The following is a 114,295-nucleotide window of genomic DNA, read 5'->3' as shown; positions in this document are numbered from 1 at the left end:
GTCGATGCCGGCGGTGATCACGACCAGTGTCTGCGCCATGGCGACGAAGGCGAGCAGCACGCCCTTGTTGGACGCCGTCTGCACGACATTGGCGGTGAAGCCCGCCGGATGGTTCGAGGTGTAGATGACGAACATGACAATGAATATGCCGAGTGCCATCAGTGTTCCGCGCTGCTCGGCCAGCCAGTAGCGCCACTCTTTCACGCGTCCGCTCCCTGTCTTGCGCCGGCATCGTCTCTCGCGCCGTCATCGCCGTGGATGTTGAGCGCGCTTGCAATGAGCGCCCGCTCGGTGATCTCGGCCCCGACCAGCTCGCGCTTGACCGCGCCGTCATAGAGCACCAGCACGCGGTCGCAGCAGCCGATCAGTTCGTCATAGTCGGTCGAATAGAACAGGATCGCCGCCCCCGCATCCGCCAGCTTGCGCATCAGTTGATAGAGTTCCTGCTTGGTGCCGACGTCGATGCCGCGCGTCGGATCGTTGAGCAGGATGATACGCGGCTGGCGCATCAGCCATTTGGCGATGACCACCTTCTGCTGGTTGCCCCCCGACAGCGCACCGACCGGAATGTCGAGGCCGCCCGTCTTGATCGCCAGCAGCCCGACCATGTCGTCGATCAGCCGCTGTTCGGCGGCGCGGTCGATGATGCCGGCCTTGGACAGCCGGTCTAGGGCGGCAAAGGAGAGGTTCTCGCGCACCGTCATCGGCAGCATCAGGCCTTCGGTCTTGCGGTCCTCCGGGATCAGCGCCATGCCGATGCGGTCGTCGCGCGCCGCTTGGGGGCTGGCGATCGAAACAGGCTTGCCGTCGATAAGGATCTGGCCGCCGAGGCCGCGCAGCACACCGAAAAAGGCAAGCAGCAATTCGCGCTGGCCCTGGCCGTCCAGGCCGCCAAGGCCGACGACCTCGCCTGCCCCGACCGTCAGCGAGACATTGTCCAGCCGGTCCGTCCAGGACAGCTTGCGCGCCTCCAGCACAGGAACGGCGGCGGCTGCGGCGCGCGCGGGTTTCGGCGGGAAAATATGGCTGTATTCGCGCCCGATCATCAGTTCGACGACTTCGTTGTCGCTCTTTGTGCCTGCCTTGTAGCTGGCGACATTGCGGCCGTTGCGAAACACCGTGCAGTGGTCGGCAAGCTCAGCGATCTCGTTCATGCGGTGCGAAATGTAAAGCAGCGCCAGCCCTTCCGAGCGCAATCGCTTGAGCACGCTGAATATCCTGGCGACGTCCGTCGCGGTCAGGGCCGAGGTCGCCTCGTCGAGGATCAGGATGCGCGGCTTCCTGGCCAATGCCTTGGCGATCTCGACCATCTGTCTTCTTGAAAGCGGAAGATCCTTGACCAGCGCCAATGGATGGATGTCGGCCGCACCTGCGCGTGCCAGCGCATCCTCGGCAATGCGGCGCTGCGCCGTGCGGTCGATCATGCCGAAGCGCTTCGGCGGATCGGAGATGACGATGTTGTCGGCAACGCTGAGTTCGGGAACCAGCGACAGCTCCTGGAAGATGCAGACGATGCCGGACTTGTTTGCAGCAGCAGGCGAAGCGAACGTCACCTCGCTGCCGTTCAGCATCATGCGGCCTTCGTCGGGCGCGACGACGCCCGCCATGACCTTGATCAGCGTCGATTTGCCGGCGCCGTTTTCGCCGAGAATGGCGTGGATGCTACCGGACGAGACCGAAAGCTCGGCCTTTTCCAGCGCCCGCACGCCACCATAGCGCTTGGATATGCCTTCCATCCGGAAGAGCGGAACCGCACCGTCCATCGGCCCTCCCGAGGCAGTTTGACTTCAAGGGATATCGAGTGGCCGGCGCCGCGGAGATCCCGCGGCGCCGGATATGCCGCCTATTGGTCAGCCCTATTGGTCAGCTTTGGTCTGACCCATAATTTCCTGCGCGGTGAAATTGATGCCGCAGGTCGGGAAGGAATTGCCGACGAAGAAATTGTCGGACTGGTCGGGGAAGAAATCCTGACCGGCCTTGAAGTTCGGATCCTCGACGATCGCCAGTGGCAGTTTCACTGCTTGCGGAACGACGTTGCCTTCGAGCGCGGCAATCGCCGTCTTGATGGCGACCGCGACCTGCGCCGGACCGGTGCCGGCCGATGAGCATTTCAGCCCGTCGCCGGCATGTGCCGCGCAGAACTTGCGGAAACCGTTCTCGGTCTCGCCGCCGAACGGCACGAAAGCATGCTTGGCATCGATCATCGCCTGCACGATGCCGGTGTCGCCGCCTTGCCCGGTGATGCCGTCGAACGGACCGTTGGTGGCAATGGCGTCGGCCGTGGCTTTCTGCGCCACGCCGTCGTCCCATTTGCCGACCACCTCGGTGACGTCCCATTTCTTGCCGGAGGCATCGAGCGCTTCATGGATGCCGTTGTGACGGTCGGTGTCGACGGAAGTCCCGGCAACGCCGCGCACTTCGAGCACCTTGCCGCCATTCGGCACATGGCCGACCAGCCATTTGCCCCACAATTCGCCAAGGCCCTTCTGGTCGACATTGACGTTGATGGCGTCCTTGGTATCGAGAATATTGTCGAAGGCGACGAGGATGACGCCAGCTTCCTTGGCGCGCTTGATGACCGGCCCGAAAGCGGTCGGGTTCTGGGCGTTGACGACGATCGCGTCATAGCCGGAATCGATGAAGTTGTTGATCGCCGAAATCTGAGCCGGCACGTCCTCGCCGGTCGAGACGACCTTGAATTCCTTCAGTTTCGCGGCGACCTCCGGCTGGGCCGCATAGGCCTTGGCGGTCTGCACCATCTGGATGCGCCAAGTGTTGGCGATATAGCCATTGGCGAGCGCGATGCGGTATGGGCCGTCTTTCTTGGGGAACTTGAAGAACTGCGTATCGGCCGCCCAGGGCGCAAAGCAATCCGGCTCAGCCGACGGTCCCTTGACGACTTCTGGGTCGGCCATGGCCGACGAACTCAGCATGACGAATGCAGTGGCGGCAACGATGCCACCAACAAGTGACTTGATCATCGATATTCCTCCCAGTTGTAGTTTTGTTTGCTGCTGCTTGTTTATTTGATGCTGTTTGTCGTGGTGTGGTTTCCACGCCTGCCGAAGGCCCTCCAGCCTGGCCGGCGCCACGTCTCAAGGGCCCGAAGCCGGCCCGATCCCCTCCCCCTCGCCGCTTCACAGGCGAGAAACGAAACTAGCATATTATACATAATAAACAAGCATGAGCTGTTGCTTATGTATAATAAACAGGCACGGCCTCTCATCAAAACGTCTGCCCGACGAAAATGGTAGCGCTACCATGACGTTGTGTAAAGCACCATTTGCTGAGGCCGCCAAAGCGTGTTCAGCGTGCGGTGCTCTCGCGGGGCTTGAGTTCGAAACCGAGATCGACGACCCGCTGCTCAGGCCTTCGTCCTGCGATCGCCGCCAGTGCCATGGCAACAGACCGACGGCCGATTTCATAGCGAGGGGTGCGGATACTGGTGAGCGGCGGGAACGCCGCCTGCATCATTTCGAGGTCGTTGAAGCCGACAATGCCGATTGTTTTCGGCACGTTGAGCGCGGCGCTATGGCATTCAAACAGAACGCCGAGCGCGATGTCGTCATTGTTGCAGAAGACGCCGTCGAGCGCCGGCATCTTGGCCAGCGCATCGCGAAGCAGCTCGCGGCCGAGCGTCACGCTGGACAGTAGCGGCGTGGTGGTGACCAGCCGCGGGTCGAACAGGCCGGCCTTCTCCATTGCCGCGCGATAGCCGGCAAGCCGCCGCTGCGAGCGCGGGTCCATGCGTGCGCCGATGAAGCCGATCCGCCGGTAGCCCGCCTCGATCAGATGCTCGGTCGCGGTGCGGCCGCCGTCGAAATGCGAGAAGCCGACCAGCATGTCGACCGGATCGGGCCCGGTCTCCATCACCTGCACCACCGGGCAGCCTGCGCTCTCCAGCAGCTTTCGCGAGGTCGGCGTCTGGTCGATGCCGGCCACGATCAGCGCCGCCGGGCGCTGCGGTGCGAACACCTGCAGCAGGCGCTCCTCCTCGAGGCCGGAATAATGGGTGTTGCCGAGCTGGACGCGGAACGGGCCGTCCGACAGGCTGTCATAGATGCCGCGCACCACTTCTGCGAAGACGTTGTTGGTCAGCGACGGCACCAGCACGCCGAACACGTCGGCGCGCGCCGAGGCCAGCGCCCGTGCATTGGGATCCGGGACATAACCGAGTTCGTCGACGGCGGCCTGGATCTGGCGCCGCAGATCCTGGCTGACGCGTTCCGGTTCGCGCAGCGCCCGCGACACGGTGATGGCGCCGACGCCGGCCTTGCGCGCCACATCTGATAGGGTCGGGCGGCCGCCCCCACGACGCGAGCGCGGCTTGGTCATGGACATCCTCCACGTGCCGGGCCCCGGCCGCTGCGCCCTTGCGAAACCATGTTCAGCTTTTCCACTGCCACCATGCCGGCTGCTGCCGCACCCACTCGCCTGCTGGCGTCGCGCAGCCAATCGCCCTTGTCAAGCAACAGGGCAATCCTGCCTTCCTAAGCCATCAGGGCAGCACTGCGTTTTGCTTTCCACAGCAGCAGCCCGATCGCCGCTATGTTCAGCAAGTTCCACGCGATCCCGTTGAGGAACGCGGCGGCGTAGGAGCCGGTCAGGTCGTAGATCCAGCCCGACATCCAGCCACCGATCGCCATGCCGAAGATGGTCGCCATCATGACGATGCCGATACGCTGGCCGGCCTCCCTGGCGGGCAGGTATTCGCGCACGATGATGGCATAGCAAGGCACGATGCCGCCTTGCGACAGGCCGAACACGAGCGACACGACATAGAGCGAGGCAAGCCCGTCGAACGGGATGTAAAACAAAAGCGACAGGCATTGCAGCACGGAACCGATAAGCAGGGTTTTCACGCCGCCGATGCGGTCGGCGACAAAGCCGGAGGCGAGCCGGCTGACGACGCCCGCCGCCATCATGATCGACAGCATGTCGGCGCCATGCGCAATGCCGTAGCCAAGATCCATGCAATAGGCGACGATGTGCACCTGCGGCATCGACATCGCCACGCAGCAGCCGAGACCGGCAACGATCAGCAGCACCTGTAACGCCGCCGGAGACAGCGAAATCGACTGCACTGTCCGGCTTCCGGGTGAACCGGCGGCAGCCGCCGCCGGAGCAGCGCGCCGCAACAACAGCACCAGTGGCACCATGGTGACCAGGCAGAAGACACCGATGCCGGCATAGGTGAAGCGCCAGCCCTCCGCCTTGATCAGCGTCGGCATGATGGTTGGCCAGAGCGCTCCGGCGAGATAGTTGCCAGCAGCCGCCGCCGTGACGGCGACGCCGCGCCGACGGTTGAACCAGTGCGAGATGTCGGCGATCAGCGGCCCGAAGATCACCGATGTGCCGACACCAATCAGCACGCCCTGGGCAAGGGTGAATTGCAGGATAGAGGTCGACAGCGCGGCGAGCAGCAGGCCGGCGGCGAGAGCCACCGAGGATAGCAGTGCCGGGATCCAATACCCCATGCGATCGACCGCGCGGCCAACCAGCACATTGCCGGCGGCGAAGCCGACCATGGTTGCGGTGTAGGGCATCGATGCCGCGGCGCGGTCAACGCCGAACTCGGCCTGCACGGCCGGCAGCACGACGACGACGGCCCACATGCCGACCGCACCGATCGTCGCCAGCAGCATGGAGATGGCAAGCCGCATCCAGGCGTAGCTGCTGTCGATGCCGGGGCTATCCGCCTGATTGGCGACGATCGGGGTCAAGGCGTTTCCTGTCTACGGTCCTGGGAAGTCGACCGTTGTGTCGCCACTATCGGCGCATTCACCGCGACGGGCAGCGCCACAGACCCATGATCCGTGGCTCCAGCGGCCCGGCGACTTTCTCGGGAACCTGCGGCGGCCTGCCCGAGTTTTGCGACAGGAAGGAGTTTGTCATGACTGCGAAGAAAAAATGGTCGGCCGAGGTGACCGAGCATAGCGATGCGATGGACCTTGAGGACCACATCTTCGAAGCCGACGACGCCAGGAAGATCGCGGCCTCGCTCAAGCGCTCGGCCGAGCACAGCGACCGCCGCAAGGCCGAGCCGTTTCAGTCGGCCATGTCGATGCTGAATTTCTACATCAACCGCGCCGGCAAGAACTTGCCGCAGGCGCGTCGGAAAGTGCTCGAGGACGCCAAGGACGAACTGCGCGCGGCCTTCGGAAGGCCGCAGCAGGATTAATGCATGTCGCTCAAAAGTGGCGCCGGTTTTGAGACAACGACATGCATAAAACGAAGACATAAAGCGCGTCGACTTAGTCCGTTCAAACGGGAAGCGCTTTTAGCGCTCCCGATTGGTTCTGCCAAATTTGCCTCAACTGGACCTAGTGACAGGTCCTCTTTCCCCTCAGTTTGCCGGCCTCGGCTTTGTGGTTCCCCGAGCCTTTGAAGTAGCGGCATGACGGTCAAGATCGGCATCAATCCCATCACCTGGAGCAATGACGATGTTCCCGCACTCGGCGGCGATACGCCGCTCGCGACATGTCTGTCGGAAACCAGGCAGGCCGGCTATCGCGGCACCGAACTCGGCGGCAAATTCCCCAGGCGAAGCGACGAGCTTGGACCGATCCTGTCTTCTTACGGACTGGAGCTCGTCTCCGGCTGGTATGACGGCCGCATTCTGGACCGCACGGTCGACGAGGAATTCGCCGCCATCACCTCGCATCTGACCCTGCTGCGCGACCTCGGCGCCAAGGTCGTCGTCTATGCCGACACCTCGCGCGGCCGTCATGACGGCATTTTCGCGCCGATCTCACAGCGTCCGCGCCTCGCTGACGGCGAATGGACTGCCTATGGCGACAAGCTGACCGAACTCGCCGACCGCATGGCTGCCTTCGGCGTCGGCATGGCTTTCCATCACCATATGGGCACCATCGTCGAGAGCGATGACGAGGTCGACAGGCTGATGGCCGCAACCGGCAACAGCGTCGGCCTGCTGTTCGATACCGGCCATTGTCTGTTCTCAGGCGGCGACCCGGCCTCCCTCCTGAACCGGCATCTCGACCGCATCGTGCATTTCCATTGCAAGGACGTCCGCGCGGCCGTGCTGGAGAAGGCACGGCGCGAGGACATGAGTTTCATGGCGGCAGTGATGGAAGGAATCTTCACCGTGCCCGGCGATGGCTTCGTCGATTTCCTGTCGCTGCTGAAGCCGCTGGCCGAGCGCGGCTTCGAAGGCTGGATCGTCGTTGAGGCCGAGCAGGATCCGGCCAAGGCACACCCCTTGACCTATGCCACGAAAGGTTACGCTTCGCTGCTCAAAACGGCCTGCGCGGCCGGGTTCGACGTAGCAATACGAGACATGGCCTAACCACCGCCGGGGGGCTGGTGGTTGGGCCGGTTGGGCGCGCGCCTCGGTAGGGGTAGCGACGCGAAAGCGCCCGGCGATCCGCGCCGCCGCCCTCCCTTGGCGGCGCGGATCGCACAGTTCTTGGCATCGAAATTTTTGCCCCCCGAGTTGCCGGCCCGGCGTTTCCAGCTTGAGGCTGGCGACGAGGCATGCCTTGATGCAGATGGAGGAGCGACATGGCATTCGAGGCGGCACTCGGCATGGAACGGCTTTGCACCATCCGTGAGATCGCCGAGAAGGCGGAACTCGGCGCGGCAACCGTTCACCGCGCGCTGAAGAACAGCCGCGAGGTTCATCCCGAAACCAGACGGCTGGTGCTGGAGACTGTCTGCCTGCTTAACGAAGAGAAGATCGCCCGCGCCGCCAGGTTGGTCGGAGACTAGCTTGGCCGACCATATGCGCCTTTCCCTCGACATCATGTCGGTCGACCGCGGCTCGGACGAACCGATGCACCGGCAGATCTACGGCGCCCTGCGGCGCTTCATCCTCGACGGCCAGATCCAGCAGAACACGCTGCTTCCTTCGACACGCTCGCTGGCCGAGGATCTCAAGGTCGGCCGCAACACGGTGATCGCCGCCTACGACCAGCTGCTCGCCGAAGGGTTTATAGAGGCGCGCGCCGGGTCCGGCACCTGGGTGGCGCCGATCCAGCAGAAACGCCCGCCGGCCGCGCTGCGTGCCGGCCTCGCCGCTCCGCAAAAACTCTCGCGGCGCGGTCAGACCATCGTCAACGGCCCGCAGCCGCCACGCAATGCCGGCGTCATCAACTTCCATCCGGGCGTGCCGGAATCGGCATCTTTTCCCTTCACCATCTGGTCGAGCCTTTTGGTGCGCAATGCGCGCAGCCGCGATGAGAATTTGCTCGGCTATATCTCCTTCGCCGGCCATCCCGGCCTGCGCCGGGCCATCGCCTCGACCATCAGCCTGTCGCGCGGCATCAATTGCACCGCCGACCAGGTCATCATCGTCACCGGCGCGCAGGCGGCACTCGACCTCGCTTCGCGCGTGCTGATGGACGAAGGCGATCATGTCTGGATGGAGGAGCCCGGCTATCTCGGCGCCAAGAGCGCCTTTCTCGCCAGCGGCGCGCAGCTTGCGCCCTTGAAGGTCGATCGCCTTGGATGGCATCTCGCAGACCCAGAGCTGCCGCCGCCGCGCCTGATCTATGTGACGCCATCCTGCCAGTGGCCGTTCGGCACCATCATGCGCATCGAGGAACGACTGCAGCTGCTTGACATCGCGGAACGCCACGGCGCCTGGATCGTCGAGGACGATTATGACGGCGAATATCGTTATCGCGGCCGGCCGGTGCCGGCGCTGCGCGGCCTCGATCATGCCGACCGCGTCGTCTATATTGGTTCCTTCGGCAAGACGCTGATCCCGGCGCTTCGCATCGGCTATCTCATCGTACCCCGCGAACTGTCCGTGCCCTTCGACCGTGCCGTCTCGATCACCGGCCAGTTCGCGCCGCTGATCCTGCAGGCGACGGTCAACGACTTCATCACGCAAGGCTATTTCGCCACACATCTGAAACGCATGCGCCGCCTTTATGCGCGCCGGCAAGCCAATTTCGTCAAGCTGTGCCAGGAGCATCTGGCCGAATGGCTGACAGTGACCGAGAACGATTCCGGCATGCAACTGCTGGCCAGTTTTGTCCGACCCTACAAGGACAGTGACGTCGTCGCCGCCGCCGTCAAGGAGGGCCTCGACGTGCAGGGCATCTCGATCAACTACCATTCGAGCGAGCCGGAACACGGCCTGCTGCTCGGCTATGCCGCGATGGACGAACGCCAGATCCTGCGCGCGGTGCTGGCGTTGCGCGCTGCCTTCATGCGGCTGGACCGGCAATAGGCCGATCCAGCGCTGAGCGCTTCAATTCACACTATCGAATTTCTGCAGATCGACGGGCGCTGCCTTGCGCACCTCGACATCGTCCAGCGAGGCATTCTCCAGCGCCAGGCGGGCCGCCGCATCGATGTTATGGATCATGTCGTCGATGTCGGCGTCGCCATGCGCCGGATTCATCGCGATCATCACCGTGCGGTTGAGGATGTCGAGAGAACCCTTGCCGAGGTCGTCGGCATAGGTCAGCCGCAGGCCCTTGTTTTCCGGCAGCGTGTACGGATTGAGCGCCGGATGATGCGCGCCCTCATGCATCAGCACCTGGTCCCACTGGGTGAAATTGTGGCGGCCGGTCTGGCCGGCAATGACGCTCGGAATGGTCTTCGAAAAAGTCTGCGCCGCCTGTTCGCTGGGCAGGAGATACATCACCTGCGCCGCGCAATCGTCGTCGGGGCTGTTCATCGGCGACGGCGTCAGGCCGAGATTGCCGAGATGGCGCGTGCCGGCCAGCACCTTCTTCTTCTCCGCCCGCATCGCCTCGATGATGCCGTCCAGACGGTCGAGCTGGACATTGAGCATCGCGCCCATCAATTCCGAGGCGCGCGCGCCGATGCCGGCGAACGGCTTGATGCTGTCGCTGCGGCCCTGCCAGTAGAAGTGGCAGGGGTCGATGGCGCAGCGCGCGCGCTCGGCCACTTTCGGGTCGCTGGTGGCGATGCCGCCGCCCTCGCCCGACGTGATGTTCTTGAAGTAGTTGAAGGAGTAGGCGCCGGCATGGCCGATGGAGCCGAGCTTCCTGCCCTCATAGCCGCCGCCAATGCCCTGGCAGACATCTTCCAGCACGAGCAGACCGCGTTTTTTAGCGATGTCCATGATGGCGTTCATGTTGCAGGCCGCACCCCACATATGTACCGGGATGACCGCCTTGGTGCGCGGGCCGATGGCGTCGCGCAGAGCGGCCGGGTCGATGGTCAGGCTCTCGTCGATATCGACAATGACCGGAATGGCGCCGACCGACAGCACTGCTGTGGCGGTCGCCATATAGGTGTGCGCCGGCACCAGCACCTCATCGCCCGGGCCGATGCCGAGGCCGATCAGGCCGGCGGCGAGCCCATAGGTGCCGCTGGCGGCAAGCGCGAAATGCTCGACGCCGAGATGCCTTGCATAGCGCGCCTCGAAGCGGTTGCACTCGCTGTTCTCGCCATAGCGAAACAGCGCACCCGAGCGGATCACCCTGGCAATGGCTTCGATCTCTTCTTCGCCGGCAGTGTACATGGCAAGTCTCCACATCGCTGATGGTATGAAAGCAGTACGCCTGCGGCCGCTGTTTGAAAGAACCACTCCGCTGCGATCGGACCAAGCCATCCTGCTCACGTCGGAGCGGCGTTTAGCGCAGAGTGTGGGCATATCGAATGAAATCGACATTCCAGAATGCAGGCCCGCGGAAAATCGTACCCATCCGAATTCGTTGAAGTGGCCCTGTCGGAAAGCCGGCATAGGGCGTTCCATCGCGTCCAGTTGGGCAAACGGTCGGTTCCATGCAGCACGGGACACACTTTGGAAGACCCTCGAAACCGGCGTGCCGGCAAGATGGTGGCCGGCAAGATGGTGGCCGGCAAAACGGTGGCCGTCCATGACGCGACAGCTCGTCCTGCATGAAGACGATGTCGGCATGTGCCATGGCGCCAACAGCGCCTTCCTCGAACTGACCGCACTGGGCGCCTGCAGCTCCGGCGCCGTGATGGTGCCGTGCCCATGGTTCCCTGAGATGGCCGAAGCGGCAGCCGCCGATCCCCGGCTCGATCTCGGCGTCCACCTGACGCTGAACAGCGAAAAGCAGCACTACAAATGGCGGCCGCTGACGTCGCCGTCGCGCGCGGCCGGCCTGACGGACGAGTTCGGCTATTTCTGGCCCGATGTCGCGACCACCCGCCGCAAGGCAGCACCGCAAGCGGTGGAAACCGAGCTTCGCGCGCAGATCGACACCGCCTACCGCGCCGGCATCGACGTCACTCATCTTGACGCCCATATGGGGGCAGCGCTGTCGCCCGAGTTTTGCGACGTCTACATCAAGCTCGGCCTGGAATATCGCTTGCCGGTGCTGTTGACCAAAACGCTGTCGGCCTATTCGCCCAACGACAATCTGGTTGGCGTCACCGAAGCGGCGTTCCAGCGCGGCGTCACTGAAGCCCGCGCCAAAGGCTTTGTCATCTTCGACGCCGCCATTCAGACGACCTGGGGCCGTCCACGCTCCAAGCCGATAGAGCCCGCCTACAAGGCATTGGTCGAAGGGGTGCGCGAAGGCTTGACCTTCTTTTGCCTGCATTTCAATGCGCCGGGCGAGTTGGAACTCATCGAGCCGCGCTCCGCCTATATCCGCACCGAGGAATATGAACTCTTCCGCGACCAGGGTTTTCGCGACTGGCTCGGCGCGCAGGACATCGACATCATCGGCATGAAGCCGCTGCGCGAGGAGCTTCGTGCACGGCTCGGGGCATCGACACCGGCAAAGGCCCGCAAAGCGGCCACCCGGGCAGCACCGTAAGCCGATCCGGTCGGCCGAGGCGCAAAGAGGGAATTGGAACTGCAACGACAATGGGAGAATGACATGAAGACTGTTCTGAAACTGGCGCTCGGCGCGCTTGTCTCGATGAGTATGCTGGCGGGCGTCGTGCAGGCCGCGGGCCTGAAGGACCCGAAGGATGTCCGCATCACCTTCGTGGTGCATGGCTCGGCCTCCGATCCCTACTGGTCGGTGGTCAAGCGCGGCGTCGACGATGCGGCGGCGCTCACCGGCGCCAAGGTCGAATATTATGCGCCGCAAGTGTTCGACGTGGTCGAGCAGGCCCGCCTGCTCGACGCGGCCATCGCCACCAATCCAGACGGCATCGCCGTCTCCATTGCCGACGCCAATGCGCTTGGTAAATCGGTCAAGGCCGGCCTTGCCGCCAACATTCCGATGGTCGTCCTGGATTCCGGCGAGAAGGAAGGCGCCGAACTCGGCACCTCTCTCTACGTCGGCACAGTCTCCGAATATGATTCCGGCAAGAAGGCCGGCGAGCGGCTGGCCAAGGAAGGCACGCTCAAAGTCGTCTGCATCAACCACGAGGTCGGCAATGTCAGCCTCGACCAGCGCTGCCAGGGGTTGAATGATGGGCTGAAGCCGTCAGGCGGCGGCACCGAAGTGCTTACCGTGTCGCCCGATCCGGCCGACATCCAGCGCCGCACCGAGGCCTATCTGTCGGCGCATCCCGACACCCAGGCCGTCTTCGCGCTCGGCGCCACCGCCGCCAATCCGCTGATCCCGTTCTTCCGGCAGAAGGAATTGTTCGGCAAGATCAAGCTCTACACCTTCGACATCAGCCCCGAAGTCTTGGATTCCGTCGTCGCCGGCGAAATGGGCTTCGGCATGGACGCCCAGCAATATCTGATGGGATACCTGCCGGTGATCTATCTGGTCGAGCATGCCACACATGGCTTCTGGCCGCAGAACAACGCCTACACCGGGCCGCTGTTCATCGACTCGCCCGACAAGGCCAAGGCGATCCTGGCGCTCGCCAAGGACGGCATCCGCTAAGGCAAGACCAAAGCGGATCGGGGAGCCGCCATGCGCTCCCCGTCTCTGGTCGAGATTGCGAAGTGAGCGATTGGGGAGCCTAATGGCTGTTGTGGAAGACAAGGCGATACCTCCAGAAGCGCCGGCCCCCGGGGTACTGGGCAAGGACCGTTTCGGCATGACGTCGAAACGGGCGGCCGGCGCTGACGAGCGGCTGGCCAGCACCGGCCGGCTGACGCAATGGCTGCGCCGGCCCGAAGCCGGTGCCGCCGGCGGCCTCATCGCCACCATCATCATCTTCGCCCTGCTGCCGGGTGCGTCGAACCTCTATTCGCTGCAGGGGTCGATGACCTTCCTGACGCTCGCGGCCGAACTCGGCATCATCGCCACGGCCGCAGCCCTTCTCATCATCGCCGGCGAGTTCGATCTCTCGGTCGGCTCGATGGTCGGCTTCGCCGGCGTCGTCATCGGACTGACGGTGAAATATTGGGGCCTGCCGCTGTGGGGCGGCATCGCCTGTGCCTTCGCTGTCGCCATCCTCACCGGCTACGTCAACGGCCTGATCGTGGTGAAGACCCGCCTGCCCTCATTCATCGTGACGCTGGCGTCGCTCTACATCCTGCGCGGCCTGTCGATCGGCATCACCCGCGCCGTCACCGGCCGCACGCAGATCCCCTACATCCTCGACGGCGCGCCGGACCCGGCAACCGCGGGCCTGTTCAACGGCCATCTCCTGACCGGCTTCTTCCAATGGATGGGCACGCAAGGCTGGATCGCCACCCGTACCGACGGCATTCCCTTCGTCGTCGGCATTCCGATGTCGATCGTCTGGTGGCTCGGACTGACAGCGCTTGCCGGCTATGTCTTGACCCAAACCAAATACGGCAACTGGATCTTCGCCACCGGCGGCGACCTCAATGCCGCCCGCAATGTCGGCGTGCCGGTCGACCGGGTTAAGATCGCACTCTTCATCTACACCGCCTGTGCCGCGACCTTGCTTGCCACCATCCAGGTGATGGAGGCCGGCTCCGCCGACACCACGCGCGGCCTGCTCAAGGAATTCGAGGCAATTATCGCCGCGGTCATCGGCGGCGTGCTGCTCACCGGCGGCTATGGCACCGTCTATGGCGTGCTGTTCGGCGCGCTGATCTTCGGCCTGGTGCAGATGGGCATCTTCTACACCGGCATCGACACCGACTGGTTCAAGGTCTTCCTCGGCATCGTCATTTTGATGGCCGTGCTGGTCAACAACTACATCCGCCTCAAGGCGCTCGGACGCGGAGGCGGCAAATGACCTACCCAAACCCGTCCCCGGCCATCCAGCCAGCCATGGAATTGCGTGGTGTGTCGGTCAATTTCGGCTCGGTACGCGCGCTCCAAGATATCGACATCAAGGTCTATCCCGGCGAGGTGCACTGCTTGCTGGGCGACAACGGCGCCGGCAAGTCGACGCTGATCAAGGTTCTGTCGGGCGTGCACCGGCCGACCAAGGGCGAGATTTTCGTCGACGGCAAGCCCGTCACGTTCCGCAGCCCGCGCGACGCGCAGGACCTCGGCGTCGCGACGGTCTTCCAGGACCTCGGCATGATCTCGCTGATGTCGATCACGCGCAACTTCTTCCTCGGCCGCGAGCCGACCAGAAGCCGCCTGCCCTTCTCGCGCTTCGACAAGGAGCGCGCCAACACAATTGCCCGCCAGGCGATGGCCGATATCGGCATCGACGTGCGCGACCCGACGCAGGCCGTCGGCACGCTGTCGGGCGGCGAGCGCCAATCGGTGGCAATCGCGCGCGCAGTCCACTTCGGCGCAAAGGTGCTGATCCTTGACGAGCCGACCTCGGCGCTCGGCGTGCATCAGGCGGCGATGGTGCTGAAATTCATCATCGAGGCGCGCATGCGCGGCCTGGCCGTGATCTTCATCAGCCACAACATCCACCACGCCTACCCTGTCGGTGACACTTTCACGCTGCTCAACCGCGGCCGCAATCGCGGCACATACGCCAAGTCCGAGATCTCGCGCGACGAGGTGATTTCGATCATGTCGGGCGGCGAGGATTTGAAGGCGGTGGAAGCTGAGATTGCCGGGCTGTTGGCGCAGATCGGCAATCGGCCGGCCGCCGCACCCTGAGCCTGGAACACTTTGCAGAGAGTTTTAGCAGCATGAGCAGGATACGGGTTGGCGTTATCGGCGCCGGCATGATCTCGCAGGTCGAGCATATTCCGAATCTGTTGCGGCTCGGCGACCTGTTCGAACTGGTCGGCGTCGCCGACCCGTCAAGGATTTCGCGGGAATATGTCAGCGAAATTCACGGCATCGCCAATTTCGAAACGCTGGAGCAACTGTTCGACCAGAAGCTCGACGCCGTCGTCATCGGCTCGCCCGACCCGCTGCATCACGAGCAGGTGCTGGCCGCACTCGGGCGCGGCCTGCATGTCTTCTGCGAAAAGCCGCTCTGCTATTCCCCGGCGGAAATCGCCGAGATCGTCGCCGCGCGCGACAAGGCCGGCAAGGTCATGCAGGTCGGCTATATGAAGCGCTTCGATCCGAGCTACCGGCTGGCGCTGGCCTCGCTGCCCGGCACGGCAAAGACGCTGCGGTCCGTCTCCGTCGAGGTCAACGATCCCGACGCCTGGCCGTTCATCGCCCACCAGCGCTATGTCCGCGGCAACGATATTCCCAAGGACCTGATTGCCGCAGCTCAAAGCAAGCAGAAACAACAGGTCGAGCGCGCCATCGGCCAGCCCATGACCGATCTGGCTTTCCGTGGATTTACCGGCGCTTACAGCTCCGCCTTGATTCACGATGTGAATGCCGTGCACGGCCTGCTCGACGCGCTCGGCGTGCCGGAGGGCGAGGTCGTAGGCGCGCAGATCTTCGCCAATGGCGATGGCGGCCAGGGTGCGGTGAAGCTGCTGGGCGGCCAGGCGCTGTGGACGATGACGCATCTGGCCGTGCCGAAGCTCGCCGACTACAAGGAGCGCATCACGCTGTTCTTCGACGATGCCAGCCTCGAGCTCGAATTCCCCTCGCCCTGGCTCAACCATCACCCGACCCCGCTGACTGTGAAGACCTCGGACGGCCACACACTGTCGACCAGGGATCTGCGCGCCGGATACGGCGAAGCCTTCGTCGAGGAACTGCGCGGCTTCTGGGGTGCGATCGTCAATCGCGACGAGGTGGTCAACCGCCCCGAGCACGCCGCCCGCGACCAGGCGCTGCTGATCGCGCTGACCAGGCAGCATTTGGCCACTTCGCAGGCCGGCTGAGCGCTCGCAGGATGTGTTGAGATTCAGGTCAGGCCGCGCCGAACACATTGGGTTTCGAGAACCGGAGCGGAGCGTACTTAAGTACGTGAAGCGCGAAAGCCGGCGTTTGCAGGCCGGCCTCACCTGAATATCAGCACATCCTACCGGGTGTTGATGACGCCGTCTGTATTGGCGAGCAGCTTGCGCACCGCGTTGCGGGCCGCATCCGGCCGCTGCAGGCGGATGGCCTTCTCGATCGCCTCGTGCAGTTGCTGTGCATGCTGCAGATCGTCGAGTTCGCGCGTCGTATAGGTGAACAGATGATCGAAGGCGGATTCGATCAGCACGCCGAGCGGCACCAGCAGATCGTTGCCGGAGGCGCGCAGGATGGCGAGATGAAAGCGTGTGTCGGCGCGCGTGCGCTCCTGCAGGCTCGACGCCTCGCCCATCTCGCGGCAGGCCTGGCTGATCTCGGCCATCTGCTCCTCGGTGCGTCGCATGGCGGCGAAGGCAGTCGCTTCCGGCTCGATGATGTGGCGGAATTCCTGCACCGTCTTCAGGAACACCTCACGGTCGGGCGCGGTCGCGTACCAGGCGAGCACATCGCGATCGAGCAGGTTCCAGCGCTCCCTGGGCTCCACCCAGCTGCCGATTTTAGGGCGTGATGCCAGAAGGCTTTTGGCCATCAGCATCTTGATCGCCTCACGCACCGCCGAGCGGCTGACGTTGAAGGTTTCGGACCATTTGGCTTCATTGGGCAGGATGGTGCCCGGCGGATAGTCGCCGCGCACAATCCGAAGCCCGATTTCGCTGGCCAGTGACGCATGCACGCTGGTGCCGGGCATCCGGGCCGCGTCAGCCCGGCGAAGGGTCGCCGGGCGCTCTGCGGATGCCGCCTTTTCAGGCATCTTTCCCTTATTCGGCTTTCCGTCCCTCATGCCTCCACAAAGTCCGGATTTCGGAAGCTGTCAAGCAAAGGGCAGGACGTTGACGGCAAAGGCTGCGGCTGTGCACAGATCAGGTCGCAACCTTGCCCCCGGCCGGCCTATTTGACGTATTTGCGCCAGCTGTGCTCGGGACGGAAGCCAAGCATGTCCCTGGCTTTGCGGTTGGAAAGCAGCGTCTCGTATTCGTCGAGCTCCGCCTTGACCGGCACGTCGGGGTAAAACCGCTTCAAAAGTTCCGCTGTCGGCAGGTCGGACGAGGTATCGTCATTGGCCGCGTTGAACACCTGGAAGCCGAGCCCGTCCGTTTCAACGGCGCGCAGCGTGATCTGGCCGAGATCGCGCGCGTCGACATAGCTCCAGGCGATGCGCTTGCGAAAGCCCGGATCGGCAAACCACTTCGGAAACAGCGAATATTCGTGCGGCTCGATGACGTTGCCGATGCGCAAGGCATAGATATCGGTGCCGTTGCGCTGCGCAAAGGCGCGCGCCGTGTGCTCGTTGACGACCTTGGACAGAGCATAGCTGTCCATCGGATCGACGTCGTATTCTTCATCGAGGGGAAAATATTTGGGGTCGCGCGGTTCGTTGGCGAACACCACGCCATAGGTGGTCTCGCTGGACGCGATCACCACCTTGGGGATGCCGAGTTTCACCGCCGCCTCGATGACGTTGTAGGTGCCCATCGCATTGATGCGGAACACCTCATTGTCGGTCGTGATCATGATGCGCGGTATGGCGGCGAAATGCACCACGGCATCGACCGGCTGCGGGCGCAGCGACGGGTCGAATTCGTGCAGACCCATATAGCTCGACAGCGCGTTGAACACCTGGCCGCTGTCGGTGATGTCGGTGATCAGCGTGCGTACCTTGGGATTGTCGAGCGGCTTGGTGTCGATGTTGAGCACCTGGCAGCCCTGTTCGATCAGATATTGCACGACATGGCGACCGGCCTTGCCGCTGCCGCCGGTGAACATGATCCGCTTCGTCATTTTCGTCTCCAATGCCTAGGATTTCTGTGTATTGTCAGACAATATGGCATTCCGCAACCACCCTCGCCCGCAAGACGGCGGCGCCCAATATCAATCATCGCAACAGGACTTCAAGACATGACCACGACCGCCGCGAGCGAAAAGATCGGCTTTATCGGCCTTGGCCTGATGGGGCACGGCATTGCCAAGAACATCGTCGACAAGGGCTATGGCCTGACCTTCCTCGGCCGCAAGAACCGCAAGCCGGCGGAAGACTTGGCTGGCCGCGGTGCGAAGGAAGTGGCCACCTCGCGTGAGGTGGCAGCGGCATCCGATATCGTCTTCATCTGCGTCACCGGCTCGCGCGAGGTCGAAGCCATCATCCGTGGCCCCGGCGGCCTCAAGGAGGGCCTGAAAAGAGGCTCGGTTGTCGTCGATTGCTCGACCGCCGATCCGGTCTCGACCGTGGCGCTGGCGGCGGAACTGAAGGAGATCGGCGTCGACTTCGTCGATGCACCGCTCAGCCGCACGCCGAAGGAAGCCTGGGAAGGCACGCTCGACGCCATGGTCGGCGCGCCCGACGCGCTGTTTGCCCGTGTGAAGCCGGTCATCGAAACCTGGGCCGGCCGCATCGTCCATATTGGCGATACAGGTGACGGCCACCGCATGAAGCTGCTCAACAACTTCATCTCGCTGGGCTATGCCGCGATCTATTCCGAGGCGCTGGCGCTGGCCGAAAAGGTCGGCATCTCGCCACCGCGTTTCGACAGCGTCATCCGCAACGGCCGCATGGATTGCGGCTTCTACCAGACCTTCATGCGCTGGACGCTGGAGGGCGACCGCGACGCGCATAAATTCACCATCGCCAACGCCTTCAAGGACCTGACCTATCTGGAATCGATGGCGGGTGCGGCCGGCATCGCCAACCCGCTCGGCAACGCCACCAAGAACTCCTTCGCCGGTGCCCATGCCACTGGCCCGGCCGAGCAATTCGTGCCGATGCTGGCGACATATATCGGCAAGGTCAACGGCGTCGACCTGATGCCCAGCAAGGATGGCAAGAAGCAGACGATTTGAGGTGGCGAAAAGCCTGTGTCAGCGCCTCGACCGGCCGATAACATCGTCGGTGTTGGCGAGCAGTTTGTGCACCGCATTGCGCGCGGCCGCAGGACGCTGGAGGCGGATGTTCTTCTCGATCGCCTCATGCAGCGCCTGCGCCCGCCGCTGATCGCTGGTCTCGCGTGTGACGAAGACAAAGAGATGATCGAGCGCCGACTCGATCAGAACGCCAAGCGGCACCAGCAGATCGTTGCCCGAGGCGCGCAGTATGGCGAGGTGAAAACGCGTATCGGCGCGGATACGCTCCTGCAGGTTCAGAGCCTCGCCCATCTCACGACAGGCCTGGCTGATCTCGTCCATCTGCTCGTCGCTGCGCCGCGTGGCGGCAAAGGCCGACGCTTCCGGCTCGATGATGTGACGGAACTCCTGCACCGTGCGCAGGAAGGCCTCCCGGTCCGGCCCGGTCGCGTACCAGGCCAGCACATCGCGGTCGAGCAGGTTCCAGCGTTCCCTGGGCTCGACCCAGCTGCCGATCTTGGGCCGTGAAGCCAGCAGGCTTTTGGCCATCAGCATCTTGATGGCTTCGCGCACCGCCGAACGACTGACATCGAAGGTCTCGGCCCATTTGGCCTCGTTGGGCAGAATGGTGCCGGGCGGATAGTCGCCGCGCACGATCCTGAGGCCAATCTCGCCGGCCAGCGAGACATGGACGCTCGCTCCCGGAAAATGCGCGGCACCGGCCCTGCGCATGACAGCCGGACCGAGGCTGGTTTGTGCCTTGGCCCGCTCGGCTCGCTTCTTTGATTTCTCGTCCGGCATTCACGTTCCAATGCGTCGGCCGTCTGCGTCCGGAATGGTCCGAACCTGCACGGCGCGCCGATCTCGTTGCCGAAAATCCAAACTACAGGCGTGTCAAAGCCGGAGCCTGCTGCCCCAACCGTTGCGTCCGTCCGGGAAGAGACGGGGCGCCCGTCAAAGGGCGCCCCGAAATCGAGAACCTACTTCTGGATGCAGGTGTCGACCGTGTCCTTGGTGCATTCGTCGAGGCCGGTGAACACCGGATCGGCGACCGCCTTGCCTTCGACCAGGTCGATCATCACCGATGGTGCCTTGTAGCCCATTTCGAACGGCCGCTGACCGACCAGAGCGGTCACAAGGCCGTCACGGGCGATCGCCACTTCATCGCCGATCGTATCGGCGGCGCCAATGACGAAGTCGTTGCTGGCGATGCGGTCCTTGAGCGGCCCGAACAGGTCGCGATAGGGCTGCGGTGCGCCAAACAGCGGCCAGCCGCCCATGATGCCGAAGGCGTCGAGCTTGGGATTGGCGGCGAGGATGTCGGTCATCGCCTGCACGCCCTTGGCGCCGTCGTCATTGGTGAACACCGGGCAACCGGCAACTTCGGTCCAGCCGCCTTCGCCGGCAAGTGCCGCCAGGCCTTCCTTGCCCGACAGCGCGTCACGCATGCCCTGCGCCCGGCGCAGGATGTTGTCGGCCGCGGGATTGCCTTCGATGGTACAGATCGTGCCGCCGTTCGGCTTGCCCTTCTTGATGTACTCGCCGATCTTGTGACCCATCAAATAGTTGTCGGTCCCGAGATAGGTCTTGCGCAGCGCGGCATCTTCCTTGCTGAGATCGGCGTCGAGCGTCATGATCGGGATCGTCGGATTGGCGGTCTTGATCGTCTGAGCGATCAGCGGCGCGTTGGATGGCGAAATCGCCATTGCCACCGTGTCGGCCTTGCTCAGCATGTCCTGAACGATCTGCGCCTCGCCGGCCTCGTCCGAGGTCGACGCCGGGCCGGTGTAGAAGCATTCATATTCCGAGCTGGCATTTTCCTTGTTCCATTTCTCGCAACCCTGGTGGATGGCTTCGAAGAATGGATTGTCGAGACCCTTCACCACGATGACGAGCTGTTTCTTGGCCAAAGCCGGCCCGGCGCCCAGCGCCATGGCGGCGACGGCGGCGAGCAAAAGTGTTTTCCTCATGTCAGTCCTCCCTTGAAACAGACGGACACGGCGTGCCCGCCACACAGATCGACCGGATGCTTAATGACCGAGGTTCGTTTCACGAGCACTCGTGTCGCCAAGACAGATCGATAAGCATTTCCAGATGCGGCATTGGCCCGGCTCAACACATGGGTGGCGCCGCAACCTCGACCGATAACCTCCGCCGATTCCGCCCGGCTAACCGCCAGCGGCATCGGCATAATCTCCTCCGACGCTTAGCTAATATCGGCTTGCGGCCAACGTCAATGCTATTTGTCCTACAAAACGGATTTTTGGATGACCAACGCTTCAATTCGTCCGACAATTGATTGACGAGCGCCGGCTTTTGCGTAAAAGAACGCTGACGCTGTTTCCGGGAGGAGATGGGGAGAGCGGGGCCAAAGCAGCGCCGGCATTCACGCCGGGAACAGCAGCGGGTCGCAAAACACGGGGAGGCAAAGACTGGTGGCGGTTCTCGAACTCACCAATATCTCGAGGCATTTCGGCGCCATCCAGGCGGTCAACGACGTATCGCTGTCGATCGAGCCCGGACAGGTGGTCGGCCTGATGGGCGACAACGGCGCCGGCAAGTCGACACTGGTCAAGATGATCGCCGGCAATTTCCGCCCCAGCCATGGCGTCATGCGCATGGACGGCAAGGAGTTGATCCTGCACAAGCCGGCGGAAGCTCGCCAGCACGGCATCGAGATCGTCCACCAGGACCTGGCGCTGTGCAACAATCTGACCGCCGCCGCCAATGTCTATCTCGGCCGTGAATTGCGCCGCGGCCTCGGCCCTTTACGCATCCTCGACTATGCCGCCATGTACAAGCGCGCCGGCCAGCTCTTCGCCGAGTTGAAGTCCGAGACCCGTCCGCGCGACCTCGTCAAGCAGATGTCGGGCGGCCAGCGCCAGGCAGTAGCGATTGCCCGCACCATGCTGTCGCAGGCCAAGATCGTGTTGATGGACGAACCGACGGCCGCGATCTCGGTGCGCCAGGTCGCCGAAGTGCTGAACCTGATCCGCCATTTGCGCGACCAAGGCATCGCAGTGGTGCTGATCAGCCACCGCATGCCTGACGTGTTCACCGTCGCCGACCGCGTCATCGTCATGCGGCGCGGCCGCAAGGTCGCCGACAAGACGATTGCGTCAAGTTCGCCCGAGGAAGTCACCGGGCTGATCACCGGCGCCATCGAACAGGTTTGATCTCAGCGAATTTCACCACGCACAGCACATGAAGGTCGACGATGGCACTGACAATTGACCAGCCGATCGAACAAAAACAACAATCCTTGCCGGCAAGACTGTTTGCCAGCCAGACCTTCTGGGTGGTGATCGCGGTCATCCTGGCCTGCCTGTTCCTGTCTTTTGCCACCGACGCCTTCGCCACGTCGAAGAACCTTTACAACATCACCCGCAACATCACCTTCGTCGCCATCATCGCGCTCGGCATGACCTTCGTCATCATCACCGGCGGCATCGACCTGTCGGTCGGTTCGGTGCTCTGCCTGTCGTCGATGGTGCTGGCCGTCACCATGCATGCCGGCTACTCCATAGAAGTCGGCATCCTCGCCTCGATCGCCACCGCGCTCGCCATAGGCGCCTTCAACGGCATCATGATCGCCTATCTCGGCTTTCCACCCTTCGTGGTGACGCTCGGTATGCTGTCGATTGCCCGCAGCCTCGCCATGGTCGCCTCCAACAACACCGTCGTCTTCCAGTTCGGCCCCGATCACGACAAGCTTCTGGCGCTGGGCGGCGGTGCCTGGGTGTTCGGCATCGCCAATCCGGTGCTCTACATGATCCTTTTGGCGCTGATCACCGGCTTCACGCTGCGCTGGACCAAGTTTGGCCGCCACATCTTCGCCATTGGCGGCAATGAGCACGCGGCGACGCTGACCGGCGTTCCGGTAAAGCAGATCAAGGTCGCCGTCTATATGATCTCGGCGCTGGCGGCGGGCATTGCCGGCATCATCCAGACCGGATGGCTTGGCGCCGTCACCACCAATCTCGGAACCGGCATGGAACTGCAGGTCATCGCCGCCACCGTGATCGGCGGCGCCAATCTCGCCGGCGGCGTCGGCACCGCTTTCGGCGCCATTGTCGGTGCCGCGCTCATCGAAGTGATCCGCAACAGCCTTGGTCTGCTCGGCATCAATGCTTTCTGGCAAGGCGTGTTCATCGGCGGCGCCATCCTGCTCGCGGTGCTGTTCGACCGGATCCGCAACTTCAGGCGCAATGACTGAATGTTTTTGGACTGAATCTTTCGGCTGGAAACCGTTGCTTTGACATCGAAATCCCTGTTCGACCTCAACGGCCGGCTGGCGCTGATTACGGGCTCCGGCCAAGGCATCGGCCTGGCGCTGGCGCGCGGCCTTGCCGAGCATGGCGCAAGTGTCGTACTCAACGGCCGCGATGCCGGCAAGGTTGCCGGTGCCGTCGCCGGCTTGCGCGATGCCGGCTTCAAAGCGCACCCCTCGACCTTCGACGTGACGGATTCTCGCGCGGTCGATGCCGATGTCGCCCGCATCGAAGCCGAGATCGGCGCCATCGATATCCTAATCAACAATGCCGGCGTGCAGTTTCGCGCCCCGCTCGAGGACTTTCCCGAGGAGCAGTGGGAGCGGCTGTTCAAGACCAATGTCTCCGGCGCCTTCCATGCCGGCAAGGCGGTCGCCTGCAATATGATCGCGCGCGGCAAGGGCAAGATCATCAACATCGGCTCGGTGCAGAGCGAACTCGCCCGGCCCAACATCGCGCCCTATACGGCCACCAAGGGCGCAATCCGCAATTTGACACGTGGCATGTGCACCGACTGGGCGAAATACGGCTTGCAGGTCAATGCCATCGCCCCCGGCTATTTCCGCACCGAGATGAACCAGGCGCTGGTCGACAACCAGGAATTCTCCGCCTGGCTGGAAAAGCGCACGCCGGCTGGCCGCTGGGGGTATGTCGACGAACTGATCGGCGCCGCCGTGTTCCTCGCCTCCGACGCCTCATCCTTCGTCAACGGCCATACGCTTTATGTCGACGGCGGCATGACGGCTTCGGTTTGACGGGAAACCCTATCGCTCAGTCTGAAAATCCACCACTACGGCCGGCAGCACACAGCGGCTTTCGCCCCGCGCCTTGACGCGAGCCCGAACTCAGCCGCACAATCCCGTCGCAGGCGAAGGGAGGCCAGTCGTCTGCGGGAGGTATAACCCATGACGGACGCGATCAGGCTCTATTGGGGCCGGTTCGGACATGTTTCTGTCCTGAATGTCGCCAGCGACTTCGTCACCCATGCGCATGTCGAGGCCCACATCATCATCTGGCTGGAGGGCACGGCCGGCGAGATGACCGTCGGCCGCGAGACGGTGCCGCTGGGTCCCGGCACCGCCGCCGGCATCAATTCCTACCAGCCGCACAGCCACATTCTGTCGCAGAACGGCAGGCCCGGCCTGTTCCTCGCTTTCTACATCGATCCGGATTGGGCGCGCCGGCGCCGCGACCTGCCTTCGTCGGCGCCGTTGTTTGCACAGGCTGCGATCACGCTCGAACCCTGGCTGCACCAGGCCGCCGCCAACCTGCTCGACCATTTGAGCGATAATGAAAGCATCGACGACGTCGCCAATTACGAGATCGAGCGCTTCATCGATAGCCTGCTCGACGCCGCCGACGCCTCGGCGCCGCAGGAGGCGCGGATCCGGGTCAACACAATGCAGGATTTCCGCGTCCGCAAGGCAATCCAGCTGATGAAGGCCAATGTCTGCGAACGCATCTCGTTCGACGACGTCGCCCGCAGCGTCGGCCTGTCGCGGCCGCACTTCTTTGCTTTATTCAAGGAACAGACCAATCTGACGCCCAATGTCTACTGGAACACGCTGCGCATGGAGGAAGCCGTGCGGCAGCTGCAGTGGTCGCAGGAACCGCTGATCTCGGTCGCCTGCAATCTCGGCTTCACCACCCAGGGCAATTTCTCGCGCTTCTTCCGCGACCATGTCGGCGTGCCGCCGACGCTTTACCGCGAAGCGGCGCGTGCCATGGCCTGAACGGGCCGTTCGTTTTTCAGACTCCTTGATAGGGCCGCAAGACCCATTGATAAGCGCAGCACCGGCCGCCGCCCTACCCTGCTGCGTATCGAATTCGTAGGGGAATGATCATATGGCCGAAGTCACCGTCTCCAGTGTCATCGACGCGCCGGTCGAAAAGGTCTGGGCGCGCATCCGCGACTTCAACGGCCTGCCGGGCTGGCATCCGCGCATGGTCAAGAGCCATATCGAAGACGGCAAGAGCGCCGAAACCATCGGCTGCGTGCGTAATTTCGAGCTCGCCAGCGGCGCGCGTATCCGCGAAAAACTGCTCGACTTCTCCGATGCGAATTTCCGCGTCAGCTACTCCATCCTGGAGACGCCGCAGCCGCTGACCAATCACAAGGCGACGCTGCAATTGCGCCGCGTGACCGATGGCGATCGCACCTATGCCGAATGGACCGCGAGCTTCGACGCGGCGCCCGAAGAGGCCGACAAGATCGCCGCCGGCATGGCCGCCAATGTCTTCCAGGGTGGCTTCAATGCGTTGAAGAGCCATTTTTCTGGCCAGAGCTGAACCAGGGAGACTGCCATGGCGCTTGCCCTCCAGACCTTTTCGGCCGTCAGGGATGCCAACGCGGCGCTGAAGGCGCCCGGCACCCGCTATCTCGGCGGCGGCACGCTGGTCGTGCGCGCCGCCAATGAAGGCGATGTCTCCGTCACCGGCCTCGTCCGCTCGACTGATCCGGCCCTCTCCGGGATCACCGTTGCCGGCGGCAAGGTCCGCATCGGAGCTTCGGTGAAAATGGCGGCCATCGCCCGCCATCCCGAGCTTGCGGCGCTGTCCAGGGCTGCGCGCGCCGTCGGCGGCCCGGCGATCCGCAATATGGCGACTGTCGGCGGCAATCTGTTCGCACCGGCGCCCTACGGTGATTTCGCTGTCGCCCTGCTGGCGTTGGATGCGACGGTCGCCACCGATGATGGGGAATTGCCTATCGAGGATTTTCTGGCCTGGCGGGACGGCAGCCGCGCCATCGTCACATCAGTCGCCTTCGCGTTGCCGAAGGCCGAGAATTTCCGCTTCCTGAAAGTGTCGCGGGTCAAGCCGAAGGGCGTCTCGGTGCTCAGCATCGCCGCTGTTCTCGAACAGGCCGGCGACGGCACTGTCTCCTCGGCGCGGATCGCGCTCGGCTGCATGGCAGACCGGCCGATGCGCGCCCGCGCTGCGGAAAAGGCACTGATCGGCAGCAGGCTTGACCAGGACGGCGTCGCAGCGGCGCTGGCTGCAGCCGGTGAAGGCACTTCGCCAATCACCGATCCGATCGCCAGCGCCTGGTATCGCGCCGAGGTTCTCCCGGTCCATCTCGGCCGGCTGCTGCTTACTTAACCACCGCTTGGGGGGCGCGCGTCTGTCCGATCAATCGGGCAGGCGCGCTGGGAGGAAAACATGGCAAAGGTTCCGGTTCAGTTCACGCTCAACGGCTCGGAGAAGGCCGAATTTGTCGACAGCGGCACGACGCTGCTGCACGCGCTGCGCGACAAGATCGGCGACACCTCGCCCAAGGGCGGCTGCCACCAGGGCACCTGCGGCGCCTGCTCGGTGATCATCGACGGCGAACTCCGGCTCTCTTGCCTGACCGTGGCCGAGACCTGCAGCGGCGCCGACATCCGCACCACATCGGGCCTCGCTGAGGCCGGCGTCCTGCATCCGCTGCAGCGTGCCTTCCTCGACGCCTTCGCCACGCAATGCGGCTTCTGCACGCCGGGCATGATCATGGCCGCCAAGGTGCTGCTCGACCACACGCCCAATCCGAGCCGCGAGGATGTGATCGAGGCGCTGTCCGGCAACATCTGCCGCTGCACCGGCTACGAGCCGATCATCCAGGCGGTGCTGACCGCGGCCCGAGCCAATTCGCAGAACGCGGCCTAAGGACCAAAAGAATGGAACTGCGCAAAAACTATTTCGCCGATCAGCGCAAGGACGGCCTGCACGAGATCGGCCATGGGCGGCCGCGGCTGGATTCGCCGGGCCATGTGACGGGCAAGACCGCCTATTTCGCCGACCGCAACTTCCCGAATATGCTTCACCTGAAAATGGTGCGCAGTCCGCACCACCATGCCCGCATCCGTTCGATCGACACTTCCGAAGCGGAGAAGCATCCCGGCGTGGTGAAAATCCTCACCGCCAAGGATGTGCCGCACAATGTCTACACCATCCTGATCCTGATCCAGGTCGGACCGGAAGACGAGACGGTGCTGGCCGACGGCAAGGTACGCTGGAAGGGCGAGGCGGTGGTGGCGGTGCTGGCCGAGACCGAGCGCGCGGCTCAGGAAGCGGCAGCCAAGGTCAAGGTCGACTACGAGGTGCTGCCGGCCGTCTTCGACATGGAGGAAGCGCTGAAGCCCGGCGCGCCTTTGGTCAACGAATATCACGGCCAGAATTATTACCTCTACGACAGCGGCGAATGCCGCAAGGTGCGCTTCGGCGATGCCGAGGCGGGCTTCGCCGGCGCCGACCACATCCTGGAACAGAGTTATCAATCCTCGCCGATCGAGCATGCGCCGACCGAGACCACGGGTTGCGTCGTGGTGCCGGAAGGCAATGACCGCTTCACCTGCTACACCAACACCCAGGCGATGTTCTTCACCCTCGACAACGCCTCGATCATCCTGCAGATGCCAGGCTCGAAACTGCATTTCGTCGGCGGCACTGTCGGCGGCGGCTTTGGGGGCAAGGTCGACGTCATCGTCGAGCCGATCGCCATTCTTGGCGCCAAGCTCACAGGACGTCCCGTCTCCTTCATCTACAGCCGCGAAGAGGAGATGCAGATCTCCTCGCCGCGCGCCGCCGAAAAGATAATCATCAAGGACGGCGTGATGAACGATGGCCGTATCGTTGCGCGCAAGGTGACCGGCTATACCGATGCCGGCGCCTATTCGCGCCATTCGCCTTATGGCGCGCAGAAGGGAGCGGCGCACTATCCCGGCCCCTACACCATTCCCAATGTCTGGATCGACACCTACTGCGTCTACACCAACCGCACACCCTCCTCCGCCATGCGCGGCTTCGGCGTCACCATCGGCGACTTCGCGCTTGAGGTGCAGATGGACAAGCTGGCGCGGCTGATCGGCATGGACCCGCTCGAATTCCGCTTCATCAACGCCTATCGCGATGGCGACATGAAGGCGCATCGCCAGCCGACCGAAGGAGCGGCGCTGATCGAGTGCATGCAGGAGGCGTCGCGCGCCTCCAACTGGCCTGTGGCGGAGAAGTATATGGCGATGTCCTCCTACAAGAAGGGAGCTTGAGATGGCGCTAAGGCGCGGACGCGGCGTCGCCGCGATCAACTATCCGACGGGCATGAACCTTGGCGGCGACCCGACGCAGGCGCTGGTGCATTCGACGCCGACCGGCAATTTCATGGTGACGCTTTCCAGCGTCGATCTCGGTCAGGGCTTGAAGCAGATCATGGCGCAGATCTGCGCCGAGACCATCGGCGTGCCGACGGACCGGGTTACCATCGACACCGCCGACACCGACACCGGTCCGCACTGCATGGGCACCTTCGCCTCGCGCGGCACTCACCGCGCCGGCAACGCCGTCATCCAGGCGGCCAAGGAAGCGCGCCAGGTGATGCTGGAAGTGGCGGCGGAAGAGCTGGAGGTGAACGCCTCCGATCTCGAAACTGATGGCGAGGGCAACATTCTGGTCAAGGGCGCGCCGCAAAAGTCGATCTCGATCTTCGATGTCGCGCTGTCGGCTCATTTCAAGCGTGGCCGCTCGATATCCGGGCGCGGCATGTTCCTGATCCCGCGCTCCTATCCGGAGAAAGAGACCGGCGCGATGAAGCCGTCGACCTGTTACGCCCATGCCTGCACGGTGGCCGAAGTCGAGGTCGATGACGAGACGGGCGAGGTTACGGTGCTGACCGTCAAGAACGTCTTCGAGATCGGCCGCGCGCTGAACCCGAAAATGGTCGAGCAGCAACTGGTCGGCGGTTCCTGGATGGGCATCAGCCACGCGCTCTACGAAACGACCGAGCCCTATTATCCCAACCGCGACCATGGCGGCACCGACTTCAACCAGTATCTGATGCCGGGACCGGGCGATCTCGCCCAAACCGAGATCATCGTGCTGGAGCGGCCTTCGGCCGACGGGCCTTATGGCGCCAAAGGGCCAGGCGAAATGTGCGCGAACCCGCAGATCCCCGCGGTTGCCAATGCCGTCTTCGACGCCGTCGGCGTGCGCATCGACACGCTGCCGATCACGCCGGAACGCATCTTGCGCGCGCTGAAAGCGCAAGCGGCGAACTGAGGATGCCAGAGGTGAACGCCGAGACTGTCGCGACCTCACCGGAGGCGGTGGCACGCCACCTCGCTGGATCGCGCTATCTCGCCGACGACAGCCTGGCGACGGCGATCTTCCTGGCCATACGGCTGGGCAAGCCGTTGCTGCTCGAAGGCGCGCCCGGCGTCGGCAAGACCGAAGCGGCCAAGGCGATCGCGCAGCTGCTGGGCCGCGATCTGGTGCGGCTGCAATGCTATGAGGGAATCGACGCAGCACACGCGCTCTATGAATGGAACTACCAGCGCCAGTTGCTCGCCATCCGCCATGCCGGCGAGCACGAGATCGACATCTATGACGACCGCTTTCTGATCGCGCGGCCATTGCTGCAGGTGCTGCGGGCGCCGGAGCAGCGCGTGCTGCTGGTCGACGAGATCGACCGCTCCGACCACGAATTCGAAGCGCTACTTCTGGAATTCCTCTCCGACTTCCAGATCAGCATTCCCGAACGCGGCACCATCCGCGCCGAAGCGCAGCCGATCGTCATCCTGACGTCGAACCGCACCCGCGAACTCGCCGAAGCGCTCCGGCGCCGCTGCGTCTATCACTGGATCGGCTATCCCGACGCCGAGCGCGAAGCCGCCATCGTCATGCTGCGCGCCGGCGATGTCGCCGAGACCACCGCCCGCGCCGTGGCGGCCGCTGTGCAGGAGATCCGCGTCCGCCCGCTGGCCAAGCCGCCCGGCATCTCCGAGGCCGTAGAATGGGCCAACGCCGCCACCATACTGGAGAAAGGCGGCAGCCCATGGCCGCAAGCCTTCCGCCGCGCCATCGGTGTGCTTATCAAGGACGAGGAGGATTTGTCTTATATCGCACCCGAGCTTGGCCGGATTGTCGAGGAGGCGCTGGGGTGACGTGTGAGGTCAACAGCTCGTTCACAGCGAGGTGGCCTCACCTGGGCACTCTGCAACGCTGGCGGGACAGCGCCCCCCTTTGTCCTGCCGGACATCTCCCCCACAAGGGGGGAGATCAGCCGTCATCCTGGCTTTCGCCAATCTCCAGCGGCGCAGAAAGAACCGAAGCGCCAAAGCTGCTGATCTCCCCCCTTGTGGGGGAGATGTCCGGCAGGACAGAGGGGGGCGCGAAGGAATGATGCGTCAGGGAACCCTTCCTCTCGCCTCCGCGCCCTTCCTCCACTTCGCCCGGCTGCTGCGCCACCACGCCTTTGCCGTTGCCCCCGAGCAGGTCTCCAGCTTCATGCAGGCGGTCACCCTGCTCGGCCCCCGCTCAATGGCCGACATCCGCGAGGCGGCGATCGCAACGCTTGCCCCCCCGCCCGATCGCCGCGGCGAATTCGAGGCGCATTTTCGCAATCACTTCCATGGCGATGGCCAACCCTCGATCGAAGGCGAGGAAGACGAGGAAACCCGCATCAAGGACGATCACGGCACGCGCCAGGAGGAGAAACAGACCACGCGCCAGGAGAAAGGCGGCGAGCTGTCGTCGGCAATCGAACAGCTCAGCAGCCGCGACTTCCTCCGCGACGACGATGGCCTTGGGCCCTTCCGCCGCAAGCTCGCTTCAACCCTGCCCGCGCGCCGCTCCTTCCGCACCGTGCGCTCCCATTCGCGCGGCAAGCTCGATCTACGCCGCTCGCTGCGCGAAATCGTCAGCGCCGATGGCGACATCCCCTCGCCGCAGCTGCGCCGCCGCCAGACGGTGCCGCGCAAGCTGCTGATCCTGATCGATGTTTCCGGCTCGATGAAGCTGCATACATCGGATTATCTCAAACTGGCGCACGCCGCCGTACAAGGTGCTGACCGTGCCGAAATCTTCACCTTCGGCACGCGGCTCACCCGCATCACATCCGCACTGCGTATCCGCGATCGCGACCAGGCTCTCGCCCGCGCGGCGGCACTCGTCGACGACTGGGACGGCGGCACGCGCATGGGACCGACCTTGCTCGCCTTCCTCTCGGTGCCGCGTTTCTCAGCTTTCGCCCGCGGTGCCGCTGTGATCATCCTGTCGGACGCGCTGGAGCGCGGCGACCATGCCGATCTCGAGACCGCAATGCGCCGGCTGAGCGCCCGCGCCTTTCGCCTGTCGCTGGCCACACCGCTGGCCGGTGACCCGCGTTTCCTTCCCGCCACGGCAGCACTCCGCGCCATCCTGCCTGATCTCGACGATCTCATCGACGGCTCGTCGCTCGGGAGCCTCACCGATTTCATCCTGTCGCTCGCCCGCCCCGCCCCGGCGGCGTCGGCAATCTGGAAAAGGGTATTGTGATGCAGAAAGCCATCGACGCGCATTTCCACATCTGGCGCCAGCAGGACCAGCCATGGCTGGTCGGGCCGATGGTGCCGCGCATTTTCGGACCCTACGAACCGATCCGCCGCGACTATCCGATCGAGGAATTTCTCGCCGATCAGCAAGGCGCAGGTGTCGAGAAGGCCGTCTATGTCCAGACCAACTGGGCCAAGGAGGATTTCGAAAAAGAAGTCGCCTTCCTGCAGAAGACTGCCGACGAGACCGGCTGGCCGCACGCTATCGTCGGCTATACCGATATGACTGTCGACGATGTCCGGCCCCAGATCGATCGATTGAAAAAGTACCCGCTGCTGCGCGGCGTGCGCATGCAGCTGCATTGGCACGAGACGCCGGCCTTCCGCTTCGCTGCCTCGGCCGATCAGGTCATCGACCCCAAGGTGCGGGCCAATGTCGCGCGGCTTAAAGACTATGGCCTGTCCTTCGACCTGCAGCTTTTCCCTGCCCAGATGAAGGACGGGCTGACGCTGGTCGGCGAGAACCCGCAGATCAACTTCATCCTCACCCATGCCGGCATGCTGACCGGCATGGAGCCGGAAACCAACGAGGCCTGGAAAGCCGGCCTGAGTACGCTATCAACAGCGCCGAACTTCTACGCCAAGCTATCGGGCCTCGGCACCTTCGCCCACCGCAACGATCCGGCGTTGATCGCCTACATCGTCGACAATGCCATCGACATTCTGGGCGCTGACCACCTGATGTTCGGCTCCAACTTCCCGATCGAAAAACTCTGGACGACCCATGCCGAACTGATCAAGGCGCACCGCGCCGCGGTAGGCAAGCATGGCGCAGCCGCCGAGGCGGATATCTTCTGGAACACGGCCGAGAAGGTTTACAGACCGGCATAGCGCACTGCTTCCCCTCTCCCACAGGGGAGAAGGGAAATCCGCCCCTCACCTCACTTCAAACTCAGGATCGACCGGAATCTGCATCGCAGTCACCAGATGGTTGGTCTGCCCGGCCAGCCCGATGATCGACGCCAGCTCGCCATGCTGCGCATCGGTCAAGCCTTTGGCGCGGGCAGCTGCCGTATGCGAATGGACGCAATAGGAACAGCCATTGGCGGTGGAGACAGCGATGTAGATCATCTCCTTGGTCAGCGGGTCGATGGCGCTTTCCGTAGCCATCACCACTTTCACCTGGTCCCATGTCCGTTTCAGCAAGGCCGGATCGTTGGCCAGCCCGCGCCAGAAATTGTTGACGAAGTCCGACTTGCGCGTCGCGCGGATGTCGTCGAACACAGCCTTCGCAACCGGGATTTTTTCGACCTCGGCATCGCTGAGGAGTTTTGTGGCGGCCATGGCGTTTCCTTTCGTTGAATCGGTGGATCAGGTGGTTGAATCAGGTCTCGAGCAAGGGCGGCTAACCGGCTATTCCGATTCAGTTTTTGATGCTGACAGAACCATGGCGATTGGCCGAAGCATCTCAGCTTCGTCATTCAGGGGCGAAGCAGGCGCGAAGCGCCGTCGCGGAGACCCGAGCATGACGAAGGCGCTGAGGCCTTGGCCAATTGGTGACGTATGCGCACCGTCAAACACCGACCGGCAACCTAGTGCACTGCCGCATACATGATCTTCTCCTCCGTCGCCTCCGCCGGCGAGAACTCCTCGACGATGCGCCCCTGTCGGCACACCAGAATCCGATCCGACAGGTTCATGATTTCCGGCAGGTAGGACGAGATCACCACCACGGCCAGCCCCTCATCGGCCAGCCGCTTGATGATCTGGTGGATCTCGGCGATGGCGCCGACATCGACGCCGCGCGTCGGCTCGTCGAAGATCACGATACGCGGCTGCTGCACCAGCCCCTTGCCGATCACCACCTTTTGCTGGTTGCCGCCGGAAAGCTCGACCACGCGGGCATTGTCGTTGATCGCCTTGATGTTCAGCGTCTTCGTCCATTCAGCGGAAAGCGTGCGCATCTCCTGCTGGTTGATCACCCAGGCCTTTTCGCGGCCCGCTGCCAGCAGCCCGCCGAACAGGTTCTCGGCGATGCCCATCGTCTCGAAAATGCCCTCGCTCTTGCGGTCCTCGGTAACATAGACGATGCCGTCGGCGACCGCCTCACTGGGCACGAGATAGCGCACCGGCCTGTCGTTGAGTTCAATCGCGCCACCGCGCAAAAAATCGCGCTTGTAGATGCCGGAGACGATCTTGAAGGTCTCGGTGCGGCCGGAGCCGATCAGCCCGAACACGCCGGTGATCTGTCCCTCGAAGATCGAGAAGGAGGTGTTGCGCACGACATTGCTCATCGAAATGTCCTGCACCGACAGGACCTTCTTGCCGGCCTTGCGCAGCCTGGCCTCGTCGCGCTGGCGGTAGATCTGTCCCGACAACGTACGCCCGACCATGGCGGCGACGATCTTGTCGCGGTCGAAGGCCGATGTGTCGTCGGTGATCACCAGTTCGCCATCGCGCAGGATTGTGATGCGGTCGGCGATCATCAGCGCCTCTTCCAATGCATGGCTGATGAAGACGATCGAGACGCCGTTCGCCTTCAGCCGCCGGATCAGCGCGAAGAAGTGCCGCTTCTCCTCCGGCGTCAGCGTCGCCGTCGGCTCGTCGAAGATGATGATCTCGGCATTGTGGTGAACGGCGCGCGCGATCTCGACCATCTGACGCTTGGCCGCGCCCAGCGTCGCCACCATGGCGTTGGGGTCGACCGGAAAGTTCAGCGACTGCAAAAACTGCTGCGCCGAAATGTAGGTGCCGCGCAGCCGGTTGAGAAACTTTTCGGTGCCGAGATAGAGGTTCTGCGCCACCGTCATCGACGGCACCAGGCTGGTCTCCTGGAACACCATGGCGATGCCGGCCTCGAGCGCCGCATGCGGCGACGCATAAGCGATCTCGCGGCCTTTGTGGAACATCTTGCCTGAGGTGGCGTCGACGACGCCGGCGATGATCTTGGTCAGCGTGGATTTGCCGGCGCCGTTCTCGCCGAGCAGCGCGTGGATTTCGCCCTTGCGCAGTTCGAAGCTGACTTGTCTGACCGCGGGCACGCCGCGATAGTTCTTGGTGACATTTTCCAGGCGCACGATCGGTTCCATCAGAGACCTCCTGCGTCGATGGCCAGCACGCAATCGCCGCCCCTGGAGGCGATGAACAGGCGGCCGTCCGTTTCCGCCACGCTGCAGATGCCATGGCGCGTGCCGTCGGCGCGGCTGTGCAGGCTGAATTGCGGCTGCATGGTCCGGTCGAGCTTCACCACCAGCCCATAGGAGCGGCTCGGCGACCAGGGCTTGTGGATGCCCATGGTGCGGATGCCGCCGCATTGCAGCGGTTCGAGGAAGCTGCGGTTGGAGGCCAGCGCCGGCGCGATCCAGCAGGCCGGCGGCACCTGGTCGATCATGTCGCGCCGGTAATGCGTTTCCTGCAGCACGAATTCGATCAGCCGGTTGCGCGGCGCGAACAGGGCCAGCCACGCGCCGCCATCGCCGGCCGGCGCAAGGCGCGCGGGATAGCCGGGCAGATGCGTCAGCACGGTCGAGCGGCTACCGGTCGCACCATCGAAGCGAACGAGCTGGTGACGCCAGCTTTCGCTGACCAGCACATCCCGCCCAATGGGATGCAGCCCATAGGGAAAGGCGATATCGCCGGCCACTTTGCGGAACTCGGCGGCGGCCGCGTCCCGCCTCCAAAGCGAACCGGACGCGCCCTTCTTCATCAGGTCGGCGGCCCATTGCGACGGCGTGTGCTCAGCCGAGCCATTGGCCAGCCACAACGTGCCGTCGTCTGCATAGGCAAGCGCGGTGATGCAGCTGACGCCGGCCCGCAGCGAAACCTCCTTGCCGGCAACCAGCAGCTTGCCGCTTTCCAACCCCACCGTCAGTTCGCCCGACAGTGATAGAGCCAGCGCAGTGATGGGGGAAGGAAAGGTCTCGACAACCTTCGGCTCCGCTCCTGCGGCAAACGAATAGATGGCGTTGCCGCTGGAAGCGAGCAGCCGGCCATCGGCAACCAGAAGATTGTCGGGCTCCGTCAAATCGGCGAACACTGGCGCCTCGTCCAGCCGCGTGTTGGGACGGAAGGCACCGTCGAGCGGTGGGATGGTCACCGCCTTGCCACGAAACAGGTCGAGCACAGGATCGAGGATCATGGCTTCGCTCCCCAATAAGAAGCGGAACTGGTCCAGTTCGGGTCGGCGCCCCCAATCTTGTAGCGGCCGATGCGGTTGTTAAGGATGCCGCCGACGAACAGGAAACCCTTGTGCTCGCGCATCGAGGTGACCATCGGATGCGCGCCGCCGGTGAGGTCGCCCATCGCCTCGATAATGCCGCCCTTGTCGTTGAATTTCACCACGCCGCCGGTGTTGATGTTGGGGAACAGCCACTCGTCCTGCGGCAGCCGGCGCGTCATGCGCTTGCGCATATCGGGATGGCGCAGCGACAGGTCGAAGCTCGGCGTGCGCATGCCGAGCCATGCCATCCAATAATTGCCGTCGGAGGCGCGGTTGATGTTGTCGGGATAGCCCGGCATGTCGCGGATGACGCATTCGGCGGCGCCCGCCTTCGGCCCTTCCAGCCAGTAGCGATGCACGCGGCAGGCCCAGCTCTCAGCGAAGAACAGCGACTTGCCGTCATGCGCCATGCACACACCGTTGGTGTAGCGGTAGCCGTCGAGCAGTGTCTTCGTCGAACCGTCCTTCGGGTCATAGACCAGCAGCCGGCCGGTGGCGCGGTTCTCGATCGAGTCCAGTGCCCAATCGTGGGCGTCATAGCGCTTGGTGGAGTCAGTGAAATAGATGCGCCCGTCCGGCGCGATGTCGCAATCATTGGGGTCGCGCAGCCGCGCATCGTCGACGATCGAGGTCCAGGAACGCGACGTCTCGGCCGACAGGCGCTTCACTTCCCGATCCGGCGAGACGGAATAGAGCCCCATGGCGCCGACGCAGCTGATCAGATTGCCCGATTTGTCGAAGGCCAGGCCCAGCGGAAAGCCGCCGATGTGGGCAAACACCTCCGATTTCACATAGTCCGGCGCGAAGAAGCGGACGATCTCGCCATGGCGCGTGCCGCAATAGAGATGGTCGTCGCGGTCGAGGATGACGTCTTCCGGCCCTTCCAACTCGCCGAGCCCGATATGGTCGGCCGCCGACAGCCGGTTGTCGAGCGCGTAGGGCGTGCCTGAGCCCGGCACCGCAGACTGTGTCTCGCCCATCTTGAGATAGACCGGCGCGACATAGACCTCGTTCAGCACCTTGTGGCGGTTCTTCAGCCAGCGGATGTCGATCGTCACCGCCACCGCCAGCATGATGCCCAGCACCATCTGGTTGGTGCCGGTGCCATAGCCCAGCCGGATCAGCCCGTTGGTCATGGTCAAGACGATGATGGCGCCCATCAGCCCCTTGATGACCGAGCCGCGGCCACCACCCAGGCTGACGCCGCCGACCACCGCCGCCGTCAGCGCCATGATCTCCAGGTTGAGGCCGGTGCCCGGCCCTGCCCCACTCAGGCGGCAAGCGATCAGGAAGCCGCCGATCGAGGCGCAGAAGCCGGAAAAGACATAGGTCATGAACACGGTGCGGCGCACGCGAATGCCGGCATTATGCGCCGAGCGCCTGGAGCCGCCGACCGCCAGCACATGCCAGCCCGGCCGTGAGCGCGTCAGCGCGATATGGGTGACGATGGCAAGAATGATCGCCAGCCACACCGAGACCGAAAGCCCCCAGAAGGTGCTGTCGCCGATGAAGTCGAGCACATCCGATGTCGCCTGGGAAAGCTGCACGTCGGCGGCATAGGTGGTGACGAGAATATCGAACAGCGCCCGGCCGAAGATGAACGTCACCAGGGTGGTGAGGAAGGCGCGCAGCCTGAGGTAGCCGACGAGGTAGCCGTTGACGGCGCCGAAGATCAGGCCGGTGGCGAGCGATGCCGCCAGCGCCAGCCAGATAGACTGTTCGAGAATGAAGAAGACATAGACGGCGGAGAAGCAGGACAGCGCGAAGATCGAACCGACGGACAGATCGATGCCGCCGCCCAGCATCACCACCGTCATGCCGGTGACCACCATCGAGAACTCGCCGAGCTGGCGGGTCGATTCCTGTAGCGAGGTCAGCTTGAAGAAGCCGGGAATGATCGAGCCGAACACGCTGAGCGTCGCCACCAGCGCCAGGAACGGAATGGCGTTGTCGGTCCAGCGTTTTGTCAGGATTTCGCCGACCAGATGGTCGGGCACGAGATTGTAGCGCCAGGACTGGAGGCGTTCGCGAAAGGACATCGGCGGCTGCTATTCCATGAGGGAACGAGGTGACCGGATTGTCCAGCCACCTCGTTTATTTCAGTCGAAAAAGCGCGGCTTACTTCGCCGCCGCTTCGGCCTGCAGCGCCTTCAGGTCCCAGCAGCTGTCGGGCTTGAGGTCGGCCTTGGTCGTAGCCTTCTCCAGTGTGTAGATGTAGGTGTGCGACGTGCCGGCCGGCTGGCCGCTCTGCAGCAGGAACTTGATGATAGCGTTCATGTCGCCGGACTGGCGGGCAAGGTCTGTCATGACAACGGCGCCATAGGTGCCGTCCTGCAGCTTGTCGCAATCGGCCGCCTTCTCGCCCCCGCCGGTGGTGACCAAAAACACCTTGCCGTCGAGCTTGGCGTCGCGGATGGCGGCGGATGCGCCGGTGGCGTCACCATCCCAGAAGTCGATGATCGAGCAGATGTCGGGGTTCTGCTGCAGCATTGTCGTCGTCACGTTGCGCGACGTCGTCGGATCCCAGTTGGAGTCGGGCTTGGCCACGACCTTGAAGTCGGCGTGCTTCTCCAGCACCTTCATGATGCCGGCATACTGGTAGAGACTGGACGAGTTGGCCTGATCACCCTGCACAAGGCCGATCTTCTTCGACGAATTCTCGCCGCAGCCCTTGATCGCCGCTTCGGCCTCGAGTTGGCCGAGCCGGTCCCAGTCACTGCCGACAAAGGCGTCGGCCGGGAAGTTGGCGGGATTGTCGACCAGTATGACGTAGGTTCCGGCAGCCTGCGCCTTCTTCATCAGCTTGGAATAGGAGTTGAGATCCGGCGCATGGATGATCAGCACGTCCGGCCTTGTGTCGGACGAGATCGCGTCGGTGATCGCCTGTGCACCGGCATCGACGACCCAGTTCGGATCGCGTGTTTCGAAGGTGCCGCCCCAGGCCTCGACTTCCGTCTTCAGATAGTGCGACCAGCCCTGCGCAAGGTCGAAGCCCATCGCCAGCGGCACCAGCATGACGCGCTTGCCCTTGAGCGCCTGCGCGTATGCGGCCGGGCCCGGATCGTCGGCGGCGAAGGTCGGCGCGACGAAGGCGGTAGCGGCAAGCGCCGTGGCGGCCGCCATCAGTGTTCTGATCAGTTTCATGTCACATCCTCTGTTTTTCACTTATTGCCGGCCGGTCGGCATGACCCGGTCGGGTACCCCTTAGATGTCGCCCTGCTGCGCGGTCTGTTCGTCACGCGGATTGATGATGCCGTCGACGATGATGGCTCCGAGCAGGATCGCCGCCTTGATCAGGTTTTGATAGAGCAGCGGAATGTCGATGATGGTCATCGCGTTCGACAGGATGCCGATCAGTGCAGCGCCCACCAGCACATTGCGCACCCCGCCCCGCCCGCCGGAAAGGCCGATGCCGCCGATCACCGCCACCAGCACGATGTCATAGAGCAGCGTCGAGTTGACGACGCGGGTGTTGATCGAATGCAGGCTTGCCGCCGTGAGCAGGCCGGCGATCAGCGCGACAAAGGCCGAAACCACATAACGCAGCACCAGCATTGGCCGCACCGGAATGCCAATGTTGCGCGCGGCGACCGGATTGTCGCCGGCGAAATAGATGTAGCGGCCCCATTTGGTGTAGCGCAGGAACAGGAAGAACAGGAAGGCGAGCCCGGCGAAGACGAACACTTCGATCGGAATGTCGAGGAAACGCAGGCCGCCGAGCAGCTCCACCCAATGGCCCTGAGGCACCGGCACCGCATCCTGCGTGATCAGTTGCGAGCGGACATAGCCGAAGACGAAGGAGCCGGTCGCCAGCGTCACGAAGATCGCCGGCACGTCGGCATAAGCGACGAGAAAACCATTGAGCAGGCCGATGGCGAGCACGCCTGCCAGCACGTAGGCGAAGGCGAGCCCATCAGGCGTTCCGGCGTTGAGCAGTTGCAGATACCAGGCGACCGACATCGCCATGATCGCCACCGCCGACAGGTCGATGCCCCTGCCGATTATGACGACCGCCATGCCGAGCGCCAAAATGCCCAGCACCGACACCGAGCGGACGATGGCAACGAGATTGTTGGGAGCGATGAAACCAGGCAGCCCAATGGCAGCGGCGACGAACAGCACCACGGCGATGGCAAAGACAATGCCTTCCTGATCCAGGCTCCTGACATTTGGCCAGCCAATCGTGTTCATGTCTGCATTCGCCCCGATGGCAGCTCTGCCACCCCTTCCGAAGAAAGCTAATCGGCTCGGCGCCGCTTCGTCAAATGAATCCGCGCGCAGAACGCCCGTTGGCAGTGATAATCTTCCAGTGGACGCACCGATTGCTAGAACTGGCGCAATCCTAGGAAAAGGCCGCGCTTTTGGCATTTGGTTGCGCCATTGCGCGTATGCGCGAAGGTGCCGTTCTGAGGCGAAAGCACAAGGCGGAATTAATTGCCGCCTGAGCGGCGAAAATTGCGAATTCAGGTCCTGGACGTGTGGCCTGAAACTTCGGCGCCTGCACCGGGCGGCAGCACGAGGAACCGCAACGCCGCCACCAGCCCGATGGCGCCGATGATCAGGAAGGCGATGCGAAAATCGACGAGGTCGAGCGCCGGCCGGTCCCTGACGATCTGCGACAGGTTGAGAATGGCAGCCGCCAGCGCCACGCCGAACAGCATCGATATCTGCTGCAGCATGGACGACAAAGTCGCCGCCGAGCTGCGCTGCGCGGCATCGATGTCGGCGAAGGCCAGAGTATTCAGCGCCGTGAACTGCATCGAGCGCGTCAAGCCGGCGATCAGCATCAGCATCACTACCAGCGCCTGCGGCGTTTCGGGCGAGATCGCCGCGCAGGCCATGATCGAGGCCGAGGCGATCAGGCCGTTGACGACCATGACCGTGCGAAAACCAAAGCGCCGCAGCGTCGGCGTCGTCACCGTCTTCATGCCGAGATTGCCGAGGAAATAGGCCAGGATCATCAAGCCGGCATCGACCGGCGAAAGTCCGAAACCGACCTGGAACAAAAGCGGCAGCAGGAACGGCGTGGCATTGATCGCGACGCGGAAGATGGTGCCGGCGGCAAGCGTCGAGATGGCGAAGGTCTGCACCTTGAACGCGCTGAGATCGAGCAGCGGATGCGGCGCGCGCCGGAGATGCCGCACCGCCAGCCAGCCGATGACGATGCCGGCGGCAACCAGCAGCACGGCGGGCAAGGCGCCGTCTTCCGGATGTGCGATGCGCTCAAGGCCGTAGAGCAGCAGCGCGAGCCCCAGCGACGTGAGGAAAAACCCCGGCCAATCCAGCGGCTTGGGATCGGCCGCGCGGTCGCCCGGAATGAAGCGCGCGACCAGCGCCAGCCCGACCAGCCCAAGCGGGATGTTGATGAAGAAATTCCAGTGCCAGGAGAGATAGGTTGTGATGAAGCCGCCAAGCACCGGCCCGACCACGGGCGCAAACAACGCCGGCCAGGTGATCAGCGCCGTGGCGTTGAGCAGCTCCGATTTCGACGCATTGCGCAGCACCAGAATTCGCCCGACCGGCGTCATCAGCGCGCTGCCAAGGCCTTGCACGACACGGGCGGCGACAAACTGGGTCAGACTTTGCGAGAAGCCGCAGGCCAGCGAGGCCAGCGTGAACAGTACGATCGCCAGCAGGAAGATGTTGCGCGCGCCGAAGCGGTCGGCAAGCCAGCCCGACAGCGGCACGAACCCTGCCATGGTCAGCATATAGGCGGTGATGCCGATACTCATCGCCACCGCCGGCACGCCGAAGGATTGTCCGATCTGCGGCAGCGAGGTCGAGATGATCGTCGAATCCAGCAGCCGCATGAAAAACGCGATGGCGACGATCAGCACCACGCGCCGCGCATTGCTGGCGGTTACGGCGGAGGCCTCGGTGTCGGGAACGGCAGTCATGGCGAACCGCGTTGAACAGCATATGGCTGGCCCCGTCCAGAGCTTATCCAACAAACTTCCGTGTCGGCTCGCAGCCTGTTATGGATGGGCGGGGCGGCCAAGGACATTGCATGAAGCCTATCTATATCGACTACCTCAATGGCCTCGATATCGAAGCCCTGGAGATGACCGACGGCGAAATCATTGCCGCTGTCGAAGCCGGGCTTATCGCGCAAGGCAATGGCCAGACGGTGATCGAGCCGCGTGTCCATCTTGAACCTGACCCTTCCTTCCATGGCCATTTCAACGTTCTGCGCGGCTACGTTGCGCCGCTCGATACGGCGGGCGTGAAAATCGTCGGCGACTATGTCGACAATTATCTGCACGGCCTGCCCTCGGAATTCGGCATTTTGAACCTGTTCGATCCGCGCACCGGCACGCCGCGCGCCATTCTCGACGCCACCGTCATCACCGACCTGCGCACCGGCGCGGTCACCGCCATTGGCGCCAAGCATCTGGCGCGCAAGAACTCCAAGGTGCTGGCCCATATCGGCGCGCGCGGCACCGCCTACTGGAATGTGCGCCTGCTCGACCATCTCTTCGACTTCGACGAGATCCGCGTCCATTCGCGCCGCCCGGAAAGCCGCGACGGCTTCGCCGCCAAACTCTCGGCCGATCTCGGCAAGAAAGTCACGGCGGTTGCCGACTGGGAAAGCTGCATCAAGGGCGCCGACATCGTCGTCGAAGCCTCACGGCTGCCGGAGCCGCAGCCGCTGCTCAAGACCGAATGGATCAAGCCTGGTGCACTGGTCGTGCCGTACGGCACGATGAGCGCGGTGGAGCTGTCGCTGACCGACATCATGCAGAAAATGGTCGTCGACGATTGGGGCCAGTGCAAGGGCGGCAAGTTCGGCTCGCTGCGCGCTCATGTCGAAACCGGAAGGCTGAGCGAGACCACGCTGCACGCCGAGCTCGGCCAGATCGCCGCCGGCCTCAAGCCGGGCCGGCAAAGCGACGACGAGACGATCCTGTTCTGGCATCGCGGCCTGTCGCTGTCCGACATTGCGCTGGGCAAGGCGATGCTGGCCAAGGCTGCTGATAAAGGCATCGGCCAGAGGCTGCGCTTCGCATGAGCGCGCTCGTCCTCACCGGCGCCGGCGTCAGCGTCGAGGACGTTGCGCAGGTCGCCCGCGGCGGCCGCAAGGTCGAGGTTGAACCGACAGTCATCGAGAGGCTCGACAAAGCGCGAAAAGTGCTCGATCAGGTCGCCGCGTCCGGTCAGCAAATCTATGGGCTCAACACCGGGCTCGGCGCCAATCTCGGCACATCGGTCGAGGGCGATGCCAGCGCCTTCCAGCGCCAGTTGCTGGAAGGGCGAAGCGGCGCTGTCGGCGAACCGTTGCCCCAAGAGGCGGTGCGGGCGACCATGCTTGCGCGCGCAGCGATGCTGGCAGTCGGCGGCTCCGGCATTTCGCCGGCGGCTTTCACCGCCCTTGTCGATGCGCTCAATGCAGGCGTGCATCCGGTAATGCCGCAGTTGGGCTCGATCGGCGCCGGCGATCTCGTGCTGATGGCGGCGCTCGCCCGTCTGCTGACCGGCGACGGCGAAGCTGACTATCAGGGTCGGCGCATGCCGGCGGCCAAGGCGTTGATGATGGCGCGGTTGGCTCCGATCAGCCTGGCGCCGAAAGACGGCCTGTCGCTGATCAACGCCTCGGCGGTATCAGCCGGCACTGGCGCGTTGGTACTGGCCGACGCGCTGTCGGCCTTTGCGCAACAGCAGCAGGCCGGCGCGCTGACCATGGAAGGGTTTGGCGCCAACCGCACCATCCTCGATCCGCGCCTGCATCTGGCGCGGCCGGCAGCCTGCCAGCAACTCGCGGCGAAGGGCTTGCGCGACCTGCTTGCCCGCGACGAAGAGCCGGCGCCGACCACCCTGCAGGACCCGCTGTCGATCCGCTGCATGCCGTCGATCCATGGTGCATTGATCCAGGCGATCGACCAGGCGCGGCTGGCGCTGGAGATCGAACTCAATGCCGCCGCCGACAATCCACTGGTGCTGGGCGATGACGGGCTGGTTCTGTCGACCGGCAATTTCCACACCGCATCGCTGGCGCTTGCCTTCGAGACGCTCGGCCTGGCGATCGCACAATGCGCCGCCGCAAGTGCTGCCCGCCTGATCCAGCTGACCGGCTCCGGCCGCAACGGCCTGCCAAAATATTTGTCACCGGTCGGCGGCGCCTCGGCCGGTTTCGTGCCGCTGCAAAAGACCGCAACGGCAATCCTGGCCGGCATCCGCCACAAGGCCAATCCGGTGATGCTGGATTTCCTGGCCGTGTCCGAAGGCGTAGAGGACCACGCCACGCAGACGCCGCTTGCCGTGTCGAAATGCGCCGGGATGATCGCGCTGTGGCGACGGCTGATCGCCTTCGAACTGATGGCCGCCGCACAGGCCGTGGACCTGCGCGACGGTCTCAAGCTGGCGCCCGGCACAGCAGCGGTCCATACCGCGGTGCGCGCGCATGTAGCGATGCTCAGGGAGGACCGGCCGCTGGGAACGGATGCCGAGGTGCTCCATGCCATGCTCGCCGACGGAACATGGCAAGGTGCAGCGATGATCGGCAAGGAGGCCGAGTAGTCAGCCCTTTGCGTCCACCCGTTTCATGAACAGGCTGAGCTCGGCCGGATCCATGCGCAGGACATGCCTGTCTTCCGGATAGGCGCCGCTATCGACGTCGGCAACGTACTCGGAAAACGCCGCGACGCGTTCGGCCTGCAGGCGATCGTACTCGGCGGCGAAGTTGCGATAGACCTTGGAATGGCGCGGCATGTGGCCCCGGTTCTGGCCAAGAATATCGTCGGCGAACAGATACTGCGCGTCGCAGCCGGTGCCGGCACCCATCGACAGCATGATCAGCGAGGTCCGTTCTGAGATCGCCTTCGCCACCTCGACCGGCACCACTTCGATCTCGGCGCCAAGCGCTCCAACGGCCTCATACTGCTTGACCGCCTCAAAAATCTGCATGGCGGTGTCGGCGGTCTTGCCGACGGCCTTGAAGCCGCCGGTCCAGGTGGCGCGGGACGGAATGAGGCCGACATGGCCGATCACGGGGATCGCGTCGTCGGCGAGCCGCTTCACGGTGGCGAAACCGGCGCTGCAATAAACGGCGTCGGCTCCGGCCTTGTAGAGCCGGAACGCCCAGCGCAGGAAATCGTCCGCCGTGCCTATTTCATAGAAGTTCTCGCCCGGCATGGTGAACAGGCTGGGCGCCGCATCGCGATACTCAGGGTTGAGCACCAGCTCGGGCGGCACCGAGACGATATCGACCCCTGCCCGCTCGGCAGCCTCGGCCTCGTCCATGGTCAGAACGCGCAGCATGGTCAGCTGGCGCTTGCCCTTCATGGCGCGCAGATCGGCGACGGTCGGTCTCTTTCGGCTCATCGGGATGTCCCTGTTGGCTGGTTGCTTTTCCCGGTCACCTTACCGGCCCCGTAACAGGCCGGATAGAAGGCGGGTGGTTTATTCGCTACTCGGCCGCCGCCGACATATCGAGCTCGTGAAATTCACCGCGATAGGGCCGCGCCGTCGGCGGCAATTCGCGCTTGAGGAAATAATCCTCGTACCGCAGCTGCTTCAGCAGCACCGGCCAGACCTCGCGATAGGCATGCCATATGGACGGGTTCGCCGCCGGCAGGTCGTGCTTGATCAGCTCGTGCAGCCTCGGCAGCGCATGGTAGGGCACCATCGGAAACATGTGATGCTCGACGTGGTAATTCATGTTCCAGTAGATGAAGCGGCTGACCGGGTTCATGTAGACGGTGCGCGTGTTCAGCCGGTGGTCGACGACATTGTCAGCCAACCCGATATGCTGGAGCAGGCCGGTCAGAACCATGTGCCAGCTGCCATAAAGACGCGGCAGGCCGATCAGCACCAGCGGCAGCCATGAACCCAGCGCGATCGCGAGGGCGATCGTCGCAACGTACACGGCGGCATGCCAGCGCGCCGCCGTGATGGCCTTGCCCTGTTCGGTCTCAGGAATGTAGCTCTTTTCATCGTCCGACAGCTTGCCCAACGCCTGGCGCGCCAGGATCGGCAGCGAATAACGGAAATCGAGAATGCCGGTGAAGGCAAGCGCCGCCTTGACCAGATTTGGCGGCCGCATTACCGCGATCTCGGCGTCACGGCCGACGATGATCGTGTCGGTGTGATGCCGCGCATGACTCCAGCGCCATTGCACCGGATTGCGCACCACCATGAAGCTGGCGATTTCGTAGATCGCATCGTTCATCCAGCGTGTGCGGAAGGCGGTGCCATGGCCGCATTCGTGCCAGCGCGAGTCGCTCGACGATCCATACAGCACGCCATAGACGAGCAGGAACGGCACCACCCACCACGTGCCCCAGAACCACACGATGCCGGCGGCCGAGCCCAGGATGGCTGCGATCCAGATCACTGTATCGCGGATCGCCGGCCCGTCGGAGCGCTGCATCATTTCCTTCATTGCCTTGCGCGGCACGTCGGTGTGATACCACTCGGCCGAGGCCAGCCCGGTCTCGATCGCCCGGCGGGTGCTTTCGCCGACCAGGCCGTAATCGCGCTTTGTCTTGGCCGCCGTCGCCATCACCGTCTCGCCTACCTCAAAGCCCGTTGGCGCGGAACTTCCCGTCGAGAAATGTTTTCGCCCGCGGCACGTCGTCCTCGGTCAGATGCTCGATGATAACAGGGATGTTCGGGTGCTTCTCACTGAGCCGCTGCAGATAGAGATCGTAATTCAGCGATCCCAGCCCGGGCGCCGGCAGCTCGATCTCGCCGACGCCGCGGAAGGTCAGCCCCTCATGCGCGTCCGCGTCGCCGATATCGGCATGCTTCTCGGTCTTGTCGCTGCCTGAGCGCTTGACGTCCTTGGCGTGCGCGATGCGGATCTTGTCGGCCAGCGTGTCGAACACCTGGTTCAGCACCTGGTCCATGCGGTCGATATTGTGCGCCTCGAAATAATTGGTCGGATCCATCAGCAGGCCGAGGCCGGGATGGTCGACCTGCGCGAACATTTTGACCGTCTCCTCGACAGAGCCGACGACATTGTTGACATAGGTTTCGAGCAGGAACACCGCGCCGTGGTCGTAAGCCGTCTGGGCAAGGTCCGAGATCACCTTGCGGCATTCCTCGAAGCCTTCCTCGGTCTTGTTCCTGGGGTGATGCACCCAGTCGGATTCGGTGTTGTAGGTTCCGGTCTCCGAGATCACGTAGGGCGAGCCGAAGGCGCGCGCATTGCGGATGATTTCCTTGAGATAGCCGACGCGCTTGTCGCGCTCGGATTTGTCGGGATGAATGATGTTGGTGTAGCCCGAGATGCAGCAGACCGGCAGATTGTGGTCGCGAAACGTGTCGCGCACTGTCCTCGCCTTGTCCCCGGTGATCTGCCCGGCCGTGAGATCGACATCCCTGAAATGCATGTCGAGCTGCACCGTGTTGAAGCCGAGTGCACGGATGCGGCGGGCGGCCTCGGCGAGCTCATAGGGGAAATAGCCGGTGAATATACCTGCCTGCATCATGATGTGAACTCCTCCCTGTGAGCGATTCAGCCGCCACGCTATTCGGCGGCATGTTCAGTCGATCGATATCTCGGACAGCTTGACGGTGCGGCCTTGCGCCATCGAGCGGTAGCCGGCCTCGACCAGCGCCATCGTCTTGACGTTGTCGGCAACCGATAATGCCGGCGGCGCGCCTGTCTTTACCGCATGCTGCAATTGCTCCATCACGCCGATGAAGGCATGCGGGAACCACATCGTGTCCCAGCTCGGGCTGACCCACTTGCCATCCGTCGTCTCGGTCGAGGCATAGGTCAGCGTCGAGGCCACGCCTTTCGGCCAGCCGATCGTGCCTTTGGCGACACCGTTGGTGCCGTCGACGCGCCAGTTGATGTGCTGGTCGTCCAGATAGCCCTCCTGGCGCGGTCCGGACCAGACGTCCTCCAGCGACACAGCGAGCACGCCGGAGGGAAAGCGCAGCGTCGAGACGGTGATGCCGTCGCTATGCTCGAATGTCGTGCGCGGGTCCTTGCGTGTCAGCGTGGTGATTTCCGAGGGATCGCCGAACAGGAAGCGCAGCACGTCGAGATGATGCACGCTCATATTGGCCAGCGTCAGCCGGTCGTAGTCCTGAAGGAAAGTCTGCCAGTGCGGGATCGCATGCATGTCGATCTGCGCGAAGACGATGTCGCCCAGCGCGCCGCTGTCGATGATCTGCTTCAAGACGCGCATCGATTGGTCGTAGCGCATGTTCTGGTTGACCGAGAGGATCTTGCCTGACTTGGCTGCCTCGTCGCGCAGCTTCACGGCTTCATTGACCGACAGCGCCAGTGGCTTCTGCGCCAGGATCGCCTTGATGTGAGGCTGCTTCAGCGCATGGCGGATCAGCGCCGGCTGCAGATCGGGCGGAAACGCAAGGTCGACGATCTCGATCTCGGGATTCTCGATCAGTTGTTCCGGCGTGTCGTGGACGGTCGGAATGCTCCAGCGTGCAGCTACCTTCTCGGCGCTGGCCTTGGTGCGCGAGGCGATGGCGACGACTGGGAAACCGGCCTGCGCATAGGCGGCAAGATGGCATTCGGCCATGATCATGCCGGCGCCGATGCAACCGATCCGGTATTCGCTGGTGCGAACCCTCACATCCGGCTCGAAACCCTGGCCTGCCATCCATTCCTCCCTTGGACGACAGGATATAACGCCATGGCCGGCCCATCAGCCAAGGTCCGCTCCATCAATTCCCATCAGAACCATGACGGGGTGACGGTGCGAACTAGTTTGCGGCAATCAGCACGGTGCTTTCCGGCGACCAGCTGAGCACCACATCCTGGCCCTCGGCCAGCCGGTCATTGCCGGTATTCTGGACGATGACCTTCAGCGTCTGGCCGGCGCGCTCGACGAAATAGGTGCTGTTGTTGCCGGCGAAGATGCGCTGGGAGACCTGGCCCTTCAGCGCGTTGGCATTGGCCGCATCCGCAACCCCGGCAGCGGTGGCGATACGAATGCGTTCGGGTCGCACCGCGCAGCTCGCCTTCGCGCCGGCGGCAAGCCTGTCGCCTACGCCGGCAACGATCGCCGTGCCGTCAGGCAGGCGGATGCCGTCGCCGGTCGCATCGCCACGAAAAATGTTTGCGTCGCCAAGGAAGGTGGCGGCGAACTCGCTCTTCGGTCGGTCATAGATCTCCTCCGGCGGCCCCTCCTGCACGAGCCTGCCATCGCGCAGGATGCCGATGCGGTCGCTCATCGTCAGCGCCTCTTCCTGGTCGTGGGTGACGAAGATGGTGGTGATGCCGATCTCGCGCTGGATGCGCTTCAGCTCGATCTGCATGTCGACGCGCAGCGCCTTGTCGAGCGCGCCGAGCGGCTCGTCGAGCAGCAGCACGCGCGGCTTGGTGACGATGGCGCGTGCCAGCGCCACACGCTGGCGTTGGCCACCGGAGAGCTGGTGCGGGCGGCGCTCGCCGAGCTTGCCGAGTTGGACGAGATCGAGCGCGCGCTGCACTTCAGTGGCGATCGTCGCTTTCGTTTCGCCGCGCACCGACAGGCCGAAGGCGACATTATCGGCGACGCTCATATTGGGAAACAGCGCATAGTTCTGGAACACCATGCCGATGCGTCGCTTTTCGACCGGCACGCGTTCCACACTCTCACCGCCAATGGTGATGCGGCCAGTATCGGGAAAGTCGAAGCCGGCGATCTGGCGCAGCAGCGTGGTCTTGCCGCTGCCCGAGGGGCCAAGCAGCCCATAGAAACCGCCATCGGCGAAATCGATGGAGACGTCGTCCAGCGCCTTGTGCGCGCCAAAACTGCGGGAGACGTTCGATACCTGCACGCCGGCCATTATTTCTCTCCGCCGAATTTGAAGAAGCGCGCCGTGAGCAGCATCAGCGCCATCGACACGACGATGATGATGGTCGAGACCGCGTTGATCTCGGGCGTGAACCCCTTGCGGATCGCGGCGTAGATTTCGACCGGCAGCGTCGTCTGGCCCGGCGTCGCCAGGAAGTAGGAGACGACGAACTGGTCGAACGACACGGCAAATGCGAACAAGCCGCCGGCAATGACGCCGGGCATGATCCACGGCAGCGTCACACGCCTCGTCACTTGCCACTGGTTGGCGCCGAGCGAGCGCGCCGCCTCTTCCAGCTCCGGTGCAAAAGTCTGCAGCCGGGCCGAGACGACGACGATGACATAGGGCAGCGCCAGCGCCACATGGCCGAGCAGGATGGCGAACAGGCCGCGGCCAATGCCGACGCCGAAGAAGAAGATCAGCATCGCCGTGCCGGTGATCAGCCACGGAATGGCGATTGGCGGAAACAGCAGCGCCTGCAGCACTTTCTTGCCGCGGAAATCATAGCGGAACAGCGCCAGCGATGCCGCCGAGCCCAGCACCACTGAGATGAGCGTGGTGATGATTGCGATCTCGAGGCTGTTCCAGGTCGCCGCGATCAGCTGGTCGTTCTGCCAGAGCGAGGCATACCATTCCGTCGTCCATTCGAACGGCAATTGGTAGAAGGGCGAGACGTTGAACGACATCAGCGCCATGATGATGATCGGCAGATAGAGGAAGGCGAGCAGCAGGAAGATGTAAAACCGGCCCAGCCCTTGGAGGATGCGGGTGGTCTTCATCACGCGGCCCTCTTCAGCACCGGCGAGGCAACTGCGAGGATGACCAGCACGACGGCGAGCAGGATGAACGACAATGCCGCACCAAGCGGCCAGTTGAACACGGCGACGAACTGGTCTTCGATCACCGTGCCGTAGAAGGTGCCGGTGCGACCGCCGAGAATGCGCGGCTCCATGAACGAGCCGACGACCGGCACGAAGATCAGTGCCGCACCTGCCACCAGGCCGGGCATAGACAGCGGGATGATCACCCGCTTCAGCACCTGCAGCCGCGAGGCGCCGAGCGAGCGCCCGGCCTCGATCAGCGAGTCGTCGATTGCCTGCAGCGTGAGATAGCAGGTCAGCACCATATAGGGCACGTAGGAGTGCACCAGGCCGATGATGATTGCGGGATAGGAATACATCAGGTCGATGTTGATCTTGAACGGCAGCACGGCGTTGAGCGCCGTGTCGAGGATGCCGCCCTCGCGCAGCACCATCGCCCAGGAGAAGATGCGCACCAGCCCGTTCGACCAGAACGGCAGGATGACCAGCAGGAAGATCGCCTCGCGGCTGCGCCCCTTCAGCACCTTGGCCAGCACATAGGCGGCGGGGTAGCCGATGACGACGCACCACAAAGTCACTTCGAGGCCGAGCCGCAGCGAAGCGAGCAGCAGCGTCAGGTACAGGCTCTGCGAGAAGAAGGCGGCGTAATTGCCAAGGGTGAACGCCCATGGCTTTCCCGACAGCGGCAGGTCGGTCATGAAGGAGAAGAATACCATGGCCGAGAGCGGCAGGAAGATCGCCACCGTCAGCCAGAGATAGGCCGGCGCCAGCAGCGGCAGGGCCGATCTCAGCCCGCTGCGCGACGCGACCGCACCCTGTACTGCCATGATACCCTCCTCCCCAGGATTGAAGGGCCAGCCGGCGCCAACCGCCGGCTGGTCCGGACGTGAGCGTTACTTCACGTCGACTTTGAGCTGCTGCCACAGCGCCAGATAGGCCTCGCGCTGCGCGTCGGTGATCGGCGCCTGGAACTGGATGCGCTTGGCCACCTCGGGATCGCCCATCACCTTGCGGTTGAAGGAGTCTTCAGGCAGCGCTTCCACCGCCTTGGTGTTGGCCGACACCGGCGCGCCGACCTTGGTGACCCATTCGACATAGAATTTCGGATCGATCATCCAGTTGATGAAGGCCTGCGCACCCTCGACATTCTTCGAGCCCACGGGAATAGAGAACGCGTCGAGCCAGGCGACGGCGCCTTCCTGCGGAACGACCAGCGAGACCGGCAGCTTGAAATGCGTCTTGGCGCGATCGGCCGAGCCGCTCCAATAGGTGCCGATGTCGATCTGGTTGGAGGCGACCATCTGGTTCCAGTCGTTCTCCGAGCTCCAGAACGTCTTGATCTGCGGCATCAGCGAGGTCAGCTTCGCCTTGACCGCTTCCATATCCTTGATGTCGTTGATATTCTGACCGGTGGCGATGGCGCCGAACTGCACCGCTTCGACAGCGTCGTCGCGAATGACGACCCGGCCCTTATGCGCTGGGTCCCACATTTCGGCGATCGAGGTCGGTGGCTTGTCGAAGGACTTTTCGTCGATTGCCAGCGCCGTCAGGCCCCACACCCACGGCACGCCATAGACCTTGCCGTCATGGTCGAGCATCGGCGATTGCGCCTTGTCCTTGCTGATGTCGGCATAGTTCGGCAGCTTCGAGACATCGATCGGCTGGATCAGCTTTTCCGCCATCGCCTGATCGTTGAAGGCGGCGTTGATCATGACCACGTCATAGAGGCCCGGATTGGTGCGGATCTTGGTCAGCATTTCCTGTTCGGAATTGAAGAAGTCGTTGACGACCTTGTTGCCGGTCGCCTTTTCGAAGGCTTCGATCGCCCACGGCTCGTCGGCGCCGTAGCCCTTCCAGTTGAGCACATGCACTTCGGCGGCACTGGCGGCCAGCGTGAGCGCGGAGGTGATGACGGCGGTCGCCGTCAGCAGGGCAGTCAGTCTTGGCATGCGCATGTTCGTTCCTCTCTTGTTTGCCCGCTTGGCGGGTCAGGCTGTCTGATGGGCCTTCTGGTTCTGGCCCGGCTCGCCCGTGGCGGCCTGGCTCAGGAAAGTCTGGATCTCGCTGTCGGTCGGCGCCGATGACCCGCCATGGCGGGTGACGGAAAGTGCTGCCGCCGCATTGGCATAGCGCGCCGCCTCGAACGGATGCACGCCGCGCGAGAGTGCACTGACGAAACCGCCGATATGGGTGTCGCCGGCGCCATTGGTGTCGATGGCATCGACCTTGAAGCCGGCAATGGTCTGCGTCTCGCCATTGACCAACCTCACGAAACAGCCCTTGGCGCCGGCGCGGATAACGACGCCTTCGGCCTTTGGGCAGTGGTCGGCGAGCAGCCGGGCGGCGAGTGCCTCGACATCGCCTTGCCCAGCGATCTCGACCGCTTCCGTCATGTTGCAGCTCAGCCATGTCGTACGGGCAAGCACCCGCGACAGGATGGGACGTGGGATATCCGCGATGACCGGCGTTGGATCGAAAACGAAGGGAATGTTTTCTGGCAGCGCCTCGATCCAGTCGGTCAGCGCGTTGTGGCTTCCGAGATAGCTCAGCGTGTAGCCCGACGTGAACACCCAATCATCAGACGCGACCACCACGGGCCTCATCATCTCGAGGCTGAGAATGCTCTCCGCACCGGGCCACGACACGAAGGTGCGCTCGGCATCCCCGGAGATCATGGCGACGCAATTGCCGCTGTCCATGACCGGCGATGGCGACGTCAGCGTTATGATGCCTTCGGCCGCAAACGCTGCGCGCAAAAAATCGCCATTCGGTCCGCTGCCGAGCTGGCCGCCGAACACCACCGTCATGCCGGTGCGGCTGGCCGCGACCATCATGTTGAAGCCGCCGCCGGCGACCTGCGCAAAGCTCGACGCGGTCTTCTCGCAGCCCGGCGCCGGCAAGGCGTCGATGCGGTAGACATAGTCGACGACGGCGCTGCCGATATGGACCAGACGCCCACTCATGCCGCGGCATCCTTGCTGGCCTTTGCCGTGCGCGCCGCGACGAGGTCTTCGGCAAGCGAGCGCACCTCCCCCATATCTATGCCGACGAGCCCGGCAATGTGTTGTTGCGGCAGTTGCGAAAAGCCGACGCAGGCGCCGGCCATGCCTGAGGCAATCGCGCCGATCGTGTCGGTGTCGCCGCCGAGATTGGCGCTGATGATTGCCGCTTGCCAGGGATCGCCCTGCGCGACTTCAAGCACGGCGAAAGCTGCCGGCACGGACTCCTGGCTGGCCACACCGGTGCCGACGAGATCGGTGATGAGCCCGATCGCATCCCGCATGGTCTTGCCGCGCACGAGCTCCTGCGCCCAGGCGATACGCGCGGCGATATCGCCACCAGTCACCCAATGTCCGAGCCGGGCGCCTCGCCGCGCGGCTGCTACCGCGCTGTCGGAAGCGGCACGCCAGTCGCCACCGGCGACGCCGTGGCTGGCGGCGGCGGCAACTGCTGCGGCCGAAGCGATGGCGATCGAGGTGTTGTGCGTGGCACGGCAAGTTTCGGCCACCTTGGCGACGAAAGCGTCGAGCGGTTCCAGCGGCATCATGATGCCGACCGGCGCGATGCGCATGGCCGCGCCATTGGTGTCGCCCCGGCTTCCCGCCTCTTCCGCCGGCACGCCGTCATTGATGGCGTCGATGGCGCGCTTGGTCGATGGTCCCAGCAGGTCATAGCTGCCGCGCGCCTTGACCTCGCGCTCCCAGTCGAGCAGTGCGTTCACCCAGCGCGCATGATCGAAGCGGTCGCCGGACTGGACCAGAATGCGACCAAGCAGCAGCGCCTGTTCGGTATCGTCGGTGATGGTGCCGGCAACGAGCCCCTTCGACACCGGATGATCGGCAAACGGCGCCACGAAATCCTCGACATGGCCGTATAGCTCGGCGATCCGCGCCGGCGACAGAAGCTGTGTCGGCATGCCGAGCGCATCGCCCAGCGCGCCCCCGACAAGCGCGCCCATGGCGCGATCGAGAATGGTGCTGTCTGGCATCGCTCAAAACCTCATATGCAGCGCGAAATGCGCCGGGTTGAGCAGGCTGGTGACATATTCGATCGGCCGGTCGTCAGCCGCACGCGTCAGCCGGCGTCCGCGCAGGAACGGCGTGCCTTGCGGGCAGCCGAGGATGGCGGCGTCTTCGGCGTTGAGCATCTCGATGCCGACCCATTCCTCGCCATGGTCTGGAATGAGACCGGCGGCTCGCAGCGTCTGGTGGAGCGAGCCTTCGCGCAGACCACGCAGCGGCACGTCCTCCAGTTCGGGCGACAGCGGCAGGCGGCTGCGTTCGATGGAGATCGCATGGCCGTCGCTGGCATTGGTGCGCACCCGGTCGACGGCGATGAAGAACGGGCTTTCGATGCCAAGCAGCGCGGCAAGATCGGCATCCTCGATCACTTCAAGCCGCAGCGTCCGGGTCTCGGCATTGGCGCCGGCATTGGCAAGCGCCCGCGACCAGCCAATGCTGTCATCGACCGGCTTGCCGTCGAAAGTGACGAAGGAGCCGATGCCGACCTTGGTGGTGATCAGCCCACGGCTGGACAGCTCCTCGAGGCCCTTGCGGACCGTGTTGCGGCTGACGGAAAAGCGCTGGACGAGTTCGTTCTCGCTTTGCAGGCGGTCGCCGAAGCCAAGCACGCCGGAGCGGATCTCATGTTCGAGAACGGTGGCGATCTGCTCGGGCTTGCCCGTGCCGGGAGACAGTTGAACCGCGCGCCGCTTCATAAGGGTACCTGTTCAATAAACCTGTATAGTCCTGTTCAATATTGGAGTTGAAGGGCGACGTCAACGATATATTTGGATTCACGCATATGCGTTGTGCTCAGGTGCCCCAGGGCATCGTTTGTTCGCATGGCGACGCTAACCGCGTAGGGCGTCCCGTCTCCGAGACAGAGCGGGGGCAGCGCTTCCCTCAGGCGATTAGCCTTGCGCTCACACGAAGAAAAATTCCTCAATCTGTTGCTTGGCCGTCCGCAGCGCTGGCAGGATATCCCGCTCCATCGCCTCGACGGAGAACCGCGCCGACTGCGCCGAGACGTTGATCGCCGCCACGGTCTTGCCTGCGCGGTCACAGATAGGCACCGCGATCGAGCGCAGGCCAAGCTCCAGCTCTTCATCGACGACGGCAAAGCCACCCGCCCTCGCCGCGTCGATGGCCTTGGCCAGCGCGGTGCGGCTGGTGATCGTCTTCGGCGTCCGCCGTTCGATCTTGGCTTCTGCAAGGAAGGCCTTCAACTCATCCGCGCCCAGCCACGACAGCAGGACGCGCCCCATCGAGGTGCAATGCGCCGGCAGCCTGGTGCCGACATCGAGCGAAACACTGAGGATGCGGCGGCCGGGAATGCGCGCGACATAGACGACATCCTCGCCTGACAGCACCGCAGCGTTGCAGGCCTCGTCGAACTGGCCGGCCACGTCGCGCATGATGGGTGCGGCGAAGGTCCACAGCGAGGCGCCGCCGAGCCAAGAGCGCACGATGGCGAGCAGGCGCGGCGACAGCGAAAACTGCCGGCCGGATTGCGTGGCATAGCCGGTGGCGGTCAGCGTCAGCAGGAAGCGACGCGCGCCGGCGCGGGTCAGCCCCGCCTCCTCCGCCATTTCGGTCAGCGTCATCCCGGCCGGATGCCGGGCCAGTATCTCCATGACTGCAAGGCCGCGCTCCAGCGAGCCGACATGGTCGCGCGTCTTTGCCTTGTCCTCCATGCGGCCTCCGCAAGACAATGCGCCGCCTTGACTCGTCTCGGCGGCGCGATGTAAAAATATCTCATACAAAACAAGTGTTCGCAATACGAACTTTTGAACTTCGGAGTTCTTGGCGATGGTCAATTTCCTGCCGCTCAAACAGGCCGTGGCCGAGAACCTGCATGATGGCGATACGGTCGCCTTCGAGGGCTTCACCCATCTGATCCCGACGGCGGCGGCGCACGAAGCCATCCGCCAGGGATTTCGCGACCTGACATTGATCCGCATGACTCCTGACCTGATCTACGACCAGATGATCGGCATGGGCATGGCGAAGAAGATCATCTTCTCCTATGTGGGCAATCCCGGCGTCGGCCTGTTGCGCCGCGCCCGCGACGCCATCGAGAACGGCTTCCCCCGGTCGATCGAGATCGAGGAGCACAGCCATGCCGGCATGGCCAACGCCTACGAGGCGGGAGCTGCCGGCCTGCCTTGCGCGGTGTTCCGCGGCTATCGCGGCGCCGGGCTGGCGGCAGTCAATCCCAACATCCGCTCGGTCACCTGCCCGTTCACCGGCGAGGTGCTTGCCGCCGTTCCTTCCATCCGACCGGACGTGACCTTCATCCACGCTCAGAAGGCCGACAAAAAAGGCAATGTGCTGGTCGAAGGCATTATCGGCATCCAGAAGGAAGCGGTGCTCGCGGCCAAGCGCGCCGTGGCGACGGTAGAGGAAGTCGTCGACAATTTCGACGACCTGCATCCCAACCTCACCGTGCTGCCGCGCTGGACCATCGCTGCGATCTCGGTGGTATCAGGCGGTTCGCATCCCTCCTACACGCACGGCTATTACGCGCGCGACAATGCCGCCTATCTCGAATGGGACGACATCGCCGCCGACCGTGAAAGATTCCAGGCCTGGATGCAGGCCAATGTCATCGAGCGCACCGCGGACGATTTCGCCGGCCGCGTAAAGCATCTGAGGAGCGCGGCATGAGCGGCTTTACTCCCAATGAGATGATGACGATTGCCGCCAGCCGAGCCCTGAAAGACGACGATGTCTGCTTCGTCGGCATCGGCGCGCCGTCGGCCGCCTGCAATGTCGCGCGGCTGACGCATGCGCCCGACATCACGCTGATCTATGAAAGCGGCACCATCGGCACCGCGCCCGAGGTTTTGCCGCTGTCGATCGGTGACGGCGAACTTTGCGACACCGCCGTCACCACCGTCTCGGTGCCGGAGATGTTCCGCTACTGGCTGCAGGGCGGGCGCATTTCGATCGGTTTCCTCGGTGCCGCCCAGCTCGACAAGTTCGGCAACATCAACACCACTATCATCGGCGACTATGGACACCCCAAAACCCGCCTGCCCGGCGGCGGCGGCGCGCCCGAGATCGCCACCTCGTCGAAGGAGATCTACATCACCATGGCGCAGACCAAGCGCGGCATGGTCGAGAAGATCGACTTCTTCACCTCCTTCGGCCATGGCGATGGCGGCGACCATCGCCAGCGCCTCGGCATCGAGACATCAGGGCCGACGCTGCTGATCACCGACCTTGCCATCTGGAAGCCAGATCCGGTGAGCAAGGAATTCACCGTGGTGTCGTTGCATCCCGGCGCAACGCGGCAGCAGGTGCAGGACAGCTGTGGCTGGATCGTAAAGTTCGCCGAGGCGCTTGACGAAACGCCGGCGCCGACGGAACTCGAGCTGACGACATTGCGCGACCTGCAGGCCCGCACCAAGGCGGCGCATGGGGGAAGCGGAAAAGAAAAGGCCGCATGACATGAACGAGGCATTCATCTGCGATTACATCCGCACCCCGATCGGCCGTTTCGGCGGCTCGCTGTCGTCGGTGCGGGCCGACGATCTTGGCGCCATCCCGCTGAAGGCGCTGGTCGAGCGCAATGCCGGCATCGACTGGCAGGCTGTCGACGACGTCGTCTATGGCTGCGCCAATCAGGCCGGCGAGGACAACCGCAATGTAGCCCGCATGTCGCTGCTCTTGGCCGGGTTGCCCAAGGAAGTTTCGGGCGCGACCGTCAATCGCCTGTGCGGCTCCGGCATGGACGCGCTCACCATCGCCGCCCGCGCCATCAAGGCTGGTGAGGCCGAGCTGATGATCGCCGGCGGCGTCGAATCGATGAGTCGCGCCCCCTTCGTCATGCCCAAGGCCGAGACCGCCTTTTCACGCCATGCCGAGATCCATGACACCACCATTGGCTGGCGCTTCATCAACCCGCTGATGAAGAAACAATATGGCGTCGATTCCATGCCGGAGACCGGCGAGAACGTCGCCGAGGATTATTCAGTGTCGCGCGCCGACCAGGATGCGTTTGCCATGCGCAGCCAGGACAAGGCTGTCGCGGCACAGGCCAATGGCCGGCTGGCGAAGGAGATCACCCCGGTGACGGTCCCGCAGAAAAAGGGCGATGCGACTATCGTATCGAAGGATGAGCATCCCCGCGCCGGCACCACGGTCGAGTCGCTGGCCAAATTGCCGACGCCGTTCCGGCAAGACGGCACGGTCACCGCCGGCAACGCATCGGGCGTCAACGATGGCGCGGCGGCGCTGATCATCGCCTCCGAAGCGGCTGTGAAAAAACACGGCCTGACGCCGATCGCCCGCATCCTCGGCGGCGCTGCCGCCGGCGTGGCGCCGCGCATCATGGGCATCGGCCCTGCCCCGGCGACACAAAAGCTCTGCGCTCGCCTCGGCCTGACACCGCAGCAATTCGATGTCATCGAGCTCAACGAAGCTTTCGCCTCCCAAGGCATCGCCGTGCTCCGCCAACTCGGCATCTCCGAGGACGCGGAGCACGTCAATCCGAATGGCGGCGCCATCGCGCTTGGTCATCCCTTGGGCATGTCGGGCGCGCGTATCACTGGCACCGCGGCACTGGAACTGCGCGAGCGCAGCGCCCGCTATGCGCTGGCCACCATGTGCATCGGCGTCGGCCAGGGCATCGCGGTGGCGCTCGAGCGGGTTTGAGTTTGCACCGCCCTTAATAGGGCAAACCGACATAGTTTTCAGCCAGCGCGGTCGACGCCGCTTGCGAATGCACGAGATAGTCGAGCTCGGCTTCCTGGATGCGCTGGCCGAACTCTTCCGTATCGGGAAAGCGGTGCAGCATCGTCGTCATCCACCAGGAGAAGCGCACCGCCTTCCACACTCTGGCCAGCGCCTTGGCTGAATAAGCGTCGAGCCCGCTTGATGATTTGTCCAGATAGAATTCGCGAAGCCCGGCAAAGAGATAGCGCACATCGCTGGCGGCGAGGTTGAGCCCCTTGGCGCCCGTCGGCGGCACGATATGGGCGGCGTCGCCAACCAGGAACAGCCGGCCAAAGCGCATCGGCTCGGCGACGAAGGAGCGCAGCGGCGCGATCGATTTTTCGAAGGACGGGCCGGTAACGACCGCGGCTGCGGTCTGTTCCGGCAGGCGACTGCGCAATTCGTCCCAGAAGCGACCGTCGCTCCAGGCGTCGACCTGTTCGTCAGCCGGGACCTGCACATAGTAGCGGCTGCGATGCGTCGACCGCATCGAGCACAGCGCAAAGCCCCGCTCATGGTTGGCGTAGACCAGTTCGTGATCGGCCGGCGGCACTTCGGCCAGCACGCCGAGCCAGCCGAAGGGATAGGTCCGCTCGAAGGTTTTCAGCGCCCGCCCAGGCGCCGATTTGCGGCTGACGCCGTGATAGCCGTCGCAGCCGGCGATAAAGTCGCAGTCGATGCGATGGCTGACGCCATCCTTGTCGTAGGTGACGTAAGGCGCTTCGCCATCGAAACCGTGCAGCGCGACATTGGACGCCTCGTAGACGGTGACCAGCCCCGCCGCCTCGCGCTTGTCCATCAGGTCGTGTGTCACCTCGGTCTGGCCATAGACGGTGACGTGTTTTCCGCCGGTCAGCGCTGTGAGATCGAGCCGATGCAGACTGCCGCCGAAGGCAAGCGAGACGCCGGCATGGGGTAGACCCTCAGCATGCAGCCTTGCCGCTGCGCCTGCTTGCTCCAGCAGCTCGACAGTGCCCTGTTCGAGCACCCCTGCCCGCACGCGGCCAAGCACGTGCTCCCGGCTCGAACGTTCGAGGATCACGGTTTCGACGCCGATGCCGCTAAGCAGCTGGCCGAGCAGCAGCCCGGACGGTCCGGAGCCGACAATGACAATCTGGGTGCGCATCAGTGCCCCAGGCTTTCGATCTGTCCGGCGAGTTCCGCGGCAAGCCGCAAGGCGGCCGCGGTCGCAACCGCTATTTGCGGCAAGAGCAGCCATTCCAGCGTCCAGGCCGCGCCCGAGCGCTCCTGCTCATGCACCAGCGCCTGGTGCATGCCGGAAAGCTGCGTGGCGTTGAAGCGGGCCAGCGCCACCAGCGCTTCGGCCTTGACCGGATTCTGCTTGTGCGGCATGGCCGATGAGCCGCCACCGCCGGATAGTTTGATCTCGGTGCCGCTCTGCGCCATCAGGGCGACGTCCTGGCCGAACTTGCCGAGGCTGCCGGTGATGAGCGACAGCAAACCGGCGAACTCGGCCAGCGCATCGCGCTGGTTGTGCCATTGCGGCGCATCGCCAAGGCCAAGCTTTGCGGCAAGGGCGGCGCGCACTGCGGGGCCTTTGTCGCCGAGCTTTTCCAGCGTGCCGGCGGCGCCGCCGAATTGCACTACCAGCAGACCCTTGGATTGCTCCGAGAGTCTCTGCTGATGCCGTTGCAGCGGCGTGCGCCACACCGCCACGCGGTCCGACGCCTGAATTGGGATCGCCGGCTGCATGCGCGTAATCGCTGTCAATGCACGGCTGCCAAAACGTTCTTCCAGCCCCACCAGCCGCAAAATGTTTTCAGTCAGCAGCAGGTCGAGATGTTCAATGAGCCGGCGCAGCCGAAGAACCAGGCCAGTGTCGATGACGTCCTGGCTGGTTGCGCCGAAATGCACGCCGGCGTCGTGCGGCGCGCCGACCGCTGCCTTCAACTGGCGCACCAGTTCGGGCACGATCACGCCATCCTTCGCCACACCGGCCCGCAGCCGCGCGGTGTCCGGCTTGTATGACAACAGGACAGGTATAATCGCCGCGGCGGCATCCGTGCCGATAATCCCGCTTTCGGCTTCCGCTTGCGCCAGCGCGCGCTCGAAATCGAGCATGGCGGCGATTTCCCCATCCACCGAAAAATGCCGAGCCGCCTCCTCGTCGCCGAGCAGGCCGGAGAGCAGCGGATGGTCGAAGGGCGATACGGTCATGTCATTGGTTTCCTGACCGTCAGCTGTCGAAGAAGACCGTTTCCTTCTCCCCCTGGAGATGGACGTCGAAAATATAGTCGTCGCCTTGCCGCTCGGCGATCAGCGTCGGCACGCGCACCTTGTGCTCGATGCGGGCCAGGATCGGATCCTCGGCATTGGCCTTGGCCTCGTCGGAGAAATAGAGCCGCGTGTGGAGGCCGATATTGATGCCGCGGGCGACGATCCACAGGCTGATATGCGGCGCCATCAGCCGGCCGTCGCCATACGGCACGCGTCCCGGCTTGATCGTCTGAAAACTGCACAGGCCGGTTTCCATGTCGGTCGGCTGACGGCCCCAGCCCTGAAAATCCGGATCGGCATCGCCGCGCAATTCGGCCGGCGAATTGTAGAAGCCATTGGCATCCGCTTGCCAGATTTCGATCAAGGCATCCCTGAGCGGCGTGCCGGTGCCGTCGAGCACGCGGATGCGCAAACCGATGCGCTCGCCCTTGGTCTTGTCGTTGAGCATCGTCGCGCCGAGGTCTGTCGGATAGACGCCGCCGATACCGCCGAAATTCGGCGTCAGCCCGATATGCACATAAGGCCCCGCCGTCTGCGACGGGCTCTCCTTCAGCCGGCTGAGCGATTGCGCCATCAATTGCCCTCCGGCCGGTTTCCGAACAGCGAGGCGCGGCGCCCGCGCAGCACGATGTCGAACTTGTAGGCGCGCGCGTCGAACGGGATCGTCGCCTGCATGTCGAGCGCGGCGACCAGCGTTTCGATCGCCGCCCTGTCGCGGATACCGCGCACGATCGGGCATCGCCAGATCAGCGGGTCGCCCTCGAAATACATCTGCGTGATCAGCCGCTGTGCGAAGCCGTGGCCGAACACCGAAAAATGGATGTGCGACGGCCGCCAGTCATTGGGCCCGTTCGGCCAGGGATAGGGACCTGGCTTCACCGTGCGAAAGGCATAACCGCCATCGGCATCGGTGATGGTGCGGCCGCAGCCGCCGAAATTCGGATCGAGCGGCGCGAGATAGCCGTCCTTCTTGTGGCGGTAGCGGCCGCCTGAATTGGCCTGCCAGAATTCGAGCAGCGCGCCTGAGACGCCCTGGCCGCGCTCGTCGAGCACGCGGCCATAGACGATGATACGCTCGCCGATTGCGCTCTCGCCGGGCTTGGCGAAGTTGTGGATCAGGTCATTGTCGAGTTCGCCGAGCATGGCGTGGCCGAACACCGGACCGGTGATTTCCGACGCCGTGTTGTCGAAGGCCAGCAGCGCCTTTTGCGGCGAGCGCAGCACCGACGTCTTGTAGTCGGGCGTCAGCGCCGGCGGATGCCAGCCGCGGTCGCGCTGGAAGAAGGCTCCGCTCTCGGGCCTGCGGTTCGAGCCGGCATCAGCTGGCATGGCCAGCCCTGCTTCCGTCCATTTCCGAAAACACCTCCTTGGCGATCCTGAAGGCGCGGTTGGCGGCCGGCACGCCGGCATAGATCGCGACATGCAGGAACGCTTCGCAGATATCGTCGCGCGACGCACCGGTGTTGGCGGTGGCGCGCACATGCATGGCGACCTCTTCATCATGGCCAAGGGCGGCCAGCAGTGCCAGCGTCACGATCGAGCGTTCGCGCCTGCTGAAGCCCGGACGCGTCCACACAGTGCCCCAGGCTGCCTCGGTGATCAGCTCCTGGAACGGCCGGTCGAAATCGGTGACGGCATCCTCGCTGCGATCGACATGCGGGTCGCCGAGCACCGAGCGCCTGACGGTCAGCCCGGTCTGGTATCTGGTTTCGTTTTTGGGCAGTTCATCCATGGGTCTGCTTTCTCAGGGGAAGCGCCGCGACGAAATCGCGGATCAGGGTGGTCAGCGCCTCGGGCTGTTCGACGCAAGGGATATGCGCGGCGTCACGAATGATTTCGAAATGTGCGCCTGGGATCAGATCGGCCAGCCAGCGGACGAGATCCGGCGGCGTCGAGCCGTCCTGGTCGCCAACGACGCAAAGCGTGGGCACCGCGATCGCCTGCGCAGCCTCGGTAAAATCGGCATCGCGCACCGCGGCGCAGGTGCCGACATAGCCGGCGACGGCTTGCCGGGTCATCATGTTCCAGTAGCCGTCGAGCTCGGCGACACGGTCCGCGTGGAAGGCAGGCGTAAACCACATTTTGAGCACGGCATCGGCGATGGCCTGGATGCCTTTGCTTTCGACCGTTTCGATGCGGGTGTTCCAGCTGTCGGCCGTGCCAATCTTGTGGGCGGTGTCGCACAGGATGAGGCCGTCGACGATTTCGGGGCGCCGGGCATAAAACCCTTGCGCAATCAGGCCGCCCACCGACAGGCCGCACAGCACCGCATTGTTCAGTTCGAAATGATCGATCAGGCCCGACAGATCATCGACATGCTCGTCGATCGAGCTGACGCCACCGATGTCGGACAGGCCATGGCCGCGCTTGTCGTAGACCAACACAGGCATTTCGCCACCCAGTTCGGACAACACCTGGTCCCAGATGCGGAAGTCGGTGCCCAGCGAATTGATGAACACGATCGGCCGCGCATTTCCCTTCGCCTTGATATGGCGATGGTGCAGCGTGATGCCGCCAATGCTGACGAATGGCACGATTTCGATCCTCCGTGTTCACATTGCACAAGGCATTTGGTTTGGTAAAATGATATTTTACGCCGTTTCATTAACTGCTAGGTTATGAGAACATGTCCGAAAGCCGCATAAGGTTCCGTCACCTGCAGGCATTCCTTGAGGTAGCGCGGCAAGGCAGCGTGGCGAGGGCGGCCGACTTTCTCCATGTCAGCCCACCGGCCGTGACCAAGACGTTGCGCGAACTGGAGGAGGCGCTTGGCATCGCTGTCGTCGAACGCGACGGCCGCGGCATCAGGGTGACGCGGCTTGGCGAAATCTTTCTCGGCCATGCGGGCACGGCGATCACGGCACTGAAGCGCGGCGTCGATTCCGTCCGCCAGGACGGCGCCATCAACCGGCATCCGATCCGCATCGGCGCGCTCCCGACAGTGTCGGCCAAGGTGATGCCACGCGCCATAAGCCTGTTCCTGAGTGAAAATACCGGTGCTGCGATCAAGATCGTCACCGGCGAGAACGCGGTCCTGCTGGAACAGTTGCGCGTCGGTGCGCTCGATCTCGTCGTCGGCCGGCTTGCGGCGCCGGAAAACATGACCGGCTTCTTCTTCGAGCATCTCTATTCCGAACCGGTGCTGTTCGTGGTGCGGGCCGGCCATCCGCTGCTGCAGCCGGGCCAGGACATCTTCGCCCGGCTCGATGAATTCCCGGTGCTGATGCCGACGCGGGAGTCGGTCATCCGCCCGTTCGTCGACCGCCTGTTCATCACCAACGGCATGACGGCTCCTGCGACCGAGATCGAGACCGTCTCGGATTCCTTCGGCCGTGCCTTCCTGCGCCAAAGCAATGCGGTCTGGATCATATCGACAGGTGTCGTCGCCAACGAACTCTCCAGCGGCGCCTTCGTCGCCTTGCCCGTCAACACCGAGGAAACCAAAGGGCCGGTCGGCCTGACGATGCGGACCGACACTGCGCCTTCGCCGGCCTTCACCATCCTGCTGCAGACCATTCGCGAGGCGGCCAGCCAGAACGCCTGAGCGCCTTTCGCCAATCTGGCGCAGAGCGGGCCTTCAGCCGTATTTCCATAACCTGTTGGTTAACGAAACACCGCAAAATATCATTTTACCAAACCAAATACCTAGGGCACTGTGACGATGGGAGGATCGAAATCGTGCCGTTATCGGCATTGGCGGCGTTCCGCTGCCGCCTCAAGGCCTGCCGGGGCGATCTCCGATCTTAAGAACGGGCGGCATCGATTTTGAGCAGGCCGGCGGTGACCTCCAGGTGCCGTCAGGAAAGGGAGGAATACCAGCATGACCTCAAGCAAATCCGGCGTCTCGCGGCGCCAGTTCATCGCCACATCGCTCGCCGGCGGCGCGGCACTTGCGCTCAGCCGCGGCCAGGCCTTCGCGCAGGCCGCCGACACGCTGAAGGTCGGCTTTGTCAGCCCGCGCACCGGGCCGCTCGCGGGCTTCGGCCAGACCGACGGCTATGTGCTCGACCTCGCCCGCAAGGCGCTCGCCAACGGCCTCGACATCGGCGGCAAGAAATACAGTGTCGAGATCATCGACCAGGACACGCAATCCGACCCGTCCCGCGCCGGCCAGCTCGCCAAGGACCTCATCAACAACCAGGCCGTCGACCTGATGCTGGCGGTGTCGACGCCGGAGGTGATCAACCCGGTCGCCGACGCCTGCGAAGCCGCCGGCGTGCCTTGCCTCTCCACCGTCATGCCGTGGGAGGCCTGGTATTTCGGCCGCGGCGCCAAGCCCGGCGAACCCTCGCCGTTCAAATGGACCTATCATTTCGGCTTCGGCGTCGACGAGTTCTTCCGGACCTACATCTCGCAATGGAACCTGATCGAGACCAACAAGAAGGTCGGCGTCATGTATCCCAACGACGCCGACGGCAATGCCATCCGCACCCATCTGGCGCCGTTGCTGGCAAAGCAGGGTTTCACCATCGTCGATCCCGGCGCCTACGAGACCGGCACCACCGACTATTCCTCGCAGATCGCGCTGTTCAAGCAGGAAGGCGTCGAGATCTTCAACTCCTTCCCGATCCCGCCGGACTTCGCCGCCTTCTGGCGCCAGGCTGCACAGCAAGGCCTGATCAAGCAGATCAAGATCTGCCAGGTCGCCAAGACCGGGCTATTCCCGTCCGACATCGAGGCGCTGGGCGATCTCGGCAACAGGATTTCGAGCGCCGCTTACTGGCACAAGGCCTTCCCCTACAAGTCGCCGCTGACCGGCGTTTCGGGAACCGAATTGGCCGACGGTTATGAGGCCGCCAGCGGCAAGCAGTGGACGCAGCAGCTCGGCGCCTCGATGTCGCTGCTCGACGCCGGCTTCGAGGCGCTGAAGGCAAGCACCGACGCCAAGGACAAGGCAGCCGTCGCCAAGGCGCTGAGCGCGCTCAACACCGAGACCATGATCGGCAAGGTCGATTTCACCAGCGGCCCGGTCGCCAATGTCTCGCCCGGCCCGATCATCGGCACGCAATGGGTGGCCGCCAAGGAAGGCAGCAAATTCCCGCTCGACTATGTCGTGACCGAGAACGCCACCGACCCGAAGGTTCCGGTCGAGGCCAAGCTCCAGCCGTATAACGGCTGACGGACGGCTACGGGGATCGGATCGTGAACAGTTCACCAAACACTGCGATCCTCAGAGCTGCCGGCATCCAGAAACGCTTCGGCGCGCTGGTGGTGCTCGATGATATCGACTTCGCCATGAATGGCGATGAGGCCGTCGGCATTGTCGGCCCGAACGGCGCCGGCAAGACGACACTGCTCAGCATCTTGTCAGGCGCCTTCCCGCCGAGCGCCGGCACGGTCGCCTTCAAGGGCGGCGATGTGACGGCGCTGCCGGCAACGCAGCGCTGCCGGCTCGGCCTCGTGCGCACGCACCAGGTGCCGAAACCGTTCGGCGGCATGACCACGTTCGAGAACGTCTTTGTTGCCGCATCGCATGGCGCCGGTCTCGCCCGCGACGAAGCCTATGAGGAGGCGCTGGCGTCGCTGAAACTGTGCGGCATGCTGGGCGTGGCCAACCGGCGCGCCGAAACGCTCGGCCTGCTCGACCGCAAGCGGCTGGAACTTGCCCGCGCGCTCGCGGCAAGGCCGACGCTGCTTCTGCTCGACGAGATCGGCGGCGGCCTGACCGATGGCGAGGCGAGCGAACTTGTCGATACCATCAAGGAATTGCGTCGGCGCAAGATTGGCATCGTCTGGATCGAGCACATCGTTCACATCCTCCTGCAGGTAGCCGAGCGGCTGATCTGCATGGACGCCGGCAAGATCATCGCCGACGGCGAGCCGCAAGCGGTGATGGCTGACCCCGAAGTCGTGCGCGCCTATCTCGGTGGAGGCCCGAAATGAGCCTGCTCGCAATCGAGAACCTGGTTGTCCGGCACGGCCTGCTGCAGGCGGTGCGCGGCGTGAACTTTGCGATCGAGCGCGGCGAGACGCTGGCGCTGGTTGGCGCCAACGGCGCCGGCAAGACGACGTTGCTCAGGGCGATTGCCGGCGCGCATCAGCCGACCGCCGGCCGCGTGCTCCTGGACGGCGCCGATATCACCGGCGTGCCGTCGCACAAGCGCGTCGGCATGGGCGTCGCGCTGGTGCCGGAAGGGCGAAAACTGTTCGTGCAAATGACCGTCGAAGAGAACCTCCTGCTTGGCAAGACCGCCGGCCGTCCCGGCGACTGGAGCGTGGAACGAGTGCTCGACACGTTCCCCAATCTGAAGCCGCGCCGCCATGCCAAGACCGGGCATCTCTCCGGTGGCGAGCAGCAGGCCACCGCCATCGGCCGCGCTTTGATGAGCAATCCCGAACTGCTGCTGCTCGACGAGGTCTCGCTCGGCCTGTCGCCGCTGGTGGTCGATCGCGTATACGCTTCGCTGCAAGGCCTGATCAGCTCCGGCACGACGATCATCCTGGTCGAACAGGACCTCAATCGCGCGCTCTCGGTCTCGGACAAGGTCATCTGCATGCTCGAAGGACGCGTCGCGCTGGAAGGCCCGAGCAAGGGCATGTCCCGCGATGAAGTGACGAAAGCCTATTTCGGTCTGCACAGAAAAAGCGCCGGGAGTGTGCCGGCATGAGCAACCAGATCGTCCAGGGCATCCTGCTCGGCGGCTACTACGCGCTTATCGCCTGCGGCCTCTCCTTCATGTTTTCGGTGATGCGCATAATCAACCTCGCGCATGGCAGCCTGGCCGTGTTTTCCGCCTACGCGCTGTGGTGGCTCGCCTCGCAATTCCATATCTCGCCCTTCGTCGGCCTGCTCATCGTGCTGCCGCTGATGGCGGCCATCGGCTGGGCGCTGCAACGCTTCCTACTCGAGCGCAGCGCCCGTGGAGGCGCGCTGCTGCCGATCCTGACCACGTTCGGCCTCGCCATCGTCATCGACAATGCGCTGTTCGAGCAGTTCGGCGCCGACACACGTTCGCTGGCGCCCTATATCGGCAGCCTCTCCTACGATTCCTGGGAATGGCCGGGCAGCATCTATGTCGGCAAGCTTGCCGTGATCATGTTCGCCGCCGCCGTCATATTGCTTGGCGGACTGCAGCTGTTCCTTACCAACACCAGGCTTGGCCGCTCGATCCGCGCCACGTCGGAAGATCCCGACACGGCCGGTCTCGTCGGCGTCGATGCGCGCCGCGCCAACGCCCTCGCGGCCGCCATCGCCATGGTCACGGTCGGTCTTGCCGGTGCCTTCCTCGGCATGCGCGCCACCTTCGATCCCTATACCGGCGCACCTCAATTGCTGTTCGCTTTCGAGGCGGCGGTGATCGGCGGCGCCGGTTCGCTATGGGGCACGCTGGTCGGCGGCATCGTTCTGGCGCTCGCCCAGACGCTCGGCGCGCAGATCCATCCGCAAGGTTTTCTGATCGGCGGCCATGTCGCCTTCCTGATCGTGCTGTTCATCCGGCTCTCCACCTCCGGCCTCGGCCTGCGCGGCCTGCTGCGCCTGCCCGCGAGGAAAGCATCATGAGCGCGGTTTTAAACGACCCCGTCATCGAGCGCGGCACCTCCGCCTCGCCCATCTCGGCGATTGCGGTCGTCGTCATCATCGCGCTGCTTGGCATCGCGCCGCACTTCCTGTCGGCCGGCGCCGTCGACCGCCTTACCGCCTTGTTCATCTATGTGATCCTGGCAGCGATGTGGAACGCGCTGGCCGGCTTCGGCGGGCTGGTTTCGGTTGGACAGCAAGTGTTCTTCGGCCTCGGCGCCTATTTCGCCATCCGTCTGGCCGATGCCGGCCTCAACCCGTTCGCCTCGCTGTTCGTTTCGGCGATCATCGTCGGCGCGATCTCCTGGCCAATGTCGCTGTTCATGCTGAAGCTCAGGAATGGCGAGTTCGCCATCGGCATGTGGGTGATCGCCGCGCTCACCCATCTCCTGGTCAATCTCGACCGGCTGGTGCAAGGCGAAACCGGGACGTCGCTGATCTCGCTCAACGTCTATGACGCCGGCGTCAGGCGGGCGACGATCTACTGGCTGGCGTTGGCCGCCATGACGGCGCTGCTCGCCACCCTGCTTAGCCTGCTGCGTGGCAGCACGGGTGCGGCCATCCGCGCCATCAGGGACAATGAGGAGGCCGCGGCATCGGTCGGCGTGCGCGTCACCGGCACCAAGCGGCTGCTCTTCGTGCTCGCCGCCTTCGGCATCGGCATGGCCGGCGCGCTGTGGTTGGCCACGTCGATCACCTTCCAGCCGAAAACCTACTTCAACATCCAGTGGACCGCCTACATGATCTTCATGGTGCTGGTCGGCGGCATCGGCACCTTCGAGGGCGCCATTCTGGGTGCGCTGCTGTTCTTCCTCATCGAGACCTGGTTCGGCGGCACCGGCGTCTGGTATCTGATCGGCCTCGGCGCCACGGCGGTGCTGTTCTCGCTGTTCCTGCCGCGCGGCCTGTGGGGAACGCTGGAGGAGCGCTTTAGCCTGCGCCTGCTACCGGTCGGCTATCGCGTCAGGCTCCCGCCAAACGCCGCAGATGGCGACGCGGCGCCCTCGCCGCAACAGGCCGCAACGCATCCAGAAAAGGCGTGACCATGCTGTTCGGCAAGACCATCCTCATCACCGGTGTCGCCTCTGGTATCGGCGCTCGCACGGCCGAACTTACCGGCCAACTGGGCGCTGACGTGATCGGCGTCGACGTGCGTGAACCGGCAGCATCGGCCGGCAGTTTCGTCAAGGCTGACATCTCATCCAAGGCCGGCGTCGACGATCTCCTCGGGCGCCTGCCGCAGCGCATCGATGCGCTCTGCAATGTCGCCGGCCTCCCCGGCAACACCGGTGCGGTGTCGACACTGGCCGTCAACTTCTACGGCCTGCGCGCGCTCTCGGAAGGCCTCGCACCAAGACTTCGTGAAGGCGGCGCCGTGGTCAACGTCGCCTCGATCGCCGGCTATGGCTGGCGCGCCAATCTCAACCGCGCGGCATCGATGGTCGGCATCGAAGGCTTTCCCGATGTGGCGAAGATGATCGCCGACCATCCGGTGAAGAACGAGGAAGGCTATCCCGTTTCCAAGGAGCTGCTGCTGTTGTGGACGCAGCGCGCCGCGCATCAGGACCTGTTCAGGAGCCGCGGCATCCGCGTCAATGCAGTGAGCCCCGGCCCGGTCGAGACGCCGATCCTCAAACAGTTCCGCAATGTGCTGGGTGACGCCCGCGTCGACAGCGACATCGCCAGGGTCGGGCGCGCCGGAACCTCGGGCGACATCGCGCCTGTCGTGCTGTTCCTGTGCTCGGACGGCGCACGCTGGGTCAACGGCGCCAATGTGCCGGTTGACGGTGGGCTTGAAGCATCGATCAATGCCGAGGTGCTCGGCTTCTAGACCATCATCCCGAAAAGTGGGAGCCGATGTTCGGATCAGATCGTGGTCAATATAGAACAGACGCTCCACGGCGAGCGAGGGAGAGAACAATGGACATAGGACTTCTGATCGACGGCGATAAAAGGGATGCCTCCGGCTCAGCCTCTTACGAGCGCATGGACCCGTTCACCGGCAAGCTGGCGACCCGCGCTGCCGCAGCCAGCATCGCCGACGCCAATGCGGCTGTCCAAGCCGCGTCAGCCGCCTTCACCACCTGGTCGAAGACCGGTCCGGGCGAGCGCCGCGCTTTGCTGTCCAAGGCGGCCGATGTCATGGACTCAAAGGTCGGCGAGTTCACCAAATTGATGATGGAAGAAACCGGCGCCACCGGCCCTTGGGCCGGCTTCAACGTCATGCTCGCCGCCAAAATGCTGCGCGAGGCAGCCGCCATGACGACCCAGATTTCGGGCGAGGTCATCCCCTCCGACAAGCCCGGCACGCTCGCCATGGCGATCCGCCAGCCGGCCGGCGTCTGCCTCGGCATCGCGCCGTGGAATGCACCGGTCATCCTTGGAACCCGTGCCATCGCCATGCCGATCGCCTGCGGCAACACGGTTGTGCTGAAAGCTTCGGAAATGTGCCCAGGCACACACCGGCTGATCGGGCAGGTGCTGGTCGAGGCCGGCCTGCCCAAGGGCGTCATCAATGTCGTCACCAATGATCCCAAGGACGCAGCGACAATCGTCGAGGCACTGGTCGCGCACCCCGCCGTAAGGCGTGTCAACTTCACCGGCTCGACCAAGGTCGGCAGGATCATTGCCGAACTCGCCGGCCGTCACTTGAAGCCGGCGCTGCTCGAACTCGGCGGCAAGGCGCCGCTGGTCGTGCTCGACGATGCCGACATCGACGCCGCGGTCAATGCCGCGACCTTCGGCGCCTACATGCATCAGGGCCAGATCTGCATGTCGACCGAGCGTCTGGTCATCGATGAAAAGGTCGCCGACGAATTCGTCGCCAAGCTCGCCGCCCGCGCCGCGCAGCTGCCTGCCGGCGACCCGCGCGGCCATGTCGTGCTCGGTTCGCTGATCAGCGACCAAGCCGCCGACAAGATGGAAGAACTGGTTGCCGACGCCGTCGCCAAGGGCGCCAGGCTTGTGGCCGGCGGCAAGCGCACCGGAACCGTGGTCGAGGCGACATTGCTCGACCACGTGACGCCAGCGATGCGCGTCTATTCGGAAGAATCCTTCGGCCCGGTCAAGCCGGTGATCCGCGTCAAGGGCGAGGACGAAGCGGTACGAGTCGCCAACGATACCGAATACGGCCTGTCTTCAGCCGTGTTCAGCCGCGACATCCGCCGTGCCATGGCGGTTGCCGCGCGCATCGAAGCTGGCATCTGCCACATCAACGGCCCGACCGTCGGCGACGAGGCGCAAATGCCGTTCGGCGGCGTCAAGGGTTCAGGCTACGGCCGCTTCGGCGGCAAGGCCTCGATCGCCGAGTTCACCGACCTGCGCTGGCTGACCATCGAGGATCCGGGGCAGCACTATCCGTTTTGACTCCACCTTCTCCGACAGGGGGAGAAGGAAAGGAGCCCTCAGGGCCGTTGCCTGGCGAGCCAACGGATTCCCGCATCAAAACCCGGCAAGGCTCGAGCCACGCGATCGGCGGCCCCTCCCGGAGTTGTAAATCGTTTAATCGTGGATATTTTACCCCTCAAGCACATGCCGCCGGACGGCGGCAAGCGGTTTTGGGGACTACCACAAGTGCAAAGCAAGAATACGCGATACGCATCGCGCCGGGGAGGAATCGTTATGCCAAACAAGGCCCTGCCGCTGGTCATCAGCGCGCCGGAACCACGCACGCTCGACCTGATCTTCACCTCACCGCAGCTGGCGCGCCTCAAAGCGCATTACCGCGTCGTCGAGACGACGGCCGAGGGCGTGGCGAACTTGCCCGCCGACGTGCTTGCCGAAGCCCGCTATATTATCGGCCAGCCGCCGATCTCGCCCGAGACCTTGGACCGGATGCAGGCGCTGCGTTGCGTCTTCAATGTCGAGACCAACCTCATCAACAACATGCCCTATGAGACGCTGTTTGCGCGCGGCATCCATGTCGTCACCACCGGCCTCGTCTTCGCCGAGCCGGTGGCCGAGCTTGGCCTCGCCATGGCGCTCAACCTCGCCCGCAACATCGTCGATGCCGACCTCGCCTTCCGCAAAGGCGAAGAGCTGTGGGGCGGCGACGGCAATTTGACGGCGCGGCTTCTGTCCGGCGCCGATGTCGGCATCATCGGCTTCGGCGATCTCGGCCGTGCGCTCAACCGACTGCTGTCGGGTTTCCGCACCCGCACCAAGGTCTTCGATCCCTGGCTGCCGCCATCGATCCTGATCGACAGTGGCGTCGAGCCGGCCTCGCTGGACGAGGTGCTGTCGACCAGCGATTTCGTCTTCGTCGTCGCTTCGGTGACCTCGGAGAACCAGGGTTTCCTCGGCGCTGAGGCCTTTGCAAGTATGCGCAAGGGCGCCGCCTTCATCCTGCTCAGCCGCGCCGGCGTCGTCGACTTCCCTGCCCTGATGGCGGCGGTGAAAAGCGGCCACATCGTCGCCGCCAGCGATGTCTTCCCTGAAGAACCGCTGGCGCAGGACCATCCGGTCCGAACGATCCCCGGCTTCCTGCGCTCCGCCCACCGCGCCGGTGCGCTTGACATCGCCTTCAAGCGCATGGGCGACATGGTGCTGGAGGACATGGACCTGATCGACCGCGGCCTGCCGCCGCTGCGCTCCAAGCGCGCCGAGCGCGAGACGGTAGCAAGGATGCGTTCGAAGCCGGCGGACAGGAACTAGTTGTCGCGATAAATCCGCCTGAGATGGATTTCGCAGTTGGGCTAAACCCCTTTGTCATCGCCGCTCAGGATGACCGGGAACCTTCGACCGGTATTGGCGTTTTTCAGCCGGATCGCTCCCATTCGATCCAGACCCTACTATCGATGCCCCGCCAGGCCTAGCCGGCGGGCTATTGATTTGAAAGCAATCGGGCTGTGGGAGGCCTGGCCTACTCCAAGGAGGCTCGTCACGATTCGCGTCGGTGGCGGGCCTTTTTATTCACTCCGAGCAAAGCCGGAGCCGGCCTGCCCGCCTCGCTCTATCCGGCAGCAACGCCGGCTGGCGAGCGATTGGCCAGCACCAGCCCGACCTCGCCGACAACCTGCTCGACGCGCTTCAGGATGGGTTCGGCCCGCAGCACGCCGTCGGAAAAGTCCTTGTCCGTGGCATAGACCCCTGTCGGCAGCGTCAGCGCCTCGAAGAAGCCGAACAACGGCCGCAACTGGTGCTCGACGATCAACGCGTGGCGATCGTTGCCGCCGGTGGCAAGCAGCACCATCGGCTTGCCGCGCAAGGCGGCGGGATCGAACAGATCGAAGAAGTGCTTGAACAGGCCGGTGTAGCTGCCCTTGTAGGTCGGCGACCCCACCACCAGCACATCGGCATTGACGACGCCGTCGAAGATTGCCCGTGCCTGGCCGTCGAGATCGCGCGCCCATTTGGCAGCGCCGAGCGACGGGCCGAGGTCTTCGATGTCATAGGTGCTCGCCGACAGGCCATGCTGGCGCGCAATATCCCTGACAACCTGGTCGACAAAACCACGCGTCTTGGACGGCCTGGTGAAATTGCCGGAAAACCCGACGACGGTTGGATTGGGCATGTTTCTCTCACCTCTCGCGGCGGGGTTTCATACCGAATATTTACAGGCTTGCGCCTGCCGCAAGAAGCAAATGACTGACCTTGCAGCACCATAGTGAGGAATTTTTTTCCGTTTGCCCGCTCGTCTCAGGCCGCGAGAAGCGGGCCATAGGATTCCAGGTAGAAGCCGGGCGACCTGGCGCAGGTCCGCACCGCCTCCCTGGCGGCAACCGTTTCCTGCCACCGCAGCAGGCGCTCGCATTCGGTCGGCATGACGAAGCCCAGATATTTCTCAAGCACGCACAGCTGTTCGAACCAGGGATAGAAGGCGATGTCGGCGGCGCTGAATTCCGAGCCCAGCAAAAACCGTTCGTCCGCCCCTCGCAGGGCGAAGGCATGCTGTTCCACAAAGCGCAGATCGTCGGCAAGCTGGGCCTTGATCCGCTTATGAACCATAGCGTCGGAACTGTGCATCATGGTTGCCGTCCGGGCGTAAAGCTGCGTGTCGGCGAAGCTGATCCAGATGCGCGCCTCAGCGCGGGCCTGAGCATCCCTGGGGAAAATCGGCCGTTCGGGGAATGCATCATCGAGATATTCGCAGATGATCGACGACTCCCTGACATATTGCCCCTGATGGCGCAGCAGCGGCACCTTTCCCGTCGGCGTGAGTTTCAGGAACCACGCCGGCTTGTTGCGCAGATCGATTTCGATTTCCGTCGCCTGCAGGCCTTTCTCGGCAAGGGCGAGCCTGACACGGTGCGCATAGGGACAAAGCTGCGCGACAAAAAGCTCGATTGGCGGCATGAATAACTCCTGAGTTTCGTTATCGCCGACAAGCGGCCTGTCGGGCATAGCTAGGTCCAGTAAGGCCGGCGCGCTATTCGACAGCGTCTGGATTGATTTATCGATCGTCTGTTTCTGGAGCGAAGCGTGGATCTCCTGGCTACCCTCATGCGCGAATTGCACTTCGCAGCCGCCGGGTACCGGCGCCTCGAACTGGCCGCTCCCTGGGCGATCTCGTTCAGCCAGGCTGGGCTTCGCGGCATTCACGTCGTCATCAAGGGGCGATGCGAGGCGGTGTTCGGTGAGGAAGATGTCGAGCCTCTCGATGCCGGCGACCTGATCATTGCACCGCGCGCCGATCCGCATGTGCTGCGGTCGCCCGGCGCGCTCAAAAGCGCGAACGTCTCCGCCGCCGAACTGGCGACCCAAACCGCAGCCGGGCGTATTCGCAGCGGCGGCGAAGGCGAAAAGACCGTCATCCTGTGCGGCGCCTTCGCCTTTCGCGACGCCGACCATCCGGCATTTGCCGGCCTGCCGCGCATCGTTCACATCCGGGGATCGAATGGCCGTCTGCCCAAATGGCTGCGTGGCTATGTCGAGGCCTTGCTGGTGGAAGCGACCGACGAAGGTCCCGGCAGCGACGTGGTCATGGCTCGCCTGTCTGGGGCCATCGTCACGCGCGCCTTGCGCTCCGGTCTGGAAAGCATGGACAATCCAGGTTGGCTGAGGGGATTGCAGGACCCCGCGATCGCCAGAGCGCTCGCCACCCTGCATGAAGCCTATGGCCACGACTGGACGATCGAGACCCTGGCACGCGCGGTCGGGCTCTCCAGGGCAACCTTTGCCGCCCGCTTTCGCGATCTCGTCGGCGAAGCGCCCATGGCCTATCTCTTCGGCTGCCGCATGCGGCAGGCCAGCCGGCTGCTGCACGAGCGCAAGAGCCTGGGCCAAGTCGCCGAGGCGGTCGGCTACAGCTCGGAAGCCGCCTTCTCCACCGCCTTCAGGCGCCACGCCGGCGTCTCGCCCGGCCAATTCAGGAAACGGAAGGATCTGTAAGGCAGAGCGATATTGGCGGCGGCCGCGCCTCGCGCTAGGGCTTTTCCAGCACTATGTCTGATCATATCCCGCCGCGGTTCGCCGCCGCTTTGCCCCAGGAGATGCTTCGTGCCCAAAGGTTCTGACCTGCTTGTTGCCGCCCTCGAGAATGAGGGCGTCGATCGCATCTTCGGCATTCCCGGCGAAGAAAACCTGGACGTCGTCGAATCCATCCGCAAATCGTCGATCCAGCTGATTTTGACCCGCCATGAGCAGGCAGCCGCCTTTATGGCCGCCACCCATGGCAGGCTCACCGGCAAGCCAGGTGTGTGCATCACCACGCTGGGACCCGGCGCCCTGAACCTGACGACGGGTGCCGCCTATGCGCTGCTCGGCGCCATGCCGATGATCATGATCACCGGGCAGAAGGGCATCCGCTCGTCGCGCCAGGCCCGCTTCCAGATCGTCGACATCGTCGCCGCGATGAAGCCGTTGACCAAGCTGTCACGCCAGATCATCTCGGCGAAGACCATTCCCGCCGTGGTGCGCGAAGCGTTTCGGATTGCCGAAGAGGAGCGTCCGGGACCGGTGCATCTGGAACTGCCCGAAGACATCGCGGCCGAGGAGTGCGACGATGTCGCGCTGATCCCGCCGCATCCGGTCGAGCTTCCGCTGGCCAGCCCGCTTGCGCTCGACCGCGCCGCCGAGATGATCATCAAGGCGCAGCGTCCGCTGGCGATGCTGGGCGCCGCCGCATCGCGGCCGCGCTCGACCTCCGACCTCGCCCAGTTCGTGATCAGGACCGGCATCCCCTATTTCACCACGCAGATGGGCAAGGGCACGGTGCCCGGCGGCACCGAACTCTACATGGGCACCGCCGCGCTCTCCGAGCGCGACTATGTGCATGAGGCCATCGAACAGGCCGACCTCATCATCACTATCGGCCACGACACGATCGAGAAGCCGCCCTTCATTATGGGCGACAAGGGACCGAAGGTGATCCATGTCGGTTACCAGCCGGCCAATGTCGAGCAGGTCTATTTCCCGCAGACCGAAGTGGTCGGCGACATCGGCGCTTCGCTCAGGCTGCTTGCCGACCGCCTCGAGGGCAAGATCCCCAACGCGCAGGCGCTACTGCCGCTGCGCGAAGGGATTTTGAGCCGCATTGCCGCCCGCGCCACCGAAGACCGTTTCACGCCGCAGCGTCTGGTGCATGACGTGCGCGCGGTGATGCCGGCCGATGGCATCCTGGCGCTCGACAACGGCATGTACAAGATCTGGTTCGCGCGCAACTACCGCACGCGCGTCGCCAACACGCTGCTGCTCGACAACGCCCTGGCCACGATGGGCGCCGGCCTGCCCTCGGCGATGACGGCCGCGATGCTCTATCCCGGCCGCCGCGTCATGGCGATCTGCGGCGATGGCGGCTTCATGATGAACAGCCAGGAACTGGAAACCGCCGTCAGGCTGAAGCTCAATTTGGTCGTGCTGATCATCGAGGACAATGCTTTCGGCATGATCCGCTGGAAGCAGGCGGTCGACCAGTTCCCCGATTTCGGCATGACCTTCGGCAATCCCGATTTCGTCCGCTATGCCGAGGCCTATGGCGCCAAGGGAACCAGGGTCGGCGCCGTCTCAGAAATACAATCGACGCTTGAACAGGCCTTTGCCGGCGGTGGCGTCCATCTCGTCGTCGTTCCGATCGACTATTCGGAGAACGAGCGCGTGCTGGTCGAGGAACTGCGCCACCGGTTGCCGGCGCCACCGGAGGCCTGACGGTGGAGTAGATACCGCCGCAGCAGCGCTCAGGCGGCCCGGACCTTGGCGCTCACACGCGCCCAGGTCGGCAGCCAGTCGCCATGTGTCGCCAGCAACTCATCGACCAGCGCCCAGATCTGGTCGAGATCGAGTTCGGCGGCCGTATGCGGATCCATCATCGCCGAGTGGTAGATGTGCTCGCGGTTTTCGGTCATCAGCGCCTGCACCGTCAGTTCCTGCACATTGATGTTGGTGCGTATCAACGCGGTGAGTTGCGGCGGCAGCTCGCCAATATAGGTCGGCTGGATGCCGGAGCCGTCGACCAGGCACGGCACCTCGGCGGCGCAATTGTCCGGCAGCGAGGTGATGCAGCCATTGTTGCGGACATTGCCGTAGATCACCGAAGGCTCCCCGGTCCACACCGAGTTCATGATCGAGGACGCGTATTCCTTCGATTGCTCGACCTCGATGCGGTCGGCCGAGCGATAGGCCTCGGCCTGGCCCTTCCAGCGCTCGATCTGTTCGATGCAGCGCTTGGGATATTCGTCGAGCGGAATGCCGAACTTCTCGATCAGGTCGGCGCGGCCTTCCTTGATGAAATAGGGCGTGTATTCGGCGAAATGCTCGGAGCTTTCGGTGACGAAATAGCCGAGACGCGTCAGCATCTCGTAGCGCACCTTGTTGGGGCACCGCGGGTTCCAGCCCGGCTTCGGCGCCCTGCCCTCGCGATAGGCGCGGACCAGGTCCGGATAGAGGTTGCGGTAAGAGCCATCCGGCTGCCGGTGCTCGAACTTCAGGTAGAAGGCCATGTGGTTGATGCCGGCCGAGCGGTAGCGTATCTCGTCGTAGGGAATGTCGAGATCGTGCGCCAGTTCCATCGCCGTGCCCTGCACCGAATGGCAGAGGCCGACCTGTTTGATGTCAGGAAATTTCTCTGAAATCGCCCAGGTGTTGATCGCCATCGGGTTGACGTATTGCAGCATGATCGCGTCGGGGCAGACGGCCAGCATGTCCTCGCAGATCTTCCACAGATGCGGCACGGTCCGGAGGCCGCGCATGATGCCGCCGACGCCGAGCGTGTCGGCAATGGTCTGGCGCAGGCCGTATTTCTTCGGCACCTCGAAATCGGTGACGGTGCAGGGCTCGTAACCGCCGATCTGGAAGGCGACGACGACGAAGTCGGCACCGGCGAGCGCCTTGCGTTGGTCGGAATAGGTCTCGGCCTTCGCCTTCACGCCCAGCGTCGCGATCAGCTTGTTGACGACGATGGCGCTCTCTTCCAGCCGCTGCGGATTGATGTCCATCAGCGCGATCGTCGCGCCTGACAGCGATGGCCGCTGCAGCACGTCGCCGACAATGTTCTTCATGAACACGGTCGAACCCGCGCCAATGAAGGTGATCCTGGGATGTCTTGCCACTATTAAACCTCCGGCACTTTGCTACGCCACGTCGAAGGCGGCCCTGACGAGCCGTTCGGTGTAGGCGGTCTTGGGATGGGTGAGGACCTCGTCGACGGGTCCCTGTTCGACGATCTTGCCGTTCTGCATGACGATGACGCGATGGCAGAGCGCGCGCACCACCTTGAGGTCGTGCGAAATGAAGACATAGCTAAGGCCGCGTTCGTCCTGCAGCTTGCGCAACAAGTCGATGATCTGCGCCTGCACCGAAAGGTCGAGCGCCGATGTCGGTTCGTCGAGCAGGATGAATTCGGGCTCCAGCGCGATGGCTCGGGCAATGGCGATGCGCTGCCGCTGGCCGCCGGAAAATTCGTGCGGGAACCGCGACAGGATATCGCCGGGCATGCCGGCGCTGACCAGGGCGTCGCGAACCCGACCGACCCGCTCGCGCCGTGTCGCGCCGATCCTGTTGACGACCAGCCCTTCCTCGATGATCTGGCCGATCGTCATACGCGGGTTAAGCGACGAGAACGGATCCTGAAAAACGACCTGCATGCGCGAGCGCAGCGGCCGCATCCCGGCGCGAGACAGGCCGTGGATCGGCTGGCCGTCGAAGCTGACCTCGCCGCGCTTGGCCTCGGTGAGCTTGAGCAAGGCGAGACCGAAGGTGGTCTTGCCGGAGCCGGATTCGCCGACCAGCCCCAGTGTCTCGTGGCGGCAAAGCTTCAGGCCGAGATCGTCGACGGCGACGAGCTCGCGCCAGTCCGGCTTCAGGAAGCTGCCATGGCGCAGCATGAAGCAGACGCGCATATTGCGGGCCTCGAGGATGGTGCCGCTGTTTTCCGGCAGCGGCTGCGGCTTGCCGTGCGGCTCTGAAGCGAGCAGCCGCTTGGTATAGGCATGCTGCGGGTCGGCGAACAGCCGCTCGGTAACGTTGTGCTCGCACATCTCGCCATGCTGCATGACATAGACATAGTCCGAGAATTTCCGCACCACGGTGAGGTCGTGGGTGATCAGGATGACCGCCATCCTGAGTTCTTTTTGCAGATTGCGGATCAAATTGAGGATCTGCGCCTGCACCGTGACGTCGAGCGCCGTCGTCGGCTCGTCGGCAATCAGCACATCGGGGTCGTTGGCGAGCGCCATGGCGATCATAACGCGCTGGCGCTGCCCGCCCGACATCTGGTGCGGATACTGCTTGATGCGTGCTTCCGGCTCGGGGATCTGGACATGCCGCAAAAGCTCGAGCGCCCGCGCCCAGGCTTGCTTGCGGCTGACCTTTCGATGCACCCTGATCGCCTCGACGATCTGACTGCCGACCGTATAGATCGGGTTGAGCGAGCTCATCGGCTCCTGGAAAATCATCGAAATGCGATTGCCGCGCAATTTGCGCCGAGCGCTCTCGGGGAATTTCAGTATGTCCTGCCCGCAATAGTCGATGGTGGAGTTCGGCGACACGGTGGCCCGCTTTGACAAGAGCCCCATGACGGCGCGCGCCGTCACCGACTTGCCGGAACCGGACTCGCCGACGATGGCGATCGTCTCCCCGCGATAGAGCTGGAACGAGACATCCTTCACCGCGTCGACGACGCCGTGCTCGACCTTGAAGGCGACCTCGATGTTGCGGGCATCGATGATGGGTTGGTCGTGGCGGCCGGCATGGTCGAGCCGGACGGCTGGTGCGAAGGTGGCTGCGAGCGCTACGGTCATCCCGGCCACCTCAATAGGGATCGACGGCATCGCGCAGGCCGTCGCCCAGCGCGTTGAAGGCAAAGACGGTGATCAGCACGAAGCCGACCGGCGACAGGATCCACGGATAGGTGCCGATGACCGAATAGGTAGCCGTGTCCTGCAGCATCAGCCCCCATGAGATCAGCGGCGGTTTCACGGCGAAGCCGAGGAAGCCGAGAAAGGCTTCGAGCAGTACCACCGTCGGGATCGCGATCGTCACGGCGACGATGACGTGGCTCATCACATTGGGGAAAATGTGCTGCATGATGATACGCATGTCGGTGGCGCCAACCGCCATGGCAGCGCGCACATAGTCGATCCGCGCCAGCGCCAGCGTCTTGCCGCGCACCTCGCGCGACATCTGCGCCCAGCCCAGCGCCGACATGACGATGATGACGAAGGCGAGGAAGACGTTGGTCGGCGCGGTCACCGGGATCAGCGTCGTCAGCGCAAGATAGAGCGGCAATTGCGGGAAGGCGAGCACCAGCTCGACAAAGCGCTGCATCCAGACGTCGAAGCGGCCGCCGAAATAGCCCGAGACCATGCCGACCGTGGTGCCGATGACGGTGATGATGAACACCACCGTCAGCGCGATCATCAGCGAGACGCGCGAGCCCTGGATGGCGCGCGACAACACATCGCGGCCGAATTTGTCGGTGCCGAGAAAATGCACCGGCTGGCCGTCGGCCGAAGCGAAGAAATGCCGGTTGGCGGGGATCAGGCCAAGCAGCCGGTAGTCGGCGCCCTTGACGAAGAAGCCGAGCAGGCGCGGATGCTCGTAATCCGGCCCGACGACCGGCTGGAAGGTGACCGGGTCGAGGTCTGCAGAATCCGCCAGCGCATAGACCCGCGGCTGGAGCACGAAATTCCCGTCTCTGTCGTGAAAACTCATCACTTGCGGCGGGGCGAAAGCGACATCGGTCACCTTGGGGTCCATCGGCGCGAAGAAATCGGCGAACAGCGCCATCAGCACCAGAAGCACGACCAGGATCAGCCCGGCCATGCCGGTCCAGGAGCGCCTCAGCCGGCGCCAGACCAGCGCCATATAGCTCTCATTGCCGCGTGGGGTCGCAATCGCGGTTGCTTCAGCCGGGGGCGGCGGCGGGGATGGGTCACGCGCCAGCATCTAGCTCTCCCTGAACTGGCGTACGCGCGGATCGAGCAGCGCGAGCAGCATGTCGGCGATGATGTTGCCGACGATCAGCGTTGCCGACAGCACCATCATGAAGGTCGCCGTGACATAAACGTCGCCGACCGCCATCGAGCCGACGATGGCGGGCCCGACCGTCGGCAGCGCAAAGATGATCGCCGTCTCGATCTCGCCGGTCAGCATGTAGGGCAGCACCACGCCCTGATACATGATGAGCGGATGCAGCGCGTTGGGCACGGCATGGCGCATGACGACGGCGCTGCCGGTCAGGCCCTTGGCCTTGGCCGTCTCGACATATTGCGCGTTCAGCGTATCGAGCAGATTGCCGCGCATGACGCGCATATTGTAGGCGAGCCCGCCGAAGGTGGCGATCGCCACCACCGGCCAGACATGCTTGACGAGGTCGGCGAATTTCGCCCACGACCACGGCGCGCCGCCATATTGCGGCGAGAAGAAGCTGCCGATCTCCGACACGTTGAACTGGAAGACCAGGAGATAGACGATGATCAGCGCCATCAGGAAGCGCGGCACCGTCATGCCGAGGAAGGAGATGGCCGACAGCCCCGAGTCGATCCATGTGTATTGCCAGGTCGCCGCCCAGATGCCGAAGGTGATGCCGAGCACCGACGCCAGCAGATGGCAGACCAGTGCCAGCAGCAGCGTGCGCGGCAGCCGCTCGCCGACCACGGCGGCGACCGGCTTGTTGTAATAGAGGCTGTAGCCGAAATCGCCGCGGGTGATGATGCCGGCGACCCAGTTCAGGTACTGGACGGGCAGCGGTTTATCGAGGCCGTGCTCGACCCGATAGGCTTGCGCCTGCGCGTCGGCTTCGGCAAAAGACGCCCCGCCCTGGTTGATGAGCTGCGAGCGGATATAGTCGGCATAGTCGCCCGGCGGCGCCTGGATGATGGCAAAGGTGACCAGGCTCAGGATGACCATGACCGGGACCGCCGATGCTATGCGCATGGCCAGGAATCGCAGCATCGGACCGTTTCTCCTCCTTGGATCTAATCTGTTGCCGCTGACCTTACTCCGTCCTGTCCGCGCGCAGTGCGGGCGGGCGTCAGCCAGGGGAGGAAACTCAGTTCGTCGGACCCTTGTCGCCGGGCTTGCCGGGAAGCTGGTCGGGAAAGAGTTCGTATTTCTGCTGCTTGTCGGCGGCGACGAAGACGCGTTCGCGCACGATCGAATCCTCGGCCCAGTTGAACATGAAGATCGGCGTTCCCTGCGGGATGTTGGAGAAGCGCTTGTTGATGATCAGGGCGCCGGGATATTCGGTCAGTCCGATATTGTAGACATGCTCCGTCGAGATCTTCTGGAACGTCTTCATCAGGCTGGCGCGCTCGTCATTGTCTGACGAGGAGACGAACTTGTTGACGATGTCGACAAGCTCCTTTTCGAACGGCATCAGGTCGACCACGCCGCTTTCGGGCGCGCGGTGATCCCAGCTGGTCTTGGGTCCGACGGGCGCGAGTTGCACGGTATTCTGCACGACGGAAGTCAGCTCCTGCTCGTTGCGCCTGATCAGCCAGTCGAAGCGGCCGGAATATTGCGAGGCATCACGCTGGGTGCCGTTGAGGCCGTTGAGCACGACCCTGATGCCAAGCTTTTCCATCTGGCCGACGACGCCTTCGGCGAGGCTCTTGTCAGTGCCGTAGTCATTGTTGACCAGCATCACGATCTCGACATTCTTGCCGCCGGCGGTCCCGGCCGGGAAGTTCACGAAGCCGTCGCCATCCGTATCCTTGAGACCAGCCTTGGCCAGTTCCGCCTTGGCGCCCTCGATGTCGAAGGGATAGTAGACGGTCGAGTTGCGGTCATAGAAGCTGGTGCCCGAGGAAAAGCCACCGGGGTAGATGGCGGTGAACGGCCCCTTGACCAGCGAGTCGCCGAGCGCCTTGCGGTCGAGCGCCATGGTGATGCCCTTGCGGAAGTCCTCATTGCGATTGAGCTCGCGGATCGCCTGGCCGCGTTCGTCGGGATTGCCCCAGCCATTGGCGGAAAAGTTCATGCGCAGATTGTAGCCGATCAGGCGCGGGCCAAAGGCGAGCCGGGCCGGCGCGTCCTTGTCCGCCGCTCGCTTCAGCGAAGCGACGAAATTCTCCGGCTGCTCGAGGTTGGAGAAGTCGGCGGCCCCTGCCACCGCCTGCACGTCGCGGTCGGCCCAGGTCGACAGCTTGTAGTGCAGTTCGTTGAGATAGGGCAGCTGGTTGCCCTTCTCGTCGACCTTCCAGTAGTAGGGATTGCGGCGCAAGACGATGATGTCGTCGGGCCTATACTCCACCGGCACCCAGGCACCCATCACCGGAATGTTCATATATTCCGGCGGGAACGCGTTCTTGAACTGCTCGTAGGTATTCTTCGAGTACTTCGGATGCTGCGGCTTCAGGATATGCGCCGGGCCGGGGCAGAAGGTGCCGTAGGCCATGGCGTAGAGATACTGTTTGGGGAAAGCGTCCTTGAAGGTCCACTCGACGGTGTAGTCGTCGACCTTCTTCAGCGTCGTGCCGACACCGAAGGTTTCCGCTGTGGCGCCGTTCAACGGCGAGACATTGGGGTCGACGACCTCATCGTCCCAGTAGAACATGACATCGTCGGCATTGAAGGCAACGCCGTCAGACCATTTGGCGCCTTCGACCAGGTGCATGGTCAGCGTGTGGCCATCCTTCGACCAGTCCCAGCTCCTGGCGAGGTTGGGCAGCGGCTCGGTGTCCTTGGCCTCGACCTGGAACAAAGGCGCGGTGCGCGTCAGGCATTCCGAAAGGCCGATGTCGATGCCGCCCCATCCTTGGGTCTGGCCGGCGCCATAATTCCAGCCTTCCGGCCGGCCGCCAATGACGTGGCGCATGGTGTCGCCATAAACGCCGATGCCGTCCGGCATGTTGCCGGTCTTGAACACCAGCGGCTCCTTCGGCAGGCGATCCTTGACCGGCGGCAGCTTGCCAGTCTTGACGTATTTCTCGGTGACCCACTCGGGCTCGTGATATTCGGGCAGCGCCTTGAACTCCAGGATGGAATCGCGGGCGACGTATTTGATTTTGCCCTCGGCGGGAAACGCCGCCGGCGCCGGCGGCGTGGTCGGCTCGGACGCGTATGCACTGCCAAGCGCCAATGCCGAGACGCTCAGCGCCAGCCCGGCGAGAATGCCAATTCTTCGCCCGGCGAGAATGCCAATTCCACGAAAGTTCCTCATTGTGTTCCTCCCAGATGTTTCGACGTCTGCTGCTGCCCGCATCTATTCATGATGGCTGATTGGCGAACCGGCCTCCCGCTGTCCGCCTGCCAGCATTCTCAGCCGGCCTGTTTCAGGGCCGTTTTTTCGGCGCGCAGTTCCTCGATCGAGCGCACTTTGCGCCGCGCCGCACCCGCCCAGTCGCGGGTTTTCACCATCGATTTCGAAAGCCGCTCCTTGGCGGCCGGCACGGCATCGGCGTATTGCGGCAGCCAACGCGCCTGGGCGACGACCATCTCGTCGACCATCTGCCAGACCTCTTCCGGCGTCGACACCGCACCCACCAGCGGATCGTGCAGCACCGCGAGCTTGAGCAGGTCAATGTCGCCCGTAACAGCCGCATGCACCGACATGCGCTGAACGTTGATCGAAGCCATGCAGGTGGCCGCGCAGGCTTCCGGCAGCGTGATGCCTGACGCCATGTTGATGCCGAAGCGATCGACGAAACCGGGCGATTCGATGATCGCGTCCTGCGGCAGATTGGTGATGATGCCGGTGTTCTTGACGTTGAAGTGGCCGCGATAGACGCGGTTCGTCTCCAGCGCTTCGAGAATATGGCTGGCATGCTCGTTCGAGCGCTTCGATACGTCGAGCGGCTTCGACGCCGCTTCGAGGAATTGCGGATATTCCGTCTCGAACCAGTTGCGGGTTTCCGTGGAGTAGCGAAGATAGCCGCCGGTCTCGCCATGGATCCAGTCGGACATGTCGATCCAGCGGGTGATTTCGTCCGGCCGCTTGCGATACCAGGGCAGATATTCGGAGAGATGACCGTTGCTTTCGGTGGAGTAGACGCCAAAGCGCTTCAGCACGTCGATGCGCAGCTTTTCCTGCTGCGAATAGACCGGATGCGCCTCGAAGGCAGCCACCAGTTCGTCCTTGCCGATCTTGCGGCCGTTGAGCCGCAAATCGATGAACCAGGTCTGGTGGTTGATACCGGAGCAGACATAATCGAGTTCGCTGTGCGACTTGGCGCCGAGCACTTCGGCGATCTGTTCGGCGCCGTGCTGGACACCGTGGCAGAGGCCGACCGTATCGACCTTGCCATATTCGATCGCCGCCCAGGTGTTCATCGCCATCGGGTTGGCATAGTTGAGGAATTTGGCGCCTGGCTCGGCGACCTCCAATATGTCCTTGCAGAAGTCGAGGATGACCGGGATGTTGCGCTGGCCGTAGAGGATGCCCCCGGCGCAAATCGTGTCACCGACGCACTGGTCGATGCCGTATTTCAAGGGAATGCGGATATCGTCGGCATAGGCTTCGAGCCCGCCCACCCGGACGCAGCTGATGACGTACCGCGCGCCTTCCAGCGCCTTGCGGCGGTCGGTCGTCGCCGTCACCCTGGTCGGCAGCTTGTTGGCCTCGACGATGCGGTCGAGGATCGCCTTGATCATTTGCAGATTGTGTTCGCTGAGATCGGTCAGCGCGAATTCGATGTCGCTGAATTCCGGGATGCACAAAATGTCGGTGAACAGCTTCTTGGTGAAGCCGACGCTGCCCGCGCCGATAATAGCGATTTTGAAACTCATCACCTTCACCTCGATCCATTCGAATGCCGGGTAAGGAGCAACAGGAAAGGGAATGGCGGCCCGCCTTGGCGCGCATGCCATTCGAGCCGGAATTCCGGCTCGTTCTCCTCCCCGCCCGCTCCTCGACCGCGGGTCTTTCGCGTTCTCAGGATTTGGATTATGCCGTTATTCCAGGGCGCGGCCAGAGAACGATTATGCTTTCGAGGGTAATTTTGTGCTGCATGATCTGATCGCCAACGGACAGTTGATGCGCACCATTTCGCTGCCGCGCGGCCGCCAGCGCCTGCATGCCATGCCGACCAGCACCGGCTATGAAGTACGCGAGGGCGTGACCTATGACTGGGATGGGCGCAAGCGCGGCCAGACACCGTTCACCGTGCTGCAGCACACGATCAGCGGCACCGGCCAGCTGCGCTACGAGAACCGCAACTACCGCCTGCAGGCCAACGACACGCTGCTGGTGCTGGTGCCACACAACCATCGCTACTGGCTGGAGAAGGGCGACCGCTGGGAATATTTCTGGATCTCGATGAATGGCGAGGAGGCGCTGCGCGTCCACAAATCCATACTCAGCGTCTCCGGCCCGGTGTTTCGGCTGCAGCCGGAGACGATCGATCATCTCGCCGATTGCAGCCTGCGCCTGATCAAGGGCGGCGCTTCGCCTGGCGCTGCTTCGGCAATCGCCTATGAGGCGGCGATGGCGCTTTACGACGATGTCTTCGGCTCGCACGCCTTCACTGAGAAACAGAGCATCATGCAGCCGGTCATCGATCATATCAACGCCAATCTCGACAAGCCCTTGCCCGTGGCCGAGCTCGTCCAGATCAGCGGCCTCAGCCGCGCCCATTTCTCGCGCTGCTTCGCCGAGAGCGAAGGCGTTCCGCCAGCCGAGTTCGTGCTGCAGCAGCGGCTGCAGCGGGCGGCGAAGCTGCTAACCAAAGCCGATTTCCTGCCGGTCAAGGAGGTCGCCATCCTGTGCGGCTTCGAGGACGCCAACTATTTCTCGAAAGTCTTCCGCCGGCTCTACGGCATCAACCCGACGCAGTTCCGTACCACCGGCATGTATGCCAGCCTGGGCAGCCTTCGATAGGATTACCCGATGCGGTTGCCGCTTGCGGGATCGAACAGATGCAGCGCCGCCGGATCGGCAGACAGCCGCACCTTATCGCCAGGCCGGATAGTGCTGCGTCCCATGACGAAGACACAAACCAGCTGGTTGGCGAGCCGGACATAGAACTGCGTCGACAGGCCGAGCGGCTCGACCACCTCGACCTCTGCCCTGAGCGGACCATCGTCGGCAAGCTGGATGTGCTCCGGCCGTAGCCCGACGGTGAGCACATCGCCATCCTTCAATGGCAAGCCATCAGGCAATCTCAGCTTCTGGCCGTCGGCCAGCACCGCGTCCACCTTGCCGCCCTTGGCCACTGTCGCCGGAAAAAAGTTCATGCCGGGCGAGCCGATGAAGCCGGCGACGAAGGTGTTGATCGGCCGATCGTAGAGTTCGAGCGGATGGCCGACCTGCTGGACGTAACCGTCATGCATGACGACGATGCGGTCGGCCATAGTCATGGCTTCGATCTGGTCGTGGGTGACATAGACCGATGTGGTCTTGAGCTGCTGGTGCAGCGCCTTGATCTCGGCGCGCATATGGACGCGCAATTTGGCGTCGAGATTGCTGAGCGGTTCGTCGAACAGGAACACTTTGGGATCGCGCACGATGGCGCGGCCCATGGCGACGCGCTGGCGCTGGCCGCCGGACAGTTGCCTGGGCAGACGTCCGAGGAAACTGTCGAGGCCGAGGCGCTTGGCCGCCGCCCCTACCCTGCCGTCGATCCTCGTCTTCTCCGCCTTCTTCAACAGCAGGCTGAAGCCCATATTCGACGACACATCCATGTGCGGATAGAGCGCGTAGGACTGGAACACCATGGCAATATCGCGGTCCTTCGGCGCGACATCGTTGACCAGCCGATCGCCGATATGGATCTCGCCGCCCGACACTTCCTCCAGCCCGGCAATCATGCGCAAAAGGGTCGACTTGCCGCAGCCGGACGGGCCGACCAGCACGACGAACTCGCCATCGGCGATCTCGAGGTCGACGCCGTGCAGGATGCGCAGCGAACCGTAGTCCTTCTCGACGTTTTGCAGCGTGACGGAAGCCATCGATTATCCTTTGACCGCGCCGGCGGTGAGGCCGGTGACGAGATAGCGTTGCAGGAAGGCGAAGAAGATGCAGACCGGGATCAGCGCCAGGATCGACGCCGCCATCATCTGCCCCCAGTCCACGGCGAACTTGCCGATATAGGTGAGCAGGCCGACGGCAAAGGTCTTCTGGTCGTCGCTGGAGATCAGCATCAGCGCGAACAGCAATTCGCTCCAGGCGGCGGTGAAGACGAAGCCGAGCGTGGCGCCCATGCCGGGCAAGGTCAGCGGCACGATCACCTTGCGCATCGCCTGCGCCCGCGTGCAGCCGTCGATCATCGCCGCTTCCTCCAGATCCTTCGGAATGCCGTCGAAGAAGGACTGCATTAGAAAGGTGGCGAAGGCGGTGTTGAAGGCGGTGTAGATGATGATCAGACCAACCAGACTGTTGGTCAGGCCAAGCTCGCCCATGACGCGGTAGATCGGCGGAATGACCATCACCAGCGGGAAGGTTTGCGTCAGCAAAAGCATGATCGCCAGTGTCGCCTTGCCGCGAAAGGTGAAGCGCGACATGGCGTAGCCGGCGAGGGTGGCGATGACCGTGACGAGCGCCGCGGTCGACACCGAGACGATGACGCTGTTGAGGAAATAGCGGGGGAAATCAGAGGCTTCCAGGACAGTGATGAAGTTGCGGAAGGTCGTCTGCGACGGCCACAGCGTGATGCCCTCGGAATAGAGCAGCCGCTCCGGCGTCACCGAAATCTTCAGCGTCCAGAAGATCGGGAACAGGGCGAAGATCATATAGGCGGCAATCGCCGCGTAGAGGCCGACGCCGCTGAAGATGCGCGAGGAGGTGGAGCGTCCGGCAATCATCAGACGTGCCTCACCAGCAACCGGCGGATGGCGATCAGCGCGATCGCATAGGCGATGAGCAGTACCAGTAGCAGCACCGCCACCGCGGAGGCATAGCCCTTGTCCAGCGACTTGAAGGCGCTGACATAGATGTAGACCGGCACCGTGCTGGTCGAGCCGGCCGGCCCGCCCTCGGTCATGACGAAGATCAGATCGGCGAAGGTGGCGATCCAGATCGTACGCAGCATGACGGTGATGACGATGGTCGGCGCCAGGAACGGCAGCGTCACCTTGGTGAAGCGCTGCCAAGGCGAAGCGCCGTCGATTGCGGCCGCCTCATGCAGTTCCGACGGGATCGACTTCAGCGCCGCCAGCAGCGTGATGGCGAAGAACGGAATGCCGAACCAGATGTTGGCGATGATCGGCCCCCACATGGCGGTCGCCGGATCGGACAGCACATTGGTCGGCTCGGCCTTCAGCCCGAGCGTGAAGAGCCAATGCGGCAGTGGTCCGATGATCGGATTGAACAGCCACGCCCAGGTCAGGCCCGACAGGAAGGATGGCACCGCCCAGGGCAGGAACACCACCGCCTGCACGAACTTGCGCCCGACAAACGGTTTGTCGAGCAGCAACGCCAGACCCAGGCCGAGGAAGAACTGGAAGAACAGGCTGGCGACGGTCCACCAGAGCGTGTTGACCAGCGCCTGCCCCAGCACCTGGTCGGTCAGCATCGCCTGATATTGGCCAAGGCCGACATATTCGGATTTGAAGGCGGAGAACTTCCGGAACGAATAGCTGATGCCGATGATCAGCGGCACCAGCAGCACCACGACCAGCAGAACGATCGCCGGGCTGAGATAAAGCCAGGGCTCGATGGCCGCATGCGTCAGCCGCTTCTTTCGCGGCCGGCCTGCGGATCGTATTTCGGACACGGCATAGGTCATTAGCGCTCAACAGTCATGGGTGGGTGCCGACAGCGGCAACAGCACCCTTCTCCCCGTTCACGGGGAGAAGATGCCGGCAGGCAGATGAGGGGCGGCGCCAGCCTTGGGGTGCTCGCGCTGCCCCTCATCCGGGCCTGTCTGTGCATGTCGTTGTCCCAAAACCGCTACGCACTTTTGGGCGACATGCATTCGGGCCACCTTCTCCCCGTAAACGGGAGAAGGAAGAAGAACTACTTCTTGTTCTTGGCCAGCCAGTCCTGCTGCTCCTTGGTCAGGAACGCGGCCCATTGATCGGCGACGTCCTTGGCCGACTTCTGGCCGAGCAGCACTTCCTGGAAATTCTTGATCGCCACCTGGTCGACGAAATTGCCGAGGTTCTCCAGATGTGTCGGCGGCGTCACCATTTCATATTTGGAAGTGTCGCTGAGTTCGGTGAACCAGCCTTTGAACTGCTCGGTCTTGAAGTGGGCATCCTGGTCGGCGCCATTGTGGATCGGCACGACGCCGACTTCCTTGGCCCATTCGAGATTGTCCTTGGGCGACAACAGCGTCGCCATCAGCTTCCAGGCATCGTCCTTGTGCTGCGAATTGGCGAACATCGCCCAGCCGGCATAGCCCAGCGTCGGATAGGATTTGCCGCTTGGCCCCACAGGCAGCGGCGCCACGGCAAAATCGTCGGCACTCATCTTGTCGGCAATGCCGATCAGCGCATCCGGATCCTGGTTGAGCATGGCGCAGGTGCCGGAATAGAAGCCGGTGACGGTCTCGTTAAAGCCCCAGCTCACCGCATCCTTGGGCGCCAGCCCGTCCTTGTACATGTCGGCCAGCATCTGCAGGCCCTTGACCGAGCCCTCCTCGTTGATGGTCGAGGTGCCGTCCTCGTTGAAGTAGCCGCCCTTGCCAGCGGCGATGTTCATGAACATGTGCATGCCGTTGAAGGCGCCCGGGCCACCGCGCAGGCAGTAGCCGTACTTGCCCGGAATGGCGGAGATCTTCTTGGAATCGGCGATGAAGTCGTCGAGCGTCGCCGGCGGGCCGTCGAGACCGGCCTCCTTGAACAGCTTCTTGTTCCAGAACAGCGCATTCACATAGTAGCCGTACGGGATCATGAACTGGGTGTTGTTGACGGTCGAGCCGAATTGCTTGGCGCGGTCGCCCAGCGTCTTGGCGTCGTCCCATTTGGCCATGTAAGGGCCGAGATCCTCGAGCTGGCCGTTGGTGGCGTACAGGCCCATCCAGCGCTCCGGCATCTCGACGATGTCGGGCGTATCGCCGGCCTGCACCATGGTGAGGAATTTCTCGAAGGCCTGCCCCCAGGGCAGCGAGACCACCTCGACCTTGACGCCGGCATTGGCGGCCTCGAACTCGGCGATCTGCTTCTTCAGGAATTCGGTGCGCTGCGGGCTGGTGATGACCTCGACCAGCTTGAGGGTGGTGTCGGCCAATGCGCCGCTGGCGGACATCGCCAGGCCGGCAGCGGTGGCAAGCATGATGCTCAGTCGTTTCATGTTCAGAACTCCCATTTTGAACCCAGTCATTTTTTTGCTTTGTCGAAGGCCTGGCCGATGTCGGCCCAGAGGTCTTCGACGCTTTCCAATCCGACATTGAAGCGGATGGTTCGGGGGCTGACGCCGAAGCGCGCCATCGAATTGAGACCCGGTGTCTGCTCGAGCGAGGCCTTTGCCGGCACGACGAGGCTTTCATGACCGCCCCAGCTGACGCCGATGCGGAAAAATTTCAGCGCATCGACGAAAGCGGGAATGTCGACATCCTCCGTCACCTCGAAGGAGAACAGCCCGGCATAGCCGGCAAGCGTCTTCTTGCCGGGATGGTTGGAATAGGCGGGATGATTGACCCGCTCGACCTTGTCATGCGCCTTCAAGCGCTCGGCGATGATGAGCCCGCTCTTCATGTGATGCGGCAGTCTCAGCGGCAGCGTGCGCAGGCCGCGCAACAGCAGCCAGCCCTCGAAGGGCGACAGCTTTGCGCCAAGCTGCGAGTAGGTCTGGTCGTTGATGTGCTTGATATGGGCGGCCGAGCCGGCCACCACGCCGGCGACGGTATCGCTGTGGCCGCCGAGATATTTCGAGGCGGAATGCAGCACCAGATCCACGCCGTGCAGGATCGGCTTCTGGAACACCGGCGTCGCCCAGGAATTGTCGATTGTGGTGACGATGCCCTGCTCTTTCGCCAGCCGCGTCAGATGTTCGAGATCCTGCAGCTCGAACATCATCGAGGTCGGGCTTTCCAGGTAGAGCAGTTTCGCACCGGGAAGTGCCGCGGCCACCGCATCCGGATCGGAGCCGTCGACATAGTCGACCTTGATATGCAGGCGCGGAAACAGCCGCTCGAACAGTCGGTAGGCGTCGCCATAGCAATTGCGCACCGCAAGGATGCGTTCGCCTGCGCCGACGAAAGCCAGCAACGTCGCGCTGATCGCAGCCATGCCGCTCGAAAAACCACGTGCGGCTTCAGCACCTTCAAGCGCTGCGACGCGCGACTCGAATTCCATCACCGTCGGATTGTCGCCGCGCGAATAGATCGGCTGTTTCCTGCGCCCGGCAAAGGTGTCGGCCATGTCGGCATAGCTGGCGAAGGTGAACAGCGAGGTCTGGTAGATCGGCGGCACCACCGCATTGCCGGGGAACGGGTCGTCATGCGCCAGAAGCGTCGCCGCGTCGGCGAGATAGTCGCTGCCGGAAATGCCTGGGTCGAAGCTGTGCTCGTTCATGTGCGGACCGAAAGTTTGAGGTTGGCGGCGCCGCGCTTCAAATCGTCCTCGACCGTGGCGATCAGCTTCAGCGCTTCGGCCCGGGCGCCTTCCGGATCGTGCGCGGCGATGCAGTCGAACATGGTGCGGTGGTAGGGAAAGCTTGCGTGGCCGAAATCGCGCACGCCGAGCGGATGTTCCCAGAAGCGGTGGAACAGTTCGTGCATGGCGGCGATAATCTGCTCGAACAGCGGATTGCCGCAGGCGCGGTAGATCGCCTGATGGAATTCCCAGTCCTCTTCCGACGACATGCCGGCGCGGCTGAGAAACTCTTCCTCCATGATGTCGAGCTTGCGCTCGATCTCGGCGAGGTCGTCCTTGTCGGCACGAATGGCGCAAAGGGCGGCGGCTTCCGCTTCCAGCGCGCGGCGGATTTCCAGCGTGCGCATCAGGCCGGTGAAATCATTGCCGCCGGCAAGCGTCAGCGGCATGTGCAGCATGTCGAGCGAGACGGCGGCCTTGAGATAGGTGCCCGAGCCCTGCCGGCGCTCGACCAGGCCAAGCCCTTCCCAGCGCGTCAGCGCCTCGCGCACCGTGTTGCGGCTGACCTTCAGACGCTCAGCGAGGATGCGTTCGGTCGGCAGCCTCTCACCGGGTTCCAGCTTCTCGCGCATGACGAAGCCGGCCAACGCCTTCAGCACCGCGTCGTCGCGGGCCGTCGTCTGGATCGGCGGAAGGCTGAATTCGGTCACCGGGGCTATTACCGAAGTGGTTCAATGGTCCAACCAATTTCTGCACAGACGAAGGGACCTGTCAACAGTGGAAACGCAGCAAGGCCGAAGGGCCAGGGGATGCACCTTCGGCCTTGCTGCTTCAGCCGTGGATGCGCGCCGGCGCAGCGGCGGCGCGAGCCTCGCGCCAGCGAGCGAAGATTGCCTCGCGAACCCGCCTCGAACCAGAGAGGCGCTTTTTTGCCTGCGCCAGCACCGCAGGCGACGCCTCGGCGGGCGTGCCGGACCGAAAGGGAGGAGCCGGGGCGTATTCGAGCGAGAGCTGCACGATCTCGGCCTCCTCCTGTCCAAGCAGCCTCGCAACCAGCGTCAGGCCGAAGTCGATCCCCGAAGTGACGCCGCCGGCGGTGATGAGCTTGCCGTCTTCGACGATACGCTCGTCGACCGGGATCGCTCCGAACTCCTCAAGGAAATCATGCGCATACCAGTGCGTGGTCGCGCGCTTGCCCCTCAGCAGTCCGGCCGCCCCAAGCACCAGGGCACCGCTGCAAACGGAGGTGATGTAGCGCACCTGCCCCGCGCGCTCCCACACGAAATCGAGGACTGTCTGGTCCTCCAGCAGCGCGTTGACCCCGCCCCCGCCAGGAATGCACAGCGCGTCGAGGGGCCGGCAATCGTCAAAGGTCGCGGTTGGCGTCAGCGAGAGGCGCGTCGATGACGTCACCGGGTTGCGATCCTTCCAGATCAGTTCCACCTCGGCATCCTTGGCCGATGCCAGGACTTCGTATGGGCCGGTGAGGTCGAGTTGTTGGACGTCGGGGAATACGAGGATGCCGAAACGAAGGGGCATGGAAATCTCCGTGGGTTGACTTCCGGCAATCTACGGCATCATGGTTTGGCACGATTGCCATTCATCCCTCGCTTCGGGCCAAACCAATGCGCCGTATCGAAGTACTTGCCTATCCCGACATCCAGCTCCTCGACGTCAGCGGACCGCTGCAGGTCTTTGCCAGCGCCAATGATTTCAAAAGGCAGGCCGGCGAACCGGCTCCTTACGAGGTCGTGGTCGTCGCCGCCTCACCGCGCATCCGGACATCGGCCGGTCTCGTGCTGGAGGCAGCAGTGCTGCCAACCCACGGAGGTAAGATCGACACGCTGCTTGTCCCCGGAGGATGGGGCGTCAACGCGGCCTGCGACGATCCCGTGCTGGTCCAGTGGATCGCCGGTCGCTCGCGCGATGCCACCCGAACCGCTTCCGTCTGCAGCGGCGCCATGCTGCTGGCGACGGCTGGCCTGCTCGACGGCCGCCGCGCGGTGACCCATTGGGGACGCTGCGCGGAGTTCGCCCGGCGCTTTCCCGCGGTCCGGCTCGAACCCGATCCGATCTTCATCCGCGACGGCAATGTCTGGACATCCGCCGGCGTAACGGCGGGGATCGATCTCGCCCTCTCCCTCGTCGAGGCCGACCTTGGCCGGCACACGGCGCTCGGCGTGGCGCGCGAGTTGGTGGTCTTCCTGAAACGTCCCGGTGGCCAGGCGCAATTCAGCCAGACCCTCAAGCTGCAGCAAGGCGACGGGCGCTTCGACCGGCTGCATGGCTGGATCCTCGAAAATCTGGCCGGTGACCTGTCGCTCACGCAGTTGGCCGACCACGCCAATATGAGCCCGCGCAGCTTCTCGCGGCGCTATCGCGAGGCCACCGGCCGGACACCTGCCCGCGCGATCGAGGAGATCCGGATCGAGGCGGCGCGGCGGATGCTGGAGCGGGGCCAGCCCGTCAACCAGACGGCCCGCCGCTGCGGTTTCGGCTCGGAAGAAACCATGCGGCGCGGCTTTCTGCGCGTGCTGGGCACCAATCCGCGCGCCTATCGCGAGCGTTTCTGATCGCGACTGCTTGCTCCATTAGGCCGGCGGTCGATGCGGTAGAAATAGAGCCTCTCCAGCGTTCAGGCGGGATGCTGTAGCTGGCTGAGCCCGCCATCGACGACGAGGGTCGCCGCGTTCATGAACGGGCACTCCTCAGAAATCATGAACACAGCGGCCAGCGCGATCTCGCGCGCCGAGGCGATGCGGCCGCCGGGATGCAGCGCCAGCGTCTTGGCGCGCGCCGCAACCGGATCGGCAAAACTGTTCCAATAGTCGGTCGCCTTCTGCGTCTCGACATAACCGGGCGCCAGCGCGTTCACGCGCACGCCCTGCCCGGCATATTCCAGCGCCAGCGACTTGGTCAGCCCAAGCAGCGCGTGCTTGGCCACGGGATAGGGGAAGGTATGAGGGATGATGGTGAAGCTGTGCGTCGAGGCGATGTTGAGGATCGCGCCACCGCCATTTGCGATCATTGCCGGCAGCACCGCCTTGGCGCAGTTCCAGGCGCCTTTGACGTTGACATCGAAATTGCGATTCCACTCCTCCTCGGTCGCCTCGAGCGGCGTCGAGAACACATTCATCCCGGCATTGTTGATCAGCGCGTTGATCGGCCCGATCGCGTCGGTCGCCCGGCTGACGGCAGCGGCAATCGCGGCCCCGTCGCTGATGTCGGCTGCGGTATGTCCGACATGGCCCTGCGGTGCGGCAAGGCCGGCGACCGTTTTGTCCAGCAGCGCGCCGTCGCGATCGACCAGGAACAGTTTTGCCCCTTCGGCCAGGCAGGCCTCGGCGATGGCAAGCCCGATGCCTTGCGCGGCGCCGGTGAGGAAGATGCGTTTGCCGGACAGGCGCTCAGCCATGGCTGTCACTCCACTGGAAGACGGATCAGCGCCGGCCCAGTGCCGACGAACGCAGATTGTCGAGCAAAACGGCAAGCAGCAGGATCACGCCGCGCACAATGTATTGGTAGAACGCCGGGATGTTGAGCAGGTTCATGGCGTTTTCGGCGATGCCCATGATCAGCACGCCGACGATGACGCCCGACATGGTGGCGCGGCCGCCGGCAAGCGAGACGCCGCCGAGCACGCAGGCCGAGATGACCGAGAGTTCAAGCCCGACCGCCGCATTGGGCTGGCCCGACGTGATGCGCGAGGCCAAAAGGATGCCGGCGATGCCGCAAACCACGCCTTGCAGCGCAAAGATCCAGATGCGCGTCCAGTCGACATTGACGCCGGCCAGGCGCGAAGCCTCCGGGTTACCGCCGATGGCCAGCGTGTTCTTGCCGAACACGGTACGATTGAGGACAAAACCGAAGATGCAGAACAGCACGGCCAGGACCCAGACCGGCGTCGGAATGCCGAACAGCTTCGACAGCGCCAGTTGGTAGAAATCCGGGCTGTTGATGCCGACGGCGCGGCCATCGGATGCGATCAGCGCAAGGCCGCGCACGATCTGCATGGTAGCAAGCGTCGTGATCAGCGCGTTGATGCGGAACTTGGCGATGACGACGCCGTTGATGAAGCCGACGAAGGCGCCGCAGGCGATTGCCGCAAGAAGCCCGAGGATGATCGATCCGGTATAGTTCGACGCCATCACCGCGACCATGCCGGCGAAAGCAACGATCGAACCGACCGAGAGGTCGAAGTCGCGCGCGGCGAGGCAGAACATCATCGTGCAGGCGACGATGCCGACGGTGACCACCGATTGCAGCAGGCCGAGCATGTTGCGGTCGGTCAGAAAATTCGGCACCAGCAGCGACACCAGCGCGAAGGCGACGATGAAGATCACGACGAGGCCCTGTTCGCCGAGCAGGATCTTCTTCAACTGATCGGTCATGGCAAAGATCCTCAGGATGCGATCGCGTCGGGGGTTTTCTGATCGGGAAGAGCGGCGGCCAGGATCGCTTTTTCGGCGAACTGGTCGCGCGCGAGTTCGGCGCTGATGCGCCCGCCGCACATCACCAGGATGCGGTCGCAAATGCCCATCACTTCCGGCAGTTCGGACGAGACGACGACGATCGCCATGCCGTCTTCGGCAAGCTGGTAGAGCAGTTCGTAGATTTCCGCTTTGGCGCCGACATCGATACCGCGTGTCGGCTCGTCGACGATAAGCACGCGCACGCCCTGCTCCGACAGCCAGCGGCCGAGAATGACCTTCTGCTGGTTGCCACCGGAGAGGTTGATGATGTCCTGCTTGCGCGACGGCGTGCGCACCTTGAGCTTGTTAATGAAGGTCTCGGCGGTGGCGATCTCGCTAGCGCGGTTCAGGATTCCGAAGCGTGTGTGATGACGCCGCGACGAGATGTTGATGTTCTCCTCGATCGAGCGGCCCTGGATGATGCCGTCATGCTTGCGGTCTTCCGAGCACAAAACGATCCCGGCGCGGATCGCGTCATGCGGATCGGTGGCATGCACGACCTTGCCATCAACGGTAATGGTGCCACCTGAGCGCGGGTCGGCGCCGAACACCAGCCGCATCAGTTCCGAGCGCCCCGCGCCGATCAGGCCGAAGAAGCCGACGATCTCGCCCGCCCTCGCCTCGAAGCTGGCGGGCGTCGTCAGTTTTACTCCGCAAACAGCGTCGACCTTCAGCCGGACATCGCCGGCCGGGCGTGGGCGAAACCCCCAGATATCGGAGATTTCGCGGCCGACCATTTCGGCGACGACCTGGTCGCGTGTGACGTTTTTCAGCGACGCATGGTGCGCCGCGAGCTTGCCGTCGCGCAGCACGGTCAGGCTGTCGCAGAGGCGGAACACTTCGTCCAGCCGGTGCGAGACATAGATGATGACCTTGCCCTCGCCGCGCAGGCGGTCGATCAGGGCAAACAGGATTTCGCTTTCGCGCGACGACAATGACGAGGTCGGCTCGTCCAGAGCGATGACGCGCGCGTCGAGCATGATCGCCTTGGCGATCTCGACCATCTGGCGCTCGCCGATCGACAGCGTCTTGACCTTGCGGCTGATATCGATGTCGATGCCGGCTGATTTCAGCTTGGCGCCAACATCGTCCAGCATCCTGGCACGGGCGATGATGCCGGCGTTGGCGGGGAAGCGGCCGAGGCTGAGGTTTTCGGCAACAGTGAGCTCGGGAACCAGCTGCAGTTCCTGGTGGATGACGATGACGCCATTGTCGAAGGCATCTCGCGTCGTTGCATAGGCTTGCATCTTGCCGTCGATGAGGATCTCGCCGTCATCGGCATGCTGGTCGCCGGACAGGATCTTGATCAGCGTGGATTTGCCGGCGCCGTTCTCGCCCATCAGGCCGTGCACGGCGCCCTTGTCGACGCCGAACGAGACGTCCGACAGCGCCTTGACGCCCGGATAGGTCTTGGTGATTTCCGAGAAGTCGAGAAAGGACATGGGGCGCCTATCCTTTTGCCATGCCAAACAGGCGGCGACTGTGAGCCGCCGCCTGTTTGTACAGGGAGGATTATTCGATGCCGAGACCCTTGCGGACCGTCTGGTAGTCGTCGCGCTTGGCCAGCGCACCGGCGGTCAGGATGAGCTTCTCGGGTTCCTTGTTGTTGGCGACCCAGTCATACATGTTGAGCGCAGTCTCGTAGCCGTGACGCTTCGGCGAGATGATCACCGTGCCGACGAAGCCGGTGGCGGTCGGCTTCTTGAACTCGTTGATCGCCGAATCCGCGCCGCCAATGCCGACGCCGATCACGTTTTCGGCCGGGATGCCGACGCTTTCGGAAGCGCGCACGGCGCCGAGCACGGCTTCGTCGTTGAGGCCGAAGGAGACCCACTTCTTGATGTCGGCATGGGCGTTGAGCACCACCGTCGCCGCATTCAGTGCAGCCTCGGTGTCGGTCTTGGCCTGAGGCGCGTCGAAGATGTTCTCGGCCTTGAAGCCGTTGGCCTTGAGCACCGAGATGGCGCCTTCGACCCGGTCAACGGCGGTCGGCAACTGATCATAGGAGACGCGGATGGCGCCGACCTCGTCGGCCTTCCAGCCGCGCGCCTTCATTTCGTCGACGATCGCCTGGCCGACGGCCTCGCCGATCTTGGTCGCCGAAATGCCCATATGCGGCACGTCTTCCAGCGCCTTGCCGTCTGCGCCGACCAGACGGTCGTCAACGGTCATCAGCTTGAGATTGTTTGCGGCGGCCTTGGCGACGATGCCGGGGCCGAGTTTCACATCAGGTGTGCAGACGATGAAGCCTTGCGCGCCCTGCGCGCCGAGATTGTCGATCGCCGACATCAGCTTCTCACCGTCCTCGGCGCCGATCTTGACCAGGGTAAAACCCTTCTCCTTGGCGGCCTGGTCGGCGAACTTCCATTCGTCCTGGAACCACGGCTCCTCGGGCTGTTTGACGATAAAACCTATCTTGGTGTCCTGAGCATATGCTGCGATGGTCGTGACGGACAGCACGGCAAGCGCGCCCGCGACGAGCGCGGTCTTCAGAAGTCGCATGATTACCTCCCAGCGATGGCCGGGCGCTCAGCCCGGATGCAGAGTCTCTAATTCTTTTTATCATACCCGTCAATTGATCTGGTATGATAATTGAGCTACATGCTCTGACCAGGGATCGCTGGCGCAAATCATCCGCATCCGGTAAGGCCGGGGACGCGAGATCAGTGGTTTCGCCGCCTTGGAGGAGGGCTGAGGTGACCGAAACTTCGAAGAAGGCATCAGGCGACACCCGCCGCCCGCGCGTCATGCCCGATGTGACCAAGGCGCTTGCCTCCGACATCTTTTCCGGACGTTATCCCGCCGGCTCGTCCCTGCCGACCGAAAACGAGCTCGGCGTCGAATATGGCGTGAGCCGCACCGTCATCCGCGAGGCCTTGAAGGTGCTGGCCGCCAAGGGGCTGGTGCTGTCGCGGCCGCGCATCGGCACGGTTGTATGTGAACAGGACAACTGGAACATCATCGACCCGCAGGTGCTGGCCTGGCACGCGCCGCATGCGCTGGACGACAAATTGTTCGACGCCATCCTCGAGACGCGCCGCGCCATCGAGCCGCTGGTAGCTGAACTGGCGGCGACTCGTGCGACGCTGCAGGAGATCGCCGATCTCGAAGCCGCCTGGCGCGGCATGGCCAATGCCGGCGAGGATCTCGCCGCCTTCTCGCGCTCGGACATCACTTTCCACCAGATCGTCTATGCCGCGAGCCACAACCCGATCTTCCGCCAGATCGGCAATCTGATCGACACCGGGCTGAAATTCTCGCTTGAAGCAACGGCGACCATTTCGCTCGCCCGGCGCATGGAAGCAGTGGCGGCGCACCGTGAGGTGGTGGAGGCACTGCGCATGCGCGATGCCGCGGCGGCGCGTGCGGCGGCAGGCCGGATCCTCGACCTTGCGGCGCGCGACCTGGTCAGCGCCAAGAAACTCAAGAACAACTGAGACCAGCATGAAAATCATCTCGCTCACCACCTACATCGTCCCGCCGCGCTGGCTGTTCCTGAAGATCGAGACCGATGCCGGCGTCACCGGCTGGGGCGAGCCTGTCGTCGAAGGCCGTGCGCTGACGGTCGAGGCAGCGGTCAAGGAACTTGGCGATTATCTGATCGGCAAGGACCCGCGCCTGATCGAGGACCATTGGACGGTGATGCATCGCGGCGGCTTCTACCGCGGCGGGCCGATCCTGATGAGCGCCATTGCCGGCATCGACCAGGCGCTGTGGGACATCAAGGGCAAGGCGCTCGGCGTGCCTGTGCACGAACTGCTCGGCGGCAAGCTGCGCGACAGCATCAAGGTCTATTCCTGGATCGGCGGCGACCGGCCGGCGGAAGTGGCTGATGGCGCCAGGGAAGTGGTGGCGCGCGGTTTTCAGGCGCTGAAGATGAATGGCACCGAGGAACTGCAGATCGTCGACAGCCATGACAGAATAGATGCGGCTGTCGAACGAGTCGCCATGGTGCGCGAGGCCGTTGGGTCCAACATTGGCATCGCCGTCGATTTCCACGGCCGCGTCCACCGGCCGATGGCGCGCATGCTGGTCAAGGAGCTCGAACCCTACCGGCTGATGTTCATCGAGGAGCCGGTGCTCAGCGAAAACCGCGAGGCGCTGAAGGAGATCGCAGCGCTGGGCTCGACGCCGATCGCGCTCGGCGAGCGTCTTTACAGCCGCTGGGATTTCAAGTCGGTGTTCGAGCAAGGCGCCGTCGATATCATCCAGCCGGACCTGTCGCATGCCGGCGGCATCACCGAATGCCGCAAGATCGCGGCGATGGCCGAGGCCTATGACATTGCGGTGGCGCCACACTGCCCGCTCGGGCCGATCGCGCTTGCCGCCTGCCTGCAGCTCGATGCCGTCAGCTACAACTGCTTCATCCAGGAACAGAGCCTCGGCATCCACTACAACGCCGCAAACGATTTGCTCGACTATGCCGCCAACAAGGACGTCTTCCGCTACGAGGATGGCTATGTCGCAATCCCCGATGGTCCCGGCCTCGGCGTCGAAATCGACGAGGACTACGTCAAGGAACGCGCCAAGGAAGGCCACCGCTGGCGCAACCCGGTCTGGCGTCACAAGGACGGCTCCTTCGCCGAGTGGTAGCTCGGCCGACCTTGCGGCCAGGCCTTCAGGACCTCGGGTTCGATTTCGCGGTGGCGCCAGCGTAACGCAGGCCTCTGATGGGCCGCAGCGCCGAGCACCAGCGCATGGGAACCGTCGGCGCCGGCAAGCCGCAACTCGCTGACCGCCTGGGTTGCCGCAAGCGATCGAAAGCAGTCGCTATCCATGGAACATGGCGGATGTCCTGTTCTCATCGACCTTTTCTTGGCCCGCCAGCCGCGTCACCTGCCCGCGGCGTGCCGGCCTGCGTTCCTGCCGGAGAAGATGCAGCTGCCGAGAAATGTCCCTTCCAGCGCATTGTAGCCGTGATAGCCGCCGCCACCGCCGCCGGCCACCTCGCCTGCCGCATAGAGCCCGGCAATGGGTTCGCCATTGCCGTCGAGAACCTGCGAATTGAGATTGGTGTGCAGGCCGCCAAGCGTTTTGCGCGTCAGGATGTTGAGGCGCACCGCGATCAGCGGCCCGTGCCTGGGATCGAGTATCTTGTGCGGCTTGGTCACCCGGAAGATCTTGTCGCCAATGTAGTTGCGGGCGCCGCGGACGGCTGTGACCTGCGCATCCTTGGTATAGGCATGGTCGACCTCGCGATCGCGCGCCACGATCTGCGCCTTGAGCCGGTCGTAGTCGAGCAGATTGTCGCCTGACAGCGCGTTCATGCCGGCGACCAAGTCGGCCAGGTTGTCGCGGACGACGAAGTCCTCGCCCTTTTCCAGGAACGCTGCCACCGATGGTGGCGCCTTGCCGCCGCGCCGGTTCTTCAGCACGGCCCGCCAATCCTTGGCCGTAAAGTCTAGGTTTTGCTCCGAACCCGACAGCACGAACTCCTTCGAAGCGATCGTCTTGCTCAGCACGAACCAGGAATAATCGTGTCCCGTCGACAGGATACGCTTCAAGGTGCCGAGCGAATCGAAGCTCGGGAAGAACGGCGCCTCCATGCGTTGTCCCAGAGCATCGAACCATAGCGGCGACGGCGCCGACAGGATGCGGATGCCGTGGTTCGGCCAGATCGGATTCCAGTTCTTGATCCCCTCGACATAGTGCCACATGCGGTCGGCGTTGATGACGGCCCCGCCGGCGTCCTGGGTGATCGCCACCATGCGGCCGTCGACATGGTGCGGCACGCCGGCAACCATACGCTTCGGCGCTGGCCCCAGCCGCCCGACCGGCCAAACCTTGCGAACCAACTCATGATTGCCGCCGATGCCGCCCGAGGTGACGATCACGACACCGGCCGAAAGGTCGAAATCGCCGACGGCCGTGCGGCTCGACTGCTTGCCGCGCTCGACATCGGATGCCTCCAGGATTTCGCCCGCGACGCCGGTGACCGCGCCGTTGGTCTTGATCAGCCGGCTGACCTGATGACGGAATTTCAAAGTGATCAGCCCTTTGGCGACGTGCTCGCGCACGCGCCTTTCGAACGGCGCGACCACGCCCGGCCCAGTGCCCCATGTCAGGTGGAAGCGCGGCACTGAATTGCCGTGGCCATTGGCCAGCGCGCCGCCGCGCTCGGCCCAGCCGACCACCGGCCACCAGCGCATGCCCATGGCGTAGAGCCACGGCCGCATCTCGCCGGCGGCGAAATCGACATAGGCTTCCGCCACTTTCCTTGGCCAATGGTCCTCGGGCCGGTCGAACTGGGCAGAACCCAGCCAATCCTGCCAGGCGAGGTCGCGGCTGTCCTTGATGCGCAGGCGGCGCTGCTCGGGCGTGTTGACCAAAAACAGGCCGCCGAGCGACCAGAATGCCTGGCCGCCGAGAAAACCGCCACCCTCTTGCTCGACGATGATCACGCGCTTTCCGGCATCGCCGAGTTCCGCGGCTGCGGCCAGGCCGGCCAGCCCGCCGCCGACGATGATTGCATCCGTGTCAGCCATTGTCGTAACTCCTGTCCCGGCTTGTTGTTTTTGACATCGGATGCTCGTTGCTAGCCGCGCAGCGCGTTCCAGATGATGCGCGGCAGCTTCAGGAAGCTCGGCCGGTAGTTGAACTCGGTGATCAGGCGGCCGACCATGTGTGCCCTTTTGTGGGTCAGGAACCAGGCCGGCTTCGGCATGATGCGGAACGGCGCTTCGAGCACGCTGCGCTCCGGTCTGTCGAACAAATAGGTGTTGTGGACGACGCCGATGCCGCTCTGCACATCGTCGAGCGTGTGGCCAGGGAAAGCACCCCAGGTCGGGCGCAGCAGCGCGAACAGAACGCCGCTCCAGGAATTGATGCCGATGCCGCCATAGCGCAGTTCGGCAATGATTTCCTCGAAGCGCTGCCGGCCGATCTCGGCGATCGTCCTGGGATGGATGAGGATGTTGGCGGCAAGCGTGCCGTGCAGCTTTTCATTGGCGTAGGCGACAGCGGCGCGCAGATAGGATTCCGCATTGCCCGCCGGCAGCCGCATGACGCTGAGCGCCGGCGCGAACACCTCGGCATTTTCGAGATAGGCGTCCGTGCCCGGCCGGAACGGCACCACAACGCAGGCGGGCCCGCCAGGCCGCTCGAATTTTTGTGCCGTGTCGGCGTGCGCCTCGAAGGCGGCGAGGCGCTCGGTCGCGCCGGGATAATAGGCCGGGCGCGACGGGGCTTTCTGCATCACCTTTTCGAGTGCTGCCAAAAGCGCATCGGATTTGCCCCAGCCTTCGGGCAACACGAGCATTTGGCAGGCGATGCAGTTGAAACCGGAATTGTTGAGCTTTTGGGTAGCGATCAGTTCGGCGTGGTAGGTGATATCGGCATCCGACCACGGACCGGGCACCACGATGGTGGGTGCCACGCCGCCAAGCTCCGAGGTGATACGCCGGCTGTTGCGCGGCGTGCCCGCCGCCTTGTTCTTGCGGCCCTCCTCGCCAGGCCCCCAGACGATCGCGTCATGCGAGGCGGCGGCACCGGTGATGTGGATGTCGTCGACGAGATCGTGGTTGCACAGATACGCGCCGACATCGGCGCCACCGCGCACGATGCGCAGCGCTCCGAATTCGATCAGCGGCCGCAGCGCCGGCCGCAGGAAGTCGATCAGATAGTCGTTGACCGGGTTCATCTTGAGCAGAACCACCTGGTGCTCGACCAAAAGCTTGTGCAGGCAGTCGAGCGGCGCGATCGAGGCGACATTGCCGGCGCCGAGCACGAGGCCGATCTTGCCCTTGCGGCTGGTGCGCGGCGCGTCATAGGCCGATGCGGTGTTTGCGGCGAGGTTCGCCTTGGTCACGCCGGGCTGCATCCAGATCTCGGCCTTCAGCCCGGTGAACAACACCTTGTCCCAGAGCGAATTCGGAACCACCGTTACCGCCACCTGTCCGCTAGGCAAGGTGCGGACCGGCAGTCTGTCGAGAAACTTCTTGCCCTCCATCAGGCTGAGCGTGTGGATGAACTGGTTGCAGCCATCCATCAGCGCCGCCGGGCCAGCCAGCCATTCTTCGCCTTCCAGCGGCGAGCCGGTCGGGATGCCCTTCTTGCGCGTCGCGGTTTTGACCCACGCCTCGGCGACCTCGCGGATGTGATCCTTGACCTGCCGCAGCAAGGCGATCCGCTCGCCATTCGAGGTCTGCGCCCAGTCGTCCTTCCTGGCGTCGAGATCGGTGAGGGCGAGGTCGAGTTCGGCTGCCCATTCAGGCTGCACGGGCTGAGTTTTGACTGCCTTGGCGACCATCCTATCCTCCTCCACTTCGGTCTCTTTGTTTGACGCAACTCCGGACGGAACCGCTTCACACTTTTCCTGGAATTGCTCTACGAAAACGGCAGTGCGGCCCATTGCTCGACGAATTTCCCGCCGGAATAGACCTGGATCGAACCGAACTGCTGTAGCACGAATTCGCTCTGGGTCGGACGCAGGAAGGCGTAGTCGTCAGGCCCGACATTGACGTTGTCGGGCAGCGCCATGAATTGCTGATTGGTCGAAAAGCCGAACGTCTTGTCGGTCTTCATCCCCACGGGATGGACGGGCTTCGCCATCCATTTTCCGCCATAGAGAAAACAGCCGCGCCGCGGCAACAGCCCGAGCTTCTGCAGCAGCCAGGAGCGCTGGTCGAGGCCCGGCACCTGGACATCGACCACCTTCAGGATCGGCGTCGCGATGAATGCGGCAGGCCGCAATTGGCTGAGGCTCGGCACATCGAAATCGGTCGGCAGCATAAAAGCCGATCCGATGGACAATTCATTGGCGCCGACCCAGCTGTCATAGAGCAATGCGGTGCTGCTGCCGCCAAGATTGAGGATCTTGCGCTGGTCGGCGGCAAGGCAAGCGACATACTGGCGAAACAGGCTGATCGCCTTGACGCGCGCCTTGGCCGGTCCTCCCAGCAGTTTGGGGATATGGCCGATATGCGCCTCGTAGGCCATGACGCCTTCGCATTTCAGCCGCGGGTAATTCGCCAACGCGGAAACTGCCCGGGCCAGTGAGTCGGGATCGCTGATACCGCCGCGATGAAGGCCGACATCGACCTCGAAGCAGACGCGCAGCTCGCGGTCGAGCTCGGCGGCAAGCGAGCCATAGGCGGCCAGCCGCTCCTCGGTATCGATCAGCCAGACGATGCGCGACGTAGCTTCGCCGAGCCCGGCGAGAACGCCCTTCGTCAGCGCGTGCCTGGCGCCGGCAACCGGCATCGGCTTGCCCAACAGGAGATCGACTTGGGGAAACACTTTCAGCATCTCGGCGCTGATCGGCAGATGAAAGGTCATCAGCCTGTCGGTCGCAAACGCAGCGCGGATATGGTCGATCAGCGGCAGGCATGGCAGCGACTTGTCGACGAGGCGCAGATCGAGGCCCGTGGCGAACTTCGCCTTGATCGCAGCGATGTTGTGATCGAGCCGGTCGAGATCGAGCACCAGGCAAGGCTGAAAGATCCCGGCTGCCCTGAGCGCGCCCGACATTTCCGCGAAATAGGTGTCGGTCAAGCTCATGCCGCGACGCCGAGCAGCCTGGCAATATAGGGCGACACGAAGCGGTTGTCCGGGTCCATCTCGCGGCGGACCGCCATCGCATCGTTCCAGCGCGGATAGAGCGCGCTCAATTCCCTTGATGTCAGGCTGTGCATCTTGCCCCAATGCGGGCGGCCGCCGCGCTTCCTGAAGATCGGCTCGGCGGCGTTGAAGAACGCCATCGGATCGCGCTCGACGCCGTGATGGATGGCGATGGAACAGGTTGGGCGCTTGTAGAAGGGGCTGAGCCAGACATTGTCGGGCGCGACGACGCGCACCTCCATCGGAAAATAGACCTCTGGAAACCGCGTCTCGAGCAGCGCAATGATTTCGCTGAGTGCGGGCGCCCCTTCCTCGAACGGCAGGTGGTATTCCATCTCGTTGAACTTGACGTTGCGCTCGGAGGTGAAGACCTTCAGCCACTCCTCGACATAATCCTCGGCCGGCACCTTGGCGAAGGCCGAGCCGATGAGACGGCGGCGCAGCCAAGGGAGCCAGCTGAGATAGTCGCGCAGTTTTCTCAGCGTCGTCACCGCATCGTCGTCTTCCGTCGGCGGACGCACCGTCGCCGGCGCCTCGGTGATGTCGCTGGCAATCAGCAGCGCCTGGCCGGAAAACGGCACATAGTAGAACTCGGCCGAACGATGCGCCGTCATGGTGCTTTCGAATTGCGCAAGCACATCGGCAATCGGCGCCGTCCAGCGGCGGTGCCGCATCCGGTAACTCGCCACGTTGCGGATCGTCACTTCGGTGACGGCGCCGAAAGCGCCGAGCGAAGCGCCCATGGCTTCGATCATGTCGGGGCTCTTGGCACGGTCGAACTCTTTCACGGCGCCACGCCCGTCGACGATCTGCATCGCCTCGAGCTGGGTATGGTAAGCGCCGAGCGTGATGCCCGAGCCGTGGGTGGCGGTGCCCAGCGCCCCGCCGAACGCCTGCTTGTCGATGTCGCCCATGTTCGGCAGCGCCTGGCCGACGCCGTGCAACAGCTTTGCCAGCGCGCCGATCTTGGTGCCGGCGCCGACCCGTGCTGTCAGCCTTTCGGGATCGTGCGACGTCAGGCCCTCGAAGCGATCAAGCGACAGGATCGTCCCGTCATTCTTAACCAGAGGCGTGAAGGAATGGCCCGTGCCAGCGAATCGAACTGGTCCCGGCGCGTTGCGAATGGCACCACTCAGCTCATCGAGACTCTGCGGTTCGGCAAAAGCCTGCGGCGTGGCCGTGACATAGCCCGACCAATTGCTCCACTGGCTGATAGCCTCTCCCAAAATTGCCTCCCTGGGACGCCGGCTTTGCCGGTCTTTCTCCTAGCGCTGAATAATATGATACATACTCAGCTTTTCGGATATGATACATTGTCAGCTTTCTGTCAACCTGGCAATCGGAGGTGTCTTGTGTGGTCCCGTGTTCAAGTGCATGGCTTTCGCCATGATTGTTCGCATTCCGATAGTGAGATTATCTCTAGGCAATTAAAAGGACAAACAAGGACACAAATATAATTAAAACAATCTGCTTAAATCTCACCACAAGAGCTTTGCGCTCATCCCGTTTTATTCTGATTTTTGTTTCATGTTCGTCATACTTTATATATCCATAAAACATGCAGCATGCTAACAAAACCAAAAAAATACCTCTCCTACCATGGCTTTCTCGGAAGTCACTGCTGCCAAACGCAACCACCCATCCGCCAATTCCGTAAATAACCAATGTTGAAGTGAATAAAACGAAAAGCATCGAGAAAACGTATAGTTTCTTTAACGCATTCCGACGACCGTCGTGCCCATCCATCACTACAGTTCCTTTGCTTGCACGAACGTAAATCAATACTGCATTATTCATGATTCATACTTGATTTCCGAGTACCCCTCTAGCTCACCTCGGGGCAACGGAACTTCACTACACAATAGCACGCCGCCAGGTCGTGGGGCGAACGGCTAGGTTCCTCGTCCGTCAGCGAGCCGCGCGCCGTACTAAGGGCCGTGCAAATCCATGAGGGCAACCGGCTGTATCACGAGCCTCACCGCGACCGGGCGATCGTGATCGAGCGTGGTATCTGATTGTCATCGGACGACATTCCGCGCCGGCCGCATTATCTACAGCGACGCACGCTGAGCCGGCGTCGGCATTGAACGCAGTTCGTTGCCCCTTCAAGCCAGCCCAAACGTTTCCACGGCCCGCATGATGCCGCGCAATTCGGCCAAACCCTTCAGGCGGCCGATCAGCGAGTAGCCGGGATTGATCCTTGTCTTGCCGATATCGTCGGCGAGCAGGTGGCCATGGTCCGGCCGCATCGGGATTTGCCAGTCGGCGCGGCCCTCCTTGCGGCGGCGCGCCTCCTCCTGCATCAGCGCCAGGATGACATGCGCCATGTCGGTGCCGCCTTCGAGATGCTCGGCCTCGTAGAACGAGCCGTCGTCCTCGATGGTGATGTTGCGCAGATGGGCGAAGTGGATGCGGTCGCCGAATTCCTTGACCATGGCGACGATGTCGTTGTCGGCGCGCGTGCCGTAGGACCCGGTGCAGAACGTCAGCCCATTGGCCTGGCTGTCGACGGCATTGAGAATGAAACGCGCATCCTCGGCGGTCGAAACGACGCGCGGCAGGCCGTAGAGCGAAAACGGCGGATCGTCGGGGTGGATACACATGCGCACCCCCTCCTCTTCCGCCACCGGAATGATCTCGCGCAGGAACCACGCGAGGTTGCCGCGCAACTCCTTCGGCCCGATTCCGTCATAGTCCGCAAGCGCCTCGCGAAAACTGTCGCGGTCATACTTGCGCTCTGTAGCCGGCAGGCCGGCGATCAGATTGCGCTCGATCTGGTCCATCTTCTCTGGCGACAATTCCTTCAGCCGCGCTTCCGCTTGCGCAATACGCGCCGGCGTATAGCTGTCAGCACCGTTCTTGCGCTTCAGCACGAACAGATCGTAGGCGGCGAAATCAACGGCATCAAAACGCAGGGCGTAGCCTGTCGTCGGCAGACGGTAGGCTAGATCGGTGCGGGTCCAGTCCACCACCGGCATGAAATTGTAGCAGATCGTGGCGATGCCGGCCCTGGCCAGCGCGCGGATCGAATCGCGGTAATAGCCGGCATAGCGCTCGCGTTCCTGCGCGCCGATCTTGAAGGAATTATGGACCGGAATGCTCTCGACGACCGACCAGGTCAGTCCTGCTTCCTGGATAATGCGCTTGCGCTCCAGCACTTCGGCCTCAGGCCACGCCCGGCCGTCATAGATATGGTGGAGCGCCGAGACCACGCCGGTGGCGCCCGCCTGCTTGACATGATCGAGCGTCACCGGATCATCGGGCCCATACCAGCGCCAGCATTGTTCCATTTCGGCTTTCCTTCTGCGACAGGTTGGCAACTTATTGTTGGACCCCGATGGGAGTCGATAGAAAATGGAGGAGTTTTTAGAAATGACGGATTTCGACGGCAAGGTCGCCCTGGTGACCGGGACGACCGGAATCGGCCTGGCAACCGCCACACGCCTTGCGGCCGGTGGCGCCGCAATCATCGCCTGCGGCATCGACCGCGCCGCCAACGCGGCGATGAAAGCGCAACTAGAAAGTGCTGGTGCCGCGGTGCTGGTCATCGACACCGATGTGTCCGTCTCCGATCAGGTGCGCGACGCGGTCGCGGCTGGCGTCGCGAAGTTCGGCGGCCTGGATGTCATCGTCAATTCAGCCGCCGTCCATCCCTATGGCACGGCGACGACCACCGACTGGGAAACCTGGAACCGAACGATGACGGTCAATGTCGGCTCGATCTACCTGACCGCGCATTTCGGCATTCCGGAAATGATCAAGCGCGGAGGCGGCGCCATCGTCAACGTCGCCTCGGTGCAGGGCTTTGCCTGCCAGCAGAACGTCGCCGCCTATGCCACGACCAAGGGCGCCATCCACACGCTGACGCGCTCGCTGGCGCTCGACTACGCGGCATCAGGCATCCGCGTCAATTCGGTCAGCCCGGGCTCGATCCGCACGCCGATCCTGGAGAAGGCTGCGCGCGGTGACGGCGGCAGCGATGCCGATGTCGAAGAGGCCTACAAGCGCTTCGGCGCGGCGCATCCGCTCGGCCGTATCGGTGAACCGGAGGAAGTGGCGGAACTCATCGCCTTCCTGTGCTCGTCGAAGGCCGGTTTCTGCACCGGCGCGGACTACAGGATCGATGGCGGCCTGACGGCAGGTATTGGCGTGAAGTAGCGCTATCATGGCGTTCTGCGCGCTTGCAGGCAATCGGTGTCCGACCGCGCTACAGCTTCCACATCCGCTTGGCATTGCCCGACAGCAGTTTCGTTCTCTCCTCAGGACTTGCTCCAGCGATCAACGCATGCGTCGCCGCCACCCAGGTCGCAAGGCCACCGCCAAGCGTGCACACCGGCCAGTCGCTGCCCCACACGACGCGGTCCCAGCCGAAGCAGCCGATCGTGTGCTCGACATAGGGGCGCAAGGTCTCGACTGTCCATGAGCCGGCATCGGCATAGGCGACGACGCCGGAGATCTTGCCGATGACATTGGGACGCCGCGCGATCTCACTCATATGCTCGCGCCACGGATGTTCCGCACTGGCCTTGATGTCGGGCACGCCGCAATGGTCGAGCACGAACTGCACATCCGGCGCCAGATCGGCGAGCGCAACCGCCCTTGGAATCTGATGCGGCAGGACGACGAAGTCGAAGGTCAGGCCTGTGCCGGCAAGCCGCTTGATGTTTTCGCGAAACAGCGCGCTGTCCGAAAGCTCGTCCGGCATGACATGCAGCACGCGGCGGAACCCCTTGACGAAGGGATCGGCTTGCTGGCGCTCGAGATAGGCGGCGAAGCCGGCCTCCTCCGGACGGCAGGAGGCGATCGCCCCGCGCAACAGCGTGCCCTTTTCCAGCGACTGCGCCTTCACATGGCTGGTCTCGGCCTGGATGTCGGCTTCATCGACGTCGACCTCCATATGCAGCGCGGCCTCGATGCCGGCGCGGCGGGCCTGGATCGCATATTCTGCGTGCGGGAAATCGCGGTTGAGCGCCGGCTCGCGGCTGAGCCAGGGATAGCGCAGCGCCGACAGGTCGATCAGGTGCAGATGAGTGTCGATGATCATGGCTGTCCTCCTCGGTGATTTCAGATCATCGCCAAATGCCTAAACCCAGCGCATGGACATACTCTGGCTCAGCCCCGCTTCGGGATCTCTTTGTCCTCGAGCAGCAGCGTCAGCCCCATGGCCACGAAATAGAGCGCCGCCACCCAGATGAACATCACGTTGAAGCCACTGGAGTAATGGTCGAGCACCACTTCGCGGATCGCGCCCGGCAGGCTCGATGCGAGGTGCGGCGTCAACCCGTTCAGGCCACCCGGCAGCAGGGCGGCGGCGTCTGCAGGAAGCTCGGCTGTCTGCCGGTTCAGCGCCCAGATCATCACCGCGCCGTTCAGCGCCAGTCCGAGCGATGCTCCGAGCGTCCGCGCCTGGGTGATCAGCGATGTCACCGCGCCGATATCCTGCAGCGGTGCTGCCGCCTGGATCGCCACGATCAGCACCTGGAACTGCAGACCCATGCTGATGCCGAACACTGCCATCATCGTCGCCAGCACCCAGATCGACGTGTGCTGGTTGGTGAGGACGAAGCCCAGCATCAGAAACCCGCCAATACCCATGGCGACCACCGGCATCCATTTGTAGCGGCCGGTTGCCGCGATCACCCGCCCGGCCACGATCGAGATGACCATCGATGTCAGCGACGCCGGCAGGAACAGGAAGCCGACTTCGGCCGGGCTGAGACCCGTCAGCGTCTGCATGTAGAGGGCGAAATAGAAGAACATGCCCAGCGTCACCGTTCCGGCGACCAGCGACACGCCCGAGACGATGCTGACCGTCGAATTGCCGAACAGCCGCAGAGGTACGATCGGCTCTTCGGCCCGCCGCTCGACCATGACGAACAAGGTGATGGCGCCTAGTGCCAGCAGCGGCAGCGCGAAGGTGATGAGGTCCGGTCCGCTGGGGTCGAGCACGTGGTAGCCCCAATAAACAATCGCCGTCGTGCCGGTGGCGAGCAGCGCGCCGCCGAGATAGTCGATGCGGTGCCGTTTTTCGTTGAACCGGCTGCGCATGGCGAAGGCCAGCACAGCCAGCACGATGATCCCTATCGGCAGATTGACCAGGAACACCCAGCGCCAGCCGAACAGGCCGGTGATGTAGCCGCCGGCCAACGGGCCGAGCACTGATGACAGCGCGAACACCGCCGAACTGTAGCCCTGGTATTTCGCGCGGTCGCGCGGCGAAAACAGTTCGCCGATCATGGCGAAGGCCGAGACCATCAAGCCGCCACCGCCGATGCCCTGCAGCACGCGCGCGGCGATCAGGCTCTCCATCGACCAAGCCATGCCGCAGACCAGCGAGCCCACCAGGAACAAGCCGATCGCCGTCAGCACGACATTCTTGCGGCCATACATGTCGCCAAGCTTGCCGTAGAATGGCGAGACCGCGGCGGTCGAGAGCAGGTAGGCGGCACCGACCCAGCCAAACAAATGCAGATTGCCGAGTTCGCCGGCAATGGTGGGCAAGGCGGTGACGACGATCTGCATGTCGATGGTGGCCATGAACATGGCGACCAACGCGCCGAAATAGACGATCAAGGTCGTAAGGTCGGGCCTGGCTTGGGCCTCCACGGGCCGCGCATCCGGCAGCGTCTGCTCGACAGTCATCGGTGTCTCCGTAACTTGGGGCGCGATTTATG

105 protein-coding genes (1 of these 105 cut by a window edge) are annotated in these 114,295 nt (G+C 63.6%); 43 read left to right on the top strand and 62 right to left on the bottom strand.

Going from position 1 to position 114,295, the window contains the following annotated elements; all coding sequences use genetic code 11:
- The 5 genes from NKI35_RS06705 to NKI35_RS06685 all read right to left on the bottom strand — a co-directional run.
- Positions 1-204, bottom strand: the 5' portion of a protein-coding gene (locus NKI35_RS06705) for an ABC transporter permease (protein ID WP_023690800.1). Its footprint begins 777 nt before the window's first position; 204 of the gene's 981 nt are visible here — the first part of the coding sequence; its start codon is at positions 202-204; the stop codon falls past the left edge of the window.
- On the bottom strand, positions 201-1,763 hold the full coding sequence (locus NKI35_RS06700; protein WP_352739176.1) for a sugar ABC transporter ATP-binding protein: 1,563 nt from the start codon (positions 1,761-1,763) through the stop codon (positions 201-203). Before NKI35_RS06700 ends, NKI35_RS06705 begins: the two co-directional genes overlap by 4 nt.
- Before the next feature lie 93 nt (positions 1,764-1,856).
- The gene (locus NKI35_RS06695; RefSeq protein ID WP_023682221.1) at positions 1,857-2,981 is read right to left on the bottom strand and encodes a sugar ABC transporter substrate-binding protein; all 1,125 of its coding nucleotides are present in this window, start codon (positions 2,979-2,981) and stop codon (positions 1,857-1,859) included.
- A gap of 325 nt (positions 2,982-3,306) precedes the next feature.
- Positions 3,307-4,335 (bottom strand): HTH-type transcriptional regulator GntR, encoded by a 1,029-nt coding sequence (gene gntR / locus NKI35_RS06690; protein ID WP_023682222.1) that lies wholly within the window; start codon positions 4,333-4,335, stop codon positions 3,307-3,309.
- Between the two features lie 155 nt (positions 4,336-4,490).
- Positions 4,491-5,663, bottom strand: coding sequence for an MFS transporter (locus tag NKI35_RS06685; RefSeq protein WP_352739196.1), 1,173 nt, complete (start codon positions 5,661-5,663; stop codon positions 4,491-4,493).
- 230 nt (positions 5,664-5,893) lie between these two features.
- Between NKI35_RS06685 and NKI35_RS06680 the strand changes: the two genes are divergently transcribed.
- The 4 genes from NKI35_RS06680 (at position 5,894) to mocR (ending at position 9,199) form a co-directional block, all read left to right on the top strand.
- On the top strand, positions 5,894-6,181 hold the full coding sequence (locus NKI35_RS06680; RefSeq protein ID WP_023673065.1) for a DUF3175 domain-containing protein: 288 nt from the start codon (positions 5,894-5,896) through the stop codon (positions 6,179-6,181).
- A gap of 216 nt (positions 6,182-6,397) precedes the next feature.
- On the top strand, positions 6,398-7,309 hold the full coding sequence (gene iolE, locus NKI35_RS06675) for a myo-inosose-2 dehydratase (RefSeq protein WP_352739174.1): 912 nt from the start codon (positions 6,398-6,400) through the stop codon (positions 7,307-7,309).
- 215 nt (positions 7,310-7,524) lie between these two features.
- Positions 7,525-7,731 carry a LacI family DNA-binding transcriptional regulator gene (locus NKI35_RS06670; RefSeq protein WP_023682225.1) on the top strand — a complete coding sequence of 69 codons (207 nt, stop codon included), beginning with the start codon at positions 7,525-7,527 and terminating at the stop codon, positions 7,729-7,731.
- A 1-nt stretch (position 7,732) separates the two neighbouring features.
- Complete coding sequence (gene mocR, locus NKI35_RS06665; protein WP_352739172.1) at positions 7,733-9,199, top strand: rhizopine catabolism transcriptional regulator MocR; 1,467 nt, start codon at positions 7,733-7,735, stop codon at positions 9,197-9,199.
- A gap of 21 nt (positions 9,200-9,220) precedes the next feature.
- Here mocR and NKI35_RS06660 read toward each other — a convergent pair whose 3' ends face one another.
- The gene (locus NKI35_RS06660) at positions 9,221-10,465 is read right to left on the bottom strand and encodes a DegT/DnrJ/EryC1/StrS family aminotransferase (protein WP_352739170.1); all 1,245 of its coding nucleotides are present in this window, start codon (positions 10,463-10,465) and stop codon (positions 9,221-9,223) included.
- A gap of 358 nt (positions 10,466-10,823) precedes the next feature.
- Here NKI35_RS06660 and NKI35_RS06655 point away from each other — a divergent pair, with 358 nt between their 5' ends.
- The 5 genes from NKI35_RS06655 (at position 10,824) to NKI35_RS06635 (ending at position 16,012) form a co-directional block, all read left to right on the top strand.
- Positions 10,824-11,735 (top strand): polysaccharide deacetylase family protein, encoded by a 912-nt coding sequence (locus tag NKI35_RS06655; RefSeq protein ID WP_352739168.1) that lies wholly within the window; start codon positions 10,824-10,826, stop codon positions 11,733-11,735.
- Positions 11,736-11,798: 63 nt separating this feature from the next.
- Positions 11,799-12,767 carry a rhizopine catabolism ABC transporter substrate-binding protein gene (locus NKI35_RS06650; protein ID WP_023687959.1) on the top strand — a complete coding sequence of 323 codons (969 nt, stop codon included), beginning with the start codon at positions 11,799-11,801 and terminating at the stop codon, positions 12,765-12,767.
- A 157-nt stretch (positions 12,768-12,924) separates the two neighbouring features.
- A complete protein-coding gene (locus tag NKI35_RS06645; RefSeq protein WP_023725420.1) occupies positions 12,925-14,040 on the top strand; it encodes an ABC transporter permease in 1,116 nt (371 codons plus the stop codon).
- Entirely contained in the window at positions 14,037-14,873 is an 837-nt protein-coding gene (locus NKI35_RS06640) for an ATP-binding cassette domain-containing protein (RefSeq protein ID WP_023712088.1), read from the top strand. The genes NKI35_RS06645 and NKI35_RS06640 overlap by 4 nt, the downstream gene beginning before the upstream one ends.
- Before the next feature lie 32 nt (positions 14,874-14,905).
- Positions 14,906-16,012 (top strand): Gfo/Idh/MocA family protein, encoded by a 1,107-nt coding sequence (locus NKI35_RS06635; RefSeq protein WP_352739166.1) that lies wholly within the window; start codon positions 14,906-14,908, stop codon positions 16,010-16,012.
- 140 nt (positions 16,013-16,152) lie between these two features.
- Here the strand turns inward: NKI35_RS06635 and NKI35_RS06630 are convergent, their stop codons facing one another.
- Complete coding sequence (locus NKI35_RS06630; protein ID WP_023682233.1) at positions 16,153-16,929, bottom strand: FadR/GntR family transcriptional regulator; 777 nt, start codon at positions 16,927-16,929, stop codon at positions 16,153-16,155.
- Between the two features lie 107 nt (positions 16,930-17,036).
- Positions 17,037-17,927, bottom strand: a complete 891-nt coding sequence (locus NKI35_RS06625; protein ID WP_023682234.1) for an NAD-dependent epimerase/dehydratase family protein — start codon at positions 17,925-17,927, stop codon at positions 17,037-17,039.
- A gap of 117 nt (positions 17,928-18,044) precedes the next feature.
- Between NKI35_RS06625 and NKI35_RS06620 the strand changes: the two genes are divergently transcribed.
- Positions 18,045-18,983, top strand: coding sequence for an NAD(P)-dependent oxidoreductase (locus NKI35_RS06620; protein WP_023682235.1), 939 nt, complete (start codon positions 18,045-18,047; stop codon positions 18,981-18,983).
- An 18-nt stretch (positions 18,984-19,001) separates the two neighbouring features.
- Here NKI35_RS06620 and NKI35_RS06615 read toward each other — a convergent pair whose 3' ends face one another.
- A complete protein-coding gene (locus NKI35_RS06615) occupies positions 19,002-19,784 on the bottom strand; it encodes a FadR/GntR family transcriptional regulator (protein WP_023682236.1) in 783 nt (260 codons plus the stop codon).
- Between the two features lie 179 nt (positions 19,785-19,963).
- Positions 19,964-20,953, bottom strand: coding sequence for a sugar-binding protein (locus NKI35_RS06610; protein ID WP_023673050.1), 990 nt, complete (start codon positions 20,951-20,953; stop codon positions 19,964-19,966).
- A 465-nt stretch (positions 20,954-21,418) separates the two neighbouring features.
- Between NKI35_RS06610 and NKI35_RS06605 the strand changes: the two genes are divergently transcribed.
- The 12 genes from NKI35_RS06605 to NKI35_RS06550 all read left to right on the top strand — a co-directional run bounded on the left by NKI35_RS06605 (position 21,419) and on the right by NKI35_RS06550 (position 32,424).
- Complete coding sequence (locus NKI35_RS06605; RefSeq protein WP_023682237.1) at positions 21,419-22,159, top strand: ATP-binding cassette domain-containing protein; 741 nt, start codon at positions 21,419-21,421, stop codon at positions 22,157-22,159.
- A 41-nt stretch (positions 22,160-22,200) separates the two neighbouring features.
- A complete protein-coding gene (locus tag NKI35_RS06600) occupies positions 22,201-23,199 on the top strand; it encodes an ABC transporter permease (RefSeq protein ID WP_023673048.1) in 999 nt (332 codons plus the stop codon).
- Positions 23,200-23,238: 39 nt separating this feature from the next.
- On the top strand, positions 23,239-24,009 hold the full coding sequence (locus NKI35_RS06595) for an SDR family oxidoreductase (RefSeq protein WP_031197944.1): 771 nt from the start codon (positions 23,239-23,241) through the stop codon (positions 24,007-24,009).
- Between the two features lie 150 nt (positions 24,010-24,159).
- Positions 24,160-24,987, top strand: a complete 828-nt coding sequence (locus tag NKI35_RS06590) for an AraC family transcriptional regulator (protein ID WP_023673046.1) — start codon at positions 24,160-24,162, stop codon at positions 24,985-24,987.
- A gap of 112 nt (positions 24,988-25,099) precedes the next feature.
- Positions 25,100-25,543, top strand: a complete 444-nt coding sequence (locus tag NKI35_RS06585) for an SRPBCC family protein (RefSeq protein WP_023682239.1) — start codon at positions 25,100-25,102, stop codon at positions 25,541-25,543.
- 15 nt (positions 25,544-25,558) lie between these two features.
- Positions 25,559-26,353 (top strand): FAD binding domain-containing protein, encoded by a 795-nt coding sequence (locus NKI35_RS06580; RefSeq protein WP_023682240.1) that lies wholly within the window; start codon positions 25,559-25,561, stop codon positions 26,351-26,353.
- Between the two features lie 60 nt (positions 26,354-26,413).
- On the top strand, positions 26,414-26,896 hold the full coding sequence (locus NKI35_RS06575; protein WP_023682241.1) for a (2Fe-2S)-binding protein: 483 nt from the start codon (positions 26,414-26,416) through the stop codon (positions 26,894-26,896).
- Positions 26,897-26,907: 11 nt separating this feature from the next.
- Positions 26,908-28,275 (top strand): xanthine dehydrogenase family protein molybdopterin-binding subunit, encoded by a 1,368-nt coding sequence (locus NKI35_RS06570; protein ID WP_352739163.1) that lies wholly within the window; start codon positions 26,908-26,910, stop codon positions 28,273-28,275.
- 1 nt (position 28,276) lies between these two features.
- The gene (locus tag NKI35_RS06565; protein WP_023696212.1) at positions 28,277-29,281 is read left to right on the top strand and encodes a xanthine dehydrogenase family protein molybdopterin-binding subunit; all 1,005 of its coding nucleotides are present in this window, start codon (positions 28,277-28,279) and stop codon (positions 29,279-29,281) included.
- 2 nt (positions 29,282-29,283) lie between these two features.
- A complete protein-coding gene (locus NKI35_RS06560; protein WP_352739161.1) occupies positions 29,284-30,165 on the top strand; it encodes an AAA family ATPase in 882 nt (293 codons plus the stop codon).
- Between the two features lie 235 nt (positions 30,166-30,400).
- Positions 30,401-31,537 carry a vWA domain-containing protein gene (locus tag NKI35_RS06555; RefSeq protein WP_352739159.1) on the top strand — a complete coding sequence of 379 codons (1,137 nt, stop codon included), beginning with the start codon at positions 30,401-30,403 and terminating at the stop codon, positions 31,535-31,537.
- Positions 31,537-32,424 (top strand): amidohydrolase family protein, encoded by an 888-nt coding sequence (locus NKI35_RS06550; RefSeq protein ID WP_352739157.1) that lies wholly within the window; start codon positions 31,537-31,539, stop codon positions 32,422-32,424. The genes NKI35_RS06555 and NKI35_RS06550 overlap by 1 nt, the downstream gene beginning before the upstream one ends.
- Positions 32,425-32,469: 45 nt before the next feature.
- Here the strand turns inward: NKI35_RS06550 and NKI35_RS06545 are convergent, their stop codons facing one another.
- From NKI35_RS06545 to NKI35_RS06515, 7 genes are all read right to left on the bottom strand, one after another.
- Positions 32,470-32,877 carry a carboxymuconolactone decarboxylase family protein gene (locus NKI35_RS06545; protein ID WP_352739155.1) on the bottom strand — a complete coding sequence of 136 codons (408 nt, stop codon included), beginning with the start codon at positions 32,875-32,877 and terminating at the stop codon, positions 32,470-32,472.
- 248 nt (positions 32,878-33,125) lie between these two features.
- Positions 33,126-34,622, bottom strand: coding sequence for a sugar ABC transporter ATP-binding protein (locus NKI35_RS06540; protein ID WP_352739153.1), 1,497 nt, complete (start codon positions 34,620-34,622; stop codon positions 33,126-33,128).
- Positions 34,622-35,671 (bottom strand): SMP-30/gluconolactonase/LRE family protein, encoded by a 1,050-nt coding sequence (locus NKI35_RS06535; RefSeq protein WP_352739151.1) that lies wholly within the window; start codon positions 35,669-35,671, stop codon positions 34,622-34,624. The genes NKI35_RS06540 and NKI35_RS06535 overlap by 1 nt, the downstream gene beginning before the upstream one ends.
- A complete protein-coding gene (locus NKI35_RS06530; RefSeq protein WP_352739149.1) occupies positions 35,668-37,791 on the bottom strand; it encodes an ABC transporter permease in 2,124 nt (707 codons plus the stop codon). Before NKI35_RS06530 ends, NKI35_RS06535 begins: the two co-directional genes overlap by 4 nt.
- 79 nt (positions 37,792-37,870) lie before the next feature.
- Entirely contained in the window at positions 37,871-38,896 is a 1,026-nt protein-coding gene (locus tag NKI35_RS06525) for a sugar ABC transporter substrate-binding protein (RefSeq protein ID WP_352739147.1), read from the bottom strand.
- A 60-nt stretch (positions 38,897-38,956) separates the two neighbouring features.
- A complete protein-coding gene (locus tag NKI35_RS06520; protein ID WP_352739145.1) occupies positions 38,957-39,943 on the bottom strand; it encodes an ABC transporter permease in 987 nt (328 codons plus the stop codon).
- Positions 39,944-40,215: 272 nt separating this feature from the next.
- On the bottom strand, positions 40,216-41,649 hold the full coding sequence (locus NKI35_RS06515) for a DHA2 family efflux MFS transporter permease subunit (RefSeq protein WP_352739143.1): 1,434 nt from the start codon (positions 41,647-41,649) through the stop codon (positions 40,216-40,218).
- Between the two features lie 110 nt (positions 41,650-41,759).
- Here NKI35_RS06515 and NKI35_RS06510 point away from each other — a divergent pair, with 110 nt between their 5' ends.
- Positions 41,760-42,761 (top strand): ornithine cyclodeaminase family protein, encoded by a 1,002-nt coding sequence (locus tag NKI35_RS06510; RefSeq protein WP_352739141.1) that lies wholly within the window; start codon positions 41,760-41,762, stop codon positions 42,759-42,761.
- The gene (locus tag NKI35_RS06505; protein ID WP_352739139.1) at positions 42,758-44,266 is read left to right on the top strand and encodes an HAL/PAL/TAL family ammonia-lyase; all 1,509 of its coding nucleotides are present in this window, start codon (positions 42,758-42,760) and stop codon (positions 44,264-44,266) included. The genes NKI35_RS06510 and NKI35_RS06505 overlap by 4 nt, the downstream gene beginning before the upstream one ends.
- On the opposite strand, the gene NKI35_RS06500 is transcribed toward NKI35_RS06505, so the two are convergent.
- From NKI35_RS06500 to NKI35_RS06445, 12 genes are all read right to left on the bottom strand, one after another.
- Positions 44,267-45,070, bottom strand: a complete 804-nt coding sequence (locus NKI35_RS06500; RefSeq protein WP_023696224.1) for a 3-methyl-2-oxobutanoate hydroxymethyltransferase — start codon at positions 45,068-45,070, stop codon at positions 44,267-44,269.
- A gap of 85 nt (positions 45,071-45,155) precedes the next feature.
- Positions 45,156-46,250, bottom strand: a complete 1,095-nt coding sequence (locus NKI35_RS06495; RefSeq protein WP_352739137.1) for a fatty acid desaturase family protein — start codon at positions 46,248-46,250, stop codon at positions 45,156-45,158.
- Positions 46,251-46,266: 16 nt separating this feature from the next.
- Entirely contained in the window at positions 46,267-47,181 is a 915-nt protein-coding gene (locus tag NKI35_RS06490; RefSeq protein WP_023804913.1) for a sugar phosphate isomerase/epimerase family protein, read from the bottom strand.
- Between the two features lie 54 nt (positions 47,182-47,235).
- Complete coding sequence (locus NKI35_RS06485) at positions 47,236-48,324, bottom strand: Gfo/Idh/MocA family protein (RefSeq protein WP_352739135.1); 1,089 nt, start codon at positions 48,322-48,324, stop codon at positions 47,236-47,238.
- A gap of 103 nt (positions 48,325-48,427) precedes the next feature.
- Positions 48,428-49,495 carry an ABC transporter ATP-binding protein gene (locus NKI35_RS06480; protein WP_352739133.1) on the bottom strand — a complete coding sequence of 356 codons (1,068 nt, stop codon included), beginning with the start codon at positions 49,493-49,495 and terminating at the stop codon, positions 48,428-48,430.
- Entirely contained in the window at positions 49,495-50,283 is a 789-nt protein-coding gene (locus NKI35_RS06475) for an ABC transporter permease (RefSeq protein ID WP_023744546.1), read from the bottom strand. Before NKI35_RS06475 ends, NKI35_RS06480 begins: the two co-directional genes overlap by 1 nt.
- A complete protein-coding gene (locus NKI35_RS06470; RefSeq protein WP_023702159.1) occupies positions 50,283-51,152 on the bottom strand; it encodes an ABC transporter permease in 870 nt (289 codons plus the stop codon). The genes NKI35_RS06475 and NKI35_RS06470 overlap by 1 nt, the downstream gene beginning before the upstream one ends.
- A 66-nt stretch (positions 51,153-51,218) precedes the next feature.
- On the bottom strand, positions 51,219-52,280 hold the full coding sequence (locus NKI35_RS06465) for an ABC transporter substrate-binding protein (protein ID WP_352739131.1): 1,062 nt from the start codon (positions 52,278-52,280) through the stop codon (positions 51,219-51,221).
- 33 nt (positions 52,281-52,313) lie between these two features.
- Positions 52,314-53,288, bottom strand: a complete 975-nt coding sequence (locus tag NKI35_RS06460) for a PfkB family carbohydrate kinase (RefSeq protein ID WP_352637234.1) — start codon at positions 53,286-53,288, stop codon at positions 52,314-52,316.
- Positions 53,285-54,313 carry an ADP-ribosylglycohydrolase family protein gene (locus NKI35_RS06455; RefSeq protein ID WP_352739129.1) on the bottom strand — a complete coding sequence of 343 codons (1,029 nt, stop codon included), beginning with the start codon at positions 54,311-54,313 and terminating at the stop codon, positions 53,285-53,287. Before NKI35_RS06455 ends, NKI35_RS06460 begins: the two co-directional genes overlap by 4 nt.
- A 3-nt stretch (positions 54,314-54,316) precedes the next feature.
- Positions 54,317-55,042, bottom strand: coding sequence for a GntR family transcriptional regulator (locus NKI35_RS06450; protein ID WP_023815836.1), 726 nt, complete (start codon positions 55,040-55,042; stop codon positions 54,317-54,319).
- Between the two features lie 207 nt (positions 55,043-55,249).
- Entirely contained in the window at positions 55,250-56,020 is a 771-nt protein-coding gene (locus NKI35_RS06445) for an IclR family transcriptional regulator domain-containing protein (RefSeq protein ID WP_352739127.1), read from the bottom strand.
- Positions 56,021-56,135: 115 nt separating this feature from the next.
- On the opposite strand from NKI35_RS06445, the gene NKI35_RS06440 reads away from it, so the two are divergent.
- The 3 genes from NKI35_RS06440 to pcaF are packed head-to-tail and all read left to right on the top strand — an operon-like array spanning position 56,136 to position 58,985.
- The gene (locus NKI35_RS06440) at positions 56,136-56,993 is read left to right on the top strand and encodes a CoA transferase subunit A (protein ID WP_352739125.1); all 858 of its coding nucleotides are present in this window, start codon (positions 56,136-56,138) and stop codon (positions 56,991-56,993) included.
- Positions 56,990-57,778 carry a CoA-transferase subunit beta gene (locus tag NKI35_RS06435; protein WP_352739123.1) on the top strand — a complete coding sequence of 263 codons (789 nt, stop codon included), beginning with the start codon at positions 56,990-56,992 and terminating at the stop codon, positions 57,776-57,778. Before NKI35_RS06440 ends, NKI35_RS06435 begins: the two co-directional genes overlap by 4 nt.
- Before the next feature lies 1 nt (position 57,779).
- Entirely contained in the window at positions 57,780-58,985 is a 1,206-nt protein-coding gene (gene pcaF, locus NKI35_RS06430) for a 3-oxoadipyl-CoA thiolase (RefSeq protein WP_352739121.1), read from the top strand.
- A gap of 13 nt (positions 58,986-58,998) precedes the next feature.
- Here pcaF and pobA read toward each other — a convergent pair whose 3' ends face one another.
- From pobA to pcaD, 6 genes are read right to left on the bottom strand one after another with little or no spacing between them, the layout of a single operon-like run.
- Complete coding sequence (pobA, locus tag NKI35_RS06425) at positions 58,999-60,171, bottom strand: 4-hydroxybenzoate 3-monooxygenase (RefSeq protein WP_352739119.1); 1,173 nt, start codon at positions 60,169-60,171, stop codon at positions 58,999-59,001.
- A complete protein-coding gene (locus NKI35_RS06420; RefSeq protein ID WP_023690758.1) occupies positions 60,171-61,223 on the bottom strand; it encodes a 3-carboxy-cis,cis-muconate cycloisomerase in 1,053 nt (350 codons plus the stop codon). Before NKI35_RS06420 ends, pobA begins: the two co-directional genes overlap by 1 nt.
- Positions 61,224-61,242: 19 nt before the next feature.
- Positions 61,243-61,857: a protocatechuate 3,4-dioxygenase subunit alpha gene (gene pcaG / locus NKI35_RS06415; RefSeq protein ID WP_352739117.1), complete on the bottom strand. Its 615-nt coding sequence runs from the start codon at positions 61,855-61,857 to the stop codon at positions 61,243-61,245.
- On the bottom strand, positions 61,857-62,612 hold the full coding sequence (gene pcaH / locus NKI35_RS06410) for a protocatechuate 3,4-dioxygenase subunit beta (protein WP_352739115.1): 756 nt from the start codon (positions 62,610-62,612) through the stop codon (positions 61,857-61,859). Before pcaH ends, pcaG begins: the two co-directional genes overlap by 1 nt.
- Complete coding sequence (gene pcaC / locus NKI35_RS06405; RefSeq protein WP_023714835.1) at positions 62,602-63,015, bottom strand: 4-carboxymuconolactone decarboxylase; 414 nt, start codon at positions 63,013-63,015, stop codon at positions 62,602-62,604. Before pcaC ends, pcaH begins: the two co-directional genes overlap by 11 nt.
- Positions 63,008-63,817, bottom strand: coding sequence for a 3-oxoadipate enol-lactonase (pcaD, locus tag NKI35_RS06400; protein WP_352739112.1), 810 nt, complete (start codon positions 63,815-63,817; stop codon positions 63,008-63,010). The genes pcaC and pcaD overlap by 8 nt, the downstream gene beginning before the upstream one ends.
- A 92-nt stretch (positions 63,818-63,909) precedes the next feature.
- Between pcaD and pcaQ the strand changes: the two genes are divergently transcribed.
- The 9 genes from pcaQ (at position 63,910) to NKI35_RS06355 (ending at position 73,455) form a co-directional block, all read left to right on the top strand.
- Positions 63,910-64,827: a pca operon transcription factor PcaQ gene (gene pcaQ / locus NKI35_RS06395; protein ID WP_023685275.1), complete on the top strand. Its 918-nt coding sequence runs from the start codon at positions 63,910-63,912 to the stop codon at positions 64,825-64,827.
- Positions 64,828-65,103: 276 nt separating this feature from the next.
- Positions 65,104-66,402: an ABC transporter substrate-binding protein gene (locus NKI35_RS06390; RefSeq protein WP_352739110.1), complete on the top strand. Its 1,299-nt coding sequence runs from the start codon at positions 65,104-65,106 to the stop codon at positions 66,400-66,402.
- Positions 66,403-66,491: 89 nt separating this feature from the next.
- Positions 66,492-67,166, top strand: a complete 675-nt coding sequence (locus tag NKI35_RS06385; protein WP_352739193.1) for an ABC transporter ATP-binding protein — start codon at positions 66,492-66,494, stop codon at positions 67,164-67,166.
- Entirely contained in the window at positions 67,163-67,891 is a 729-nt protein-coding gene (locus NKI35_RS06380) for an ABC transporter ATP-binding protein (RefSeq protein WP_352739108.1), read from the top strand. Before NKI35_RS06385 ends, NKI35_RS06380 begins: the two co-directional genes overlap by 4 nt.
- Positions 67,888-68,784 carry a branched-chain amino acid ABC transporter permease gene (locus NKI35_RS06375; RefSeq protein WP_023729446.1) on the top strand — a complete coding sequence of 299 codons (897 nt, stop codon included), beginning with the start codon at positions 67,888-67,890 and terminating at the stop codon, positions 68,782-68,784. Before NKI35_RS06380 ends, NKI35_RS06375 begins: the two co-directional genes overlap by 4 nt.
- Positions 68,781-69,845 (top strand): branched-chain amino acid ABC transporter permease, encoded by a 1,065-nt coding sequence (locus NKI35_RS06370; RefSeq protein WP_352739105.1) that lies wholly within the window; start codon positions 68,781-68,783, stop codon positions 69,843-69,845. The genes NKI35_RS06375 and NKI35_RS06370 overlap by 4 nt, the downstream gene beginning before the upstream one ends.
- A 2-nt stretch (positions 69,846-69,847) precedes the next feature.
- A complete protein-coding gene (locus NKI35_RS06365) occupies positions 69,848-70,633 on the top strand; it encodes a coniferyl-alcohol dehydrogenase (RefSeq protein ID WP_352739191.1) in 786 nt (261 codons plus the stop codon).
- A gap of 89 nt (positions 70,634-70,722) precedes the next feature.
- Positions 70,723-72,168: an aldehyde dehydrogenase gene (locus NKI35_RS06360; protein ID WP_352739103.1), complete on the top strand. Its 1,446-nt coding sequence runs from the start codon at positions 70,723-70,725 to the stop codon at positions 72,166-72,168.
- Between the two features lie 255 nt (positions 72,169-72,423).
- The gene (locus NKI35_RS06355; protein ID WP_352512541.1) at positions 72,424-73,455 is read left to right on the top strand and encodes a hydroxyacid dehydrogenase; all 1,032 of its coding nucleotides are present in this window, start codon (positions 72,424-72,426) and stop codon (positions 73,453-73,455) included.
- Between the two features lie 298 nt (positions 73,456-73,753).
- Here the strand turns inward: NKI35_RS06355 and msuE are convergent, their stop codons facing one another.
- Positions 73,754-74,314 (bottom strand): FMN reductase, encoded by a 561-nt coding sequence (msuE, locus tag NKI35_RS06350; RefSeq protein WP_023749945.1) that lies wholly within the window; start codon positions 74,312-74,314, stop codon positions 73,754-73,756.
- 125 nt (positions 74,315-74,439) lie between these two features.
- A complete protein-coding gene (locus NKI35_RS06345) occupies positions 74,440-75,096 on the bottom strand; it encodes a glutathione S-transferase family protein (RefSeq protein WP_023752109.1) in 657 nt (218 codons plus the stop codon).
- 147 nt (positions 75,097-75,243) lie between these two features.
- Here NKI35_RS06345 and NKI35_RS06340 point away from each other — a divergent pair, with 147 nt between their 5' ends.
- On the top strand, positions 75,244-76,131 hold the full coding sequence (locus NKI35_RS06340; protein ID WP_023752110.1) for an AraC family transcriptional regulator: 888 nt from the start codon (positions 75,244-75,246) through the stop codon (positions 76,129-76,131).
- Positions 76,132-76,239: 108 nt separating this feature from the next.
- Complete coding sequence (locus tag NKI35_RS06335) at positions 76,240-77,886, top strand: acetolactate synthase large subunit (RefSeq protein WP_023752111.1); 1,647 nt, start codon at positions 76,240-76,242, stop codon at positions 77,884-77,886.
- 29 nt (positions 77,887-77,915) lie between these two features.
- On the opposite strand, the gene NKI35_RS06330 is transcribed toward NKI35_RS06335, so the two are convergent.
- The 6 genes from NKI35_RS06330 to NKI35_RS06305 all read right to left on the bottom strand — a co-directional run bounded on the left by NKI35_RS06330 (position 77,916) and on the right by NKI35_RS06305 (position 86,904).
- Complete coding sequence (locus tag NKI35_RS06330) at positions 77,916-79,286, bottom strand: alpha-glucosidase/alpha-galactosidase (RefSeq protein WP_352739101.1); 1,371 nt, start codon at positions 79,284-79,286, stop codon at positions 77,916-77,918.
- A gap of 21 nt (positions 79,287-79,307) precedes the next feature.
- Complete coding sequence (locus NKI35_RS06325) at positions 79,308-80,975, bottom strand: ABC transporter ATP-binding protein (protein WP_023804896.1); 1,668 nt, start codon at positions 80,973-80,975, stop codon at positions 79,308-79,310.
- A 10-nt stretch (positions 80,976-80,985) separates the two neighbouring features.
- Complete coding sequence (locus NKI35_RS06320) at positions 80,986-82,122, bottom strand: ABC transporter permease (RefSeq protein ID WP_023687914.1); 1,137 nt, start codon at positions 82,120-82,122, stop codon at positions 80,986-80,988.
- Positions 82,123-83,130: an ABC transporter permease gene (locus NKI35_RS06315; protein WP_352739099.1), complete on the bottom strand. Its 1,008-nt coding sequence runs from the start codon at positions 83,128-83,130 to the stop codon at positions 82,123-82,125. It lies immediately after the preceding gene.
- A gap of 97 nt (positions 83,131-83,227) precedes the next feature.
- Positions 83,228-85,339: an ABC transporter substrate-binding protein gene (locus NKI35_RS06310; protein WP_023725460.1), complete on the bottom strand. Its 2,112-nt coding sequence runs from the start codon at positions 85,337-85,339 to the stop codon at positions 83,228-83,230.
- A 98-nt stretch (positions 85,340-85,437) separates the two neighbouring features.
- On the bottom strand, positions 85,438-86,904 hold the full coding sequence (locus NKI35_RS06305; RefSeq protein ID WP_031197811.1) for an alpha-glucosidase/alpha-galactosidase: 1,467 nt from the start codon (positions 86,902-86,904) through the stop codon (positions 85,438-85,440).
- A gap of 247 nt (positions 86,905-87,151) precedes the next feature.
- On the opposite strand from NKI35_RS06305, the gene NKI35_RS06300 reads away from it, so the two are divergent.
- Positions 87,152-87,994 (top strand): AraC family ligand binding domain-containing protein, encoded by an 843-nt coding sequence (locus tag NKI35_RS06300; RefSeq protein WP_502897125.1) that lies wholly within the window; start codon positions 87,152-87,154, stop codon positions 87,992-87,994.
- 2 nt (positions 87,995-87,996) lie between these two features.
- On the opposite strand, the gene NKI35_RS06295 is transcribed toward NKI35_RS06300, so the two are convergent.
- The 7 genes from NKI35_RS06295 to NKI35_RS06265 form a co-directional block, all read right to left on the bottom strand.
- Positions 87,997-89,064, bottom strand: a complete 1,068-nt coding sequence (locus tag NKI35_RS06295) for an ABC transporter ATP-binding protein (protein WP_023691353.1) — start codon at positions 89,062-89,064, stop codon at positions 87,997-87,999.
- Positions 89,065-89,067: 3 nt separating this feature from the next.
- Complete coding sequence (locus tag NKI35_RS06290) at positions 89,068-89,916, bottom strand: carbohydrate ABC transporter permease (protein ID WP_023691354.1); 849 nt, start codon at positions 89,914-89,916, stop codon at positions 89,068-89,070.
- Entirely contained in the window at positions 89,916-90,839 is a 924-nt protein-coding gene (locus tag NKI35_RS06285; RefSeq protein ID WP_023685296.1) for a carbohydrate ABC transporter permease, read from the bottom strand. Before NKI35_RS06285 ends, NKI35_RS06290 begins: the two co-directional genes overlap by 1 nt.
- A 230-nt stretch (positions 90,840-91,069) precedes the next feature.
- Positions 91,070-92,347 (bottom strand): ABC transporter substrate-binding protein, encoded by a 1,278-nt coding sequence (locus NKI35_RS06280; RefSeq protein WP_023685297.1) that lies wholly within the window; start codon positions 92,345-92,347, stop codon positions 91,070-91,072.
- A 26-nt stretch (positions 92,348-92,373) separates the two neighbouring features.
- Positions 92,374-93,570, bottom strand: a complete 1,197-nt coding sequence (locus NKI35_RS06275) for a PLP-dependent transferase (RefSeq protein ID WP_352739094.1) — start codon at positions 93,568-93,570, stop codon at positions 92,374-92,376.
- Positions 93,567-94,301 (bottom strand): FadR/GntR family transcriptional regulator, encoded by a 735-nt coding sequence (locus NKI35_RS06270; protein WP_023668124.1) that lies wholly within the window; start codon positions 94,299-94,301, stop codon positions 93,567-93,569. Before NKI35_RS06270 ends, NKI35_RS06275 begins: the two co-directional genes overlap by 4 nt.
- Positions 94,302-94,422: 121 nt before the next feature.
- Entirely contained in the window at positions 94,423-95,130 is a 708-nt protein-coding gene (locus NKI35_RS06265) for a DJ-1/PfpI family protein (protein WP_352739091.1), read from the bottom strand.
- An 86-nt stretch (positions 95,131-95,216) separates the two neighbouring features.
- Here NKI35_RS06265 and NKI35_RS06260 point away from each other — a divergent pair, with 86 nt between their 5' ends.
- Entirely contained in the window at positions 95,217-96,164 is a 948-nt protein-coding gene (locus NKI35_RS06260) for a GlxA family transcriptional regulator (protein WP_023685300.1), read from the top strand.
- Between the two features lie 62 nt (positions 96,165-96,226).
- Here the strand turns inward: NKI35_RS06260 and NKI35_RS06255 are convergent, their stop codons facing one another.
- The 4 genes from NKI35_RS06255 to NKI35_RS06240 form a co-directional block, all read right to left on the bottom strand.
- A complete protein-coding gene (locus tag NKI35_RS06255) occupies positions 96,227-97,006 on the bottom strand; it encodes an SDR family oxidoreductase (RefSeq protein WP_023739508.1) in 780 nt (259 codons plus the stop codon).
- A gap of 25 nt (positions 97,007-97,031) precedes the next feature.
- Positions 97,032-97,982, bottom strand: a complete 951-nt coding sequence (gene araH, locus NKI35_RS06250; protein ID WP_023815856.1) for an L-arabinose ABC transporter permease AraH — start codon at positions 97,980-97,982, stop codon at positions 97,032-97,034.
- Between the two features lie 11 nt (positions 97,983-97,993).
- Entirely contained in the window at positions 97,994-99,505 is a 1,512-nt protein-coding gene (gene araG, locus NKI35_RS06245; RefSeq protein ID WP_352673008.1) for an L-arabinose ABC transporter ATP-binding protein AraG, read from the bottom strand.
- Positions 99,506-99,575: 70 nt separating this feature from the next.
- Positions 99,576-100,565 (bottom strand): arabinose ABC transporter substrate-binding protein, encoded by a 990-nt coding sequence (locus NKI35_RS06240; protein WP_023668118.1) that lies wholly within the window; start codon positions 100,563-100,565, stop codon positions 99,576-99,578.
- Positions 100,566-100,810: 245 nt separating this feature from the next.
- On the opposite strand from NKI35_RS06240, the gene NKI35_RS06235 reads away from it, so the two are divergent.
- A complete protein-coding gene (locus tag NKI35_RS06235) occupies positions 100,811-101,500 on the top strand; it encodes a FadR/GntR family transcriptional regulator (protein ID WP_245259915.1) in 690 nt (229 codons plus the stop codon).
- A 7-nt stretch (positions 101,501-101,507) separates the two neighbouring features.
- A complete protein-coding gene (dgoD, locus tag NKI35_RS06230) occupies positions 101,508-102,656 on the top strand; it encodes a galactonate dehydratase (protein WP_023714596.1) in 1,149 nt (382 codons plus the stop codon).
- A 239-nt stretch (positions 102,657-102,895) separates the two neighbouring features.
- On the opposite strand, the gene NKI35_RS06225 is transcribed toward dgoD, so the two are convergent.
- The 6 genes from NKI35_RS06225 to uxuA all read right to left on the bottom strand — a co-directional run bounded on the left by NKI35_RS06225 (position 102,896) and on the right by uxuA (position 110,911).
- Positions 102,896-104,548 carry an FAD-binding dehydrogenase gene (locus NKI35_RS06225; protein WP_023826422.1) on the bottom strand — a complete coding sequence of 551 codons (1,653 nt, stop codon included), beginning with the start codon at positions 104,546-104,548 and terminating at the stop codon, positions 102,896-102,898.
- A gap of 50 nt (positions 104,549-104,598) precedes the next feature.
- The gene (locus tag NKI35_RS06220; protein ID WP_023826421.1) at positions 104,599-106,311 is read right to left on the bottom strand and encodes an aldehyde dehydrogenase family protein; all 1,713 of its coding nucleotides are present in this window, start codon (positions 106,309-106,311) and stop codon (positions 104,599-104,601) included.
- A gap of 77 nt (positions 106,312-106,388) precedes the next feature.
- Positions 106,389-107,561, bottom strand: coding sequence for an alanine racemase (locus NKI35_RS06215; protein WP_023702123.1), 1,173 nt, complete (start codon positions 107,559-107,561; stop codon positions 106,389-106,391).
- Positions 107,558-108,847 (bottom strand): D-arabinono-1,4-lactone oxidase, encoded by a 1,290-nt coding sequence (locus tag NKI35_RS06210; protein WP_352597086.1) that lies wholly within the window; start codon positions 108,845-108,847, stop codon positions 107,558-107,560. Before NKI35_RS06210 ends, NKI35_RS06215 begins: the two co-directional genes overlap by 4 nt.
- A gap of 193 nt (positions 108,848-109,040) precedes the next feature.
- Positions 109,041-109,418 (bottom strand): hypothetical protein, encoded by a 378-nt coding sequence (locus tag NKI35_RS06205; RefSeq protein ID WP_156033774.1) that lies wholly within the window; start codon positions 109,416-109,418, stop codon positions 109,041-109,043.
- A 308-nt stretch (positions 109,419-109,726) separates the two neighbouring features.
- Positions 109,727-110,911 carry a mannonate dehydratase gene (gene uxuA / locus NKI35_RS06200; RefSeq protein WP_023687892.1) on the bottom strand — a complete coding sequence of 395 codons (1,185 nt, stop codon included), beginning with the start codon at positions 110,909-110,911 and terminating at the stop codon, positions 109,727-109,729.
- 82 nt (positions 110,912-110,993) lie between these two features.
- Between uxuA and NKI35_RS06195 the strand changes: the two genes are divergently transcribed.
- Positions 110,994-111,779, top strand: a complete 786-nt coding sequence (locus NKI35_RS06195; protein ID WP_023691366.1) for an SDR family NAD(P)-dependent oxidoreductase — start codon at positions 110,994-110,996, stop codon at positions 111,777-111,779.
- 49 nt (positions 111,780-111,828) lie between these two features.
- Here the strand turns inward: NKI35_RS06195 and NKI35_RS06190 are convergent, their stop codons facing one another.
- Positions 111,829-112,665 carry an amidohydrolase family protein gene (locus NKI35_RS06190; RefSeq protein ID WP_023681200.1) on the bottom strand — a complete coding sequence of 279 codons (837 nt, stop codon included), beginning with the start codon at positions 112,663-112,665 and terminating at the stop codon, positions 111,829-111,831.
- A gap of 68 nt (positions 112,666-112,733) precedes the next feature.
- Positions 112,734-114,263: an MDR family MFS transporter gene (locus NKI35_RS06185; RefSeq protein ID WP_050587667.1), complete on the bottom strand. Its 1,530-nt coding sequence runs from the start codon at positions 114,261-114,263 to the stop codon at positions 112,734-112,736.
- Positions 114,264-114,295: the final 32 nt, after the last annotated feature.

It is taken from the genome of Mesorhizobium sp. M0676, assembly GCF_040320535.1.
In the GTDB taxonomy this organism is placed as follows: Bacteria; Pseudomonadota; Alphaproteobacteria; order Rhizobiales; family Rhizobiaceae; genus Mesorhizobium.
The sequence above is the reverse complement of the archived record's forward strand: the minus strand, read 5'-3'. Positions and strand labels throughout refer to the sequence as shown.

Excerpts from the sequence above, each read along its gene's own strand:
- NKI35_RS06700 (WP_352739176.1), bottom strand. The coding sequence starts at position 1,763 with ATGGACGGTGCGGTTCCGCTCTTCCGGATGGAAGGCATATCCAAGCGC.
- NKI35_RS06695 (WP_023682221.1), bottom strand. The coding sequence starts at position 2,981 with ATGATCAAGTCACTTGTTGGTGGCATCGTTGCCGCCACTGCATTCGTC.
- gntR (WP_023682222.1), bottom strand. The coding sequence starts at position 4,335 with ATGACCAAGCCGCGCTCGCGTCGTGGGGGCGGCCGCCCGACCCTATCA.
- NKI35_RS06685 (WP_352739196.1), bottom strand. The coding sequence starts at position 5,663 with ATGCGGCTTGCCATCTCCATGCTGCTGGCGACGATCGGTGCGGTCGGC.
- NKI35_RS06680 (WP_023673065.1), top strand. The coding sequence starts at position 5,894 with ATGACTGCGAAGAAAAAATGGTCGGCCGAGGTGACCGAGCATAGCGAT.
- iolE (WP_352739174.1), top strand. The coding sequence starts at position 6,398 with ATGACGGTCAAGATCGGCATCAATCCCATCACCTGGAGCAATGACGAT.
- NKI35_RS06670 (WP_023682225.1), top strand. The coding sequence starts at position 7,525 with ATGGCATTCGAGGCGGCACTCGGCATGGAACGGCTTTGCACCATCCGT.
- NKI35_RS06660 (WP_352739170.1), bottom strand. The coding sequence starts at position 10,465 with ATGTACACTGCCGGCGAAGAAGAGATCGAAGCCATTGCCAGGGTGATC.
- NKI35_RS06655 (WP_352739168.1), top strand. The coding sequence starts at position 10,824 with ATGACGCGACAGCTCGTCCTGCATGAAGACGATGTCGGCATGTGCCAT.
- NKI35_RS06650 (WP_023687959.1), top strand. The coding sequence starts at position 11,799 with ATGAAGACTGTTCTGAAACTGGCGCTCGGCGCGCTTGTCTCGATGAGT.
- NKI35_RS06645 (WP_023725420.1), top strand. The coding sequence starts at position 12,925 with ATGACGTCGAAACGGGCGGCCGGCGCTGACGAGCGGCTGGCCAGCACC.
- NKI35_RS06640 (WP_023712088.1), top strand. The coding sequence starts at position 14,037 with ATGACCTACCCAAACCCGTCCCCGGCCATCCAGCCAGCCATGGAATTG.
- NKI35_RS06635 (WP_352739166.1), top strand. The coding sequence starts at position 14,906 with ATGAGCAGGATACGGGTTGGCGTTATCGGCGCCGGCATGATCTCGCAG.
- NKI35_RS06630 (WP_023682233.1), bottom strand. The coding sequence starts at position 16,929 with ATGAGGGACGGAAAGCCGAATAAGGGAAAGATGCCTGAAAAGGCGGCA.
- NKI35_RS06625 (WP_023682234.1), bottom strand. The coding sequence starts at position 17,927 with ATGACGAAGCGGATCATGTTCACCGGCGGCAGCGGCAAGGCCGGTCGC.
- NKI35_RS06620 (WP_023682235.1), top strand. The coding sequence starts at position 18,045 with ATGACCACGACCGCCGCGAGCGAAAAGATCGGCTTTATCGGCCTTGGC.
- NKI35_RS06615 (WP_023682236.1), bottom strand. The coding sequence starts at position 19,784 with ATGCCGGACGAGAAATCAAAGAAGCGAGCCGAGCGGGCCAAGGCACAA.
- NKI35_RS06610 (WP_023673050.1), bottom strand. The coding sequence starts at position 20,953 with ATGAGGAAAACACTTTTGCTCGCCGCCGTCGCCGCCATGGCGCTGGGC.
- NKI35_RS06600 (WP_023673048.1), top strand. The coding sequence starts at position 22,201 with ATGGCACTGACAATTGACCAGCCGATCGAACAAAAACAACAATCCTTG.
- NKI35_RS06590 (WP_023673046.1), top strand. The coding sequence starts at position 24,160 with ATGACGGACGCGATCAGGCTCTATTGGGGCCGGTTCGGACATGTTTCT.
- NKI35_RS06585 (WP_023682239.1), top strand. The coding sequence starts at position 25,100 with ATGGCCGAAGTCACCGTCTCCAGTGTCATCGACGCGCCGGTCGAAAAG.
- NKI35_RS06580 (WP_023682240.1), top strand. The coding sequence starts at position 25,559 with ATGGCGCTTGCCCTCCAGACCTTTTCGGCCGTCAGGGATGCCAACGCG.
- NKI35_RS06575 (WP_023682241.1), top strand. The coding sequence starts at position 26,414 with ATGGCAAAGGTTCCGGTTCAGTTCACGCTCAACGGCTCGGAGAAGGCC.
- NKI35_RS06570 (WP_352739163.1), top strand. The coding sequence starts at position 26,908 with ATGGAACTGCGCAAAAACTATTTCGCCGATCAGCGCAAGGACGGCCTG.
- NKI35_RS06565 (WP_023696212.1), top strand. The coding sequence starts at position 28,277 with ATGGCGCTAAGGCGCGGACGCGGCGTCGCCGCGATCAACTATCCGACG.
- NKI35_RS06560 (WP_352739161.1), top strand. The coding sequence starts at position 29,284 with ATGCCAGAGGTGAACGCCGAGACTGTCGCGACCTCACCGGAGGCGGTG.
- NKI35_RS06555 (WP_352739159.1), top strand. The coding sequence starts at position 30,401 with ATGATGCGTCAGGGAACCCTTCCTCTCGCCTCCGCGCCCTTCCTCCAC.
- NKI35_RS06550 (WP_352739157.1), top strand. The coding sequence starts at position 31,537 with ATGCAGAAAGCCATCGACGCGCATTTCCACATCTGGCGCCAGCAGGAC.
- NKI35_RS06545 (WP_352739155.1), bottom strand. The coding sequence starts at position 32,877 with ATGGCCGCCACAAAACTCCTCAGCGATGCCGAGGTCGAAAAAATCCCG.
- NKI35_RS06540 (WP_352739153.1), bottom strand. The coding sequence starts at position 34,622 with ATGGAACCGATCGTGCGCCTGGAAAATGTCACCAAGAACTATCGCGGC.
- NKI35_RS06535 (WP_352739151.1), bottom strand. The coding sequence starts at position 35,671 with ATGATCCTCGATCCTGTGCTCGACCTGTTTCGTGGCAAGGCGGTGACC.
- NKI35_RS06530 (WP_352739149.1), bottom strand. The coding sequence starts at position 37,791 with ATGTCCTTTCGCGAACGCCTCCAGTCCTGGCGCTACAATCTCGTGCCC.
- NKI35_RS06525 (WP_352739147.1), bottom strand. The coding sequence starts at position 38,896 with ATGAAACTGATCAGAACACTGATGGCGGCCGCCACGGCGCTTGCCGCT.
- NKI35_RS06520 (WP_352739145.1), bottom strand. The coding sequence starts at position 39,943 with ATGAACACGATTGGCTGGCCAAATGTCAGGAGCCTGGATCAGGAAGGC.
- NKI35_RS06515 (WP_352739143.1), bottom strand. The coding sequence starts at position 41,649 with ATGACTGCCGTTCCCGACACCGAGGCCTCCGCCGTAACCGCCAGCAAT.
- NKI35_RS06510 (WP_352739141.1), top strand. The coding sequence starts at position 41,760 with ATGAAGCCTATCTATATCGACTACCTCAATGGCCTCGATATCGAAGCC.
- NKI35_RS06505 (WP_352739139.1), top strand. The coding sequence starts at position 42,758 with ATGAGCGCGCTCGTCCTCACCGGCGCCGGCGTCAGCGTCGAGGACGTT.
- NKI35_RS06500 (WP_023696224.1), bottom strand. The coding sequence starts at position 45,070 with ATGAGCCGAAAGAGACCGACCGTCGCCGATCTGCGCGCCATGAAGGGC.
- NKI35_RS06495 (WP_352739137.1), bottom strand. The coding sequence starts at position 46,250 with ATGGCGACGGCGGCCAAGACAAAGCGCGATTACGGCCTGGTCGGCGAA.
- NKI35_RS06490 (WP_023804913.1), bottom strand. The coding sequence starts at position 47,181 with ATGATGCAGGCAGGTATATTCACCGGCTATTTCCCCTATGAGCTCGCC.
- NKI35_RS06485 (WP_352739135.1), bottom strand. The coding sequence starts at position 48,324 with ATGGCAGGCCAGGGTTTCGAGCCGGATGTGAGGGTTCGCACCAGCGAA.
- NKI35_RS06480 (WP_352739133.1), bottom strand. The coding sequence starts at position 49,495 with ATGGCCGGCGTGCAGGTATCGAACGTCTCCCGCAGTTTTGGCGCGCAC.
- NKI35_RS06475 (WP_023744546.1), bottom strand. The coding sequence starts at position 50,283 with ATGAAGACCACCCGCATCCTCCAAGGGCTGGGCCGGTTTTACATCTTC.
- NKI35_RS06470 (WP_023702159.1), bottom strand. The coding sequence starts at position 51,152 with ATGGCAGTACAGGGTGCGGTCGCGTCGCGCAGCGGGCTGAGATCGGCC.
- NKI35_RS06465 (WP_352739131.1), bottom strand. The coding sequence starts at position 52,280 with ATGCGCATGCCAAGACTGACTGCCCTGCTGACGGCGACCGCCGTCATC.
- NKI35_RS06460 (WP_352637234.1), bottom strand. The coding sequence starts at position 53,288 with ATGAGTGGGCGTCTGGTCCATATCGGCAGCGCCGTCGTCGACTATGTC.
- NKI35_RS06455 (WP_352739129.1), bottom strand. The coding sequence starts at position 54,313 with ATGCCAGACAGCACCATTCTCGATCGCGCCATGGGCGCGCTTGTCGGG.
- NKI35_RS06450 (WP_023815836.1), bottom strand. The coding sequence starts at position 55,042 with ATGAAGCGGCGCGCGGTTCAACTGTCTCCCGGCACGGGCAAGCCCGAG.
- NKI35_RS06445 (WP_352739127.1), bottom strand. The coding sequence starts at position 56,020 with ATGGAGGACAAGGCAAAGACGCGCGACCATGTCGGCTCGCTGGAGCGC.
- NKI35_RS06440 (WP_352739125.1), top strand. The coding sequence starts at position 56,136 with ATGGTCAATTTCCTGCCGCTCAAACAGGCCGTGGCCGAGAACCTGCAT.
- NKI35_RS06435 (WP_352739123.1), top strand. The coding sequence starts at position 56,990 with ATGAGCGGCTTTACTCCCAATGAGATGATGACGATTGCCGCCAGCCGA.
- pcaF (WP_352739121.1), top strand. The coding sequence starts at position 57,780 with ATGAACGAGGCATTCATCTGCGATTACATCCGCACCCCGATCGGCCGT.
- pobA (WP_352739119.1), bottom strand. The coding sequence starts at position 60,171 with ATGCGCACCCAGATTGTCATTGTCGGCTCCGGACCGTCCGGGCTGCTG.
- NKI35_RS06420 (WP_023690758.1), bottom strand. The coding sequence starts at position 61,223 with ATGACCGTATCGCCCTTCGACCATCCGCTGCTCTCCGGCCTGCTCGGC.
- pcaG (WP_352739117.1), bottom strand. The coding sequence starts at position 61,857 with ATGGCGCAATCGCTCAGCCGGCTGAAGGAGAGCCCGTCGCAGACGGCG.
- pcaH (WP_352739115.1), bottom strand. The coding sequence starts at position 62,612 with ATGCCAGCTGATGCCGGCTCGAACCGCAGGCCCGAGAGCGGAGCCTTC.
- pcaC (WP_023714835.1), bottom strand. The coding sequence starts at position 63,015 with ATGGATGAACTGCCCAAAAACGAAACCAGATACCAGACCGGGCTGACC.
- pcaQ (WP_023685275.1), top strand. The coding sequence starts at position 63,910 with ATGTCCGAAAGCCGCATAAGGTTCCGTCACCTGCAGGCATTCCTTGAG.
- NKI35_RS06390 (WP_352739110.1), top strand. The coding sequence starts at position 65,104 with ATGACCTCAAGCAAATCCGGCGTCTCGCGGCGCCAGTTCATCGCCACA.
- NKI35_RS06380 (WP_352739108.1), top strand. The coding sequence starts at position 67,163 with ATGAGCCTGCTCGCAATCGAGAACCTGGTTGTCCGGCACGGCCTGCTG.
- NKI35_RS06375 (WP_023729446.1), top strand. The coding sequence starts at position 67,888 with ATGAGCAACCAGATCGTCCAGGGCATCCTGCTCGGCGGCTACTACGCG.
- NKI35_RS06370 (WP_352739105.1), top strand. The coding sequence starts at position 68,781 with ATGAGCGCGGTTTTAAACGACCCCGTCATCGAGCGCGGCACCTCCGCC.
- NKI35_RS06365 (WP_352739191.1), top strand. The coding sequence starts at position 69,848 with ATGCTGTTCGGCAAGACCATCCTCATCACCGGTGTCGCCTCTGGTATC.
- NKI35_RS06360 (WP_352739103.1), top strand. The coding sequence starts at position 70,723 with ATGGACATAGGACTTCTGATCGACGGCGATAAAAGGGATGCCTCCGGC.
- NKI35_RS06355 (WP_352512541.1), top strand. The coding sequence starts at position 72,424 with ATGCCAAACAAGGCCCTGCCGCTGGTCATCAGCGCGCCGGAACCACGC.
- msuE (WP_023749945.1), bottom strand. The coding sequence starts at position 74,314 with ATGCCCAATCCAACCGTCGTCGGGTTTTCCGGCAATTTCACCAGGCCG.
- NKI35_RS06345 (WP_023752109.1), bottom strand. The coding sequence starts at position 75,096 with ATGCCGCCAATCGAGCTTTTTGTCGCGCAGCTTTGTCCCTATGCGCAC.
- NKI35_RS06340 (WP_023752110.1), top strand. The coding sequence starts at position 75,244 with ATGCGCGAATTGCACTTCGCAGCCGCCGGGTACCGGCGCCTCGAACTG.
- NKI35_RS06325 (WP_023804896.1), bottom strand. The coding sequence starts at position 80,975 with ATGACCGTAGCGCTCGCAGCCACCTTCGCACCAGCCGTCCGGCTCGAC.
- NKI35_RS06320 (WP_023687914.1), bottom strand. The coding sequence starts at position 82,122 with ATGCTGGCGCGTGACCCATCCCCGCCGCCGCCCCCGGCTGAAGCAACC.
- NKI35_RS06315 (WP_352739099.1), bottom strand. The coding sequence starts at position 83,130 with ATGCTGCGATTCCTGGCCATGCGCATAGCATCGGCGGTCCCGGTCATG.
- NKI35_RS06310 (WP_023725460.1), bottom strand. The coding sequence starts at position 85,339 with ATGAGGAACTTTCGTGGAATTGGCATTCTCGCCGGGCGAAGAATTGGC.
- NKI35_RS06305 (WP_031197811.1), bottom strand. The coding sequence starts at position 86,904 with ATGAGTTTCAAAATCGCTATTATCGGCGCGGGCAGCGTCGGCTTCACC.
- NKI35_RS06300 (WP_502897125.1), top strand. The coding sequence starts at position 87,152 with ATGCGCACCATTTCGCTGCCGCGCGGCCGCCAGCGCCTGCATGCCATG.
- NKI35_RS06295 (WP_023691353.1), bottom strand. The coding sequence starts at position 89,064 with ATGGCTTCCGTCACGCTGCAAAACGTCGAGAAGGACTACGGTTCGCTG.
- NKI35_RS06290 (WP_023691354.1), bottom strand. The coding sequence starts at position 89,916 with ATGATTGCCGGACGCTCCACCTCCTCGCGCATCTTCAGCGGCGTCGGC.
- NKI35_RS06285 (WP_023685296.1), bottom strand. The coding sequence starts at position 90,839 with ATGACCTATGCCGTGTCCGAAATACGATCCGCAGGCCGGCCGCGAAAG.
- NKI35_RS06280 (WP_023685297.1), bottom strand. The coding sequence starts at position 92,347 with ATGAAACGACTGAGCATCATGCTTGCCACCGCTGCCGGCCTGGCGATG.
- NKI35_RS06275 (WP_352739094.1), bottom strand. The coding sequence starts at position 93,570 with ATGAACGAGCACAGCTTCGACCCAGGCATTTCCGGCAGCGACTATCTC.
- NKI35_RS06265 (WP_352739091.1), bottom strand. The coding sequence starts at position 95,130 with ATGCCCCTTCGTTTCGGCATCCTCGTATTCCCCGACGTCCAACAACTC.
- NKI35_RS06260 (WP_023685300.1), top strand. The coding sequence starts at position 95,217 with ATGCGCCGTATCGAAGTACTTGCCTATCCCGACATCCAGCTCCTCGAC.
- NKI35_RS06255 (WP_023739508.1), bottom strand. The coding sequence starts at position 97,006 with ATGGCTGAGCGCCTGTCCGGCAAACGCATCTTCCTCACCGGCGCCGCG.
- araH (WP_023815856.1), bottom strand. The coding sequence starts at position 97,982 with ATGACCGATCAGTTGAAGAAGATCCTGCTCGGCGAACAGGGCCTCGTC.
- araG (WP_352673008.1), bottom strand. The coding sequence starts at position 99,505 with ATGTCCTTTCTCGACTTCTCGGAAATCACCAAGACCTATCCGGGCGTC.
- NKI35_RS06240 (WP_023668118.1), bottom strand. The coding sequence starts at position 100,565 with ATGCGACTTCTGAAGACCGCGCTCGTCGCGGGCGCGCTTGCCGTGCTG.
- NKI35_RS06235 (WP_245259915.1), top strand. The coding sequence starts at position 100,811 with ATGCCCGATGTGACCAAGGCGCTTGCCTCCGACATCTTTTCCGGACGT.
- dgoD (WP_023714596.1), top strand. The coding sequence starts at position 101,508 with ATGAAAATCATCTCGCTCACCACCTACATCGTCCCGCCGCGCTGGCTG.
- NKI35_RS06225 (WP_023826422.1), bottom strand. The coding sequence starts at position 104,548 with ATGGCTGACACGGATGCAATCATCGTCGGCGGCGGGCTGGCCGGCCTG.
- NKI35_RS06220 (WP_023826421.1), bottom strand. The coding sequence starts at position 106,311 with ATGGTCGCCAAGGCAGTCAAAACTCAGCCCGTGCAGCCTGAATGGGCA.
- NKI35_RS06215 (WP_023702123.1), bottom strand. The coding sequence starts at position 107,561 with ATGAGCTTGACCGACACCTATTTCGCGGAAATGTCGGGCGCGCTCAGG.
- NKI35_RS06205 (WP_156033774.1), bottom strand. The coding sequence starts at position 109,418 with ATGAATAATGCAGTATTGATTTACGTTCGTGCAAGCAAAGGAACTGTA.
- uxuA (WP_023687892.1), bottom strand. The coding sequence starts at position 110,911 with ATGGAACAATGCTGGCGCTGGTATGGGCCCGATGATCCGGTGACGCTC.
- NKI35_RS06195 (WP_023691366.1), top strand. The coding sequence starts at position 110,994 with ATGACGGATTTCGACGGCAAGGTCGCCCTGGTGACCGGGACGACCGGA.
- NKI35_RS06190 (WP_023681200.1), bottom strand. The coding sequence starts at position 112,665 with ATGATCATCGACACTCATCTGCACCTGATCGACCTGTCGGCGCTGCGC.
- NKI35_RS06185 (WP_050587667.1), bottom strand. The coding sequence starts at position 114,263 with ATGACTGTCGAGCAGACGCTGCCGGATGCGCGGCCCGTGGAGGCCCAA.